This window comes from Paenibacillus sp. PK4536 (genome assembly GCF_028594455.2).
Lineage (GTDB): Bacteria > Bacillota > Bacilli > Paenibacillales > Paenibacillaceae > Saccharibacillus > Saccharibacillus nuruki.
The window spans coordinates 573,811-689,153 of record NZ_CP126313.1 but is presented as its reverse complement, the minus strand read 5'-3'; the positions used below and the strand labels follow the sequence as shown (position 1 = coordinate 689,153).

Genomic DNA, 115,343 nt, shown 5'->3' with positions numbered 1-115,343 from the left:
GACGTGGACGTTTGTCTACATTAACTGCCGGTGTGTTTTTATTATTCTTATTATTAGTCCTTGGTAATATTGTACGTGAAGTACCAATGGGTGCTCTTGTAGGTGTGATGGTGATGGTATCCATCGGTACATTTAGCTGGCGTTCTCTGGTAACGATCCATAAGATTCCTTTATCTGAAGCGATTATTATGGTGACAGTGGTAGCAATTGTGGTAGCTACGGACAACCTTTCAATCGGTGTAGGCGTAGGTGTTGTCATGAGTGCCTTACTATTTGGATGGAAAATGTCTCGTATCCATATCACTTCAACGATGCAATCAGGCAATATCACTTCTAATCCTGATCTATTGAATAAAGTGGATCATGCTCATCGTTCTTCTATAGAACCTATCGAAACGGTACAAGAACAACGTGAACAGGTGAAAGTCTATGAAGTGAGTGGCCCGATGTTTTTTGGGACAATGAGTTATTTTGTAGATCAATTTGCACCGTTAGATGATCCAGAGCAGATTGTGATCGACTTTGCTCGTTCGCATATTTGGGATCATTCGGCTGTAATCGGGATTACCAAAGTCAAAGAAAAGTATAAAGCTATGAATAAAGAAGTGCATATTCGGGGCTTAAATGAAGAAAGTCGTCTCTTACTTGAAAAATTAGGAACGACTGCATTGTCTTCAGGACATTGACGTAACTAGAAATAAGCGGTATATTGACGCTAGAGCAGTTTATCCAAAATGGCATACTACGGACTTTTAAATGACGTTATAGATGTAAGCATCGGTATCTACCGGTGCTTCTTTTTACGAGAGCATTTTTTGAAATGCTGCTGAATATAGATCACAAGAATGGGTGAATAGAGTTGAAAAATTTTAATGAGTTCGGCATCTCGCCGAATGTCGTAGAGCTAATGGCTTCCAATGGAATCACACAGCCTACCGAAGTACAGCAGATGTCGATTCCGGGATTGCTTAAAGGCGGAGACGCTATCGTCCAAGCCAAAACAGGTACAGGTAAAACGTTAGCATTTTTGCTACCGATTTTTGAAAAGTTGAACTTGAATGCAGTCGGTGCACCTCAAGCGCTTATCATAGCACCAACCCGTGAGTTGGCTCTACAGATTGCTACAGAAGCGAACAAATTAGCTGCGGCTTATGAAGGTGTACGTATTCTTGCTGCTTATGGTGGACAAGATGTAGAACGTCAGTTGCGTAAGCTTGAAGGTGGATGTCACCTTGTTGTCGGTACGCCAGGTCGTCTGCTTGACCATATGGGTAGAGGCACACTGGATCTAACGAAGATTCGTACATTGGTACTCGATGAAGCGGATCAAATGCTACACATGGGATTTTTACCTGATGTTGAAAAAATGATCAATGCCACTTCTCCAGCACGTCAAACGATGTTATTTTCGGCAACGATTCCTGATGGTATTCGTCGTCTGTCTGCGCAATATATGCGTACACCGAAAGATATTCGTGTCGGTCCTGCTGAAAGTGTTCCGTTGAAATTGATTCGTCAATTAGTAGTAGAATGTACACCTCGTGGTAAACTTTCTGCATTGCGTGAATATTTGGAACAAGAAAAACCGTATCTGGCTGTAATTTTCTGTCGTACCAAAAAACGAGCAGCAGAACTGAATCAACAGCTTAAAGAACTCGGTTATTCTTCGGATGAACTTCATGGCGATTTGTCTCAAAATAAACGTGAGCAAGTAATGCGTGCTTTCCGTGAAGCGAAATTGCAATTATTGGTTGCTACCGATGTAGCCGCTCGTGGTATCGATGTTGAAGGGATTACCCATGTATTCAACTATGATATTCCTCAAGATGCTGAATATTATATTCACCGTATCGGACGTACAGGTCGTGCAGGCGAAACCGGTAAAGCAATCACATTTGTAACTCCTCATGATCGTGACGAATTGCAAGCGATCGAACAAGGAACTTCACAGAAATTAGAGCGTCAGATTGCTCGTACTTCGATCGAATCCGATGATTCTGGTGAATTGTTGTCGAACGTAGAAGCCAAAGCAGGCAGACGTGCTACTCATAAATCTCGTGATCAAGATCGTAAAAAAGATGGCAAACGTGGAGATGCACGTCGTGGTGCTTACCGTGAAGAATCTTCTGGCGGACGCTCGGGTGGTCGCGGAAAACCTTCTTCGACTTCAGAGCGTGATCGTTTTGCAAGTAGAGGCGGTACAGGTAAGCGTGGAGAACGTAAAGAATCTACACCTTCTGTACGTACAACTGCTCGTCCGGAAGCTAAAGAAGCAAGTGCTCGTAGCGAACGTCCAGAACGCAGTTATGGTCGTAAGGATCAAGCTCGCTCAGGTAGCGGTTCTGCTCCAAGACCAACACGTCGCACAGACGATGCTCCTTCTTTCCGTAGAGATGCTTCCAAAGGTCGTACGATTTCGTCAGGTGATTCAGATCGTACACGTGAATACGGTGGAGCTGGAAGTAACAGCAACGCTGGTGGTCGCCGTAGCGAAGGCACAGGTAGTGCTCGTGGAGAACGTACCTATGGCGGTAAAAACAACAGCAGTTCCGGTGGACGCAACAACCGTTCGTCTTCGGGTAAACCATCTAGTGGTGGTCGTCCTTCTTCTTCCGGTCGTCCGTCAGATAACGCACGTCGTGGTGGAAAACGTTAATAACTATATTTTATCCCCTTTGAATCTAAAGGGGATTTTTTATGAGAAGGCTTAGGACATATGTCCTTTATCTATTATGTAGAGATCGTTTTTAATAGAAAGAACAAGAAATGTCTAAAAGATAAGGAGAACAAGTTGCGATGAAAGGGATTTTGTTTGCTTTATTAGGTGGGGCTTGTATCACGTTACAAGGGGTAGCGAATACAAGGATTAGTCAAGATATCGGCACATGGCAAGCAGCCACTATTACTCAATTAACCGGATTTATTATAGCGGCATTAATCTGGGTATTTGTACGAGATGGTAAGCTTGGAGATTTTAAAAAGGTGAAGCCATTATATCTAGCAGGTGGCGGATTTGCAGCGATTATTATTTTTACCGAAGTAACAGCCATTCAACAGATCGGGGTCACGCTTACGATCTCAGCATTATTGATTGCTCAATTATGTTTAACTTTTATTATTGATATCAATGGTTGGTTTGGCGTAGTGAAGCAGAAGATGAAAATGCCACAATTTATAGGGCTTGCGATGATGATTGCAGGTGTGATTATTTTGAAATTCTAATCCAAAAGGTGAATCCATGACGATACATGATATTCAGGATCAAGCGCAGGTTGAGTATTATTGGAAATTGCATGATTTGGGTGCCCATTTTCCTCAAATCTTATTCCCATACCTAACCGTTTTCCATTTGGAACAAGGCGATATTTTGTGTACGCAAGGTGATGATATTGAACATCTGGATATATTGGTTCACGGAAAGATCAAAATTTATACCACGTCTCAAGAAGGTAAAACATTGATTCTTTGCTTCAAAACACCGCTTGAATTTATAGGTGACGTGGAATATATCAATGGCAATGATAAAGTGATTAATACTGTTGAAGCTGTATCATCGGTACATTTTCTACGTATTCATCGCAAATGGTTAGTTCAGTATGGCAGTGATCATGTCCCTTTACTGCAATTTTTGCTACAGATGATGACTCGTAAATTTTATAGCAGTTCTAATTATTCACGTTTCAATCTGATGTATCCGGTAGAGATTCGCTTAGCCAGTTATATGTTATCTGTAGCGTGTGATGAAGATCCGGCAGATTGTTATGAAGAATTGCGTATATCCAGTCTAGTTGATGTAGCCAACCTGATCGGCACCAGTTATCGGCATTTGAACCGTGTCATTCAGAAATTAGGTAGTGATGGTCTGGTGAAGCGAACATCAGAGTATTTGGTCATTCAGAATCGGGCAGGCTTAGAAGCATTAGCAGGACATAATATTTATGAATAATAGAGAGACGTTAGGAGAGGACATATGATTTTATTCGGTATACTTTTGGCGGCTATAGCAGGCGCTTTGGTCAGTATGCAGACGGTGTTTAACAACAAAGTCAATGAGCAGACCGGTTCTTGGACAACGACCATGTTGGTATTGTTTATGGGATTTGTTGCATCGCTGCTAGCCAGTCTTATTTTTGAAGGGAAAAATACATTTACACTTCAGCATGTACAGTTGTGGTACTGGTTCAGTGGAATGATCGGAGTAGGTGTTGTCTTCTGTCTGGTACAAGGAATGAGACGATTAGGTCCAACATATGCAATCTCAATCGTACTGACAGCACAACTCGGTACAGCCTTATTGTGGGATTCACTAGGCTGGTTAGGCTTAGAAAAGATTCCGTTTACGCCAGCTAAATTGATTGGTGTGCTTGTCATTATTGGTGGTATACTGGTATTCAAATTCGGTGGACGTAAAGAAATTTAAAATAATAATAACTTTAAAAATATGTAATCTAATTAAATACTTAATATATAATTTATTTGTTAATTTTATTTATATATTTATTAAAATAAGAAAAGACAAATCGATTGATTGAAGTCGATTTGTCTTTTCTTGTTTTTAAAATTTTTATTCAATTAATTCTCCTAAATTATCTAAATTACGTGAAATATTGATAATAATAGTAAAGTCCGATTCTTCGTCCGATTTAAAAATTTCTATCAATTGATGTATTTCAGCATAATCGTTCTCATATTGTCTTTGACTACGAACAATTTCTCTAAGGGTATCTGCCATAGAAGTGTTTTCCCAATTAGCAACTGTTAGGTCTATATAAGTTTGGAATTTTTGTATATTCATCTTAAAACCCTAAAGGAAATTGAGTACTCTTCGCAGAGTTATTTTGATTGATAATTACTCGATGGTCTCTAGTTGATGTATCTTTAGTACTTATATTGTCATTGAAACGTTTTGCGTAAGTGGTGGTTGTAACTCCACTTAAATCAGTTTGAGACCATTTGTTATCATAGTCATGCATTGTACTTTCTCTTAATTTCTTAACGTCTACATCTTTTCCATATTGAGTTTTACTCGATGTTGACTTCACAGTTGGGTCATACTTATGACGATCATATGCATGCTGATTAATAAAACTAGCTCTATTTGTTCCACCGTTTAGTTTATAAGGGACTGTATTTGTTTTGACTGGTTTTGTTGGTTTCGTTGGTTTACTAGGTTTTCTTTTTTGCTCTTCAATTCCTTGATTAGGTATATTTAGCCCTATAGAAGGACTTGAAACAATATTTATTATATTTTTATTAATATCTGTAGTGATAGTTAAATTAGTATTAGTTTCTAAACCATATTCATCTCTAGAGGTATATGTAACCTGTGTTACTGTATTTCCTATCAATGTACTTTGTATTTCTTTTAGACCATACAATTCTATTTTTTGTTGGATATTCTCTGTTACTTGTGTTGTAGTAGGTAATGTATTTTCTGTACTTGAAGCTTGCACTATAGTGGGAGTTGCAATAGAAATTGCTGTCAGTGCACTTAAAATAGTAAGATTCCATTTCTTTGTCATTTTTAATACCTCCAAATGCATTTTTGAAATTAACTTTTAATAACTTAACATTCAAATAATATTAATGCAAATAAACGTAAAAAAATACATATATAAGTCTAATTTGATTTTTTAAGTATAGATTATATGATTTTAATTAAAATCATATAATCTAATCAAAAGCTTTTATTCTATCTCTCCACTACACGACACGATTGAATTGACTTTGATACAGATCATGATAGAATCCGCCTGCTTGAAGTAACTCATCATGGGTGCCACGCTCAACGACTTCGCCGCTCTGGATCACTAGAATCTGATCGGCTTCACGTATGGTGCTCAGTCGATGAGCGATAACAAAGCTGGTACGTCCGTGCATTAACTGCTTCATCGCGGTCTGAATATGCATTTCTGTACGTGTATCGACACTACTTGTAGCTTCATCCAGAATAAGAACAGACGGATTAGCAAGAATCGCACGAGCTATTGTTAGCAATTGACGTTGTCCTTGACTTAGATTGCTTCCATCGGCAGAAAGTGGTGAATCATAACCTTCAGGTAATTTGTGAATAAATGAATGAGCATTGGCTAGCTTCGCTGCTTCTTCGATCTCCTGATCGGTGGCTTCCAATCGCCCGTACCGAATATTGTCACGTACTGTACCGGAAAATAAATAAGCATCCTGTAAAACAATTCCGATCCGACTACGTAAGTTTTCTTTATCCAGTAAACGAATATCTTCACCATCGATCGTAATCGTCCCGCTATCAATTTCATAGAAACGGGTGAGCAGATTGATAATCGTTGTTTTACCTGCTCCTGTAGGTCCCACCAAAGCGATTGTCTGCCCGGGCTTGGCTGTTAAGGAGACATCACGCAAAATCGGCGAACCTGCTTTGTAGCTAAATTGAACATGATCAAAAATCACTTCTCCATGAACATTAGCAGGTAGTTGATGTACAGCTGTTTTCTCATCTTCTGTACTTTCAGGTCGCTCATCTAACACTTCAAAAACACGCTCTGCTCCAGCAATAGCGGATTGCAGTAGGTTGAATTGATTAGCCAGTTCATTGATCGGACGACTGAATTGCTTGGAATAACTAAGAAAACTAACAATCACACCCACACTGGTCATGCCTTGCAAAAATAACCATCCACCAGACAAAGCGATCAACGCATAACTGATATTGTTGACCAAGTTCATCACTGGGCCCATATTACCAGACCAGCTCTGTGCACGAATACTGGCATGAAGCAGTCGATGATTAATCTCTTTAAATTCAGTCAGACTGCGAGCTTCTTGGACATAGGCTTTGACGACTTTTTGACCGGATATTGTTTCTTCAATATATCCATTGAGTCCGCCTAATTCTGTTTGCTGAGCTCCAAAATAACGTCGTGTCCGCTTAGTAATTATACGGGTCAGCCAGAACATAATCGGTACTGTGATTAAAGTGACCAGTGTTAACCAAATATTAAGCCATACCATAATAATCAGCGTACCGACAAGTGTAAGAGCACTGGTCATAATCTGTACAACACTTTGATTCAGCGTCGTCGTTACATTTTCAATATCGTTGGTTGAACGACTCATCAGATCCCCACTGCTATGTGTATCGAAAAAGCGTAGCGGCAAATCATGCAGATGTTTGAATAAATCGCGTCTGATCTGAAATACAGTCTGCTGAGAAACAGCTGTCATTACATAAGCTTGTATCCAGCTTGTTAGACTGGCGACGACATAGAGAATTAACAACCATATACAGAGTATAGCCAATCCTGCATAATTACCCGGTAAAATGTATCGGTCAAAAGCTATCGTTCCCAGCAGATAAGGAGTGATCAGATTGAATGCTGTTCCAAGTAAAGTGAGTATAAAAACAAGGATTAGACCTTTGCGCTGTTGACGTAAATAATCCCAAAGACGGCGTACAGTACTTTTAGCATTTTTAGCTTTGACAGGAGTGCTATTCGATCGTCCGGCTCGACCCGGCATCATTGGATTACCCATGAGATTCGACCTCCTGTCCTAATTGCGAACGATAGATTTCCTGATAAGCCTGACTATTTTTGATCAAATAAGCATGATCTCCACGGTCAATAATTTGGCCATCTTCCATAATTAAGATCAGATCAGCATCTAAGACGGAAGTGATACGCTGAGCGATAATAAATCGCGTACTTGCTGATAACCGTTCTTCAAGTGCTTTTTGAATCAATGCTTCTGTTCGCAGATCAACTGCACTGGTGCTATCATCCATAATCAGTAGAGGCGGCTGAATCAACAGTGCGCGTGCAATCGATAGACGTTGTTTTTGACCACCTGATAGATTGACCCCTCGTTGCCCCAATAAAGTGTCATATCCTTCAGGTAGTTTTTCTATAAATTCATGAGCTTGCGCTGCTCTAGCGGCAGACTCTACTTCTTCTTGCGAAGCATTCGGTCGACCGTAACGGATATTATCACGGATACTACCGCTAAATAGTAATGCTTGTTGCAACACGATTCCAATGGAGCTCCGTAGTTGATCCAGGTCCCATTGGTTTACATTAACATCATCTACCAATACCGCTCCATTCGTCACATCATACATACGTGGAATCAAATGAACCAGACTGGACTTGCCTGCACCCGTAGCTCCTAGAATCGCAATCGTCTGTCCTGCTGTTGCCACAAAGCTAATCTGATCTAATACCGCAGGCGAATCACCATCATAAGCAAAAGAAACATCACGGAATTCTAATCGTCCTACTTGCTGAGGATCAGGAGTGACGGTCTGGGAAGGAGCCATAATATCAGGTTCTGTATGTAACACTTCATTAATTCGTTCTGCTGAAGCGGTTGCACGAGAAACAGACATCAGTGTCATACTTACCATCATAAGAGACATCAACACTTGTGTAGCATAGTTGATAAAAGCGATCAGATCCCCTACAGGCAAAGCACCTGTTTTGGTGAGTCCGCCACCGAACCACAGCACAGCGACAATACAGATATCCATAATTAACATCATAATGGGGCCAATCAGAGCAACCATCCGATTCGCTTTAATCGCTATATTCGTATAATCTTGATTGACTGCATCGTACCGTTTATTTTCATGGATAGCTCGTACAAAAGCTTTGATCACTCGAATACCGGCTAGATTTTCTTGTGTAACGGTATTAACACGATCTAATTCGGCTTGAACACGTCCAAAAATAGGAAACGCTTTACGCATAATAAAGATTAAGGTGACTAACAAAATAGGCATAGCAATCAACAAAATAATCGCTAATTTAAAACTAATTGTAAATGCCATAATCAAACTGCCGATAGATAATAGAGGAGAACGTACCAACATACGCAAAGCCATCAATACTAGATTTTGCAATTGAACCACATCATTCGTTAATCTAGTGATCAATGAACCTGAGGAAAAACGATCCAGATTGTGAAAAGAAAAGCGCTGAATATGCTGAAACAAATCAGCACGAATATCTGAACCAAAATGTTGTGAAGCAATACTGGCATAAATCGTACAGCCAATCCCGCCCAGCATACCAATCAGAGCCAGACCGATCATCAGCAAGCCTGTACGCTGAATATGCCCTAGATCGCCTGTCATAATCCCTTGATCGACAATACTTGCTACTAACTTGGGTTGCATTAAGTCCATCAATACTTCAACCAACATTAACAAAGGAGCAAGTAATGCGGCAGTACGATAAGGCTTCAAATATTTTAACAAAGGAATCATCTATACACCTTCTATCCTGAAATATGTAACCGTCAAACACACATATGTTTATGTTAACGTATATTCAGATTATCCGTAAAGCAGCAATAAGAGCGGCAGTATGATTCGGAGCAAGATTAGTATAATATGATGAAGAAAATAAAATTTGAAATGATGAGATGAGCATACGTACTCATTTTATATAGAACATAAAGATGGATTTCAAGGAGGAATATGGATGAGCCAAGAACAAATGGAACGATTAACCACACTATTGCCCGATTGGTTAGAGACCAGCCGTTTGCATACCAGTCAGGGGAAAGTAGCTTCTTATATTCCAGAGCTTGCCAAGTCTTCGCAAGATGCACTGGGTATTTTTATTGCCGATTCGCAAGGGAAAGTAATCTCAGCAGGCGATTGCGGGATTCCTTTTACCATGCAAAGTATATCCAAAGTATTCACTTTAATACTCGCCTTGATGGATCATGGAGAAGAAGCGGTATTCTTTAATGTAGGTAAAGAGCCGACAGGCGATGATTTCGATTCGATGATCAAGTTAGAATTAGTAGAGCCGGGAATCCCGTTCAATCCGCTTATTAATGCAGGAGCGATCACAGTATCGTCACTGATATCTGGTGAGAATCCACAGGAGAAGTCAGAACGGGTACTGCAATTTTTCCGTAAGCTCGCAGCGAATGACAAAATCGATTACAATCTGGCAGTCTACGAATCAGAAACAGAATCCGGTCACTTGAATCGTTCACTGGCTTATTTCCTCAAGCAAAATGGTATTATTAAAGATCCGGTTGATGACGTACTTGAAGTGTATTTCCGTCATTGTTCGATTGAAGTCAATTGTGCTGATCTTGCCCGTATGGCATTAGTACTTGCTTTTGACGGTGTAGATCCTTGTTCTGGAGAAGAATTGATTCCACGTCGTTACGTACAGATTGCCAAAACATTTATGATTACTTGCGGCATGTACAATGCTTCTGGTGAATTTGCTATTGATGTTGGTCTGCCTGCTAAAAGTGGAGTGTCGGGTGGAATCCTGACGATGGTTCCCGGACAGTATGGCATCGGATTAGTAGGGCCTTCGCTAAATAAAAGAGGGAATAGCATTGCAGGTGTGCATCTATTAGAACGGTTATCCAAAGAGTTCGATTGGAGCTTATTTTAAGTTGCTACTAAAATAATCGTTTAACTTAAAACGTCTACATTCCCTAAAAACAGAGGAATTTAGACGTTTTTTTGTGATAAGTGTTGACAAATGATAATGATTATCAGTATCTTTAAACATATGCAATAATTGTATTTATCATAACTACTATAAATGAAACAATAGATTTCGATGTAGAAAGAGGCTTGCTTATGACTCGCAGCAATGTTGTGAAAGGCAGACAGACCTCACCTAAAGAGCAGATATGGTCGCGTCCTTACACAGCAATTTCGATCATCATTGGTGGGCTTGTCCTGTTGATATTAGGTTGTGCATTTTCAATCGCTAAAGGCAGTAAAGATATTCCGCTTGAAGAAGTGTGGCAAGCCTTAGTAGCGTTCAATCCTTTGAATAGTGATCATCAGATTATATGGGAACTTCGCTTACCACGCACGATTGCAGGTGCTCTGGTCGGAGCGGCTTTTGCTGTATCTGGCGCATTGATGCAAGGGATGACACGTAATCCGATCGCAGACCCGGGATTGCTCGGGGTTAATGCAGGAGCCGGATTTGTACTGGCATTATGTTTTGCTTTTTTTCCAGGGTTATCATTTAATCAGTTAATTTTATTTTCTTTTGTTGGAGCAGCTGTTGGTGTAGGTCTGGTCTATGGCATTGGTTCGCTTGCCAAAGGCGGGCTAAGTCCGGTACGACTTGCTTTAGCAGGTTCAGCTGTCGCTGCACTATTAGTCGCTTTGTCAGAAGGAATTGCATTGTATTTTCGAATCTCACAAGATCTAGCTTTCTGGTATGCAGGCGGTGTAGCAGGCGTAACATGGGCGCAAATTGATATATTGTGGCCGTGGATCGTGCTTGCACTGATCGGTTCTTTACTTCTTTCTCGTTCGATAACGATTCTCAGTCTGGGTGATGATGTCGCTTCTGGATTAGGTCAACGTACTGCATTAGTACGCTTAGGCGCTGTACTAGCTGTGATGGTGTTGGCTGGAGCTTCGGTATCCACGGTAGGAGCTGTAGGTTTTCTCGGTCTTATGATTCCTCATGCGGCGCGTGCGATGGTAGGCGTCGATTATAAATGGGTGATTCCGACTTCTGCGATTCTAGGTGCATTGTTAATGGTTGTTGCCGATACTGTAGGACGACTGAGTAATCCCCCTCATGAAACACCAGTTAGTGCGCTGATCGCTTTGATTGGTGTTCCTTATTTCTTCTATATTATTCGGAAGAAAGTGAGGGATAATCTGTGAATCAAGTGATGTTTCACCGTAAACGTACGATACGTACAACGATTACATTAATTGTTTTAGCACTAATCGCTTTTGGCGTATTGTTGCTAAGTATGAATACAGGGTTTAGCAAAATGTCACCAATGGAAGTGTTACGTACTTTATTTGGAGGCGGAACGCCGAAGCAACATTTGATTTTATTTGAATTTCGGTTACCCCGTATTGTGATTGCTTTGTTAGTCGGCATTGGGCTAGCGATAGCAGGAGCGATTCTGCAAGGGGTATCTCGTAATGGATTAGCTGATCCCGGTATTCTAGGTATTAACTCGGGAGCAGGCTTAGCAGTGGTGTTATTTGTCATTACGAATCCACAACGAGAATCGACTTCACCGATGTTATTGCCTTTTCTAGCTTTGATTGGTGCTTTTGGAGCCGCTATTATTATTTATCTTATGGCGTACAAACGTCATAAAGGCATATCCTCTTCACGTCTTGTGCTATCCGGTATAGCACTTGCCGCAGGGGTCAATGCCTTAATGATTGTTATGACGATTCGACTTGATCCGAATGAATTTAACTTTATCGCTACATGGCAAGCAGGAAGTATATGGGGCAGTAGCTGGAAATTCGTGATCGCTTTGTTACCGTGGTTAATCGTACTGATTCCTATTGCTTTGTGGAAAGCCAGACAACTGGATGTCTTCTCATTAGGCGATGAGACAGCCACAGGCTTAGGTTCTCAGCTTAATATGCAGCGACTCGTCCTATTAGTGGTTGCTGTGGCGATTAGTGCAGCCTGTGTGGCTGTAAGTGGCGGGATAGGATTTATCGGTCTACTTGGGCCACATATTGCTCGTCGTCTGGTCGGCCCTCGTTATGAGCATGTTATTCCTGTATCGGCTCTTATCGGTGCAGTCTTATTACTTACCGCCGATATGATTGGCCGATCGATTTTGCAAAATGCTGAAATTCCAGCAGGGGTTATGGTGGCGATTATTGGAGCACCTTACTTCTTATATTTATTAGCTCGTTCCAAAGCATAATGATCTATACGTTATAACTTTAGATAATGATATGAAATATAAAGTTGTGTTGTTACTTGCTGATCCTAATCAATTCAATAAAAGATTGAAAATATAGAGTGGAGTCAGGTGTCTAGCACATCGGGTTCACTGAAAAGGGTGGATAAACCATGGTTCGTTTGATGACGTCTAAGCTTGATATTGCATATGAAGATCGGTTGATTGTCGAAGACTTGAGTGTACAGATTCCTCAAGGACAGATTACAGCATTAGTCGGAGCCAATGGTTCAGGTAAATCAACGATACTCAAAACGATGGCACGCATTATGCAACCCAAATCGGGAGCTGTATTATTGGACGGCAAATCGATCCACAAACAATCTACCCGTGAAATAGCGAAGCAGTTAGCGATTTTGCCTCAGAACCCGACAGCGCCTGAAGGATTAACGGTAACGGAATTGGTATCCTATGGACGTTTCCCTTATCAAAAAGGATTCGGTTCGATGAAAGCAGAAGATAAAGCGATGGTCGAATGGGCGATTGAAGCAACAGGGATGGTTGATTTCTACGATCGTCCGATCGATCAGTTATCCGGTGGTCAGCGTCAACGTGCTTGGATTGCGATGGCACTAGCGCAGGATACCGAGATCTTATTTTTGGATGAACCGACTACATTTCTAGATATGGCGCATCAATTGGAAGTTCTTCAATTGTTGGAAAAATTAAATGCGGATTCTCAACGTACTATTGTGATGGTGGTGCATGATCTTAATCATGCTTCTCGTTATGCACATCATATGATTGCGATTAAGAACGGTAAAGCGGTAGCTGAAGGAACACCCGTTGAAGTCGTTTCTTGTGATGTACTGCGTAACGTATTCGGAATCGAAGCTGATATTGTGACTGATCCTCGTAGCGGGGTGCCTTTGTGTCTTCCTTATGCACTGGAAGGTCATGTGGCTGAAGCGGTACAGCAAGAACAACAAGTGAGTGAAGTTCGCCATCAACATGCTATGCGTATGGCACATAACTAATATCAATAATAGTAGGTATACCCAATCGGTAGTTTTCTTTTTTGACAAGAGAGAACTACCGATTTTTTGATGCAAATTAAAAAAGCAAAATCATCTATATCTGATTTTGCTTTTGGAATAGAAGGTTATACAAAAGGACTTTACAGACAAAATTGATAATCTGTTTAAGGCCACAACTGCTGATGTGTCCATTGACCCTCATGAAGAATATATTGATACCTTGTGTGTTTGCGATCAGGGTCGGCTTGCCAGAACTCGATTTCTTGAGCATGTACAGCGAATAGTCGCCAATTAGGAGTTACAATATCAGGATCATGATGAATCTTTTCTTCCTGCATCCCAATAGATTGTTCTAATTGTTCTTGATTCTCCAGCGGTTGGCTTTGGCGTTCGGTCATAGCCACAGCGCGAGCAATGGTCGATCGTCTTCTCAAATCAATGGCTCCTGCTTCTAGACCTTGATCTTCAGCGATCCCTCTAATCCGAATCTGTCTACCTAACTCAGGCCAATAGAACGTAAGAGCTACCTTTGGATTATGTTGTATATGTTGACCTTTTTGACTTTCCAATCCGGTTGCAAAATAAAAAGAATCGTCTTTGGCTTCTTTGATAATCAGTACTCGTGCATCTGGAAAACCATCAGAATCTACAGTGGAAATAGTCATTGCATGAGGTTCTTTAACTTTCATTTCGATAGCTAATTTCATCCAATCTAAGAAGAGTTCAGTCGGATTCTCCGGTAATGATTGAGTATCCCAGGTAGGGAAAGGGCCAGATAAAGCTTTCAAACCACGCAAGATATTGCTTGATTGTGTACTCATTTTACCAACCACCTTTATATAATTTGTTCTCACTATAACATAACCAATGTATAGTCAATAAACACGTTGATCAAAGATGTTATACAAGAAACATATGTTTATATAACTTTGTGAAAATATGAACAAATTGCGAACTTCTCTCAAACCCCTTGCAATGTGATAAAAATCACAATATAATAGCAATACAAGGTGAATTAATTCACAAATAAAATAAATCAAAAAAGACTATATTAAAAAATAGAAGAGCCAACAAGAAGATGGACACTATAGAGAAACCACACACTTCTCTTGCACCTACATCTTAATTCACCTGAATTTTACTTGTCGGACATTCAGCATAGACCATACAACTTTGGATAAGAACCATTTACATGATAAAAAATAAAGAATTATCAGGAGGAAGAAACCATGAAAGTAGCTGTTATAGGATGTACTCACGCAGGAACTGCCGCTGTTGTTAATACCGCTAAATTGTACCCGGATGCTGAAATCACTGTATATGAACGTAACGATAATATTTCATTCTTATCTTGCGGGATCGCGTTATATGTAGGTGGAGTAGTGAATGATCCAGACGGATTGTTTTACTCTTCTCCAGATCAATTAGCTGATCTAGGTGTAACGACTAAAATGTTGCATGAAGTGACAGCGATCGATACGGATAACAAAACATTACAAGCTCGTGATCTGACTACAGGTATTGAACTTACAGATACGTATGACAAATTGATTATGACAACGGGTTCTTGGCCGATCGTTCCTAAATTTGAAGGTATTGAACTGGATAACATTTTACTTTGCAAAAACTACAATCACTCCAATACGATTATTGAAAAAGCGCAACATGCTAATAATATCGTTGTTGTAGGCGCAGGTTATATCGGTGTTGAACTGGTAGAAGCATTCCAAATGAATGGTAAACAAGTGACATTGATCGATGCTGAAGATCGCATTTTGAACAAATATCTAGATCCTGAATTTACATCTCGTACTGAAGAATCACTGCAAGAACACGGCATCGAATTAGCGTTATCAGAGAAAGTGGTAAAATTCACAGGTGAAGGTGGCAAAGTAACGACCGTAGTTACTGACAAAGCGACCCACAAAGCAGATATGGTCATCTTGTGTATCGGTTTCCGTCCCAATACTGAATTGCTTAAAGGACAAGTCGATATGTTAGTTAACGGTGCTATCCTTGTAGATAAATATATGCAAACCAGTAAAAAAGATGTGTTCGCTGCTGGAGATAGCTGTGCTATTTTCTACAACCCAACAGGTAAACATGCTTATATTCCTTTAGCTACCAATGCAGTTCGTATGGGTACACTGGTCGCTCGTAACCTTGTGCAACCTACGAATGAATATATGGGTACACAAGGAACATCCGGTATCAAAATCTATGAAGATAATATTGCAGGAACAGGTATGACCGAAACAGCTGCTCGTGAAGCAGGATTAAATGTAGAAACAAGCACCATGCATGATCATTACCGTCCAGAATTTATGCCGACACATGAGACGGTAACCTTGAAAGTCGTGTACGAAAAAGAAACACGTCGCATCTTAGGCGCCCAATTGATGTCTAAAGTCGATTTAACTCAATCGATCAATACCATCTCAGTCTGTATCCAAAATCAAATGACAGTGGATCAATTAGCCTTTATCGACTTCTTTTTCCAACCACATTACAACAAACCTTGGAACTACTTGAATACGGTAGGTTTGCAAGCATTAGCACCTATCCAGACCCAACAAGAAGTTCACGCTTAATCAGGTTTGAAATAAGTCATTTTATATCATCGTAAGCTCCCATTGGATATTGATCAAAGTTCTACCCCTAACAAAGCCTGTACAGTTCCCCCACTGTACAGGCTTTTGTGCTTAATTTCACAAATTCTTTTCCAAAGTGATATTTGTTACTTTTTTCACAAAGTAATTGTATTAAAATTGAAATATGAAAAGGTAATTTAATTATACGGAAATAGATGCTTATAAGGGGGATGCAACACAATGGCTTATTACAAACCACAACAGATTGCAATGAATACGATTGAGACGGGAATCATCAAAGCCAAGTCGACATGGATACAGATGCTTGTACTCGGGTTTTTAGGTGGAGCTTTTATTGCGCTAGGATTTTTATTAGATATTCGAGTGATTGCGAATACACCGGAAGCCTGGGGAAGCTTTGCTAACTTTATCGGAGCGGCATTGTTCCCTGTGGGACTGATTCTTGTACTGGTTGCAGGTGGAGAACTGTTAACTGGTAATATGATGGCTGTTCCGTTAGCGCGGATGGCGAAGCGGATCAGTACGCTTGAAGTAGCACGCAATCTACTTGCGATTACGGTAGCGAATCTATTAGGCGCTTTATTCGTCGCTTACTTCTTCGGTCATGTGGTGGGATTAACAGAAACCGGTCCTTATTTGACCAAAACAGTAGAAATGGCAGGGCATAAGTTAGAAGGAAGCTTTGCCCAGATGTTTTTATCCGGGATTGGATGTAACTGGTTGGTAGCTCTAGCGGTCTGGTTATCGTATAGTGCTGACAGTATTAGTGGTAAAATACTCGGAATCTGGTTCCCGACCATGGCATTTGTTGCTATCGGATTTCAGCACGTTGTCGCTAATATGTTTTTGATTCCAGCAGCGATCTTTGCAGGGTATTATTCATGGGATATGTATCTGATGAACTTTATTCCGGTATGGCTCGGTAATCTCACAGGTGGAGCTGTATTTGTAGCAGGGATTTATTTCACAGCCTATATCAAAAAAGATCATCAACTGACACCAGCCAATTCTGGGCATACTCAGCATCATGAACCTACAGTCTCAACGATGCCAGCGGTATCGGCTACAGCAACATTACCGTTGCAACATAGCGATCAAGCTCATTAATCGCAAGCAGGTGTAGAAAAAAAGATCTTCATGTTGATGAAGGTCTTTTTTTGCGTTATAGAGGAAGCTAATGATCTTCTTGTAACATCATACAGTCAAAATAGTATACTTATTAAATAATCATGACGATATCTTAATTATCTCTGAAAGAGTAGGTGATATTTTTGCATATTCAAGAACTATCTGTAGACGATCATATACCACAGATCAAACCATTTATGGATCAATTTAATAGTAATCAAGAGTTGGCTCTTCCGCCGTATGATCGTGCGCATTTTTCGCTAGCCGCTTATGAAGGTGAGCAATATATTGGTGGAGTCGTTGGCTCGATGGTCTGGGGATTGTTATATATTCAATTACTTGCTGTCGATCATGTATACAGAGGCAAAGGGATTGGAGCAGACTTGTTACAAGCGATCGAAGATCAAGCTAGGCAGCAGGGAGCCAAAGTGAGTGAATTAACGACAATGAGCTGGCAAGCGCCTCACTTTTATATGAAGTACGGGTATACTATTTTTGGCGAAATTCATGATATTCCGATCGAAGGACAGACCAAGTATTATATGAAAAAAAATCTACTCTCTTCGACACAAAGTTAAGTTTGTCTTTATTGGATATAGATGAAGCTTAAGAGGTCATCTATAAACGTATAGAAAAACGGATATACGCTAGGTTTGATGCTGGATATCACCTGATGATTTGCAAATATAGTAAGCTATTTTTGGCGGTATGCTTTATGATAAAGTAGAGACCATATGCATCATGAACTACCCATTATAAAGGTACGGAAAATAGAGGTGTTGGACTATGTCTGATAAAGATTTAAACGAATGGACTGAAAACGAAAAAAATTTACAAGCAGAGATCGAACGATTACAGCTTCTGGCAGACGAGCGTCTGGAAGCTAAAGTGAAAGCAGAAAAAGCAGACGAGAATAAGTCTTCCTTTATTGCTATGCTTAGTCATGAGATTCGAACACCTATGAATGGTATTATCACAATGGCGGATTTATTACAGCAGACTTCACTTGATGAAGAGCAGACACGATATAACGAGATTATTCAATCCAGTAGTGAAGCTTTAATGACACTTGTCGATAATTTGCTAGATATCAGTAAAATGGAAGCCGGTAAAATGTCTTTAGAACAATATCCGTTTGATCTGATCAATACGATTGAAGATTTGGCGTATGTGTTATCACCTACAGCTTTTGAGAAAAAAGTACAGGTGATACTCGATGTGGAGACTGATATTCCTTTATTTGTGATCGGCGATGCGTTAAAGGTTCGACAGATTTTTATGAATATTTTGCAGAATGCGATTAAATTCACACACTCTGGCGAAATTTTAATTTCTTTATTCTTATTGTCTACCGTCAAAGAAGAAGATATCCATGTCAAAATCGTCCTTAGAGATACAGGCATCGGGATGTCGGAAAAGCAACTCGGGGTTATTTTTGACAGTTATGCTCAAGGTCATAGCAATCAGAAGCATCATTATGGAGGAACAGGACTCGGACTCGCAATCACCAAAAGTCTTGTAGAACTAATGGGCGGACAAGTCTATGTAAAGAGTGAACTGGGTGTAGGGACTGAATTTAGCGTCGAGATTCGATTTGATAAATATACAGACTTACCGTCCATTCCTTTTGAAAAAGATATCTTAGCTAATATCAATATTATGGTGCTAGACAGCAATCTGACGAGCTTAGAGTTAATGACGAATACACTTCAAGGATGGGGAGCACGGGTCGCTACGTCTTTGAATATGGATGATTCATTTATTGATAATATTTCAAGACATTCGTATGATATCTGCTTAATTGATCATCAGACGATTGATTTTAAAAAGTGGGATTTGGAATTGGATTATTTGAAAAAGCAGCGTATGTTGCTAATGGTTCCTTTGGGGAATAAGATTGATGAAGATTTCAAAGGCAGATTCGAGACGGTGATCACCAAACCAATTCGCAAACTTCATTTGCTTAACAGTATTCTGGCATTACAAAAAATCAAAAAACATTAATGATGACATATCTACATCGCATGAGTAAACATAAGCGATCATTATACATAAAAGGCACTTTGGAGGATAACCCCCAAAGTGCCTTTTACGTTATAACATTGATTAAAGATAAGATCTAGCGTGTAGAAAAACTAGATTACATTGATTTAGTTAGTGTGATTTCACCAGTAGATTTATTCCATTTAACATCCCAACCCAATAATTCAGTGATAGAGCGTAAAGGAACCATTGTTCTACCGTTGCTATCTACCATAGATACAGCTTCGATTTTTTGAGTTTTACCGTTCACATCAACAGTGTTTTTACCAACCCAGAATTTCATTGTATCTTTACCAGCCATAACAGTTACTTGACCCGCAGCTTTGTTCCAAGCTACTTTAGCGCCAATACCTTCTGCAAGGTAACGCAATGGAATATAAGTTGTTCCATTTTTCACCATAGGCATAGTGTCCATCATTGTCATTTTGTCGCCAACTTTAAGTTGTTTGCTGTTTAATTTCATCCATACTTTCATCATAGAAGCATCAGCAGGTTTTGCTGGCATTGGAGCCGCAGCAGCCATTTTGAACTTAGCAGGGTATTGTTTTACAATTGCGCCACCCAAAGCTTCGCCGATACCGAACATTGTTTTGAATCCTTCACGATCTGCTTTGTATGCAGCTTCGTATTTTTTAGCAGCATAGTTGTCGATAACCATTTGTACTTGATCTTCATGAGCAACTAATGCTTTTTTAGCAGCAGCAGCTGGCAAGTTGTTTGCTGTTGCAGCACCTAAGAATGTAGAGAATTCAGTTGTGAAATCAGTAATACGATCTTTTACAGCTTGTAGAGACGTTTTGTCTCCTTTTTTCAATGCTGTTACATAATCGCTTTGTGCTTTGATATGGTTGGTAACCCAGATTTTTTCGAACTGGTTACCACCTTCAGCACCATAGATGGAAGTGATTGCTTTTTTGAATGCTGCTGTGTTTCCAGCTTCTGCTTTGATCAATGCTGCAGAATCTTTGCTATCGCCATCATATTGTTTTTGCATTTGCAATACAGATAATGCAAAGTGTTCTGCTGCTAATTGGTTTAGTGCAGAGCGTAGATCAGCTGCTGGAGTATCTACAGAACCATTGTTGAATTTAGCAGGGTTTTGAGCAACGATTGCTCCTGATAGCGCTTTACTTACAGTGAACATAGTAGCGAAACCTTCACGATATTCAGCATAAGCACCTGTGTAATCGCCAGCTACATATTTTTCAAATACGTCTTGTACTTGATCTTCATGTAGACGAAGAGCTTGAGCTGCTGCTTTTTGTGGCAATTTACCTTCTGTAGCTGTTGCAAGGAATTTAGAGAATTCATCTACGAAGCTTTGTACTTGAGCTTCTGCTTTTTTGATTGCTGCTTTATTATCCATCTTAGTTGCTTTAACCAAGTTGTCTGTGTATTTGTTGTGAGCACGGAAGATTCTTTCAAATTCAGCCGCGCCTGCTTTACCGTAGATCGCTTCGATAGCAGGTTGCATATCTAGTGCATTTTGATCGAGTGCATCATAAGCTTGTTTAGCATCAGGTGCACCTTCGTATGCTTTAGTCATAGCTACAACAGCTAATGCGAAATGCTCGGAAAGTAAGTAATCTAATCCTGAACGAAGGTCAGCCGCTTTGGTGCTTACTGTAGGAGTCGCTGTTGCTGGTGTTGCCGCGAATGCTCCTGCTGCTGGAAGAAGTAAAGAAAGGCTTAATGCAGGTACGATTAGTTTTTGAATTTTCATAAGTAAGCTCCCTTTGTGTTTACATTTTTTGGTGAAGCATTGTTGCTGTCCATACACAGATGAACGAAAGATATTTGTTTTTGGATCACTTTATTTATTTTTTAATTTTAAAAATGAGGCTGCAATGAAGTAATAGAAGGATGAATAATGCGGTATTGTTACTGTTTTCGTAATTGATGTCACTGATCTGTCCTTGCCCGATCACCAGCCCCACTGTATAGAAATAAATGACTTACCTTTTTTCACTTGCATACTCTCGAATAATGTATAAACACATTTCTCAGAAACTAAACTAAGTGGCTTATATAATTTTAAGGAACAACTGATTTGCGTGGAACCAAATAAAAAAAGTGCCCCTATCATAGGGCACTTTGATAATGTAATAGAATATATAAAGCCGAATAAACAAATGAAATCCGCCATAGTGCGGTTCGGGGGAACGAAACCGTAATATGGCGGATTCCGGGAGTGGTCCATGATATAGCAGAAGTGAGAACGAAGGGGACATCATTCTCGCCAATTGCCGTTACTTATTGTTAAACACGGGCACATGTATTGAAACAGGTGATTTACAAAATTTTTTTAATCTTTACAGCCCGGGAACATTCCTGTCGAAATGGCTATCCGATTCCAATTATTGATCGTGTTAATCGCTACAATAATATCCATATATTGTTTCTCACTAAAGTGTTTTAACACTTCATTGTATACCGTTTGAGGGACTCCTTGAGTTGTGATTTCAGTGACCACTTCAGTCAGATGAAGAACTGCTTTTTCAGCATCTGTATAATACGTACATTCTCGCCATACGCTGATTAGAGCGATTCGTTCTTCCGATTCCCCCATTTTGCGTAAATCGCGTGTATGCATATCGAGACAGAACGCACAGCCATTGATCTGAGAAGCACGAATTTTGATCAATTCATAAAGGATAGGGTCAAGATCCTGTTCTTTGATAAATTTCTCCATTTGCCCCATTAGTGAATAGACTTTCGGGTGTACTTTGTAATAATCCATACGTGTTTGCATGTGTATTCCTCCTAAGATATTGAATAATCGTAAGCTTCATATGAAGCTTATATAGACTAGACCAATGAGGAATACGATTTGTGACAAGCTTAACGAATTTTATCGGGATTGGAGATCATAAAGATCTGATCGACTTGTCCATGTATATCATATCTGAAAGAATAAATAGCTACAGTGACATGTTCGCGTTGGAGTTGTAGACCCATTTCTCCGTTGATCCATACAATCGACCATTCGCCGGTAAGGGAGCCTTTATTAGCAATGCCATTGAAAAATGAGACCACACGCCTCCGATCCCAAATAGGACGCAATGCCGATTTAACTTTACCCCCGCCATCTGTGTATAGACGGATATCGGATTTTAATAATTCTAATAGATTCGAGAAATTACCTGTTTGCGTAGCTTGCAAAAAAGCATGTGTAAAAGCTAATTTATGCTCGGAAGAGATAGAGTGAGAAGACTGTGCTTCTTGTAATTTGGGTAGCGCACGACTGAGTATTTTGCGACAAGCACTTTCGGATCGATCCAGCCAGACCGCAATATCTCGATAAGGAAAATCAAAAGATTGTCGTAACACAAAAATAGCTCTTTCTATCGGTGTCAATTGATCAAGCATGACCATCACAGCGTAACTAATGTCATCTTTTAACATCATTGAGGTATCGGCACTTTCTGTTAATAATGCTTCATAGTTCATGTTGGTCGATGAATAGGTATGCTCAATATTAGGTTCAGGCAACCAGACTCCAGGATAATCGATACGCTTAATCCGTGCGGATTCCAGTACATTTAGACTGCGATTGACGGTAGATTGAATCAGATAAGCACGAATATTGATCACCTGCTGCTGATTCCAGTCTGTCGTGCTAAGATGGATAAAAAGATCTTGTACAATATCTTCTGCTTCAGTACGCATACCGGTGATTCGATAAGCAACAGCTATGAGTAATGATCGATATTCTACATATAAAGGTTCAATATGGGTTTGGAATAAAGAAGTCATATAAGAATTTATCTCCTTATTAAATATCAGTAATACGATAGGAATTATCGATGCACAGCGTTACATGGTACACTTGCCCGATTTCGACTCTCTATATCATACTAGAAATATTGTGCTTATTCTGCTCGTGATCACCAAGAAAGGAACATTCATCTTATGAATTGGCTTCGATCGTATCCACGCGAAATACAAGTTTTTTTACTCGCTAGTCTAATCAGTGCAGCGGGTGGTTCATTAATGTGGCCACTGACCACACTATATGTATATCAAGAACTCGGTCGCACGATGACCGATGCAGGTTTTGTCGTTCTTTTGCAATCACTGGGCGGTATCGGTGGTCAATTACTTGGAGGTACATTATATCATCGTCTAGGTGTCAAAAAGTTAATTGTCGGTTCACTGGCATTAAATGCACTTTGTTTATTCGCTTTGCCTTTTGTAAGTCAAAATTGGCATCTGTATATGCTCACTATGGTATTTGTAGGACTATTTAATGCGATGTCTTTACCTGCTATTCAGGCATTTATCGGCTTCCGCTTTGCTGATCGCCGTGGACAATTATTTAATATTGTCTATGTCGCTAACAATATCGGAGTCGCTTTGGGAACAGCACTGTGCGGGGTGTTGGCAGATATTTCATACCATTTAACCTTTGTGCTTAACGGTGTGAGCTGTGCTTTATTTGCCGGTTTCTTTTTTGTCTATTTGACCAAAATCGGTGAAGGCGAACGTCCTCCTACTGAGCAAGAAGATGTACATAACCCGGGACGACCGCAAGTAAATACAGAAAAACGTCCAGTATGGTTGTTGGCACAAGTGAGAGTCTACTTATATATGGGGATCGGTTCTTTATTTCTATGGTTAGGCAATTCGATCTGGAATACAGGTGTATCTCCATTTATCGTAAGTTCAGGCATGTTGATCAGTTATTATAGTCTACTGTGGACGTTAAATGGTGTACTGATCTTTGCAGGACAGCCATTCGTTAATTTTATTCGCCGCGTTGCTGCACGTACCGCAGAAGCTCAAATGACAGCAAGTGCTCTGTTCTATTTGTTCGGGTATATCGTTATTCTTGGATTTCATAATTATCCTGCGATGATTGTAGCGATGATTCTGATTACATTTGGCGAAATGTTACTATCTCCTGCAATCCCTTCTTATGTTTCGGAAAAAACAGGATTGTACGCTCCATTTTATCTAGGCGTTGCTGGTGGAATCGGTGCAGTAGGGCGTGTTATCGGGCCTTATATTATGGGTGTCTTTTATGATGCTGGTGGACTTCATCCTGTAGCATGGGTAGCTGTGATTGCAGGAATACTTTCTTTAGCGTTCTTTATGATTCATCATTATACACAAAGAAAAGCAGTATCGCTAACGGGTCTTTAAGTCTAATACTTGAGTATAAAATGGATGATATACTATACTCAGAATACAAAGACCAATTATATAAGAGAAGGTGCGTATACATGGCGGTTCAGCCTGTTGATCAGCTAGTCACTCGATTATCGATTATGAATGATGCTCAATATTTAATAGAAATTGATCATTTGGTATGGAATGATAATAACACTCCATGTGTATTGAAATACGGATCACGTCAGCAATACTTGCAAGATCATCCTCCAGGCACTCAACTGGTAGCTATGCTCGGTGAGACCATCTGCGGATATGTTGGTTTTCAATATCCTACCTATGTACCGACTAATCAACATGTATACGATATTCATATTGCAATTCACCCTAATTATCAAGGTAAAGGTGTAGGACGTAAGCTAATCGAATCGATGGGGGACTTTGCACGTTCTCAACAAATTCGTAAATTAACGTTACGTGTTCTATCTACAAATAAAGAAGCCTTTCAGTTCTACAATAAGCTAGGCTTTGTAGAAAACGGAAGGCTTCCTGAAGAATTCTATATTAACGGGCAATATGTGGACGATATCTTGATGACTTACTGGCTGTAGGAGGTCTGACCATATACACTCTTTGTAATGAGATCGGTCAATTCTTCTTTTTGTGCCCGGTATGTATCCGGTGACAATAATCCTTGCTGGAATCGTTCATTTAACATCTCTGTCATCTGCGCTACCTGTAAGTCGATCACGGCTTGCGGGTTTTTGTTATGTCGACGTGCCGTTTGGGCAAGTGATCTACCTTCATATAAATCTTCATAGACATCCTCATCCGACGAAGCGCCAAGTGTACTTAGGAACGGGTCCTGTTGCTCACTCGTCAACGAAGAACCAGACGCACTCGATGGCGTTTGAGCATTTGCTTCTTCCCCTAGCAACATACTGCTGATCGCAAGTCCTAGAAGCAACGTACTGATCATCGCTTTACGTGAACGGTGGTTTTTTTTCGTGCTTTTCATCATGGATACCTCATTTCATACTATTGTTTACCATTAGAACTTGAGCCTTTACCATGTATGGCTCTGTAACAATCATAAACAGGTTGCCTTAAAAGAAACTTAAAAGAATGTAAAGGTAAGCTAAAACCTATTTTTAACGTTTCAATCATAGGCTTCATTCTTTACATAATAAATAACAATATTTTCTATCTATAATACTCTCTTGTTCAATTTACAGTGAATGTATCCGATAGTTTCAAGTAAGAGGGTATATAGAAAAGGGGGTTTATTTGTGAATCGCATGTTAAAGTACCAGATCCTTTTTAAACTTCAATTACAGGAGAAACTACAGAACATGCTAGCGCCAGATGCACAGATTTCAGAACAAGAATTATATCGGATGGCTCATTCGATCAAAGGAACAGCAGGAACAATCGATTTGCCTGAATGGTATTCGGAGTCTTTGCGTTTATTAATGACATTTAAAGAAAACGGTCAACGTATATTTGATCATGATCAGTTAGTGCCTATTTTGGGAACATTACAGGAATTAATCGAACAATCTGATCTTCATCCAGTAGTTACAGAGTCACAGCAGACCCATCCAGCAACACATTCAATTCCTCCCAGTATGAATGCGCCTAGAGTAGGCAAAGTATTAGTTATTGATGATGATATCGGGCTGTTAACATTATTAAAAGATGAATTAACTCGTCAAAATTTCATGGTCTTAGCGACAACACAACCGGAAAAAGGATTGAGCTGGTTTTATGATATGCGTCCTGATTGTGTGGTATTGGATTTGATTTTACCGGGCATGAACGGATTTGAATTATTAGCGCAGATTCAAGATTTATGTGAGCGTCATTTTATTCCTGTGATGATCGTCAGCGCTTCCAGTAACAAAGAAACACGTATGCAGAGCTATTCGATGGGAGCCGAAGATTTTATGGCCAAACCATTCGATCTTGATGAGTTTTTACTGCATATTCGCAAATTAACAAGCAAACGCCGCAAACTGACCGAGTTGTTGTTATTAGATAGTGTCACAGGTGCATATAGTATGCCTTTTCTAGAACGTGAATTAGAGCGATATCAAGCACAATCGAGAATGAAAGCAATCGATATCTCTTTCGTCGGTATTGATCTACAAGGATTGCGTCACTATAACGAAATGTACAACTTTGCGAAAGGCGATCAGTTGTTGCATCAAGTATCTGATGTGTTCAAAGCTGCATTGCGATTAGAAGATATTTGGGCACATGAGCGTGCTGGGCGATTTTATCTGCTTCAACCGGGAATGACAGCCGAACAAAGTACTTCTTTGATAGAAGGTATTTTACAGTCAAAAGAACTGAATGCTTTGATTCCATCGGATATGATGCGAATTCGCTTTGGAGTAGTTCCAGTGTCTTTCAATACCGATCGCTCTCAAGTGTTCGATCAAGTGAATCAGCAATTGTTGAACATGGAGTCGGCTGAAGTGGAAGCCCATCCGATTGTATCTGGAATCTCAGAAGATGAGAAAGCTGTAAGAAAACAGTCTTCGCCTACTCCATCTGCTGATGAACCGTTGCGGTTAGCGATTATTGATGATGATCCGTTAATCCGTAATATTTTGGAACGGCAAATGTTGGATCTGGAGCAAGAGTACTTACTGGATATTCGTGTCTATACCGATGGCAAAGAATTTCTAAGTGATCCGTGGCATGATGAATCTGCTCAATACCTGTTGATTTTAGATCGGATGATGCCACGTATTAACGGAATGGAAGTACTATCACGCTTGCGTAATGAAGCGAACTCTAATTATACCGTGTTGATGTTAACCGGAGTCGATGATGAACAAGGCATCACAGAAGCGATTCGTGCAGGAGCCGATGATTATATGACCAAGCCATTTAGTATGATGGAATTGGAAGCACGAGTACGACGTTTACTTAGCAAAGTAGGGACAGCTTTATGAGTATAGAAGAGATATTAATCATTATCTGGTGGGCAACGGTCGGAGTGATTACATTAATTGTGGTGTTGTTATTGTATCTGATGTTTCGCAAATATCAACGGAATCGTCGTCTACAAGCGATCGCTAAAGTAACCGAACAACTTGCCAAAGCAGACTCACCGTTGAACCAATACATTTCAACCGGAGAGCGCTCTCGCAAAATGCTGGCTAAAAGCAAAATAGAACAAAAAGCGATCGAAGAAATGTTGATTCATCGCTTATCTCTGAGTCGTGCCAAAAGTGAGCAAGAACGCATTATGGAATTAAGCGAATATTATTTTGCTGATATGTATGCTGCTGAGTTACGTAGTTCACGCTGGAGTCATCGCATCAATGCCTTACTGTATATCGAACAATTTCAAATGACCCGTCTCAAATCAGATCTATTAGTAGCTTTGAAGCGCAAAAATTGTACAGGAGACGAACGGTTTTTGATTTTACGTATTCTAGCTACTTTTCAAGCGTCTGAGATTATGGATGAATTGGAACCAGCAGCTATACAATATTCCGAAATTCAATTATTGCAGCTAGTGTTGTTAATTCGAGGAGAATTGCTGGATCGATTGCTTTTACAATTTGATAAATACAGCCCTAAGTTGCGTTATACCATTATAGATAGTCTGCGGATCAACAATATCCGCACGCAAGACGTACTGCAATTGTTAGAGCAACTGATCTATGTCAATGATAAAGAAATGCGGATTCGTGCGATGAAAGCATTAGCGAATTTTGGATATATGAGCCCTGAAGCCGCCGATCGGATGGAGCAAGAATTAGCGGAACAGCAATCGGTATCATGGCAAGAACGATTGATGAGAGTCAAAGTGATCAACAGTACGCGTGATGAACGCTTTTTACCTTATTTGGAACAAATGGTGAGCGATGATGCTTATGAAGTGCGTCTACAATCGGCACAAGCATTGCTACGGTATCGTCAAGGCGCAGCCATCCTAGAACAAATTGCAACAGATCATCCTGATCGATTTGCCAGAGAAATGGCACAAGAGATATTGGAAAGGAGAAATTATGAGCGGAATGTGGGCTGAGTTAGGAATGGTTGTGTACCATATTGTGGCTGTGATCACGATACTTTACGTCGCTTTTTCAACCGGAGCTTATTTATTAATGTATTTTGCTGCGGCTAAAGATTTGCGCAAAGATAAAGATGTGAGTGGACTTCAATATAGTAAAGCACTCGAAAATGAATTAGCTCCTTTATCCATTCTTGTTCCTGCTTACAATGAAGGTGGCAATATCGTATCCAGTGCCCGTTCACTGCTTAGTATTAATTATAAGCAATTTGAAGTCATCGTCATTAACGATGGTTCCAAAGACGATACCGCGCAACGGATGATCGATGAATTCGATATGTCGCCGATCTCCAATCGGGTTCCTTTTTCAGCATTAGGCAAGTCTACAGCACCTATCCGTCATATTTATCGTTCGCTACAGCATCCCAATCTAGTACTAGTCGATAAAGAAAATGGCGGGAAAGCTGATGCGCTAAATGCAGGGATTAATGTATCACGTTATCCTTATTTTGCGTCCCTAGATGGCGATACCGTACTGGATACAGATGCTTTTATCAAAGTAATGAAGCCAATTATGGAAGCGAAGCCTGATGAAGAAATTGTAGCGACAGGTGGTAGTGTAGGTATTGCCAACGGTAGTATTGTCGATACAGGTTATCTTAGTAGCGATAATGTAATGTTATCTCGTAATCCATATGTGATCATGCAAGTGATTGAGTACTTACGTGGATTCTTAATGGGACGGATTGGTCTAAGTAGCTTCAATATGTTGATTCTTGTATCTGGTGCATTTGGAGTATTCAAAAAAAGCTGGGTGATTGAAGTAGGCGGATATGAGACAGAAACGATTGGCGAAGATATGGAGCTCATTGTGCGTCTACACCGTCTGCTACGGAAGAAAAAAAGCAAAGGTCGAATCATCTATATTCCTGAACCGGTATGTTGGACAGAAGCCCCAGAAAGTCGCAAAATTTTACGTCGTCAACGGATTCGCTGGCAACGTGGATTATTTGAAAGTCTTTGGCGTAACAAAGATATGCTGTTCAATCCCCGTTATGGACGGATAGGGTTCGCCGCTATGCCTCTATTTATGTTTGTAGAGCTATTAGGGCCGGTTGTGGAATTAATCGGCTTAATTATGATTGTACTGGGTCTTGTGCTCAAAGCAGGCGCAGGCTGGGAGATCAGCGCTTCGCTTACACTCATGATGATTCTGTATGGCTCATTATTATCAACTGGAGCTGTGTTATTCGAAGAGTGGCGATTCCATCATTACAATCGAATGTCTGACGTATTCCGTCTAGTTCTACATGCGTTATCGGAATCATTCTGGTATCGTCCGATGTTAACCGTCTGGAGAGTGATTGGACTAGTACAAGCAATTCGTGGTAAAAAAGCCCAGTGGGGTGAGATGACACGGGTGAATGTGATCGGTGGTAGCTCAGATACGATAAAGATACGACCGGAAAGTCCATTGATACAACCGAAAAAATAAACCATCAAGCTAAACACATAAAAAAGCTACTTCACCAGCAGACAATGATGGTTGAGTAGCTTTTTTTATAATCAAGAAGCTTATCGCTTCAGTTTCCATTCTTGTTGTAACATGCCATATACTGCATGATCTACATAACCGATCGGCAACAATTCAGCCTCACGAATAATGCCTTCCAAAATAAATCCTAGACGCTGAGGAACAGCACGACTGCGATGATTACCTGTCGCACAGCGAATCTCGATTCGGTGCAGATTCAGCTCGATCAATGCATAGTCGATTAATACACGAAGTGCAGAAGTGACTAATCCTTTGCCTTCATAATTCGAACCAAGCCAGTAGCCGATACCTACAGAACGGTGATTCCAATTGATCTCATGAAAACCGATAATGCCAGCCAATTGACCTTTATACCAGATGCCAGCATTGAATGCACCATTTTCCATCGCTTGGGTCATCGAAGACCGTACATATTCTTCGCTAGCAGCCACAGAATTGGTTGCGTCGACCCAAGCTAGCCATTGGCGTAAAGAAGATCGAGATTGATCGATTAGTTGATAAATTGGGCGAGCATGACTGGGTTCAAGCGGTCTTAATTCGATTTCTTCATCCAATTTATATGTAAACATCAATAGGTACCCTCTTTCTTAATCGAATATAAAATAAAATGGATCGGATGAGATATGCAGATTAGCAGGATGGATGATTTAACGACATGGACGAAGAGGTGGGTGCTGTTCCAAAGCATAGATATCTTCTTCAAGCCCAGCCATGCGTTCATTTAAGGTTGTGCGACAATCCGCTAAGGCTTGATTATAGATCAGAGGCCCTGCCGATTGTAAAAAGAAATCGAGCACAGAATCAGCAGCCAAATCGCCTATACTTTCACCACGTTCTACTTCAAAAAAATGCTGGATTTGAGCGATCATCTGCTCACGCTGTTCTTTCGGTAGACTCAATGCTTTCATGCGTCATTGCTCCTTTGTACACGTTTATACTACATGCTACCGTATTCATCCTCTAGCGTCAAAGCCATTTAGCATCAAAAATGCAGTCACTAGAACAGGACAATGGTCTCTGTCTTCATGTGCATATCCTTGTCTAACTTGCCAGAACAGTTATAATGGAAGTATTGGATTATTCCTGTAAAACAAACTGAACGATGAAAGGTTGATTGACGTGGAGCATACAAATACCCCGCCTAATTTTATAAAAACTGTAATTGCGGAAGACCTACAGTCCGGTAAAGTCAAAAAGGTCGTTACCCGTTTTCCACCGGAGCCGAACGGTTATCTCCATATTGGTCATGCCAAAGCAATCTGGATTAACTTTGAACTTGCGAAAGAATTCGGTGGTAGTACGAACTTGCGCTTTGATGATACGAATCCTGCAAAAGAAGATGTAGAATACGTAAAATCGATTGAAGAAGATGTGAAATGGCTAGGCTATGAATGGACAGGTAAATATTTTGCTTCGGATTATTTTGATACGATGTATGAAAAAGCAGAATTGTTAATACAAAAAGGACTTGCTTATGTCGATGATCAATCGGCTGATCAAATTCGTGAAATGCGCGGAACACTAACCGAGCCGGGTAAGAACAGCCCTTATCGTGAACGTACGATTGAAGAAAACCTAGATTTATTCCGCCGTATGCGTGCAGGCGAATTCGGTAATGGTGAACGTGTACTACGTGCGAAGATTGATATGTCTTCACCAAATATCAACTTGCGTGATCCCGTCATCTACCGTATTGCTCATCTAGAGCATCACAATACAGGTGACAAATGGTGCATTTATCCAATGTATACTTTTGCACATCCATTAGAAGATGCGATTGAACATGTGACTCATTCTCTTTGTTCGATTGAATTTGAAGATCAACGTCCATTTTATGATTGGGTGATTCGTGAGTGTGAAGTTGAAGCGGAACCTCATCAATATGAATTTGGTCGCTTGAATCTAGCGCAGACGCTAACCAGTAAACGTAAGCTGAAGCAACTGGTGGACGAGAAGATTGTCGATGGTTGGGATGATCCACGTATGCCGACGATCTCAGGATTACGTCGTCGTGGATATACGCCAGAAGGTATTCGTGCATTTGTCTATGAGACCGGTATTTCCAAAAGTCAGGGCGTTGTCGATCTACAAACACTAGATCACTTTGTACGTGAAGACTTGAAATTGCGTGTTCCTCGTACGATGGGTATTTTGCGTCCACTTAAAGTGGTCATTACCAACTACCCTGAAGGACAGATTGAAATGCTAGATGCTGAAAATAACACTGAAAATGAAGAAATGGGTATTCGCCAAATTCCATTTTCACGTGAAATTTATATCGAGCAAGATGACTTTATGGAGAATCCGCCGAATAAATATTTCCGCTTATTCCCGGGCAATGAAGTTCGCTTGAAGCATGCTTACTTTATCAAATGTAACGATGTGATCAAAGATGAAGAAGGTAATGTAACAGAGATTCATTGTACGTATGATGTGGAAACGAAAAGCGGTAGTGGATTTACCGGACGTAAAGTCAAAGGTACTATTCATTGGGTCGAAGCGAGCCAAGCCGTTCCTGCTGAATTCCGTCTATATGAGCCGTTGATTACAGCGGAAGAAGCAGACGAAGAATTAACTGATGAAAATGAAGAGACTGCTGAAAAAACGTTTTTGGATTACTTAAATCCAAAATCACTTGAAGTGGTTCACGGATTTGTAGAACCTGGTTTGAAAGATTCCAAAGGGTATGATCGTTACCAATTTTTCCGTCATGGTTATTTCAGTGCTGATCCGAAATACACGATGCCAGGCGATCCGGTCTTTAACCTTGTTGTCTCGATGAAGAGTTCGTTCAAATTGCCAAAAGCATAAGATCATAGAATTCTTTCACAGTTAAAGTAGGAACAAATCACATCACAAAAACCGCCCTTTCTCAACAAGTGAAAGGGCGGTTTTTGATGTTATCTATGATGAAATTACAGATGAGTAGATAGGGTGAGATACATTAATACTGTTCATCCTCTTCTTCCATTCGGTACTGCGTTCGCTTCACATTCAGCCACATCGATGCAAAACCGATCGCTCCAACAAACGAAAGAGCAACACCGGCTAGATACATCTGCTCCGAACCGAAGTTCTGGAATAACCATCCACCGAGAAAGCCAGCAATCACACCGGATACACCGCTCCATGTCATCGTATAAATCGCTTGACCGGAACTGCGGAATGCTTTGGGAACAAACATCATGGTGAGCTGTGTACCGACATAGAAATAGCCACCGAATGTTACTGCATGTAGCAATTGAATCGCAATAATTTCCCACGGGCTAGTCGCTTCTGCCATCAAAAACCAGCGTAATGTAAACAACAGACTGACAATCGCTAACCAACCGATCATAAATGAAATATTACGCTTGAGATAACGATCAAATAGCAAAAATAAAGCCGCTTCAAAAATAGAAGAAGCAAATACAGCCCAACCGACCATCGACTTGGTTCCCCCAAGTTCAACGATATAGAGCGAGACAAAGGTACTGTTCATCGCATTCGGAATCGCTACCAAAATACCAAATACAATAAAACCTACAAAATACAGATTGCCTAGCAACTTCTTCATCGCATACCGATTCATTGTCGGTGATCCACCCGGTAACTTGGTTTGTGGAGGCAATAACAAAATGATACCGATTGCAATAAGAAGCAACACCGTAAACACCGTACCGATTTGAGAAACCCCTAATCGATCGATGACAGGACCTGCCACAACAGCTGTTAATGCCCAACCCAGTGAACCATACAAACGAAACCCGCCGAACTTTTTGGGTGTACCATCAATATAACTCAAAATCAACGTATTGCTTTGCGATAACATAGGGGTCTGGAAAAAGAAAAAGACTGCCATAACAATATAAATAATCGTATAATTCTGCACATGAAAAACAAGCTGAACCATGAGCAACGTGCCTAGCATCATAATCAGCAGAACAAATCGTACATTTTGTAGACGATCACTATAAAATCCCCAAAATGGATTAGCAATTAATGAAATCAACGGACCGATTGCCATCAAAGCACCGATCTCACTCTGGCTCATTCCGATATCTTGCAGGTATAATTGAAAAAAGCTCGTAAAAATAACCAGTGTGCCATATATGAAAAACGTAAACCATCGTAGTGGTCTAAAAGTAGTGTTGTTTATATTCGGATGCAAAGCCAGCCAATCCTTTCATCAGACATTTCATTCACTGTAGCATGTGTTGAAAAGGGATACAAACCAATTTTGTTTATTTCTGGAGTAGAAAGGATAATCTATTATGCCATACTCTTTAAAATATACAGGTATTATTTTAGCAGGTGGTCAATCAAGCCGTATGCGTCAAAATAAAGCATTATTGCCTATAGATGATCATACCATTATCGAACGTGTAGCCAAAGCATTAAAACCAACTGTATCTTCGCTATGGATTGCAGGCAATTACAATGCTGATTATTCATTTCTAAAGCTCTCCGAAGTGCCCGATATTTTTCCCGGACAAGGGCCTTTATCAGGTCTGCATACAGCTTTATCACAGATTTCTAGTGAATGGTATGCAGTCAGTGCCTGTGATCTACCTTTTGCCAGTACAGTACTGATGCAATATCTAATAGAGCAGACTAGGATAGAAGGGATACAAGCTGTGATTCCTATGCAACATGGACGTATTCATCCACTGTATGCGGTCTATCATTATAGTGTACTGCCATCGCTTCAGACCGCTTTAGTACACAACCAATTGCGTGTAAGAGATTGGTTAGATCAGCAACAGGTAAAGTATGTAGAAATCGAGTCATTGTACGATCCAAATATAAAGGAACTATCTTCTTTTCAAAGTATATCGGAGTATAGCTTATATAATATGAATGATCCCCAGTCCTATGAGCATGTTTTGCATCTTTTGGAGCAATATCCTTCTTTGGTATAGCCAGTCTGTGGCATAAGTCCTTTTGAAAGCGTGACAAACATGACTATTTTATGAACGTATGCTTAATTCGCCCCTAATCGCTACAAAATAGAGTACAATAAAAGTATAAAAACAAGTCTCTTCTTCAGTACTTACTACCGCTGTTGACTAACGATTTAACCTATATATTGCTTCAAACCTTCAATGTCGGAATTCAATCATTTAAATATGTGAATATTATCACAAGGAGTGATTTAAGATGACTATGTATACAGAACCGGAAACCCATCAAGCTCGCCAAGAATGGTTATACAGTCGTGTAATGACTTACCGTTTACTCAGCGAAATGTTAGAACGCAAACCTACATTGTCCAAGTTGATCGAATGGAAAAAAGAAGCGTCCAAAATCAATCGTCTATTTACCAATGACTATGCACTGCTTCATACGTTAGAAAATACGATGTTGAATGATATTATGCAATATGCTCGTCAGGAATGTGCAGAATACAGTCAATTGTTCGAGCAAGATCAACATGTTAGCTATCCACCACAAGCTTCTTATTATTTAACGAATGAGCAAGGACGTACGGCGTATGAAGCTGTTGTGAATGCTGTCTATGCACGGGCAGGTATTGCTTTCAAAAAAATGGATCATGAAACAGATGATCATATCGGAATTGAATTGGAATTTATGGCGTTATTGGCAGAACGTTCGGCAGAGACTGATATGCATTCCTCTAGCCGCAAAATGATCGCTCAAATGCAGATCGAATTTTTAGAACATTATTTGATTCCATGGGTACCTTCATTCTGCGCTGAACTTGGCAAAACCACTTGCAGTCCGTTGTACCGTGAATGGGCACAGATGTTACCGACTTATCTTCAACATGATGTACAAGAATTACAACAGATCGTGAATCGCTTAACCTAACTCAAATTCCCTATTTTATAGATCACATGATCTGAAATAGGGAATTTTTGCTTTGATTTTGAAAATATAAGTAATTTATTTCCAATTCGCTGTGTCAAATTAGAAAATACAGTCTAATGAGTGATAAGGGAGGTTTACTGCCTTGAATAAATATTATTGCCTCAAACAATGTATTGTCGTAAAGGCTGTAGACAGAAGAGCGGAATTTCCATCGTTAGATTGGGCACGCCAATATGCTTTAAAAGAATTAGTGCCACAAGAAATCAATTTTGTAGTGAGCGATGGAGATACAGGTCAAATCTATATGGATGTTCGATTCGGTTCGCATACCAAAAACCCCTGAGTACTTCTTTACTCAGGGGTTACTTTTATCTGCTGATATAGTTGTTGTACATCTTGAAGGTCTACTTTGCCAGCGATCGGTTGCAGAGCACAAGCACTACCGCAAGCCGCTCCATAACGAAGCATTTCTGCAAGATGACCACCACGATAAGCTGCGGTTACCATACCTGCTGCCATCGCATCTCCGCTTCCAAGCGCACTGATAATATCAAGCTCTGGCACATGTACTCTGTACCGCATAGAGCCTTGAGCCGCTATCGCTCCACGTTTACCCAAAGAGATCGTAGCTGTGTTTACACCATGATCTAACATTGCTGTCAGTACACCATCTAGCGTTTCCTCTGAATAGTGATCACTTGGAGCTATGCCTGCCCATGCACAAGCTTCATCTTCATTAGGCTTCACTAGATCAGGTGAAGCTTGTAATCCATAACGTAACGCTTCTCCACTAGCATCTAGAGCGGTCTGAGCACCTTTAGCTTTAGCAATCTGGATTAAGGTCGCATACAGATCAGCAGGGCATCCTTCAGGAATGCTACCGGAAAATAATACCCATGCAGATACACTTGCTAACTGTTCTACCTGCTTTTCCAAAAGGATTAACGATTCAGGTGTTACATATGAAGATCCTTGTTCGATAAATTCAGTCTGGGTGCGTTGCTGTTGATCCAGTACAGTAATCGCCAGTCTTGTTTCTCCTTGCACTTCGGTAAATTCACAAGCTACACCTTCTTGTTGTAAAAGGGACTGCATTTTCTGTCCATTATATCCTGCGATCAAGCCGGTAGCTGTTACCGATTCGCCTAGCATATGAACAACACGTGCAGCATTAATCCCTTTGCCCCCCGGAACAGTGATTCCCGGTAAGCGGTGTACCTGATCAATATGAAGCGTAGGAACAGAATAAATAATATCGAGCGCTGTATTTAACGTAACCGTTGTAATCAATAGTTGTTCACCTCTTAAGCGATTAATTTAAGTCCGATTGCCGAGGCGATAATCATAGCAATAAACAAAATACGTAGTCCACTTTTGGCTTCACCGTACATAAACATACCGACCAATGTACCACCGACGGTACCGATCCCTGTCCAGATCGCATAAGCCGTTCCCATTGGAATACCGTTCATCGCCACAGTAAGACAAGAGAAACTACCTGCAAATGTAATAATCATCAAAAGATAATTGAGTAACGATTTGTGACGGACGATACGATTCATCATAATCACACCGACTACTTCAAATCCACCAGCAACAACAAGAGCTAACCAAGACATTATGCTTCACCTGCTTTCACTTTAGCCGCAGATTGAGCTTCTGCTTTGACGCCACTGTCTGTTACTAATTTTAATCCTGCTACACCGATCATCAATACTAATATCAAGATCACTTTGAGCCAGTGGAACGGTTCGCCAAAAATAATCATCTCCGCAGCGACGGTTCCAGCTGTACCGATGCCTGTAAATACTGCATATACTGTACCCACTGGTAAGCGAGTAGATGCTTTGATAATAAGATAAAAGCTAATAGCAATACCTATAGCTGTGAATAACCATTCGATTGGAGTTGCAGCGTGTTTGAGTCCAGATACCCAGACCACTTCAATACATCCTCCGATTAATACGTACAACCAATTGCGATTCATAACACATCTAATCTCCTTTATCGTTCGTTAAACGTTTCTATCAAATTGTAGTTCCTGAAGGGGTGATGCCTCGCCAATAAATCGGGAAGATCACATTTAACCGTTGTACAGAGCGAGAAGGTTCGCTGTATAACATATCGATCATCACGCCATCGACTACAGTCATATATCCTTTGGCCGCTTCTGTAGTAGTGACTACTAATAGCAGATCATGCTGATCGACATGCACATCGAATAATCGTAAAAGTCTGGCTTCCAAATCATCAATCAAACCATATACTAGAGGTACAATTTCTTTTTCTGAAGCCGAATGTGGAAAAAAACACATCCGCATCACGAATTTGATGATAGGGTCATCAGAATATTGCTGTTGTAAAAAAGCAATTAACTGATAAAGACGTTGTTCTAACGGTATATGAATATGACGAATCATATAGCGAATAATTCGTCGCTTGAATTCAGCTAAAGTCTGACGAAGTACATGCAGAAACAAATCTTCTTTGCTTTTAAAATGAGCATAGATCGAAGGTTTTTTGATACCTGCTTCATTCGCGATATCTGCTAATGAAGTGCCTTCATATCCATTTTGCGCAAAATGAGAAAGAGCTATCGTTAATAGCTGAGGCTTTGTAGTCATATAAGCACCTTCCTAACGGTCGTTAGGTAATATTATTGTCTTTTTGATCTTGTTTGTCAAGAAAGGTGAATAAAGTGTCATTCCTTGTAAAGAAGGATATATGTATAACAAAGTTATGCGACATCTTCTCGTTCAGTTACGTACATACTCTGAAGAGGAAGACAGGAGTTGATGATATTGCGTAAAGGTGTTCTAGGGGTATTTATTATTGTTTTACTATTTGGTCTCTATTATGTAGGATTCGATCTACTTGGTCCCACAACTGGAACGATTATCAGTATTTTTTCAACACTGAGTGTGATTTCGATTGGATTTATTATTTTTATAGATAATCGCCAGCCTGCGGTAACGATGGCATGGATTCTGTTATTAGCTTTATTGCCAGTTGTCGGTGTATTTTTTTACTTCTGGTTCGGACAAAATGTATTCAAGCGTCATAAGTATGAAAAGAAAGCGAAGCGAGATCGGCAAGTGTACCAGATGATCGAAAATGCAGGGATGCTGACTGCACTGGATTTATCTTCTTTTCGCGAAGATCATCAATTGTTACTTCGTCTGTCGCAGAACTTAGCGGTAACTCCTGTGTCACAAGCGACAGAGACAACGATCTTAACCAATGGTGGACAGACTTTTACCGCTTTGTTAGAAGCGTTAGAAACAGCCGAACATCATATTCATATGGAATATTATATTTACCGTGCAGATGATATTGGTACACGGATTCAGCAGATTTTAATTGAAAAAGCGCAACAAGGTATTGAAGTTCGCTTCATGGTCGATGCAGTAGGAAGTATGCAATTACCTCGTTTGTTTCTGCAAGAAATGAGAGAAGCGGGTGTGCAAGTGGGTGTATTTGGCGAAGCACGCATCTTGTTATTATCCAGTCAGGTGAACTATCGGAATCACCGTAAGATTGTGGTGATCGATGGCAATATCGGATTTATAGGTGGGCTAAATGTAGGAGATGAATACTTGAGTCGCAGTCAAACCTATGGTTTCTGGCGTGATACCCATATGCAGATCAAAGGCGAAGGGGTACGTACATTACAGATTATCTTTCTGCAAGATTGGCTCCATGTGACAGGGGAGACCTGTCTGGATCAAGTCTATTTTTCTCCACAATTAATCGCTTCTCAAAGTGGAGCCGTGCAGATTATAGCAAGTGGACCGGATAATGATCTACGTGTGCTTAAGCATGTATTCTTTTCGATGATTACGTCAGCCAAGCGATCAGTCTGGTTAGCGACTCCGTATTTTATACCAGATGAAAGTATTCTGACCGCACTCCGGATGGCAGCATTATCGGGGTTGGATGTACGTATTCTTTTTCCAGGTAAGCCGGATAAGCGACTTCCTTTTTATGCTTCTCATTCTTATTTTGTGACATTGCTTGAAGCAGGAGTACGTATCTATGAATATGAAAAAGGATTTTTACATTCCAAGTTGTTGATTGTAGATGGGGAGATTGCGACAATCGGTACAGCGAATATGGATATGCGTAGTTTTCATTTGAATTTCGAAGTGAATGCTTTGTTGGTAGAGACAGAAAGTGTGCATCAGATGGTACGAGATTTTGAACGTGATCTGAATTCAGCCAGTTTGATTATTCAAGATCGATTTGCTCGCCGTAAAGTGATGCAACGTCTTGTCGAATCAGCCGCCCGTCTTATTTCACCGATGTTGTAAAAAGGTAGCCTATAGAGAGATTTTCTGTTGTATCAGCATGATGATCAACTATCACAATGCTATTTTAAAATGAATAAAGATACACTATTTATCTATAGATCATAAAATGATAGAGCACAAAAAAAGCTGACCTTAGCTATCAAGGTCAGCTTTTTGGTACATAGGATTATTCTTCAAGTGCTGTTGTGATTAAAGCACTTACAGAAGGGCTGTATAGTAGTCCGATATGTGCCATACCGAAGACACGGATATTGTTGGCTCCATCTAACATCGACAATTGGTTAGCGACAATTTGGTCATTGATCGTGTAGATCGAAGTCACTTTGATACCTTCTGGTGCTCTGCTAGTCGTTAAGCGGTTAGCGCCACCGATCGTTACTAATTTATCGACTTTAGAAAGACCACCGTTGTTCAAAATATAATACAGACTGTTGGCTCCACCCATACTGTGAGCAACAATATTTACTTTTTGACTGCCTGTTTGCGCTAATACTTCATCAACTTTACGGCTGATTGTAGCGGCATTCAGCAATTGGTTACCGCTTTTGCTAGGAAGTTCAATGGCGTATCGTTCGTTGGAAGCCCAACCTTGACGACTTAGGTAGCTTTCTATGTAGGTAAAGTTGCTTGCTGTTCCTCCAAGTCCATGGACAAAAATAACTGGTGTACGTGTTGTAGCCGCAGTGGCTTGATTTGGTGTGAAAACACCCAAACTAAAAACAGATAATAGCAATACAGATAGCACCAAACGCAAAGATACACTTACTTTCTTCATAATCAATCTCCCTTTTGTTGTGTTCTATAATACATAAATTTACCAAAATATGAATTATTATATAACGAATACACTCACTTGTAAACCCTTTTTGGAATTATTAACTTTAGGTATCGCAAAAAAGAACGATCTATTCCTTCTGCATAGTTCGCAAAAGAAAAGATCGTTCTTTGAGGTTATACCGATATATTTAGCAATGTAAGAATGAATAAAGTATCTATTAGAATGTCGTAAATCCAAGAATTAGCTGTAGACGATACGCGATATCTTTTAGCCATGTCGTATCTTCTTGATAAGCACTTAAAGGTAACGTATATTCTTCGCCTTTATTGTTCCACAACATCGTAAAGTATTTATTTACACCGGTCATCAGATCGTTATCCCCTGGAGCAGAGATCCAAAGATCATTTTCCAGATTATAATCTTTCAGGTTACGTGGCGTAAAGTTAGAAGAACCTCCAATAATCAGATCATTACCAGATGCTTTGTCGATATACATCATTTTGGTGTGATACTGCTCATCGGTAGTGTTGTACCAGCGAACATCAATTTTGCCACTGGAAGCATTTTTGAGTTCAGCAGCTACAGGACGATTCGGAATACCGATCTTATCTTGTCCAAAAGCATTCTGATTCGGATCGAGAATCAATTGAATTTTAACTCCACGTTTGGACGCTTCCATTAGCCCACTCGTAACATCTTTATCAGCTAAGTAGAACATACCCATCCATAAAGTATCTCCTTGCTTGGTGTCTGCAATCGCTTCAAGCAACCGATCAAATACTTTACCTTCGGTAATATAATGCAGTTGAACTTCGCCTTTCGGTTTGGTTGCTGTGCCCGCAGGGGCTTTATAGGTAGGCAATTGCACCGAACTACCCGAGAGATCGATCACCGCTTGTTCTGATTTTAGAATATCACCGATAATAGGTCCTTGCACTTCAAAAGCGATATTGGAATGATAAGCACTCGCATCATGCACATTACCTGTAGAAACCAGTGCACTATTTTCGGTCGCTACGACTTTGCGATGATTGGCTTTCACATTAATCAGTTTCAGATACGAACGGAATGTGACATCAGGCCCATCAGTCGCCATCATATTCGGCACCCATCCTTTGCCTTCTTGCCCGAACCATTGGAAAAAGGTACGCCAGATCGCAGAGTACACCGGTGTAGAATCACGAAGTGAGTCGACATCTGTCAGTACCACATCAATGCCATTCTTTTTAAGCTTTTCCAGTAATCCATTAGGACCTGAATTGTAATTCGTATTCACCTCATCTGTAATAAATACCACTTTGAGGTTAGGCACCTGTTTTTTGCGTTCGATTAACTTATCTGCTAATCCTTCACTCAATTTAGGATATTTTTGCCCTTTATGTACATAATCGTTAAATAAAAATATATCAATAATCACATATTGTTGAGCCGAATCGATCATTTTAAGTATTCTGTCATAAATTTGTCGTTTTTGTGTAAATCGGTCCCCTGTACCTGGTGCGGGATACGTGAGATCATAGTAAAAATTAACATGATCCACTGTGTAAAGTGGGCTTTCATAAGATACGCCAGGCGGTAAAGGTTTGTTCGTCTGATAGATCATAACGGCGATAAGCCAGACGATCAGTAGGCCGAGGACATAACGAACCCAATGGGAACGTTGAAATCTACGGGGTGATTTACGCTGCGAAGCATGAATCGGTGATTGATTATTTGAAAAAGAATTCATCTCTTTTTGTCCCCTTCCGAAAGCGTAATTCATACACTTCCACCTATTCATTAACAACAAAACATTAATTTTGACGCAGACTGAGTTGCAAACAGGGGTTCGGAAGTTTATATATTAATTATAGTAAAAGAATTTATACAACTTAATGTATTTATGAAATCCATTTTAACAAAGGGGACTGTAATGAAAGCCAATCATTCAACTCGAAAAGCAATCGTCATTGGAGCAGGCCCAGGAGGACTCGCAGCAGGAATGTTACTTGCTAGTCAGGGATATGAAGTGAACATGTACGAGAAACAGTCTGTTGTCGGTGGACGTTCTTCACAATTGAAGCTTGGGGAGTATCGTTTTGATCGCGGAGCTACTTTTTTAATGATGCCTCATTTGATCGAAGAATTATTCCGGGTATCCAAGCGTTCACTATATGATTATGTAGACATGCAAGAATTAACACCGATGTACAGCTTACATTTCGGTGATAAAGTATTCCAACCTTCACGAGATCGAGAAGATACGGCTGCGCAGATCGCAACGCTTTTCCCCGGTGATGAAGCGGGGTATTATCGTTATCTGGAAGAAGAAGATGTGAAGCTGGAAAAAGTCATGCCTTTGTTGCGTAGACCTTTTTCCAATTTGACCGATTATATGCGTAGTGATGTATTCCGCGCATTACCTAAGCTTCATCTAAACGATACGGTATATGGACGATTGTCTAAATATTTCAAAGATGAGCGATTGAAGATGTCATTTGCTTTTCAAGCTAAATATTTAGGAATGTCTGCTTGGGATTGTCCGGGAACCTTTACGATTTTGTCGTATCTGGAACACCGTTATGGACTTTTTCATCCTAAAGGCGGAATCAACGCTATATTCGAAAGTATGGCTAAAGTAATCTCTGAACATGGAGGTCACGTACATACAGGTGTAGGCGTGAAACAAGTCATTACCGAAGGACGTACAGCCAAGGGGGTTGTACTGGACAACGGGGAGACTGTATATGCAGATCATATTGTAATTAATGCTGATTTCTCTACAGCGATGAATCAATTATTTGCACCCGGTGTATTGCGCAAATATTCACCAGACAAGCTAGCTGCCAAAAAATATTCTTGTTCTGCGGCGATGTTATATCTAGGTGTCGATGGAGCTATTGATCTACCCCATCATTCGGTGCATTTCTCTGAAGATTATCATCGCAATGTAGATGAGATTATGAAGAAAAAAACATTATCAGAAGATCCATCGATCTATGTGCATAATCCATCCGTTTTAGACCCAACACTGGCTCCTGCTGGCAAAACAGCACTATACATTTTGATGCCAACACCGAACTTAACAGGTGAAACGGACTGGGAAGCGAAGCGTGAACAAGTGAAAGAACAGATGTTATCTCGAGCAGAGATGATTCCTCAATTAGCTGACTTGCGTGAACGGATTGAAGAAATGAGCTTTTTCACACCACTGGATTGGGAACAACAATTAGATGTATACCAAGGAGCAACGTTTAATCTAACGCATCACTTGGATCAGATGATGACATTCCGTCCGCATAATCGTTTTGAAGAATTAGATGGTGTATGGCTAGTAGGTGGAGGAACGCATCCGGGTAGTGGATTGCCGACTATTTTTGAATCTGCACGTATCAGTACCAGTATGATCTTTAAGCAGGATGGAATCGTGATTACCGATGAGACTCATGCCGATCAAGTGATGACCGAGGTTACTCATTCATGAAACGGCATGTAGCAATCGTAGGTAGCGGTATAGGTGGCTTAACAACGGCTTTACTACTGAGCAAGCAAGGTGTACAAGTAACTATATTTGAGAAAAGCAATCGTGTTGGTGGACGCATCGCGTTTGAGTACGAAGGGGAAGAACGGATCGATCAAGGACCCACAATTGTACTGCTACCTGAAATGCTTCATGGTATTATGGAAGAAGCTGGTGTGGCACGTAACAAAATTCCATTGATTGAATGTGATCCACTGTATCGTGTTCATTATCCAGATGGCAAAGTACTCACCAAACATCGCAAGCCTGAAGTGCAGGCAGAAGAAGTAGAACGTGTTTTCCCGGGGCAAGGTGCTAACTTTAGCCGCTTTATGCGTGAAATGCGTCCATTATTTGCTAGAGGACAAGCTTCATTTTTAGAGCGTGATTTTCCCAAGTGGAAACATTTTTTCACTCCAGATAATCTAGCATTAATGCTTAATCTTCGAGCGTATCGTAATCTGAGTAGTGCTGCGGGACTGTATTTCACAAATGATCAGTTGCGTGAAGCTTATTCGTTACAAAGTCTGTATATCGGCGGGATTCCAGAAAAAGCACCGGGACTTTATACAATGCTCCCTTATGCTGAACATGCTTTTGGTATATGGATGATCAAAGGTGGATATGGAAGATTGCCCGAGATTTTAGCACAAGAATTAGCAGAACGCGGGATCAAGATTCAGCTTAATCGCACTGTTGAAAAGCTAGAAATTCAGCATGGTGTTTGTCTAGGGGTTCAGGTGGATGGAGAAAAACACCATTTCGATGCCGTATTGTATAATGGAGACTTCCCTAACATTTCAGCTTTAATGGACAAAGGAATCACCAAGCCACGTCGTAAACCGTATCAACCTTCATCAGGTTGTGTGCTGATCTATGCGGGAACCAATCGTCGATGGGATGATATGTTAACCCATCAATTCTTTTTACCACCTAGTCTAAATGATAGTCTTAGACAAGCATTCAGTAATCGTCAGTTGCCAGAAGACCCTGCTTTTTATGTATTTAATCCCGTAGCAGTTGATCCCGATGCAGCGGCTGAAGGGCATAGTGTATTATACTTTTTGATTCCAGTGACCGATGAAGTAGGTATAGATTGGGAGAAAGATACACCGCGTCTTGTCGAACATGTACTGAATGCGGCAGAACGTCGTGGATTTACAGATCTTCGTTCTTCGATCAAATGGACTAAAGTACGTACACCTGTAGATGCTTTGCGTAGCGGATTATATGGAGGTGGAAGCTTCGGTATTGCTCCAGTGATTGGGCAGTCCGGTGTATATCGTCCACAGCCTAAGCCTTTTCCCCATATTCGAGGATTGTATGCAGCAGGCGCTTCGGTTCATCCGGGCGGCGGCGTACCTATTGTTATGCAAGGAGCAAGGATGGCTGCACATCAAATGTTAAAGGAGTTGGGAATTTGAAATCAATCCGAAAGGCTGATTTGCAAAATTGTGAAGAAATGATTCGTCATGGCTCGTCATCGTTTTATTATGCCTTTAGCTGGCTCCCAAGTCCGCAAAAAGAAGCGGTTCATGTGATTTACGCTTTTTGTAGAATGATTGATGATAGTGTAGATGAACCTGAACAATCGTTATACAGTATTCATGAACTCCAAGCTTTATTTAATAAGCTAGAGACTGCAGAAGGACACTTTATTTGGCCTTCTTTGCGTTGGTTATTCAGTGAGTTTCCGGGATTATCCAAAGCCCCATTCCGTCGTCAAATGGACGGTCAAACGTATGACCTTGCGTTTACTCGTTATTCAACGATGCGTGAATTAGAGCATTATTGTTATCTTGTAGCCGGAACCGTAGGCGAAATGTTATTGCCTGTGCTTAAAGGTGAGCATAGTGATGAGATTCGTCATTCAGGTATCGCACTGGGTAAAGGAATGCAAATTGTAAATATTATGCGTGATATCGGAGAAGATGGTAGACGAGGCAGACGTTATATTCCGCTTGAATTGTTGCAACGTCATCACTATACAGAAGAAGAGTTAGAAGCAGGCGTGATCGATGATCGTTTTCGTGCATTGATGGATGAATTGCGCTTTTTGGCAGAGCAATGGTTTGCCACAGGGCTTGGCGATTTAGCAGCTTATCCTCAGACCAGTGCATTTACGGTTGAATTAGCAGCGACTTTCTACGCTGGAATTATGGATGTTATTGTAGAAAATGAATACGATGTATTCACCAAGCGCGCGTATGTTACAGATGAACAAAAACGTGATATGTTGATCGGAATTGCGATGAGACACGGGTTTACTACAGATATGCTTAAGCGATCGGTGGTTTCTTAATATGGGTTGGTTATTTTGGATCTGGTATAGTATCGGAACTATCTTGTTATTAACAATAGGTGTACCGAAAGTATTGGATTTTTCAAATGGACTTTTTCTCGTGTTTTATGCATTATATGCGCTCTATCTAATCCATAGGGCAGATCTTTTCAAAGAAATGTCCGACCAGTCAGTCAGTGGCTCTCTGAAGCCTCTATGGTCACGCCTTATCGTATCTGGCGTGATCATCTGGCTAGGTGGTATGGGTTTAGAATGGGTTGGTGTACATAGTGGTTGGCCGTTTGGAGAATACGAGTATACCTCTGTTCTAGGCGCTTTGATTTATGGTGTACCCTGGACATTAGGATTTGCATGGATTGGTGTAGTCGCAGGAGGCGTGTTGTTAAGCAGTTCTTCTCATCGTTCTTCGGTAGATCGTCCATCCACATCGAATCAAGGTATGTATCTGCTAATCCGTGCATGCAAAGTAGGCATATGGGTGATCATTTTGGATCTTGTGCTTGACCCAGTTGCTCATGCACGCGGATTCTGGCATTGGGCAGAAACGGGCGGATTTTACGGAGTGCCGTGGAGTAATTTTGTAGCATGGTTTATTGTAGGTGGATTATTGTCTATGGTGTTGCCGCGTTTGATTTTGACGTTAGGGATTTTGCGTCAGGCGACTTTTTTATATCAAGCGATGTTATTATTCTTCGGATTGTTAGCATGGCAAGCCGATATCGGTGGATCGATGATGGTTGCCTTGATCGGTATTATTTTAGCAGAGGGGAATTATCGTTATGATACCCGCAGGTAAATCAGCATCGTTTCAAATGGTATTTCGAAAGTATAATGAATGGTATCTTATTCGCCGTAATTTTCATTCTTTAACGATAACCGGTTCGCTAGATGCTTTACCAGCTCAGCAACCGGTTATTTATATTATGAACCATAGTTCATGGTGGGATGGGTTGCTGGCGTATCATGCATACAATCGCACTTCAGTAGGCGATCATTATATGATGATGGAAGAACGGCAATTGAAGCGGTATGATTTTTTTCGCAAAGCAGGAGCCTTTTCGATTGAAAAAGGCAGTCCTAGCGATGTACGGCAAAGTATGCGTTATGCCGCAGGATTACTTGAGCAAAGTAAACGGATATGGCTGTTTCCACAAGGAGAAATTCGCCATCTGGAGACACGTCCGTTAACGTTCCGTCCGGGCATCGGATTATTATTACGACAAGCCCCACCGGAAACAGCTGTGATTCCTGTTACGTTGCATTATGGACTGTATCAGCAACCTCGATTGCAAGCTTCTTTACATATTGGAGAGCCTATTTTCCAAAATTGGAAACAGATCGGTTCCAGCGATTGTGCAGAGATGCTAGAAGATAGGTTAACTGTACAGTTGGATCAACATAGCCAGCAATTGCTATTATCCAAAGAAGGATATTTACCTGATGAAGTTCATCTTATTGGTAGGAAGCGCACCGTAGATGAGAAATATGATCAATATCGCAAAATAAGAAAAAGGTGAAATGATGCTATTGATCATGCAAGTACTTACAGGATGGCTAGCGATTCAGCTTTTATTTACGATCTGGAATTTATCTCGTATGCCCAAATTAGGCAAATCGTTATCTAGCCAAAGCACTTATTATCAACCTTCGGCAGACTCGCATGATCAGGCTGTAGCAGACCATATTAGTGGGAAGGATCAGCGTTCTAAGCCTATATTATCGATTATGATTCCAGCCCGTAACGAAGAGATTAATATTCGTCAGTGCTTGGAGTCTGTATTGAATTGTCGTACCGATTCGATTGATATTGAAGTGCTAGTGATGAACGATCATTCAGAAGATCGTACAGTAGCTGAAATTCAGCAAGTGATCCAGCAAGATGATCGGGTACGCCTTTTTCATAGTGATCCTTTACCAGAAGGCTGGATGGGCAAATCATATGCGTGTCATCAACTGGCGCAACATGCTCAAGGGAACTGGTGGTTATTTATTGATGCAGATGTCAGGCTAGAAGTAGAAGGGCTAGAAGCCGCAATGGTTACCGCATGTTCACAAGGTAAAGGTCTGATTAGTGGATTTCCACGCATGGAGACAGGCACATGGTTAGAAAAGATTCTTGTACCCATGATGTCATTTGTGATTGCGTATCATTTGCCGATTATGATGGTTCGTCGTAGTCGTAGCCCTTTCTTTGTGGCTGTGACAGGGGCATGGTTAATGATTCACCCGGACAGTTATGCTCGTTCAGGAGGACATGAAGGAATTTCCACTCAGATTGTGGAAGACATGGAATTAGCTCGTGCAGTCAAGCGAATCGGTGATCCGGTGACACTGGCTAATGTACAGCATTATACATCTGCTCGTATGTACCGCAATGCGGGGCAAGTCTGGGAAGGTTATAAAAAGAATATTTTTGTAGGTGCAGGACGTAGTCCTCTGCTAGCGATCGGGATTTCTATTTATTATGCACTGTTATTTATTCTGCCTGTGATTACATTGATCTATAGTCTATGTACCTTAGATACCATGCTGATTGGCTGGTCATTGCTCAGTATTTTGATTGGAATGATCACCAAAAGCATCATTGATGTCTATCATGGTAAGCCGATCTGGATGGGAATATACATGCCTGTTAGTGCGGCTTGTCTGATCGGGATTATGATGGATTCTTGGCGTGCAGGAGCCAATGGTACAGGTTACAATTGGAAAGGAAGGAATTATGGATGAGTGATCGCAAAGCGCTGATTATTGGCGCTGGCTTCGGTGGATTATCTTGCGCCATCGGTCTAGCTTCACGCGGATATGATGTGACTATTTTAGAGAAGCAACTGACGGTCGGTGGCAAATTACAGCATATAGAAAAATCAGGTTATCAGTTCGACCGTGGACCAAGCACGATCACAATGCCTCATGTATTCCGCAGTGTATTTGAACAAGCTGGACGACAGATAGAAGACTATGTAGATTTGTATGATCTAGAACCACGTACACGTAATATTTTTGCAGATGGATCAGTGGTAGACTTAAGTCGTCATGCTGAAGTGACAGCGGAACAGATTGCAATCTATAGCCCTGAAGATGCACTTCAATATCCTCGATTTTTAGCAGAAGCGAAGCAGATGTATCTGGAAGCGAATAATCAATTTCTAAATACCTTATTACTGTCATGGCGTGATAAAATAAAGCCTTCTATGGGCAAAGGCTTACTTCGAGTACATCCATTAACAACATTACAATCGTTATTGCGCAAATATTTTCGCCATCCCAATACATTGATGTTATTCGGACGGTATGCCACTTATGTTGGCGCTTCGCCTTATCAAGCACCCGCTATATTTGCCATGCTTAGTCATGTGGAAGCAGAGCTTGGAGTGTATGGAGTACGTGGAGGTACATATCAGTTAATACGGGGATTGGAAAAGCTGGCGATTGAACTAGGGGTATCGATACGAACAGGCACAGAAGTCTCCCGAATTTTGGTACAATCAGGTAAAGCCATTGGTGTAGAAAGTAGTCTAGGTGATTATTTTGCCCCTGTTGTGATTATTAATGGTGATGTGCTCAGTATGAGTCAGATGTTATTAGATGAACATGAACGCCCTTCACTTAGGGATAAGCAGATCGATCGGTATGAGCCTTCATTATCTGGCTTTGTGACACTTGCAGGTGTACCCCGTCAATATGATCAACTGCTTCATCATACGGTCTTTTTTCCGGAGCAATATGAACCTGAATTTCTATCAATCTTCGGGCAAAAGCGTCCGCCAACCTTACCAACATTATATATTTGCTATTCAGGTTATTCTGAAGCCCAGATGGCTCCGCCAATGAGTAGTAATTTGTTTATTTTAGCCAATGCTCCTTATTTGTCAAAGGAGTGGGATTGGGAACTACAGCGTCAAGCCTATGGACATAAGATTGCGGCCTTGTTAGAACAATACGGATTGGAAGATATTTCACAAGGACCGGTCTGGGAGCATTATACGCCTGCTGATATTCAGCGCGATACGTATGCTCATCAAGGAGCGATCTATGGTATTTCATCCAATTCGGTAAAGCAGACTTTTTTCCGTCCGGGTAATCGAAGCCGTGATGTACAAGGATTATGGTATGTCGGTGGAACAACACATCCAGGTGGAGGCACACCGATTGTGACATTATCAGGCCAACTTGTTGCTAAACATATTGCAAGTCAACATTAGAATCGAAACGAGGGCACATTATGAAATCTGAAGAAATAATACCTGAAGGACAGATTGCTGATCGTAAAAGTGCTCATGTTCGTCTTTGTCTGGAAGAAAATGTAGCAGGAGAAGGCGTAACTTCCGGTTTTGAAAAGTATCATTTTCGCCATCAAGCCTTACCAGAACTGGATTTTGCCACTATTTCACTACAAACTTCTTTTCTAAATCAACCGGTTGCTACACCTTTACTAATCAGTTCGATGACAGGTGGTAGTCAAGCTACCGGAGATATTAACAAACGTTTAGCGACTGTAGCCGAGCAACGGGGCTGGGCCATGGGACTAGGCTCTGTACGAGCTGCCATAGAACATGATGAGTTAGCAGCTACTTTCAATGTGCGTCAACAAGCGCCAAATATTCCGATTATAGCGAATCTAGGTGCTGTGCAGTTGAATTATGGATTTGGGATTGATCAATGTCGACGTGCTGTTGATCTGGCTGAAGCCAGTGCATTGGTGCTTCATTTGAACAGTTTACAGGAAGTTTTTCAGCCTGAAGGTAATGTTAATTTTGCCGGTTTATTGTTACAGATTGAACAGATCGCCAAGCAGTTAGAAGTACCGATCGGTATCAAAGAAGTGGGTTGGGGAATCGATGGAGAGACCGCTCGCTTGTTAGTGGAAGCAGGAGCATCGTTTATAGATGTGGCTGGTGCAGGTGGGACATCTTGGAGTCAGGTCGAAAAGTTCCGCAGTATTGATCCTGTACGCCGCGCCGCTGCTGAAGCTTTTGCAGGCTGGGGCACACCGACAGCAGAGTGTATCGTAGATGTCCGTCAAGAACTGCCTGAAATGACTATTATCGGTAGCGGTGGACTCAAAAATGGAGTCGATGCCGCCAAAGCGATTGCGTTAGGAGCCGACTTTGCTGGATTTGGAAGATCGCTATTAGGAGCGGCTGTAGAATCGACAGAAGCGTTGGAACAAGTATTAGCTCAAGTTGAATTTGAATTATCCGCCGCAATGTTGGGTATTGGAGCAGGAGATATCACTGCATTACAATCGACCACACGCTTGCGTTCGAACGTATAAGTATAGTCATATATATCTAAAAATATTTATCCTTTGGGCAGAAAGGAGTCAACATATGGCTGTATCCGAAGCCGAACAAGCACGCCAGCATACGATTCAACAGATTGCAGAACGGTATCAACCTCTTTTTAAATATTTGAAAAGCAAAAAATGTCTCCGTCAAAAAAGTGGTGACTTTACATTTGATATTTCATTTACAAGCTCCAAGTACGGTGAATTGCGTGTATTTGTAAGTGTAGAGACAGCAATAGCACCTCCTGATGCCAATTGTGTTTTTATCAGTCCGATTGTAAATTTGACGCGTAAATACAAAAATATAGATAGTTATCATGTCATAACTATCAGCGAGCGGGAGCGGGTCATTGAAGAAATTTGTCGGTATATCGATGATTATGTTTTGCCGTTCTTTGCCCGCTTTGAACAGATTGAAGTTCTTTCACAAGAAGTCTCCAAACAAGGATTTTTACCTCATCGCAAAAACTGGGATCGGTTCAGTCTGACCACCAAGCGCTTTCTAGAATTATATCCTCCTTCTTCTTAAATTAAAGATCCGTTGTATCTCGAAATCCAATCTATTTTGGATTTCTATCTTTATTTCTGAAAATATTCTGAAAATTTCTGAATGATAGTACAAATTAACTATACTTTTTTGCATTTCCTCTTCAAAACTCACACCTTTTGTACGATATATATGTAGTTAGGCATCTTGAGGACTACAGAATAGATAGAGGTATGAAGGAGGCAACATCAGTGAAAAGGGGCAAAAAAATTAAGTTAGGGTTACGCTTGAAATTATATCTTATGATTATCGTGCCATTGATTATAGTGGCTGTATTAACCATGTTTATTACACAAATATTAATTAAAGATGCTGCTTTATCTACAATGCAGTATAACAACCAAAACTTAGCTAAAAATACGATTGCTAATCTTAATTTAGCTGCTATTGAAAAGCTAGGTACGAGTAAAAATCCAGAACAACTTCAAGAATATCGCGATCTTCGTGACCAGTTGACTATGTTACGTCAAGAAACGGGATCATTATATATTTATTTGTTTAACTATGTGGATGGAAAATGGTTCTATACAGTGGACGGAGCCGCATGGGATGATGAGGACTACAGCAAATACGGAGACGAATTTGAATTTAGTTCAGGGATTGCTCCAGAGGTATTATCAGAACAAATGGTGACTACTGATGTAGCTACAGATCCGACATGGGGAGAATTATTTTCTACCTTTTCACCGATCAAAGACCCAAGTGGAAAAACGGTCGGATACTTGGGAATCGATATTTCGGCAAGTGCTGTGAATACAGTCTATTCCAGTACATTAAAACAGGCATATCAAATGGTTATTCCTGTATTTACAGTGGTTCTATTGATTGCTGTTTTATGTGCAATGGCATTTATTCGCCGGATGTTACGTCAAGTGGGCGAGATCAAGACGAGTATGGAAAATGTCACTAAAGGTGATCTAACCGTACAATCGAAACGGATTACAGGAGATCAATTAGGCGATATCAGTGACTTGAATAATGCAATGGTCGCTCATATCACCGATATGATTACTAATATTCAGAACAGTTCGCATACCCTACAAGAATCGTCTCAATATATTTCAAAAGTTTCTGAAGGCACATTACGTCAGACAGAAGAGTTATCACGTGCCATTCATGAGATTGCTACGGGTTCAACCCAACAAGCACAACAGACCGATGAAGCAGTACAACATTCAGAACGTCTGGGACAGATTATTGATGAAGTGGGCAGTTATGTAGATCGCTTCGGAGATACCGCTCGCCAACTGACTGAAGTGCGCGAACAAGTCACACAAGAACACCAACGATTGTTAGCACAAGGTAAGCAAAATGTTCAACAAATGCAGCATATGCAGTTGATGTCACGCACGTTAGCAGAGCAATCACAACAAGCGGCGAATGTGAGTGGTCAAGTTCAAAGTATTGTAAAACAGACTCAGATCTTAGCATTAAATGCATCCATCGAAGCTTCTCGAGCAGGTGAAGCAGGTAAAGGATTTGCTGTTGTTGCGAGTGAAATGCGAAGTCTAGCACAACAGTCTGAAGATTCGATTCGTGAAATTGATATGATTTTAGGTAGCTTTGTCGAGCAAATCAATAGCATGAGTGGTCAATTTGATACAACCATGCAGTCTGCGGATCGACAAGAATCTCAGATTACTGAATGTATGGAGACATTTGAACAAGTGAGCCAAGTGTCTGAAGAAGTACACGGATTAGCTGTAAACCTAGCAGATCGTACAGCACATATGCAAAATATTCGTCATGAAGTAGAAGAGCAACTCAGTTATATCGCTTCAGCGACTGAAGAAACCTCTGCTATGACCGAAGAAGTATCGGCTAGTGCGCAAGAACAAGAACAGTCGGTTACTGAATTATCGACCATCTCTCAAAATCTAACGACACTGTCGAGTCAACTTCAAACTTTGACGAATAAATTTATCGTATAGTTGTTTGCCACACCGAGGGTTCTCATATATAATGAGTGTGGAAATTCATGTTCGTTTATTTATAAATTCAGATCAATAGGAGTTGTCATATAAATGGCTTTGAAAGCAGGTATTGTCGGATTGCCGAACGTTGGTAAATCTACTCTTTTTAATGCAATTACACAAGCAGGTGCAGAATCTGCGAACTATCCGTTTTGTACAATTGATCCTAACGTAGGGATCGTAGAAGTTCCAGACGAGCGTTTAGACAAATTAACAGAATTGGTTGTACCTAAGAAAACGGTACCTACTGCTTTTGAATTTGTAGATATTGCAGGTTTGGTACGTGGAGCAAGTAAAGGCGAAGGTTTGGGTAACAAATTCTTAGCGCATATCCGTGAAGTGGATGCGATTGTACACGTAGTTCGTTGTTTTGAAGATGAGAATATTACGCACGTTGATGGCAAAATCGATCCAATCAGTGATATCCAGACGATTAATCTGGAATTAATTTTGGCTGATTTGGATAGTGTAGAGAAACGCATCGAGCGTTCACGCAAAAATGTTAAAGGCGGTAACAAACAAACTGCTCAAGAAGTCGAAGTATTAGAGCGTATCAAAGAATCGTTGTACAACGATATGCCTGCTCGTAGTATTGAGCTAAGCGAAGATGAGCGTCTACTTGTTCGTGATCTTCATTTGCTAACGATGAAGCCTGTATTGTACGCAGCTAATGTGAGCGAAGATGGCGTAACTGAAGCAGATACTAATCCTTTTGTATTAAAAGTAAAAGAATTTGCTGAAGCTGAAAATGCGGTTGTTGTGCCGATCAGTGCTAAAGTTGAAGCAGATATCTCTGAACTTGAAGATGAAGACAAAGCGATGTTCTTAGAAGAACTGGGTCTAGCAGAATCTGGTCTAAACCGTCTAATCAAAGCAGCTTACCAGTTGCTAGGTCTGTACACTTACTTTACAGCAGGTGTACAAGAAGTACGTGCTTGGACAATTCGCAAAGGAACCAAAGCTCCTGGAGCAGCTGGCGTGATTCATACTGACTTTGAACGCGGATTTATCCGTGCAGAAGTCGTAGGATATGAAGATCTTGTGAATGCAGGTTCGATGAACGGTGCTAAAGAACGCGGACAATTGCGTTTGGAAGGTAAAGAATATTTGGTTAAAGATGGCGATGTTATGCATTTCCGCTTTAACGTGTAAGATTGATCTTTGAAATGATGATTAGCATATAACGTTGATCATTGAGCATAAGTAAAGAGTCCCGTTTTCCCTAAAGGAGAGCGAGACTCTTTTTTTATTCAAATTATTTTATTTTTAAAAATTAAGTTGTAAAATTCGTTCAGAAATTACCTTTGATTCATAAGTAAAGAAAAAGACAAAGTTTAGGGAAAGAAGCTCTTTTGCCTCACTATATATCATCTATATAAATTAAGAGGAAGCTAATTATGAAGCAATACCAAAATGAATTTCCCAACTCTTCGAGTCTAATGAATGAAAACTTAAGTACTATTGATCCCTTATTCACAAATAATAATAGTATTTCGCTTACTGCAGCTCCATCTGGTCCAGAAGTAAGAGCTGTAGTAGTAAATTATATTAGTAAAGAGCAAGCGCTACAGATGATTTGAGATTATACAGGGACGAGTGCTTCCATACTACGAGTAGCGTTTTACTCTGTAGGTGCTGGAGTGGCTGCGAGGGCTATTAAGTAAGGCAAGATTACCTCAAGTTATTGCAGTAGGTCAATAGATTCAACAAATTGCTAATGTTACTCCTTCTAATCAAATGCAACAAATCGTATTAGAATTAGCTGAGAATTATAAACAGTTTCTTGTATTACATTTATGCTTACTACATGGTAAGAGTTTCGTTTGTTGCCAATTATGTCGTATTGGACTTATACACAACAACTTCTTACCAAACATGATAATATAAAAATCCCCCTGTTATTAAATAGGAGGATTTCTTTTATGTTGTTTCTTATTTAATACTTCTTTATATAATTTGAAAAAAACATATATACAAGCTACAGAGAATAAAGCAACAAATAATTTGATTAGTAAGCCTTGAAATTCCAAGTAGAAGGCATTGAAAGCGTTAATAAAAGAAACAATGAAACCTATTATACTAGCAATCATCTGACTATTATATCCTTTAGAATTCTCAATGTTGACAGAATCATAAATTAATATACATAATCCATGAATTATTAAGCAAAAACCAGCTAACGAAAAATGAGATATTAACCCAAACAAAATAATTAAAATTACCCAAATAATCAGGGCAACAACGGGAAAGAAAATTTTTGATTTATTTATATTCATGTCTATAAATAGCCTCCAATTTGTTAACTACTTATTTATTATATCAAATTTTCTATTTGGTATAGATATTTGTAATAGCAAAATAAATAAATCAAATTATGGAGTTGTATATTTTAACATTAGTGGATATAAATTTTACTTAATTTTGAAAGGCATCGATTTTATAATATATAACAGGTATTTATCCATAAAAAAGAAATGCTCATCAGATCAACGAGCACTTCTCAAAAATACATATCCATGCTTTGCATAACATCGATTAACCTATATATTTAACTAATTCATCTTAACGATTTAACATTTTCATACTTTCAGGTGCATAACGTTCACCGACAGCAGAACCTTTAGGAGCGGCTTCATCAATCGTTTTTAATTCAGCATCGGTTAACTTCACTTGCGTTGCACCGATATTCTCAAGCAAATATTTGACACGTTTGGTTCCAGGAATCGGAGCGATATCTTCGCCTTGGGCCAGTAACCATGCTAATGCTAGTTGAGAAGGTGAACAATCTTTCGTTTTGGAAATTTCTTGAATACGTTGCACCAAATCCAGATTCTTCTGGAAATTTTCTCCCTGAAAACGTGGAGAATAACGACGGTAATCATCTTCTGCCAAATCTTCAAATGACGTAATCTGACCTGTCAAAAATCCACGTCCTAGAGGGCTATAAGGAACGAATCCGATTCCAAGCTCACGACAAGTGGGCAAAATCTCATCTTCTACATCACGACTCCATAGTGAATATTCGGTCTGCAAAGCAGAGATTGGATGAGTTTGATGTGCACGACGAATCGTTTCAGAGGATGCTTCAGATAGTCCAAGATAACGAACTTTACCAGCCTGTACAAGATCACTCATCGCCCCAACTGTTTCTTCGATCGGAACATCTGGATCGACACGATGCTGATAATAGAGATCGATCGTATCAAGACCAAGACGTTTGAGACTGTTATCGCAAGCTTCTTTCACATATTCAGGACGACCGCTAATCCCTACATAAGAACCATCTTCATTGCGGACATTACCGAACTTGGTGGCTAGAATTACTTGATCACGATTTTGCTGCATAAAAGGCCCGATTAATTTCTCATTCGCCCCTATGCCATACATATCTGCTGTATCAAAAAAGGTAACTCCATTATCCAATGCGACTTGTAAGGTGTGTAGTGCTTCTTTTTCATCGATCTCACCGTAAAATTCGGACATACCCATACAACCTAGACCTAGTGTCGAGACTTGTAACCCTTGTGAACCTAATTTCCGTTGATCCATGAATACAACTCCTCATCATCCAATAGAGTAGCTCCACCTATCGCTAGATACAGATAAAAGTGTGCTCTTTAATACATAACCCTTTGTACCCTGTGTTTGCTTCAATACAGATCAGAATAACCAGCTAAGCAAAGGTAAACTGTGTATGTTCTGACATATTACTTTCTTTATTATAGTCTTATTGATCTTACGTATTCAAATAAGCATCGTTACTCTAAAAAAAAGTACGCTACCACCGTAATTAAGGATATGAAATGGTTACTTCTTGTGCTATAATTAAGAGTCGTAACCACTAATATTTCCCAATATTATGTGTAGATCGATATGGAATGATGATGTTTGTTTTGATGATAGACTATGTAAAGTTAAACTGCGCATGCAGCAGATTGAATAAAAGAAGAGGTGGATTTCCGTGTTAGATCGTTTACAAGCATTAGCGGACCGCTATGATAAATTGAGCGAGTTATTGTGTGACCCTGACGTAGCAAGTGATTCCAAACGTTTAAGAGATTTATCCAAAGAGCAATCTGATCTACAACCTATGTATGAAGCGTATATCGAATACCGCAAAGTCACTGAAGAATTAGATGCTGCTAAAGTGATGCAAGGCGAGAAGTTAGATGATGAAATGCGTGAAATGGTCAAAATGGAGATCGATGAACTTTCCACTCGTAAAGACGAATTAGAAGCTCAGATCCATATTTTATTGTTACCTAAAGATCCTAACGATGATAAAAATGTAATCGTTGAGATTCGCGGAGCAGCAGGTGGAGATGAAGCGGCTTTATTTGCAGCTGACCTTTACCGTATGTACACTCGTTATGCAGATACACAAGGCTGGCGTGTTGAAATGATGGATGCAAGTACCAGTGATCTAGGTGGATTTAAAGAAGTAACATTCTTGATCAATGGACGTGGAGCATATAGTAAGCTGAAATTCGAAAGTGGAGCACACCGTGTGCAACGTATTCCTACGACTGAATCAGGCGGACGTATTCATACTTCTACCTCTACAGTAGCTGTTATGCCCGAAGCAGAAGAGTTAGAAATCGAGATTCACGATCGTGATATCCGTGTGGATACATTCTGTTCAAGTGGAGCAGGCGGACAGTCTGTTAATACGACCAAATCTGCCGTACGTGTAACTCATATGCCTACAGGCATTATGGCGACTTGTCAGGATGGTAAGTCTCAGAACTCGAATAAAGATAAAGCATTACAAGTACTTCGTGCACGTATCTCCGACATGATGCGTCAAGAAGAAGAAGCCAAATATGCAGGCGAACGTAAAAGTAAAGTAGGTACAGGTGACCGTAGTGAACGTATCCGTACGTACAACTTTCCACAAAGCCGTGTAACTGATCACCGTATTGGTCTAACCATGCACCGTTTGGATCAAATCATGAATGGTGAGATCGAAGATATCGTATCTGCATTGACGTTAGCAGAACAAGCAGATTTGATGGAAAAAGAGGCATAATCTATTGGTACAACAGACAGAACAATTTACGATGAAGCCAGAACAAAGTATACGGGAAGCCTATGTTGAGGCTTCTTCTTTTTTAAGTGCTCATCAAGTGATGGAGCCTGAATCGAATAGTCGTCTTTTGCTCGAATGGGTGCTTGGAGTAGAAGGTTCTGCTTTTTATATGGCGATGTTTGAACCGTTTCCTTATGATAAACAGCAATTATGGCAAGAAGTTATTATGCGCAAAGTAGCAGGGGAACCTGCGCAATACATTATAGGTGAGCAAGAATTCTATGGTGAGCGATTTATCGTCACACCTGCGGTGCTGATTCCTCGCCCCGAGACAGAATTGTTGGTCGAAGCGGTAGTGAAGATCGGTCAACAACGGATGGTTAAACAAGCCGATCAATCGCCTTTTGTCTGTGCAGATATCGGAACAGGTAGCGGAGCGATAGCGTTAACGATTGCACGCATGTGTCCAACATGGCAAGTGTGGGCAAGTGATATTTCACCGGATGCGCTATCCGTCGCCAAGCAAAATAGTATCCAGCAGAACACACCAATTCACTGGCATGAAGGTAATTTGTTAGAACCTTTTGCCGGGCAGAATATTGATATTTTAGTATCCAATCCTCCTTATATTCCAGATGAAGATATTCTGGCATTACAGCCTGAAGTTAAAGATTATGAGCCGATGACTGCACTTGCAGGAGGACCGGATGGGTTAGGTCCTTACCGCATTATGATGGCACAATTAACTTTACTACCTGCATTGCCCAAAGTGATCGGTTTTGAGCTTGGGATTGGACAAGCACAGGATGTAGCGGATATGGTTAGAAGTGTAGGTTATGAACGTATTGAGATTATCGCTGACCTTGCAGGTATCCAGCGGCACGTCATAGGTATAAAAGAAAGTTAAGGTTGAACCGGAAAAGGGGGCAGACATGATCGCCAAGCTTAAAAGAATAGATTGGAATTTATTTACCATTCTGCTAGTTATGATGGGAGTCAGTATAGCTGTTATTTACAGCGCTACTCATAGTACGCCCAAGTTTGCCAATTCGACAGAACGAATGATCATTTACTATATTGCAGGATTTGTTGTCTTTTTCGTGATGTCGATGGTCAACTACCGGATCTGGCTCAAATATTCTCTTTATATTTATGGCGCAGGGTTAGTGTTGTTATTACTCGTTATGGTTATTGGACAAACGCTGAATAATGCACAAGGTTGGCTTAGTATTGGTGGACTCAGTCTACAGCCTGCCGAGTTATTCAAAATGGTATTAATTTTATTTCTAGCGACATTACTTTCACGTAAAGAACAATTAAAATTATTATTCTGGCGTGATGTGACTCCGCTGATTGCGATTACGTTTATTCCATTTGCTTTAGTTATGGCTCAAAATGATTTGGGTAACGCTTTGAGTTATCTGATTATTATGATGGCATTACTATGGATCGGTAATATCAAATATACGCAAGCGATTTTATTTACATCCTTAGCTATTGTGATGGTTATTGTCGGTATTCGCAGTTATGTTGCTTATCACGATAATATCAAAACTTATCTCGCAGATATCAAGCGTGATCACTGGATGGAACGGTTAGATCCATGGTTAATGCCTGATCAAGCTACAGAGAAAGCGATCTATCATACACGTAATGCGAAGCTTGCTATAGCATCCGGTGGACTGAGTGGTGAAGGGTATATGAAAGGAACATCGGTTCAATCGGATCGTGTTCCATTAACCTATTCAGATTCTATTTTTGTTGTAGTGGCTGAAGAGTTTGGATTTATAGGCGCAGCTATTTTATTACTGCTCTATTTCACCTTAATTCATCGCTTAATTCTAGTATCGTTAGAATGCCGGGAGCGAGCAGGACCTTACATTATTATAGGAATAGTTGCGATGTTGTTATATCAGATTTTTGAAAATATCGGTATGTTTATCGGCATTATGCCATTAACAGGGATTACGTTACCATTTATCAGTTTTGGCGGTACATCACTGGTAATGAATATGGCATGTATGGGACTCGTAATGAGTATACGAATTCATAATCAAGAAGATAACGATGAAGTTTCTGTAAATGTCACTCAACGTTATGCATTGAATAAATAAAGCCAAGGTCATCAGCAAGGAGGCATGACATGATGAACAACCAGACAGAGAATCACAGCGAACAGCCTCAAGCAGATTCAGCGGATTCTCTGTTCACTTGTTGGGATGTGCGTCATTCAGAGCATATAGAACAACAATTAAGCGAAGCCGGTCAGATTTTGGCAAATGGCGGTATCGTCGCTTTTCCCACAGAAACAGTATATGGACTTGGAGCAGATGCCCGCAATACACATGCGGTAGCATCTGTTTTTACTGCCAAAGGAAGACCTTCAGATAATCCATTAATTGTGCATATTTCAGATCGTGATCAGTTGAGCAGTTTGGTTTCTGAGGTTAGCGATTTAGAACAGACGTTAATCAATCATTTCTGGCCAGGACCGCTTACACTAGTGATGCCTGTACGTCCTGATACTGTATCCCCTCTGGTAACAGCTGGACTACAGACAGTAGCGATACGTATGCCTGATCATCCGGTAGCGTTAGCTTTGATTAGTGCTTCTGGATGTCCGCTAGCGGCTCCTAGCGCCAACCGTTCAGGTCGACCGAGTCCAACAACAGCCGCACATGTGATTGAAGATTTGTCTGCTGTGATCAATGGAGTGGTCGATGGAGGAAGTGCAGGGATTGGTGTTGAATCGACAGTCATTCAGGTACAAGACGATAATACGATTATGATTCTTCGCCCGGGTGGTATTACGGAAGAACAATTATCTTCTTTTGCTCCTGTCACTCGTGATCCTGCTCTGAATGATGCGGCTACAGCATTGGTTCCACGTTCACCTGGTATGAAATACACGCATTATGCACCCCAAGGATCAATGACGATTGTGATGGGATCGCAAGATAATGTCGTTAATCAATATATAGAACAACAGATCAGACAAGCTCAAGCACGTGGTGAGAAAACAGGTGTATTGGTTTTTGATGAAAATCCATTGCATCTAGCAGATACACTGGGCTTATCGCTAGGCAGTCGTGATCATCTTGAAGAAGCAGCGAACCGATTGTATGCGGCTTTGCGTACATTTGATCGTGAAGGTATTACTTTTATTATGTCGCAAGGCTGTGAGCAACAAGGTGTAGGTGTAGCTGTAATGAACCGTTTATCCAAAGCTGCGGGTGGTCAGATTATTCATTTGTAAAAATAGTGATTACATGCGCTAAATTTGGTATAATGATTGATACGGAAAGATTATATTTCCGGTCACCCAAGTCTCACATTATAATGATACGGGAGGTACAGAGAATGCATCACATATTGTTCGTATGTACCGGTAACACCTGTCGAAGTCCTATGGCGGAAGGTTTTATGCGTAAGCTTGCGAGCGAGCGCGGTGTCGATGTGGAGGTTCGTTCAGCCGGTGTAGCTGCTGTAGATGGAATGTCTGTATCCCGTCATGCCGAAGCGGTTCTCAAAGATCATAATATACATGAACAATTATTATCTTCCTCTTTGACTGGAGCAACTATTCATTGGGCAGATCTCATACTCACATTAACAGGGAGTCACAAGCAACATGTGATTCGTAATTTTCCAGAGTCGGCAGGCAAAGTGTACACGTTGAAGGAATATGCAGAAAATGATCACAAAGTGCTACGCGATCTCAAAGAGTTGGATAGCTTATACGCAACGATCGAAATGAATCGTTCTTTAGGCGAAGAAGTACATCCGACCGATCGTCAGCGGTTGATCGAAATTCAACAGCGTATTCCAAGCTTCGATATTGTAGATCCTTTTGGCGGTAGTCGGGATGATTATGAAGTCGCCGCAGCTGATATTCGTCTTGCATTAGAAAAGTTAATCGACAAGATTCAAGCCTATCGTACGCAATAAGATAGAGGTTAATTTTAGAATAGATATTGATTTTACGAAAAACATGTCTTATGATGTAACTCATAAGAGAGATCCGATGTAACTGGCGACGAGAGTGGAGATGAACCACGATGGAGCATCGGAACATACGGCCGGTCGCCTGGGCAAAAGAGCAGACGTGCGATATTTTTCGCGCACGTTGTGCTCTTTTTTTGTTCTTTACATGTTGTAACTCCTTCTCTCATCTTGTTGTCGCCGTTAGCCCTATGCTTGCGCTATAATAAAAAACGAGTGCATTGCACACGTACCTTTTGCAGATAGTGAATGAGCTAAGAAAGCACAAGGAGGATTGAACGATGAGTGATCAGGAAAAAATACAACAAATTCGTTTAGATACCGCAGCTATTGTACGCGAGTTAGCAGAAGAAGCTAAGCTAGATCGCCATAAGCTACTGGTGATCGGTGGAAGCACCAGTGAAATCGCAGGCAAACATATCGGAACAGCCGGAACGTTAGATGTTGCTGAAGCATTGGTGGAAGGGATTCGAGAAGTACAAGCTGAATACGGATTCCGGTTAGCTTTTCAATGTTGCGAGCATTTAAATCGAGCATTGGTGATGGAACGAGATACACTGGATCACTACAATTATAATGAAGTCGCCGCAGTACCGATTCCCAAAGCAGGCGGATCGATGGCAACCTATGCGTATCAGACATTTGTTCATCCTTGTTTGGCAGAACAGATTGAAGCACATGCAGGTATCGATTTTGGAGAGACCTTGATCGGTATGCATTTGAAAAGAATAGCTGTCCCTTATCGACCTGCAATTCGTTTTGTAGGCGAAGCTAGAGTCAACGCAGCGCGTACACGTCCACCTTTGATTGGTGGCGAAAGAGCCGTCTACACACCGATGGTTCATGCAGATCGATAAGCTTAAATAGGTGATCTCTAAATTTAAAATAAGCAATCCAAAACAGGTATTCAACCGATCTCTAGGAGGAATTAAACAATGATGGAGCAATTACGAAAGAACGATCCGGCAGTATTAGAAGCAATGGGACTTGAACTTAAGCGTCAACGTGACAACATCGAATTAATCGCTTCTGAAAATATCGTAAGTGAAGCGGTTATCGAAGCTTTGGGTTCGGTATTAACGAACAAATATGCAGAAGGCTATCCAGGCAAACGTTACTATGGCGGTTGTGAACATGTAGATGTGGTTGAAGATATCGCTCGTGATCGTGCGAAGCAATTGTTTGGTGCAGAACATGTCAATGTACAGCCTCACTCAGGTGCACAAGCGAATATGGCGGTTTATCTTGCAGCGCTCAAACCAGGTGATACTGTTCTAGGGATGAACCTTGCTCATGGTGGACATTTAACACATGGTAGTCCTGTAAATGCTTCTGGATTGTTGTATAACTTTGTGGCTTACGGTGTACAAGAAGATACATTCCTTATCGATTATGATGAAGTTCGCAAAGCAGCGTTCAAACATCGTCCTCGTATGATCGTAGCTGGTGCTAGTGCATATCCGCGTACGATTGATTTTGAAAAATTAGCTTCGATTGCAAATGATGTAGGTGCTTTATTTATGGTGGATATGGCGCATATCGCAGGATTAGTAGCAGCTGGAGAACATCCAAGTCCTGTACCTCATGCACATTTTGTTACAACAACAACACACAAAACACTGCGTGGACCTCGCGGCGGTATGATTATTTGTACTAAAGCATGGGCACAAGCGATTGATAAAGCAGTATTCCCGGGTTCACAAGGTGGTCCATTGATGCATGTTATTGCTTCCAAAGCAGTTTCTTTCGGTGAAGCATTACAACCTTCTTTCAAAACTTATGCTCAAAATGTAGTCAAAAATGCAAAAGTGCTTGCTCAAACATTAGTAGACGAAGGATTGACCATCGTTTCAGGGGGTACAGACAATCACTTGATGCTTGTGGATACACGTAGCGTCAATATCACAGGTAAAGAAGCAGAGCATGTTCTGGATTCTGTAGGCATCACAACCAACAAAAATGCGATTCCTTTTGATCCAACAAGCCCGTTTATTACAAGTGGTATCCGTCTAGGAACACCAGCAGCGACTTCTCGTGGTATGGATGAAGCGGCAATGGTGAAGATCGGTCAAATTATTGCGATGACGCTTAAAGCACCTAAAGATGAAGCTGTTCTTGCCCAAGCAAGTGCGCAAGTTGCTGAATTAACAAGCCAATACCCTTTATATCAACAAATGAATTATTAATTTCAAAATTAAATAAAGAGTTCCTTAACACCGTTAACTTCTAGATAACCGGCAGAAATTCTTATTTCTGTCGGTTTTTAATTATTTTTTTCAAAAAATTTGAAAGATTTACTGCCATTTAAGCCATTTACCATTATAATAGAAAAGACTGGGTGGAAATGCTGTAGAATTTGTTTTTATCTGGTAATTGTAAGCGTTATATTGATAGACTCAATATAGAAAATGGATTTTGCTATGCTAAAAATCATGTTTGATAAGAGCTATATTTACGCTCATCAAAGTATGAAGTATTAAAAAGAAATAATTCGACAGGATATCGGATGAAATTGCCCACAGGGAATGATATAATAGACGAGGTTTATGGGGTAAGAACGTATTCCCCTAATCCTTTTGCTTTGTGGAATGGCCACAAAACCTGATGTGATAGCAAATAGGATGTAGCTAATGTTTATTATTGAAAAGTACCGGAGGGAAAAACCATGGCAAAATTAGTAATATGCGATCATCCTTTAATTCAACACAAATTAACATTTATTCGTGATGTACAGACTAACACGAAAGATTTCCGCGAGCTTGTTGACGAAGTCGCAACATTAATGGCTTACGAAATCACACGTGATATTCCACTTGAATCAATTCCGGTAGAAACACCTGTAATCAAAACAGAAGGTAAAGTCATTTCTGGACGTATGTTAGGTCTAATTCCTATTTTGCGCGCAGGATTGGGTATGTTAGATGGCGTTCTTAAATTGTTGCCAGCAGCTAAAGTAGGACATGTGGGATTGTTCCGTGATCCAGAAACATTCCAACCGGTTGAATATTATGTGAAGCTTCCGACAGATGTACAAGAACGCGAATTGATCGTTATTGATCCGATGTTAGCAACAGGCGGTTCTGCTATTGCTGCGATCGATGTTCTTAAAAAGCGTGGATGTACTCAGATCAAAATGATGAATCTTATCGCTGCTCCTGAAGGGGTCAAAGCTGTTCAAGACGCTCACCCGGATGTAGATATTTATGTTGCTGCATTGGATGAGAAGTTGGATGAGCATGGATATATCGTACCTGGACTCGGCGATGCCGGAGACCGCTTGTACGGAACCAAGTAAAGCGAGGTAATCCCAGACTTATGAAAAAAATTAAAGTAATGACTATTTTCGGTGTACGTCCTGAAGCAATCAAAATGGCTCCATTGATTCTGGAATTGCAAAAGCATCCTGAACATATTGAGTCAATCGTTTGCGTCACTGCGCAACATCGTCAAATGTTGGATCAGGTTCTTGAAGTTTTTAATATCACTCCAGACTATGATCTTGATGTAATGAAAGATCGTCAGACGCTAAACGAAATTTCGATGCGTGTACTTAGTGGCTTAGAGCCAGTACTGCAAGAAGTGAAGCCTGATATTGTTCTGGTTCATGGAGATACGTTGACTACGTTTCTTGCGAGCTATGCTTCATTTATGCAGCAGATTAATGTGGGTCATGTGGAAGCAGGACTACGTACGTGGAACAAGCTTTCACCGTATCCTGAAGAAATGAATCGCCAATTGACAGGTGTACTTGCAGATTTACACTTTGCACCAACAAGTTGGTCGGCAGGCAATTTGCTAAAAGAAAATAAATTGCCGTCAAGCGTGTATATCACAGGCAACACGGTTACAGATGTGTTTCAATATACTGTACAGCCTGATTATCACCATCCTGTTTTGGAATGGGCAGAAGGTAAACGTCTGATCTTGATGACTGCACATCGCCGTGAATCTCAAGGCGAACCACATCGTAATATTTTCCGCGCGGTCAAGCGTATTGCTGACGAATTTGAAGATATTGCTATTGTGTATCCAGTGCATCCAAGTCCAGCTGTCAAAGAACCTGCTCATGAAATATTAGGCAACCATCCGCGCATTCAGTTGATCGATCCTCTGGATGTTGTCGATTTGCATAATTTTTATCCGCATACGCATCTGATCTTAACCGATTCAGGTGGTCTTCAAGAAGAAGCACCTTCATTTGGTGTTCCTGTGCTGGTGCTACGTGATACCACAGAGCGTCCAGAGGGAATAGAAGCAGGTACACTTGAAATGGTAGGTACAGATGAAGAGAAGATCTATGAGCGTGCACATGCACTGCTGAGCGATCCTGAACTGTATGCTTCGATGAGTGAAGCTTCTAATCCTTATGGTGATGGTCAGGCATCGCCACGGATTGTCAATGCTATTTTGCACCATTATGGTATTTTAGAGGATCGTCCTGAAGAGTTTCACACAACGTTCAAAAAAGGTCCCACAGTCGTATTGTGAAAAATGATTCCACAGTATACAGTGGTACTGTAGGGTTAGTGTGATGAAACGCTTCATATCAACGATGTTCTGTGAAAGTCTTGCGTTAATGCGCTAAAGGAAGATGGTTTGACAAAGGCTTAGCCGATTCAGTACAATGAACTGGGATTCCGAGGGTGGAGTGTAGAATGGCAGATGAACCCAAATCAAGCAATTCAAGTTCAAGCCCGTGGAAAGCGGTTGGACTTGTGAGTGTGATTGGAATAGATTTAGCTGTATGTACACTCGCCGGATTCTGGTTCGGTTCCTGGCTGGATAAAGTATGGAATAGTTCAGGAATAGGAACCGGACTCGGAGTACTTGCAGGTATGATTCTAGGTATTTTCGGTATTGTTCTTATCATTAAGAAAATAGTGGGGGAAACGAATGAATGAAATACCAAGTTACATTTATTGGCTGACCCGGACTACCTTTGTTTTTCTAGCTCTTTGCTTTGTAGCGGTTGCATTCCTGCCTCAATCTCGTCCGATCGCTTTTGGGATGATCATTGGTTCGGCAGTCAGTTATATCAACACCAAATATTTAGCTAAAAAAGTAAGTATGATGACTGAAGCAGCAGCAACAGGTAGAAGAGGACCGAAGGGTCTAGGGTTTGCACAACGTGCAGCAATTTCGATCGGAGCGGTAGTACTTGCTATTGAGTTCCCGCATTTGTTTGAAATTCATGCCCTAGCTGGCAGTTTGGTGTTCGCACCATTCGCGCTAATTGTTATCGGTTATTTCCTTTCTCGCCATGAGCGTGATAACTCCGATAATGAAAGGGGTGAGAAAAATGCATGAATCACCGATGATAAACGTCGGGGGCATCGATTTTGATTTATCTATCATTATTGCGTTGATTGTTAGTTGTGCTGTAGTGTTTATTCTAGTGAAGCTAGCAACGCGTAATCTATCGGTAGAAAATCCAGGCAAGCTGCAAAACTTTATGGAATGGGTCGTAGAATTCGTTCAAGGACTGATTTCCAGTACAATGGACTACAAAAAAGGAAAGCCTTTTCTTTCTCTCGGTTTGACTTTGATTATGTTCATCTTTGTTAGCAATATGCTTGGGCTTCCATTTGGTTTAGTGTTCGATTATACAAGCGTAGAAAAAGCTACAGCTTTTGGTCAACCATTAACATCTGTAGTGGACGGACTGGCAAAAGGAAGTCATGGTGTGGAAGTCGCTTGGTGGAAATCACCTACAGCTGATGCTGGAGCAGCGATGGGTCTGGCACTAATCGTATTCATTCTTGTCCATTACCTAGGTATGGTCAGAAATACGAAGTCATACTTCAAACACTATTTCAAACCGTTCTTTTTCTTTTTCCCTATCAACTTGATCGAACAATTCTCCAAACTGTTGACACACGGTATGCGGCTATTCGGTAATATTTTTGCCGGCGAAGTTCTTATTGCTGTATTACTTAAAATGTCAGGCGTATGGTACGGAGCAATCGCTTCGGTTGTAGGTCTTATTGTATGGCAAGGATTCAGTATATTTGTTGGCTCTATCCAAGCCTTTGTCTTCACGATCCTGGCTATGGTATACATATCACAGTCACTAGAGACGGAAGAAGATCACTAAAATACTATCGGCACGTTTCGGCAACTTTTGAATAGTTGGTATCATCAGTCACTGTGTAAGGGTTCAAAGTTCGGAAGTAGGATAACCTTCATACCGGGCTCAATATAAATTTACTATCTCACATATCTTTAAGGAGGATTTTTAAATGGGAGCATTAGCATTTCTAGCAGCTGCTATCGCAGTAGGTTTGGGCGCATTGGGCGCAGGTATTGGTAACGGTCTAATCGTAAGTAAAACGGTTGAAGGTATCGCTCGTCAACCAGAAGCAAAAGCAACATTGCAAACAGTTATGTTTATTGGTGTAGGTTTGGTAGAAGCATTGCCAATCATCGGTGTAGTATTGGCGTTCATTTTCTACGCAGCAGCGTAAATCAAGCACACACATTGGCGGGGAAGGCCACAGCCATCCGCGCCTTCTTTTTAGCGTGCAGGGTACCTGAGAATTATTTAGATGTTTTGAGGAAGGAGTGAGCTGATTTGCATTTTGTATGGAGCAGTCTTGTAGTTACAATTATTGCTTTCTTGATTTTATATTGGTTATTAAGTCGTTATGCATTCGGTCCATTGTTCTCTGTCATGGAGAAAAGACGTGAGCTGGTTAAACAGCAAATGGATGAAGCTGCATTAACACGCAGTCAAGCAGCTCAATATGTCGAAGACCAAAAAGCTGCACTTCAACAAGCACGTAAGGACGCTCAAGATATTATTGAGCAATCCCGTCAGACAAGTAATCGTCAAGCTGAACAATTAATTACTCAAGCTAAAGAGGAAACGACGCGTCTTAAAGAAGAAGCGGCTCGTGAAATCGAAAGCGAGAAAAATAAAGCTGTTGCTGCACTTCGCAGTGAAATCGGCGCCGTCTCTGTACAGATCGCTTCTAAAGTACTGGAAAGAGAAGTGGATGCCAAAGCCCAAGATCAGTTGGTTGACAACTATCTGAAAGAAGTAGGGATTAGACAATGAGCCGGGATACAGTAGTATCTACGCGTTATGCCAAAGCCCTTTTCGAAGCTGCATCTGAAAATGGCGCTGTAGAAGAGACGGAACAAGAACTAAAAGCAATTGTTGAAGCTTTTGCACAAGATGCAGATCTTCGCAATTTTATAGCAACACCAAATGTATCTTTTGAAGATAAACGTCGTGTGATCGAAACTGCTTTTGCAGGCAAAGTATCACAACCGTTAATTCATACCATTACATTGTTGATCGAACGTGGAAGATATGGAATATTTGGCGAGTTGTTAAATAGTTACACTGAGATCGTAAGTAGAACTCTTAAAGTAGTCGATGCTTTTGTATATACACCTTATCCTTTAGATGAGCGTGAGCAAGCAGAAGTCATTGCTAGATTCGGACAACTATCAGGCAAACGAATTCGTGTGCAAAATATTGTAGACAAAACTCTTCTTGGCGGACTTAAAGTCGTCATCGGAGACATGCTGTACGATGGAAGTCTTTCAGGCAAGCTTAACCGTCTGGAAAAGTCTTTTCAAAGACAAGCACAGTAGATAGGGGGGACTGACTTGAGTATCAGACCTGAAGAAATCAGTACATTGATTAAAAGTCAAATCGAGCAATACAAAAACGATATTGAAGTCGTAGAAGTCGGAACGGTTATCCAAGTAAGTGATGGTATTGCCCGTGTATACGGTTTGCAAAATGCAATGTCAGGCGAACTTCTTGAGTTCTCTAACGGCGTAATGGGTATGGCTTTGAACTTGGAATCTAATAATGTCGGTGTTGTTATTCTTGGTGAATATTCACAAATTCGTGAAGGTGACCAAGTAAAACGCACAGGACGTATTATGCAAGTTCCTGTAGGGGAAGCTCTTCTAGGTCGCGTAGTCGATCCTTTGGGTCAACCTGTTGATGGTAAAGGACCTATTGCAGCAACAGAATTCCGTCCTGTTGAAGGCGGAGCACCTGGTGTTATTGATCGTAAATCGGTTCATGAACCTATGCAAACAGGGATCAAAGCTATCGATGCAATGGTTCCAATCGGTCGTGGACAACGTGAGTTGATTATCGGTGACCGTCAAACAGGTAAAACAGCGATTGCTATCGATGCAATCATTAACCAAAAAGGTCAAAACGTAAAATGTATTTATGTAGCGATTGGTCAAAAACAATCCACAGTTGCTCAAGTTGTAGAAACACTTCGTCGTCATGGCGCTTTGGAATACACAATCATCGTAACTGCTGCGGCTTCTGATCCTTCACCACTACTATACATCGCTCCATATGCAGGTTGTGCAATGGGTGAATACTTTATGTATAAAGGCGAACATGCATTGATTATTTATGATGATTTGTCCAAACAAGCGGCAGCTTATCGTGAATTATCCCTATTGCTTCGTCGTCCACCAGGTCGTGAAGCATTCCCAGGTGACGTGTTCTATCTTCACTCCCGTTTGCTAGAGCGTGCGGCTAAGCTTAGTGATGCAAAAGGTGGCGGTTCTTTAACAGCATTGCCATTTATTGAAACACAAGCATCTGACGTATCTGCTTATATTCCTACAAACGTAATCTCGATTACAGATGGACAGATTTTCTTGGAAGCTGACTTGTTCTATTCTGGTCAACGTCCAGCGATTAACGTTGGTATCTCAGTATCCCGTGTTGGTGGTTCCGCTCAGATTAAAGCGATGAAAAAGGTTGCAGGTACACTGCGTCTAGATCTAGCTCAATATCGTGAGCTTCAAGCGTTCTCTCAGTTCGGATCAGATCTTGATAAATCAACAATGTCCCGTCTAAACCGTGGTGCACGTATGATGGAAATTCTAAAACAAGGTGTTAACCAACCGTTGTTAGTAGAACAACAAGTGGTAAGCTTATACACTGCCGTTAAAGGTCATTTGGATGATATTCCGGTTGCTGATGTACGTCGCTTTGAGTCCGAGTTCCTTGCTTACATGGCAAGTAGCCAAGATGCGATTTTGCAATCGATTCGTGATACTAAAGATTTAACAGCTGATAATGAAAAAGCGTTGGTTGATGCAATCAATACCTTCAAAAAAGGTTTTGCTACCTCCAACTAAGTTCATTTGATCCAAAATAGATGTTCTGTAATGAAGTTGCTACAGCTCCGATAGCCAATCTGTCGGACTGTGGTCAACCATGATTCAGGAAACAACTTTGAACTTGTTTTCAGAGGGTTAAGGTGGTGAAATCATATGGCTAAAGGTATGCGCGAGATCAAACGTCAGATTAAAAGCGTAGAAAATACAAGACAAATCACTAAAGCAATGGAAATGGTTGCGGCTTCCAAACTTCGTAAAGCTCAAGAGAAGGCACAAGCAGCACGTCCATATTCCGATAAATTGCGTGAAGTGGTTGCGAGTATTGCTTCTGGAACAAGAGGTGTATATCATCCGATGTTGGAGAAGCGTCCAGTCAAACGGATCGCTTATCTCGTAGTGACTTCCGACCGTGGACTTGCGGGTGGTTATAATGCCAACATGCTCAAACATGTTAGTAATAAGATCAAGGAAAATCATACATCGACAGATCAGTACGAATTGTTCATCATTGGACGTAAAGGACGCGATTACTTCCGTCGTCGTAATCTTCCGATTACAGATGCTGTGACAGAATTGACAGACTTTCCGACCTATGCCGATATCAAATCCATAGCATACGATGCTGTTAAAGGATACGAAGAAGGCAGATACGATGAGCTTTACTTATGTTATAACCAGTTTATCAATGCACTAACACAAGTTCCGAACTCCACTCGTTTGTTACCAATGGAATCGGTAGAAGTGGCGCAAGAAGATAAACTTAAAGCAAGCTACGAATACGAACCTTCTGCAGAAGGCGTATTGGAAGTTCTTTTGCCAAAATATGCACAGACACTGATCTATAACGCTTTGCTCGAAGGTAAAGCAAGTGAGCAGGGCGCTAGAATGACAGCCATGGGTAGCGCAACGAAGAATGCATCTCAAATGATCAAAGATCTAAGACTTGTCTATAACCGTGCCCGTCAGGCATCGATTACACAAGAGATCACAGAGATTGTCGCTGGAGCGAATGCACAAGGCTAATAGAGCTTAACAATATCAATTATGTACAAGCAATTGCATAGCAGTGCTTGATGACATCGCTGCATACAGCAAGTCAGTAGGAGGGAAAACGATAATGAACAAAGGTCGCGTTGTAAGTGTAATGGGACCGGTTGTAGACGTGGAATTCGAACGTGGTCAACTTCCGGAAATCCTACACGCGCTCAAGGTCGAAACTACGCTAGATAATGGTAACAAAATCGACTTGACGCTTGAAGTATCGAATCATTTGGGCGATAATCTTGTCCGTTGTATCGCAATGTCTTCCACAGATGGTTTAGTACGTGGACTAGACGCTCTTGATCTAGGTGCTCCTATTTCGGTACCTGTAGGTAACGTAACGTTAGGTCGTGTATTTAACGTATTGGGTCAACCTATCGATGAAGCTGGCGAAGTTGTATCTGAAATTAAAAACCCTATTCACCGTCAAGCTCCTAAATTTGACGAATTGTCTACACAAGCTGAAATCCTTGAAACAGGAATCAAAGTTATCGATTTGCTAGCTCCTTATGCTAAAGGTGGTAAAATCGGTCTGTTTGGTGGTGCTGGTGTAGGTAAAACAGTAACAATTCAGGAATTGATCAACAATATTGCTCAAGAGCATGGCGGTATTTCTGTATTTGCTGGTGTTGGTGAACGTACTCGTGAAGGTAATGACCTTTATCACGAGATGAGAGAATCAGGCGTTATTAACAAAACCGCAATGGTATTCGGACAAATGAACGAACCTCCAGGTGCACGTCTTCGTGTAGCTTTGACAGGTTTGACAATGGCTGAATATTTCCGTGATGAAGAAGGCAAAGATGTATTGTTGTTCGTAGATAACATTTTCCGCTTTACACAAGCAGGTTCTGAAGTATCTGCATTGCTAGGACGTATGCCATCTGCGGTAGGTTACCAGCCAACATTGGCAACAGAGATGGGTCAATTGCAAGAGCGTATCACTTCTACTAAAAAAGGTTCAGTTACTTCGATTCAAGCGATCTATGTACCAGCGGATGATTATACAGATCCGGCTCCTGCAACGACATTTGCTCACTTGGATGCAACAACGAACTTGGAACGTAAAATCTCTGAAATGGGTATTTTCCCAGCAGTAGATCCACTTGCTTCCAGTTCACGTATCTTGAATCCTGAAATTGTAGGAGAAGAACATTACAATATCGCTCAAGGTGTTAAGCAAATCTTAGCACGTTACCGTGAGCTACAAGATATTATTGCAATTCTGGGTATGGATGAGTTGAGTGAAGAAGATAAGTTGACTGTATCGCGTGCGCGTAAAATTCAACGTTTCTTGTCTCAACCGTTCCATGTTGCTGAACAGTTTACTGGAATCAAAGGACGTTATGTACCTGTTAAAGAAACAGTACGTAGCTTCAAAGAAATTCTAGACGGCAAACATGACGATCTTCCAGAAGCAGCATTCCTCTTCGTAGGCACGATTGAAGAAGCAGTGGAAAAAGCAAAAACACTGTAAATTATATGCCTGCAAAACGTGAGGAGGGATGAAAGTGAGCACGTTTCTATTGGAAATTGTAACACCTGAACGTCTGGTGTTTTCCGAACAGGTGGATCAATTAAGAGCCACAGGTGTAGAAGGTCAACTTGGGATTCTAGCAGGTCACATTCCGATGGTTACTCCACTACAAGTCGCTCCATTGGTGTACAAAGTCAATGGCAAAGAAACAGTGGTAGCTATTCAAAGTGGGTTTCTAGAAGTCCGTGCTGATAAAGTTGTTGTATTGGCAGACAGTGCAGAATTGCCAAACAATATTGATATTGAGCGTGCGAGAGCAGCAAAAGAACGTGCTGAGCGCCGTCTCAACAACAAATCGACTCAAGATCACATTGACTTCCGCCGGGCTGAACTTGCTTTACAACGAGCTATGAATCGTCTTAAAGTATCTTCATCAGGTGAGAACCGTTAAATGGATATAACCGGGCCGCTACTCTTGGGTCCGGTTTTTATTTTTAGTTTGTCTATAAAAATGGCTTGTGCTATTATAGTTGAGTTCATTTTAATCATATAAGTTTGGACATTTATGTTAGAAATCATTGAATTTGAGAATTAGGTTAGGTCTTTAGGCATACCCCACGCATTTCCTTTTCAGTAACTATTTATTTATTTGCTGAGAAAAATGCTTTAAGTATGCACTTATTTTCTGAAATAACACTAATATGACAAGAAAATGCTGATTTTTGTAAATTTGGGACTAGATTCTTTAACGCTTGGCAAGTATTATAGAATAGTCCGCATAAAAGGATGATTCATCAGTAAGCAATAAAGGAGGGAGCTATTTCAACAATGAGTACGGTAGATACAGTGTCCGCTGTCGGTGTGAACGGTTTACTATCCATATTCATATCGCTCCTTTGTATTGGTTTGTCCTGGTGGGCATTGCAAAATTTAAAACTCGATCTATTGATTCGTTATCCCAAAAGCGCAGCTGGTAAATTGCTTCATTTGTTATTTGCCATCGTGCTAGGACATTTCGTATCTAATTTCCTGCTGGATTATATCCGCTGGACACAGTCTATCCGATTTATGTTTTGAATGTGAACAGTGTGGTTATAAGTGTGTTAGACTATTTATTTGAAAACCAACGGTTGTATGATTCTCACCTACTACATTAAAAACTAAAATTTATGCAATAGGGTATTGTACAATCACACGAATCTAAGAAGATGAATGAGATGAGATAACAGACATCACTAGCGTCTGTATGCAACTATGTTCAGCTGGATTGGATTCGTCATTGTGTAATGCCGGATAAGCAAAATGACGCGCGGAGGGAACCCTAATGAGCAAATTTATCGTCCGCGGTGGCAAGCGATTAACAGGAAGTGTTAAAGTTAGCGGAGCTAAGAATTCTGTTCTTCCAATTATTGCTGCCTCACTACTTGGAGAAAATGGTGTAAGTACTATTCATGACGCACCTTCTCTTGACGATGTAATGACGATTAGTAAGGTATTAGAATCGCTAGGAGCGGTTGTTACATACCAAGACGAGACGATTCAGGTCAACGCAGAAGAATTAACTTCTTGTGAAGCACCGTACGAATGGGTAAGCAAAATGCGTGCCTCTTTCTTGGTTATGGGTCCATTGTTGACTCGCTTAGGTAAAACACGTATTTCTTTACCTGGTGGTTGTGCAATAGGCACACGACCAATTGATCAGCATCTTAAAGGCTTTGAAGCTATGGGTGCAGAGATTAATTTGGGGCAAGGCTACATCGAAGCAAAATGTGATGGTAGACTTCGCGGAGCGAAGATTTATCTTGACGTAGCTAGCGTAGGCGCTACAGAGAACATTATGATGGCTGCTACTCTTGCAGAAGGTACTACAACGATTGAGAATGCAGCTAAAGAACCTGAAATTGTAGATTTAGCTAACTACCTTAACAGTATGGGTGCTAAAGTTCGCGGAGCAGGTACAGGCGTGATTCGCATTGAAGGTGTAGAATCTCTTAACGGTACAGAACACACAGTTATACCTGATCGTATCGAAGCTGGTACATATATGGTTGCCGCTGCTATCACAGGTGGTAACGTGTACGTGGAAGGTGCTATTGCTGATCATTTGGGTCCTGTTATTTCTAAAATGGAAGAGATGGGTATTACAATCATTCCAGATGAGAACGGAGTACAGGTTATCGCTGATAAACCACTTCGTGCTGTCGATCTAAAAACATTACCTTATCCTGGTTTCCCTACAGATATGCAAGCGCAAATGATGGCTTTAATGCTTGCTTCTGAAGGAACAAGTATTATCAGTGAAACGGTATTTGAAAATCGCTTTATGCATGTCGATGAATTCAACCTGATGAACGCGGGGATTCGTATTGAAGGTAGAACATCGATCGTAACAGGTGGAGCAAGTCTTGTTGGTGCGAAAGTATGCTCAACTGATTTGCGCGCAGGAGCTGCATTGATTTGTGCAGGTTTGATCTCTGAAGGAACAACTGAAGTAAGCGGAACACATCATATCGATCGTGGATATGTGCATTTGGCTGAAAAGTTGTCTGGATTGGGAGCAGATATTTGGCGCTTGGAAGAAGCAGAACCTTCTCAAGAACCAACACCTGCGGTAGAAGAACAAATGGCTGCTTTTTCTGACAAAACAGAAAAAGTAAACACAGCTGCTTTGAATGTTCAACCTACACTCGCATAAAACAGTATATGAATTTAATGTATCTATAGGCGAACATTAGATCGCTTTTGATATCGTAATTCACGTATATTGAAGAGTCAGACTGATTATAGTCTGGCTCTTTTGTTATATATGACATTTTCTTTTCCAAAAATGACGAACAATGGCGTTGAATACCCTTGGTAATTATGCTAATTTTAATAAGTCAGCCTTTTGCATTCATTTCATAGTGGGCACATATACATATTTTTCGCTGAACTGATCGTTGCCGGAGAACGTTTATTCGTTAACATTTCAAACATAACCAGTGAATAGGCTCTCAGATGATGTAAAAGCATAAAATAACGGACGGTGCTTTGTTACCGGAAATACGAACTTTTGGAGGCTCTTGATATGTTCAGCAAGGATATTGGAATTGATTTAGGTACAGCAAATGTTTTGATTCATGTAAAAGGAAAAGGTGTCGTTTTGGACGAGCCTTCGGTAGTCGCTATAGAAACAACAACTAAGCGTGTACTTGCTGTAGGTGAAGAAGCAAGACGCATGATCGGCCGTGCACCTGAAAATATTGTCGTTATCCGTCCACTTCGTGATGGAGTAATCGCTGATTTTGAAGTGACAGAAACGATGCTCAAACATTTTATTAATAAAGTAGGCGCTCGTAGCTGGTATAGTCATCCTCGTATTCTGATCTGTGCACCTACCAATATTACTTCAGTGGAGCAAAAATCGATTCGTGAAGCAGCAGAGCGTAGTGGTGCCAAAGAAGTATTTTTGGAAGCAGAGCCTAAAGCCGCCGCTATTGGAGCAGGTATGAATATTTTCGAACCAAGTGGTAATATGGTTATTGATATCGGTGGAGGTACAACAGATATCGCTGTATTGTCGATGGGGGATATCGTAACTTCATCATCACTGAAAGTCGCTGGAGACAAATTCGATGAATCTGTCATGAGACATATCAAAAATAAATATAAATTGCTGATCGGTGAACGTACAGCAGAAGATATCAAAATTAATATTGCAACAGTACGTCCGGGTGGCTTACAAAGAGAAATGGATATTCGTGGTCGCGATATCGTTAGTGGATTACCTAAAACAATTACGATCTCGTCGGGTGAAGTACAAGAAGCATTATCCGATACGATTTTGTCGATTGTAGCAGCAGCTAAAACGGTGCTCGAACAGACTCCTCCAGAATTATCAGCAGATATTATTGACCGTGGTGTTATTTTGACAGGCGGCGGAGCAATGCTGGACGGATTAGAAGAATTATTATCTCAAGAATTGCATGTTCCCGTACTGGTTGCAGAAGATCCAATGCACTGTGTTGTTAAAGGAACAGGAATTATGTTAAATAATTTGGACAAAGTCTCTAAAAAAAAGTTCTAGTCTAACCGATATAAGTAGTAGAATGTAATGACGAGACGGAAACTTGGATATAAACAATCAGAATCACCCCTATATTGAACACGAAAGGAGTGTCCGGTAATGCTAAGAGGTCTATATACGGCTGCTTCAGGTATGATTACTCAGCAACGTCGCCATGATACCGTGACGCAAAATATAGCAAACGTAAATACCCCTGGATACAAGCAAGTAGAGAGTATTGAACGTTCTTTTCCAGAAATGTTGATCTCGTTAAATAATGGAGATCAAGGATCAAGCAACCGAAATATCGGTCGTTTGAATACAGGTGTACTGGCAGAAGAAAGTATCTCTATGAATGTACAAGGTGATATGCGTCAGACGAATTCAGCGGATGACTTTGCTTTGGTGTCAGAGATTAATCTGGCAGACCCGGCTACTCAGCAGAACATTCCTTTCGATGCTTCAGGTAAATATGTAGCAGAAGATGGTACAGTAACGTATCGTCCACAAGCTTTTTTTACAGCAACCAGTAAGACCGGAGAAACAGGCTATACTCGTGACGGTAATTTTCAATTGAATGCAGCAGGACAATTATTAACATCAACCGGTAACCAAGTATTAGGGGCAACCGGTAATCCTATTACACTTCGTGGTTCGATTGATGATTATAATTTTGATTCAAGAGGAAATATTACAACTAAGATCAATGGTGCGACAGTTGGACGCTTAGGCATTTCTGTTGTGAATCTACCGGGTCAGATGACTCGTGCAGGTGATGGATTGTTCCGTGTAACAGATCCAGCTACAGCAGGTGTAAGACAATTACAAGCAGGCGACAATGTAGAAGTTCGCCAAGGGTACTTGGAAGGTTCTACAGTAGATGCAGCCGCTTCAATGGTTGATTTGACAGCAGCCCTTCGTGCATATGAAGCAAATCAGAAGATCGTACAATTTTACGATAAAAGCTTAGACAAAACAGTCAATGACGTAGGTCGTGTATAATATAGCAGTATAGATGGTTAGCAAAGGAGGAGAATAATGAATAATTCGATGATCAGTGCAATGGTAGCGATGAGCGGTATCCAGCAAAAACTGGGTATGGTTTCTGATAACATTGCGAATGCCGATACAGTAGGGTACAAAGGAAAACAAGCTACATTTGAAGATGTATTTACTGCGGTTAAACAACAACCAGGTGCAGCATCTGCTCTACCAGGTCGCGTAACAGGATCAGGATACAATCTAGGATTCGGTGCTCGTATGGGTGATGTAACGATGAATACCGCTCAAGGTGAAATGCAGACGACTAATAATCCTACTGATTTGGCTATTCAAGGTGATGGTATGTTTGCAGTGAGTGCAGATGGGAAGCAAGGTTGGACACGTGAAGGATCTTTCCACTTTGTACCTTCAGCAACAGACCCGACCAAAGCATTTATGGCAACCGATCAAGGCTATTTGTTAATGGGGAAAAATGCTAGAGGGGTATCTGCTCCTTTGGAAGTTCCAGCCAAAACCAGTATCCAGATCGATGACAAAGGTGTTGTTCGTTCTACGGATGGTGCAGGCAAAATTACAGTACTGCCACAATCGGTTCAAGTTGATCGTATAATTCATCCAGAAGGGCTTACGCAAATGGATGGAAATTTATTCATGTTACCTACCGGAGCGAACTTAAATGATGTTGTAGGCACGATGTCTGCAACAACTCAGATTCGTCAAGGCTTTTTGGAAGGATCTAATGTCGATTTGAGTGCAGAAATGTCTGAATTGATTACAGTACAACGTGCATATCAGCTGGCAGCACGTACATTGTCTTCTAGTGATAACATGATGAGCATTACCAATAGTATTCGTGGCTAGTAGACGTGCAGCCGTACAAGAAGCGGCTAAAGCTCAAGGTAAAGCAACTCCTAATAAAAAAATTGTGAGAAAGCCTGCACCTGAGAGAAAACAGCCGGAGAAGAAGCCAGCTACTCCATCTGCTTCGGCTGGTGTCAAAACATTACGTGTCATATTAGTGATTGTTGGATTTGTTGTTGCTTTAATGGCAGGCTTAATGGTAGGTTATGCTATTTTGGGTAAACAAAATATATCGGATGTATTATATCCAGAAACATGGGCGCATATTTTTCAACTTGTTTTTGCACCATGACTTTTAAAGGCTCCTGCATATGCAGGAGTTTTATTTTTGTTGTCGAAACCGTTATAATGATGGGGACTGCTTAAAATAACTAAAAATTGCTTACATATTATATGGGACAATGCAGGTGAACGATTCGGATTCACATTGTTATGCATGCAATCTGAAGATGCGATAATGGGTGAAAGAAAAAGTGAACCTATACTGTTGAAAATGAGAGGGGTTTTGGTTGTGTTAGATGTACAACAAATTCAGGAGATTATACCGCATCGTCCTCCCTTTTTACTGGTAGATCGCATACTGGAATTGGAAGTTGGTAAACGTGCTGTAGGTATTAAAAATGTAACGATCAATGAACCTTTTTTTGGAGGTCATTTTCCAGGTTATCCTGTGATGCCTGGTGTATTGATTGTTGAAGCGTTAGCACAGGTAGGCGCAGTAGCTATTTTGCAAATGGAAGCAAATCGTAACAAACTAGCGATGTTTGCAGGAATCGATGGTGTTCGTTTTCGTGGACAAGTGGTACCTGGTGATACGCTTCAACTCGAAGTGGATATTACGCGTATGAAAGCATCGATCGGTAAAGGCAATGCTAGAGCAACAGTTAATGGTAAAGTCGTTGCTGAAGGTGAAATTATGTTCGCGCTAACAGAGCCGAATAAAGAGTAATCGACTGAATATGAAATGATTTGATGATTGATAACTTATAGATGGAGAAGGGATGGATATGATGACAACACTTAGTGAACAAGCTCAACGTAATTTAGATCAATGGTTAAATGACGAATCGATTGATGCAGCAACCAAAGAGGAATTGCAAGGACTCCAAGGACAAGATAAAGAACTGGAAGATCGCTTTTACCGTGATCTAGAATTCGGTACAGGTGGACTGCGTGGAGTGATTGGTGCAGGTAGTAACCGTATGAACTCTTACACTGTAGGTAGAGCCACTCAAGGTTTAGCAGAGTATATTGTATCTGCTCATACTGGAGAAGGTAAGCCATCTGTTGTAATCGCTCATGATTCCCGTCACTTTTCACCTGAATTTTCATTAGAAGCAGCTTTGGTACTTGCTGGAAATGGAATTGTAGCGAAATTGTTCCCTTCGCTTCGTTCTACACCGGAATTGTCTTTTGCTGTTCGTAATCTTAAAGCTACGGGTGGTATTGTGATTACAGCAAGTCATAATCCGCCTGAATATAATGGATATAAAGTGTATAACAACAGCGGTGGTCAATTGGTTCCTCATGAAGCCGAGCAAGTGATTAGCAATATCCGTGAAGTCTCTTCTTTTGCAGCGATTAAGCGTATTAGTCGTGAAGAAGCTGAGCAACAAGGATTGTTGGTATGGTTAGGCAAAGAAGAAGATGAAGACTTTATCCAAGCGGTCACAGCTATTAGCGTGAATCGTGAGTTGTTACAAGGTGAAGCAGGCAAAGCATTGAACATTGTCTATACGCCTTTACATGGAGCAGGTAATCTTCCTGTACGTGCAGGACTAGAGCGTCTTGGGTTTACTAACGTCTCAATCGTATCTGAGCAAGAAGCACCTGATGGTAACTTTACAACAGTGAAGTCACCTAACCCTGAAGAACGTGAAGCTTTTACACTAGCCATTAAGTTAGGTGAAGAAGTAGACGCAGATATTCTGATCGGTACAGATCCAGATAGTGACCGTATGGGTGCTGTCGTTAAAGATCCAGCTGGTAAATATTTTGTTCTAACTGGTAATCAGTCGGGTGCGATTATGATTCATTATTATTTGAGTCAGCTTCAAGAGCAAGGCAAACTTCCTTCTAACGGCGCAGTAATCAAAACGATTGTAACGAGTGAAATGGGAGCAGCTATCGCTGAACATTATGGAGCAACCGTATTTAACACATTGACAGGGTTTAAATATATCGGTGAAAAAATGAATCAATTTGAACAAAGTGGCGAGCATACGTATTTGTTCGGTTACGAAGAAAGTTATGGTTATTTAGCAGGTAACTATGCACGTGATAAAGATGCAGTAGTTGCAGCACTATTAATCAGTGAAGCTGCTGCTTATTACAAACAACAAGGCAAAACGTTATATGATGTATTGCAAGAGTTGTATGAGCAATTTGGCCACTTCCAAGAAAGTTTGGAATCTCGTACGCTTAAAGGAAAAGATGGCGTTGCACAGATTCAAGGCATTATGGAATCATGGCGTACGGATAGCCCTGCTGAAATCGCTGGTGTTAAAGTGAGTGAAGCATTGGATTATTCCAAAGGGTTAGATGGCCTTCCTAAAGAAAACGTATTGAAATTCTTATTGGAAGATGGATCATGGTTCTGCTTACGTCCTTCTGGAACAGAGCCCAAAATTAAAGTATACTTTGCGGTTCGCGGTGATTCAGGTGCAGATGCAACAGCTCGCATTCAACAATTAACAGCTGCTGTCATGCAACGTGTAGACGGATAAACAAAAAATATTTCGATAAAATGGCGTTTTGTCATCAATTTTTAGTAGGATAGACACACTAGGCAGTATATAATAGATCAGATGAATGAAGGGTTCCGCTGTGAGGCTTAGTCTTAACAGCGGAACCATTCGTTATGTTCTTCTTTGGGCGACTCCCCAAAAGCGACATAACGAACTTACTAAGGAGGTACTTGAGTGGTTCAAAAATGGCAGCATTGGAATAATTCTTCTGTGAAATGGTTATGGATATTAGTGATTATTGGTTTGGTGGCATCATTGCCGATTGCTTTTGATCGTACCAAAACCGAATCAACGTCCAAAAATGTAGAGTTTGTTTTTAATTATCGTAATCTGATCGATATTGCATCGTATCAGCCTCATCCCCAGGATTATATCAAGCAACAGCTTCAATTGCTGAAGGATGCAGGCATAGGTTCTGTCGCTGTATACCAAAGTAATTTAAGTGAATTGCAAAAATCGCAACGTCTAAATGTGTATAATTCTGTGGATGTGGCTAATCTTCAAAATCAGGTTATTCCGCAAAATGAAAATTTTACATATGTCCAGTTTACAAGTGAAGAAAATGCACAATTACTAGAGCCTGTTCTTCAGCGTGTATACAATTCATTGGGCATCCCTGTTGTACCTTGGAGCTTCAAAGGATTACCGGGTGTGGTTATTCAGACTTCTGCGGATGAAGCTGGACTAAAGCCACTTGATCCAGATCCAATCACTATGCGGATGCTTCACAACATGGGCTTCCAAATCGTCCCCCGTTTAAACGATTCATTACCTTATGATCAAAATCGTATGAATGGATTGTTAAGTCAATTTGCTGAATATGGTGTTAAAACAATTCTTTTCGATGGTGAATCAGTTACAGGTTTCACTGACGATATCGAGAAGAAAAGTATTGCTAACTTTGCTACATTGTTGAATCAACATGGAATTGGTATAGCAGCTATCGAAAACTTGAAAAAACCACAAACTGGGTTTAGCAAATTAGCCTACCTGATGGATTATAATGTGGTTCGATTGTATTCATTGAGCGAATCCGATTCTAAGCTAGATCCTTATACAGTAGCTGATCGTTTTGCTTTGGCAGCCAAAGATCGCAATATTCGGATGATGTATATCAACTTGGCGGTATCTCGTGACACGACCAAAGCTCAAATGACTAACTCGATTGATAATGTCATTAAGAGTCTACAAACCGAAGGGCATGCGATTCAAAATATCGAAAGTCACGGTTTTAAAATTGGACCTGCTTCCGCTATGGATGTAAGTCATTCTGTTTTCAATAAATATTTCAAATTAATTGTACTGATTGGTGCGATTGCGTATATTGCTTTGCTGGTTTCTTATTTTGTACGACGCTTCACTTTGATCGTATTTGTACTTGGACTTGTTGGAAGTGCAGGAATGATCTTAATTCATCAAGCGCTTATTTTAGAACAAGGTATTGCTTTATTAGCGGCTATTAGTGCACCAACGATCGCGATGATCTATGCTGTACGCAAAGTAGATCGTTTATACGAAACAAGACATCAATTATCTGTAAGTCAGCGTGTGATTCAAGCCGTTATCTTGTTTATTCGTACATCGCTGTGGTCATTAACAGGAGCATTATTTATTATCGGACTTCTAAACGATATTACGTATCAACTAGTCATCAACCAATTCCGTGGTGTAAGTTTATTACACTTCGCGCCTATCGCTTTAATTGCGGTTTATATCGCTTTTTATCGTGGCAAACAAAGTTTTGGTATAGGTGGTATTCGCAAAGTACTAACGACTCCAATTACACTAACTTGGATTATTGTACTGGGTATCGTAGGAATTGTAGGCATGTATTATCTTTCGCGTACCGGTAATGCAGGAACAGTAACACCGCTTGAAATGCATTTCCGTAATGCACTAGAAAGCTTATTAGGTGTTCGTCCACGTAATAAAGAATTCTTAATGGCTCATCCATTATTTATTTTAGGTGTATTTATTGCAGCGAAGTATCGTCATGCGATTTACATTATGATTATTGCTTGTATTGGTCAATTATCGATGGTTGATACATTTGCGCATATTCATTCACCTGTTCATATTTCTCTGATTCGTGGTCTGCTAGGAATGGGACTTGGTTTGATTCTTGGACTGGTTGCTGTGATTGCATGGCAAATCCTTGAAAGGTGTTGGAAAAAATGGCTACCGCTTCTGCGAAAATCGTAATCTCTGGATACTATGGGTTCCGCAATAGTGGAGACGAAGCCGTATTGAAATCCATTTTGAATTCACTGGAAGATCAGGGTAAACAACAAGGTATTCAAATCGAGCCGATCGTATTGTCAGGTGATCCTGAATGGACTTCCAAAATGTATGGAGTACGCTCTGTAGGTCGGTTGAAGATTCGCGAAATTCGTCAATTGCTTAAAGAAAGTGATGGTCTGATCAGTGGTGGCGGTAGTTTACTTCAAGATTCTACAGGCATCATGACTATTCCTTACTATCTAGGCATTGTTCGTATCGCTCAATGGTTACGTAAGCCTGTGTTTATTTATGCTCAAGGTGTAGGACCTATACAGAAGAAATTCTTCTTCTCATGGATTAAAAATAGTTTTAAACGAAGTGCTTATGTTTCTGTACGGGATCAGGAATCTGCTTTATTATTAGAAAAAATGGGGCTTTCTCGTTCTAAGATTGAAGTGGTTGCTGATCCTGTTATGGGATTACCGTTACCTACGACACGCGATCCTATCCAAGTTAAGTCTTTAACTCATATAGGAGAAGCGAATATGGATTCGCTTCCTGTTGTGGGTATATCGGTTCGCTTTTGGGATAAACAGCGTCGTGAGTTAGATGGAATAGCGGATGGTTTACGTTTGTTAAGTCAAGAATCACCGGTTCATCTTCGCTTTTTACCTTTCCATTTGCCAGAAGATGAGCAAGCTTCTCAGTATGTTATTGATCGTATTGGGGATATCCGTGAGCATGGAAGTATGATAAGTAGCGCAGAACAAGTAACAGATCCACAACAAATGTTAGTGGAAGTTAGCCATTGTCATGCTATTATAGGTATGAGGCTTCACAGTCTTATCTATGCAGCATCTCAATCCGTACCTTTAATTGGCATATCGTATGATCCCAAAATCGATCAATTCTTGAATCGTTTACAGATTCAAGCCACAGGCACTAGTACAAAGGTGGATCCGCTTCAATTGGCAAAAGAAACGAAAGTATTGCTAGATGATCAAGAAGGATGGCGTGCCAGCAAAGCTTCTTTTATTGAATTACTCAAACAAGATGCTGCTAGCCCTGCTCGTTTTATTGCTCATTATTATTTAGCACAAAGGTGATATATAATGAAAGAATGGAATACCATACCGACGGTTCCGATTTACGGATTACAAGTATCCAAAATGAATATGGACGATACCGTTGAATATCTGGAACAAAGTATCAAAAAGGGTAAACCGCAGCAGATTATTACAGCGAATCCAATCATGATTATGACGGCTTTGGAACAACCTGCTTATATGCAAGTGATGAAAAATGCAGAATTACTTGTTCCTGATGGAGCAGGGTTAGTCTGGGCAGCTTCTACTTGTGGTCAACCTGTTGCTGAACGTGTAGCTGGATACGATCTATTACATCGTTTGATGGATAGAGGACAGGCGCTTCATTGGAAAGTATATTTACTAGGTTCAACACCTGAAGTGATTCAGGCGACAGCTACCCGGTTAAAAAGTTTATATCCCCATACTTTAGTTGTGGGTTATCGGGATGGATTTTTTGGCCCAGATCAAGATGCACAAATTATTGCTGAGATTCGTAGCCTTGCACCTGATCTTCTTTTTGTTGCAAGAGGAGCAGATACGCAAGAACCTTGGATTGGTACATACAAGCAAGAATTGGGTGTTCCGATCATTATGGGTGTAGGTGGAAGCTTTGATGTGATCTCTGGCAAAACCAAACGTGCACCAAAATTATTCCAAAAACTGCGTTTAGAGTGGTTTTATCGCTTGCTTAAAGAGCCTACACGATACAAAAGAATGCTTGCGCTTCCGAAATTCGTATTAAAAGTGCTAAAGGACAAGGAAAACGTAGTAAAAGTTCATTAAATAGATGAAATTTAGATGAATATCGCCTAAAACGTGCTTAAAAGAAGTTTGGTGTTTAATTTCGAACGGAGTATAATTGGCTCCGTGAGATAAATTGGGGGTCGAAAAGCAAAATGTTAATCATTTTTATTCTCGGATTTGTTCTGGCGCTGGCATTGGCACTGGTTCTAACGCCGCTCGTCAAAAAGTTTGCAATTCGAATCGGAGCCGTAGATGTTCCTAATGCCCGTAAAGTGCATACGAGAATCATGCCAAGGCTTGGCGGACTGGGGATTTATTTAGCATTTACGATTGCTTTTGTTGCTGTCCTTCCGTTTTTGCCATTTGATCTACCTGCACGCGACGCTAATTTTATGAAAGCATTTTTTACAGCGGGTTCAATTATTGTATTGATCGGTGTACTGGATGACCGTTTTGAATTATCAGCTCGTGTTAAATTGTTGGGTCAAATTATTGCTGCATGTACAGTAGTATTCGGATACGGAATCAAAGTGGATTTTGTAAATATTCCTTTTCAAGATTCGTATTCTTCACTTGAAAACTGGATTGCTATCCCGCTAACGATCTTCTGGATCGTAGGTGTAACGAACGCGATCAACTTGATTGATGGGTTGGATGGTTTGGCAGCAGGTGTATCTGCTATTGCGATCGGTAGTATTTTCACAATGTCATTGATTATGGGTAACTACCCTGTAGCGCTTTTATGTTTACTTCTTTTGGGAGCTATTGTTGGATTCCTTTACTTTAACTTTCATCCAGCTAAAATTTTTATGGGTGATACGGGATCATTGTTCCTCGGATTCAGTCTTGCGATGTTATCCTTACTTGGATTTAAACAAATCGCGGTTGTTTCTTTTATTACTCCGCTAATCATTATCGGTGTACCATTGTCTGATACCTTCTTCGCGATTATCCGTCGTTGGGTACATAAGAAGCCGATTTTTGCACCAGACAAAGGTCATTTGCATCATTGTCTACGCGAACTCGGATTAAGTCATCGTCAGACAGTATTATTGATTTATGGAATTGCAGCATTTTTCGGTGTTCTAGCTATTATTCAATCATCGGCTGCTATTAATGAAGCCAATTGGGTAACATTCCTAGTGATTTGTGTCATGATGTTTGTCCTTCAAATTGGAGCAGAGCTTATTGGTTTAGTTGGCAAAACAAGACGTCCACTTCTTGGATTGATTGCTCGCCTGCGAATCAAACCTGATCCAACTCGTGGAAGCAAACCTTAAATAACGTATTTTCTTCAAAATTAATAAAATAAATCATTTGTCGTAGATCGTTTGCTAGCAAAGGATCTCGGCGATATTGAAGCCTCTCTTTCTATAGAAAGAGAGGTTTTTTTGTATTGTTTTCTCTGAACTTATTAAAATATACCTGTAGGATGCCGATAAAAAGGGTAGACAGGTTATGCCCGCCATTAGTGAGTTGGAGCAGCGACCGAAATCAAAGGAGGAACATCATTTTGAAGAAAATACTATCGATGCTTATGGCGGTAGTTCTTATTGTAAGTAGTCTACCCCCAGGTTTAGGTGCAAAGTCAGCTAATGCTGCAACCGGAAGCTTTTTTATTTTCCCTAATGAGCAGTATGATATTGGAACACCAAAAATTGCTAATAGTGACAAACTTACGGTAACGGGTAGCTATAGTAATATCAATGCGAACTCGATTAGTTATGATGTAGAACAAATTTCTAAAAATGGTACAGCTGTTACAGTGATTAAATCCAATAAAGGACTAACTGGAAATATTAATGCTAGTACTTCTGGTGGTTCAAGCTTAACAATCTCCGATATTCCTTTATATGCAGGCTTAAACCGTATTACTTTTAAAGCGACACAAGGTGTTGCTTCACAAGTAGCCGAATCTATTTATGTAGAATACCGTGACGGTCCAACCATCTATAATTTGAATGCTACATTGGACAACGATACAGTAGCATTAAAAGAAAATTCTTCTGTTGTGTTAACAGCTGCCAAAGGCGGAATCAATGATGCACAGCAAACAGCAAATATGTCTCTTAGTGGTTCTGCACCGAATGCAGCCAAAGTTACTGTTTTAGTAAATGGTGGTAACAGTAGAACTTCTCTTGTATCAAGTTCTAACAATTATCAATTTACAGTGGCTCCTATAGCGTTGAAACTTGGTAAAAATATTTTGACCATTCAAGCGATCAATGGAACACAAGTACTTGAAACAACACGTGAAGTTACATTCTATAATGGACTAACTACGTTCTATGATACGTATGCTCAAAGTGGAAGTTTAACTTCTGCAGATCTTTCGACATTCCCGGATTTCACAGTTTCGGATAACAAATTTGCAGTGACAGGTAAAATCGTTGTTCCTTTGACTAACAACACACGTCCTGCCAATTTTACAGATTATATTTCATACACGTTTAGTGGTACAGCGATACCAAGTACAGTAACTTCAGGTCAATATACAGGTACAGTAACACCAACTGTTATTGAAGATGAAAGTACTTCTGCATATGTAACACTAGCCTATACGATTCCACAAGATAATAGTCGTACGTTTGATTATGATAAAGGAATTAACTTATCTGTTCTTGCTAAAGGCGACTCAAGCAAAGGACTTGGTTTAACTTTACGCAATAGTACAGCAGCATATATTTCTAAAGTAAACTATTTATCTGGATATACAGCTAATACAAGTGATGCTTCTGCTAAAGCGATGATCGGAACAGCATTAGATGGAGCAAATATCTTCTCTTTACCAACAGCTTTAGAAGTATTGGTAGTGAATGGAGATGCTAATACAACGCTTAACATTAGTAAAATTGTAGACAGTAACGGTAAAGCAGCGACTGCAAGTGATGCGTCTTATACACTAATTGACTCTTCTCCCGTAAGTGGAAGTACTGTACCTACGCAAAGATTGCTCTACAAACTTACCAAACTTCCAATCAGTGGAACACAAACATTAACTTTTAAAGCAACTAAAGGTGGAGCAGATACACCAGAAGTATCAGCGAAAGTAAATGTACTGTTTGGACCGTATGCTAACTTTAATAAAGCATATGATGGTATGGTTATTCAAAATAGCCAGAACGTTGCTGGGTCTGACGTGCGAATCATTACGAATACGTTAGATGATTTTTCTGGTAAATTACAGAATGTAACGAATCAATCAGATATTCGTTATACAGATGATGGCGCAAATAAACAAACTATATTCTTCTATGTGAATAATACAATTATTCCGCTTATTCCTGTAGATAGTAGCAAGCCAAATGACACTAACTTTAAAATTCCTACCAGTGCTGTATCTAAAGCATACAATGCACTATTCTCAGGAGAGAATACGGTTAAAATTGTATTCAAAACAAATCAAACCTCTTATGAGAATGCAATTAAAATTAATTTAGTACCTACAGATGTACCTGTTATTCCTGTAGATACTACACTAGGTGTTTTCCCATTCAAATATTCAGGCGGTAGTGATGCTATTCCAACGGCTAAAGATGCTGACTTCACGATGAATGGAACAGCGTACACAACTAAACAAAAACAATTTAATGTGTACGGAACATTTGATTTTGTAGATTTAGGGACTAATAAGTCTAGCGTAGAAAGTGTACTTGCTGGTGATAAGTCGCTTACAAAATCAAACTATATTTTAAAAGTTCAAAAATCTGATGGTACTACTGTCGGAACATGGACATTGGAAGATAAATTTACTTCGACTACCAATGATGCATTTAACGCATCAGGTAAAGACAGTGGAATAAGTGTTTTCTATGATTACAGTAAGCAATCTTTTGCTTTTATCATTAGAAACCAGACAGTTGCAGAAGATGGAAGCCCAATTGTTTATAACTTTACTGTATACAATACAGGAACAGGCGGACCTAGCTCCTCTGCACGTATGGAAATCAGCAAACAAACGGATTCTTACCAAATTGTAAGACCACTAGAAGCAGAAAAATTGACAAACAGTAACTTTGTCGATGTAGTGGTTAACTCTAAAAATGCAACTTCTGTTGTGATCAATAAAGAAACTGCTGTTAAAGCTCCTTTCTTTACAGATCCTAATAGCACAACTAATCCGGAGTATCCGGATGCTTATCTTGTTACTGTTCGAGATTTGAAACCTAACAAAGATACTAAGATTCCGATTATTGTTACAATCAACGGCGAGCAAGTGAAAGCAGATATTACTGTTAAATATGTACCTACGAATATTCCGGGTGCAGAATTTATGCAAGATATGAAAACTTCTGCTAAAGTATTCGAAGGTGATTTGAATTTGAAATTTGCATCTGGAACGAACCTTATCCGTCGTGATATTGGTACAAGTGCTGATGACAAATTGAAAAATGAAGTCTTCTCTGGACATAGCCTTCTATTTGGAATTGGTAATAGCCAGGATGGAGTTATCGATCGTTATAACTTTGAGTCTATTCCAACCAATATGGATGCTAAATTTAAAGTAGGACAACAAATTTTCGTAAGTCAGTTTAATAATCATTTCGTGAAAAGTAGTCCAGTGTATTGGATTGACCCAGGTCTAGCTGATGATATTACGACAAAAGATTATGATCCTACTAAATTAGGACAGAATCCTTACCAAGCTTCTAACTCTAAAATTCCAAGTTTCTATGAGCGTAATCCGCAAAATGAATTGGTTCCATCGAAACGTGGGACACTAACATTGTCTTATTCTGATAATGTCGCTGAAGACGCTGGTAAAGCTATCACTGTATTCTTCTTTGATCGTTCATTGGGTAACAGTACTGGACAATGGGAGAATCTTGGTGGTGTTGTAAATGCGAAGAGTCATACTGTAACTGTACCGTTTGACCGTTTTGGTTACTATGTGGTTGCCAAACTAAGTTATTCATATACAGATATTGTTCAACATGATTATGCAAGAGATTATATGGAAGCTTTATTTGCCAAAGGTATTATGAAAGCTATTGATCCAGATACTTCTTTCGGAGCAGATCAATATATTACACGTGGTGAATTTACTCGTGCTATCGTCAAAGCAAAACAAATGCCATTTGATTATCAAGGTACCAAACACTTTATTGATGTAAGTAGTAGCGATAGTAATATTGCAGAAAATGCACTATACGATTATCGTTATATAGAAACAGCTGCGCGTGCAGGCTTTGTACGTGGTACTCAGCCGCAAGTATTTAGTCCTGGAGATAGTATAAGTCGTCAGGATGCAGCAGTAATTATTGCCAAAGCACTCAATCTTAAAATGGATACAGATCAAACGAAAATTGATGCAGGTCTACAAAAAATCTTCAAAGATGCTACATCTGTCGATCGCTATGCTAGAGCAGCGGTATTAGCTGTAGCCAAAAAAGGCTTTATCAATGGTTCTGCTATTGATGGAGATTCTAAAAAAGGCTTCAACTATTCTCCAACTGCAAAAATGTTACGTTCAGATACAGCAGTTATTTTAGCGAAAGTCATGATCAACGATAAAAAACTTCCTAAAATGTAATTTGTTACTAGAGAGGGCTCTCCGAGGGCTCTCTCTTTTTTTATGCAAAAATAATTATGCGAAGAGTGGTTTAAAGAGGTTAAAACGTGTTTAGTACTAATATAGTTATAAAAAAGTATTGTAGACAAAAGTGGCACATCTTCCTAAAGTGTAGTATGATAATTAAGGCTCTGTTTTGCGATATAATATATGTCGCAAAAAAAACAGAAAACTTTTTTTGAAAAACCGCAACTTTTTGAAGAAACCTGCGTCTACATATATGAACCCGATAAAACAAGGCAACATAATTGCTGACAGGTTATTAAATTGAGATTAACTTTTGGAATGTTTAGTCGATCTCAATGTGAAAAAATGTCTTTACGGCATCATTGACGCAATGTATAATAACTTCTGTGCACTGCGGTTTTTCGATTGACAAATATTCCGGTTACGATTTTCTGTGATTTTGTCACAGATATCATCATACAAAAAGGGATTTGCTTTAAACTCGGAGAGGGGGTGTAACGACTGATGAGTGACAAAATCCACAACAAACAAAAAAACAAAAAAAATGTTTATGATATTCAAGGAGGAGAACAAAAGTTTATGAAAAAGTCTACTAAAAAAGTATTAAACGTAGCAGCAAGCGCTGCTATGCTAGCAGGTATCGCTCCAGTAGCAGGTATCGTTGCTCCAACAGCAGCACATGCATCTGGTAGTTTTGATGTTTATTCCGTACCAACTCTAGGAACAGGTTCTTCAGAATCACTTGCTTTGGGACGTGTTAAAGTAAACGTTGACAAACGTACTTTAGCTGGCGGAAATAATACATTAACTTTTACTTTACCACAGGGTTTTGAGTTTCCGACTACTACAACAGGTCAAAATACAACTTTAGATCCTATTACTTTCCAAGACGGAACTACAACAGCTACTGGCAATACTTATGAGTATGTTGCTCTTGGAGGAACTGCTCCAGGTTCAGTGGCAGTAAACGTTGTAAGCAAAAAATCAGCACAAATTATTTTTAATGGTTCTGTTAATAATGCAGATGATTTTGAATTGCTATTGAATCTTAGAGATATCGTTTCTACAGGTCCTAGTACAGGTGATGTAAATTTAACTTTCTCTGCTTCTAGTGAAAGTGGCTTGCCAACTGGGAATGTTAAAGTAGCTACAGTTGTATCTTCAGGTCAAGTAGCTCTTGAAGCTAATGATACTGAATCTAGTAGTGACAGCTTTGGATTCACTTTTAAACTAACTGAATCTGTAGCAGGTTCTTTAAAATCAGGTAATGCAGTTAAACTTAAATTACCATCAGGTTTTGAGTGGGAGTCACGTGGTGAATTCACTAAATTGTTTGGTGATAATAACTTTGACATTAATGATTTGTCAGTTACAGGTTTTGGTACAGATACTTTGACTGTAGCAGCTGTAAATGATAGTGCAATTTCTTCTACTGCTGCTTCTTTTAACATGGTCTTGAATTTCCGTGTTGAAGATGAAGATAAAGCTAAAGAAGGAGATGTTACAGCTACAGTTAGTGGTAACTCTTCCTCAAATATTTCTTCGTTAGTAGTTGGTTCTTATGGTGAATATGGTGGCGGAGTAACAGTAACTTCTCCTACAACTGTAATTTCTGGTCAAGACGAGCAACAGTTAGGTGATATTGTTGTTAAAGAATCTGTAGCAGGTTCATTTATTAATGATCGTACAGTAACTTTACAACTACCAGAGGGAGCACGTTGGCAGTCTGTTTATGAAGACGGTGAAACTGCAACTGGTACTACAGGTTCTGTTGATACTGCTAATGGTTTAACAGCTCCACGTATTACTTATACTGGTACTGACGGACGTACTATGCGTTTGACTTTCCCAAATCAAAATACGTCTAATAAAGCTGGTTCTATCACATTGAAAGATGTTGAAGTAGCAGTACAACCTGGATTCAGTGGTGACTTGAATGTTGCTGTAGCTGGTAGTCAAGGTTTGACGGGTACAGTTAAAGTAGCAACAGCTACTCCATCTCTAACATTGTCTGCTTCTGATGCAACTTACAGTGCTGCAATCGGTTCTGATAGTGCAAACATCGGTAACTTGACACTTAAAGAAGGCGCAGCAGGCGCATTGACTGATGATGACAATGGTTTGGTAGAAGTTCTTCTTCCAGCTGGGGTAACTTTCGGTTCAGTACCTACTGTATCTGTAACTTCTGGTGATTTGACTATCCGTAACGTGTCTATCGACACTTACAACAACAGTGCTACTCAAGGCGTATTGCGTTTCTACGTAGACAGCGAAAGTACTACTGCTAGTACAATTGCTATCAACGGCGTAAACTTGCGTATTGACCGTACTGTACCACAAGGTAACATTGTTGCTAAAGTACAAGGTGATGGCGCTGCTAACACTGCTTACCACGGTTTCGGTGATGTAACTCAAACTTGGAAAGATAGCTACCGTTATGCTGCACAAGGAACTATCGCAACTATCGGAACACAAGCTCCAGGTATGGAATCTAATGCTGTAACAGCTATCTACACAATCGGAAGCACTTCTTACAAAGTTAACGGGGAAACTCGTACTGCTGAAGTTGCTCCTTATGTAGAAAATGGTCGCACTTACTTGCCAGTTCGTTACGTAGCTGAAGCATTGGGTGTAACTCCTGCAAACATCTTGTTTGACAAAGCAACTTCTATGGTTACTTTGATCAAAGGAGACCGCGTAGTTCAATTGAAACTTAAAACTAACCAATTGACTATCAACGGTTCTACAATCAACATGGATGTTAAAGCAGTAACTAAAGCTAACCGTACTGTATTGCCTATCGCTTGGGTTGGTAAAGCTCTTGACGCTACAGTAATGTACGATGCAGCTGCTAAAACTGTAACTGTAAACAGCAAGTAATATCTTCTGATATGAACACTGTCATATAGAAAGTATAACTACTTTCGCTTAGATACCTCGGAGCGGGCAACTGCTCCGGGGTATTTTTGTTTTATATATTTATTTAAGGAGGACATAGTATGAAAAAGTATGCAACATGGCTAATGGCTACAGCGACGATTGGTATCGGGATTTGGGTAGGTAGCTCTTTTATCACGACTAGTAATGCTAGTAGTCAACTCGGTTCTGCGGATGATCCGGTAGTCACCAAAAGTTATGTAGATCAACAAATTCAAAAAGCATTGGGTGGAGGTACTAGTGGTTCTGTAGGTAGTACTACTACCAATAGTGGTACTAAAAACAATACACCTACTACACCTGTTTCTCCTCCTGCTACAACTCCAACGAGTGTAACGCCTTCTCCTGTAGCAACGCCTACATTGACTGCAAAAGTTGTAGAAATACGTCCAGGCAAAAAGTTAATAGCAGCAGCTGGCACAGAAGTCATTGTGCGTACTGGTAAGGCTGTAGTGTACAGTTCTGATAAAAATGGAATTTTAGATTTGACGGCTGGAAGTGAAATGGGCGGGTCCCAAGCAATTCCTAATAATCATCTACTTTTATTTCCAAGAGATGGACGCGGAGTAGAAGTGGCTATGACTCAAGGATATAATGCAACTGTTTTAGTGATCGGTGACTACAAAATTCAGTAAGATCATATTTCTATAAGAAAAATCTCAAACTCAATTAGATAGATATTCTCTATCTGAAATAAAATAAAAGAAAATAGTTAAATCTATGTTATTGTTCTGAGTCATCCAGCTTATTTACAATTTACTATTAAATCTTTTACGTATAGAAAATATAGATTGTGGTATAATGATTAGCGTTTGACACCTGGTATTAAATACGTTAATATGACTGTTGAGGCTTGTATAGCAACCTTTTCCTTATGGAAAGGGTTCATTTTTTGTGTAGCAACTTTATATTAATCAAGCTGTCTACACCGTGCTGACACCTTAATATCCATATGGGAGGTTGAAAACTCTTGTCTACTCTTAAGAGACATTTATTTACATCAGAGTCTGTAACAGAAGGACATCCAGATAAAATCTGTGACCAAATTTCTGATGCTGTACTGGATGCTTTTTTAGCTAATGATCCCAATGCTCGTGTAGCTTGTGAAGTAGCAGTGGCTACAGGTTTGGTGTTAGTTATCGGGGAAGTAAGTACCAATTCGGAGTATGTTGATATTCCATCTATCGTAAGAAATACAATCAAGGAAATTGGTTATACACGTGCCAAGTATGGCTTTGATTATAATACATGTGCTGTACTTACTTCATTAAACGAACAATCTGCTGATATCGCTCAAGGTGTTAACTCTGCACTAGAAACACGTGATACAGCTTTAATGGAGAAAGAAACAGAAAATATTGGTGCTGGTGACCAAGGTTTGATGTTCGGTTTTGCTACAAACGAAACACCAGAATTAATGCCTTTACCAATCGCATTGTCTCACCGTATCGCGCGCCGTTTGGCTGAAGTACGTAAAGATGGTACGCTAAATTATTTGCGTCCTGATGGTAAAACTCAAGTAACTGTAGAGTATGAAGATGGTAAGCCTGTTCGTATTGATGCTATCGTGGTATCTACTCAACATGCTGAAGAAACTACATTAGAGCAAATCCAAGCAGATATTCGTGAACACGTTATTCTTCCAGTAGTTCCAGCTGAATTGCTTGATGCAGATACTAAATACTTTATTAACCCAACAGGACGCTTTGTTATTGGTGGACCTCAAGGGGATGCTGGATTAACAGGCCGTAAAATCATCGTAGATACATATGGCGGCTATGCACGTCATGGTGGCGGTGCATTCTCAGGAAAAGATCCAACTAAAGTAGACCGTTCTGCGGCGTATGCAGCTCGTTATGTTGCTAAAAATTTAGTTGCTGCTGGTTTGGCAGATAAATGTGAAATCCAATTGGCTTATGCTATTGGTGTAGCTAATCCTGTATCAATCAGTGTCGATACGTATGGAACTGGTAAAGTAAGCGAAGAAAAAATGGTAGAATTGGTTCGTAACAATTTTGACTTGCGTCCTACTGGTATTATTCGCATGCTTGATCTTCGTCGTCCTTTGTATCGTCAAACGGCTGCTTATGGTCACTTTGGTCGTACAGATGTTGAACTTCCTTGGGAACAAGTCGATAAAGCAGAATTATTGAAATCTCAAGCTGGACTATAATACATTGGTTCAACCACTATAGTTAGATAAAGAAGGTGACTCGATTTTTTTCGAGAAGCCTTCTTTTTTATGCTCAAAACCAATACCATTATTCGGAACTGGAACTATCATTCTATGTACCTTATATAATGTAGATCAGCTAGCAAACAGTTAACATTTTTCATGAGATTACAGAAAAATGATTGGTTTACCGTAACTTTTTGCTTCTATTGTAGTCTATATTCTTATGAGGTGTACTGTGTCGAAGTGGCATCTGTACTTAAACAACGTTATGATAAACAAGGCGAACATTATAAGAACTCTAAACACCAATCAAATGATCGACTGAATTTTCAACGAATAGGAGCGTTTTAACATATGACAGGCAAAACAAAAACAGCACGCAAATGGATGATTTTAACTATTGCAGGCTCGTTATGGATTCAACCCGCATTACAAATTGGTTTTACTCAAGTACCTTGGTTACCCACACACATTGCTAGTGCAGCTGAAACGACTCAATTGAATGAAAGCTACATAACTTCTGGAGCAAAGCTTTTGGAGTATCGTTATAAAACAGCTCGTTCTGGAAAAACGGTCTCTGTTTTGGCGGATGTTGTTAAAGTCGATTTGAAAAACCCGTATGTCAATTTAGATGTAATGACCGGTAAAGGCAATCAATTTACAACGAAACAATCGGTTGAAGGTATGGCACAGGAAACAAAGGCAGTTGCTGGTGTTAATGGTGACTACTTTAATACAGCTAGTGAAGGCGTACCGATGGGAGCACAAGCTTCTGAAGGGGTATTGATGTCCAGTCCTTCTGAATTAAAAGGAATGTATGCTTTTGGTGTGACTAAAGACGGAACGCCTATGATTGATCAATTTTCGTTTCAAGGTAAAGTTACAGCAGAAGATGGTTCTACGTTTGACCTAGCAGGAATTAACCAAGCTTCTTATATGACAGAACCGAATGGTACATTTAGCCATTCGAATACGATGTATATCTATACAGATGCTTGGAAAGCCATCGAACGTCCTGCTAACAGTTCAACAACACCTACAGAAGTGCTTGTTCAAGGTGGAGTCATTACACAAATTTCTGTTAATGCTACGATTCAAAAAGTGGTTCCAAAAGGTGCTTATATTTTGCGTACCCATGGTAAAGCAGCTCAATTTGTACAACAACACATGAAAGTTGGACAAAAAGTAACAACAGACTATAGCCTACAAGCTAAATCTACAGGTAAAACGATTGATCCAACTACTTTGCAAATGATGATCGGTGGTCATACGATTCTGGTGGATCAAGGGAAACCAAGTTCCTTCTCTCGTAGTACAACAGCTATTGGTGGAAATCGTGCACGTACAGCTGTCGGTTATTCACAAGATGGGCGATACGCTTATATTGTAACTGTACAAGATAATGATAATAGTGCAGGTATGTCTTTATATGAATTGCAGTCATTTATGTCTTCTATCGGTGTATGGAAAGGTATTAACTTAGATGGTGGTGGGTCAACGACTTTAGTTACACGTCCTTTAGGCGAGACACAAGCGGATCTGACGTTCCCAACAGAATATGGCGGTAACACTCAACGCAGTGTCGTAAACGGTCTAGGAGTCTATACAACAGCTCCACAAGGTAAAGTACAAGGCTTTAGTATTAATGGTCCTAAGCAATTATTGATAGGACAAACAGCTAAATATGAAGCTAATGGTTATGATACGTATTATAATCCGATCAGTACCGCTGGAATTAACCCATCCTGGAAAGCAGGAAGTAGCAATATTAAATGGACAGGTAGCGAGTTCAAAGCAACCAAAAATGGAACAGCTAAAATTATTGCTTCAAGCGGTGGCGTAAGTACAAGTATGAATGTCAATGTCGTAGGAGCTGAAGCTATTCAAAGTTTAGCTACAGCAAGTTCTACAGCTACATTGCAAGCAGGCACTACCATTGCCGTACCGGTAACAGCTACATTAAAAGATGGATCTAACTTAACGATTTCTCCAGAAACATTAAAATGGGAATTTGTTGGATTCAAAGGTAGGGTGAAAGACGGACAATTAAGTATTTCTTCAGTAGATAGTGGTACTACAGTGGGATACGCTATTGCTCGCTATGATGGTTTCAGTACAATGATGGTATTGACTGCTGGCGGCGGAGCAACGAGTACATGGGAAGACTTTGAAAATCCGAATTATAGTGTTAGTTTCTTAGGAAATCCAAGTACAGTTAAAGGAACAGCTCAAGTCACACAAGGAACAGGCGATCATGCGAATTCTAAAGTGTTACAATTAACCTATGATATGACAGCAGGAACAAGTAAAAAATATGCATATGCTCAATTTGGTGGCACAGCAGGTAGAGCACTTACAGCAGGGACAACAGGTGTAACTGTCGATGTATACGGAGATAAGAGTTACAACTGGTTACGTGGTGAAGTAACTGATGCAAGTGGCAAAACCGTCTATATTGATTTTGCGAAAAGTATCAATTGGAGTGGTTGGAAAACACTAAATATTGATCTTTCTGGTTCAGGCATCGCTTATCCGGCTAAATTAAAACGTGTATATGTGGTAAATGTAGCTGAAGGACAAGATGAACGTGCAGCTACAGGAATGATCGCTATGGACAATATTCGTTTAACTGGTGCAGCTCAGGCAGCAACATATACGATGCCAAAAGGTACATTATCAATGACAGTGGGTAAAAAGACTTCAACACTAGATGGCAAAGCACAATCGATTGATGTTTCTCCAATGCTTAAAAATAATGCGACTTATGTGCCAGTTAAATATATAATGGATGCATTTGGTGGACAAGCGACATGGAATCAAAGTAGTCAAAGAGTGACGATTTTACGTGCAGGACAATTACTGGATTTAACTGTAAATAATAAAGCTTATGTAGCTAATGGTAAGTTGAAAAGTTCTACAGTTGCTCCTTTAGTCGTATCAGGAAGGACTTTAGTCCCGCTAAGATTGGTGTCAGAACAGCTTGGATTGACTGTAAAATGGGATCAGAAAACCAAGACGGTAAGCATCCAATCGTGATAAGTTATGATATGATAATACATGCATCATACAATTGACTTACAGAAATGGAGAAGATCGAGTGGAGTTCCACGCTGATGCAATAGATCACGTCATTAAGAATGCAACAAGTGTTATGGAAAATAGCAAATATCAAATCTTCGAGATTTTGGATACTTCGCGGAGTGAATTGCTCTCGTTAAATACAGAACTTGAATTGGTACTTCGTGAAACCACTGAAACGATTGAAAAAGTAGATCAGCTTGAAGTCAGTTATCGTAGTTCTCGGATTCGACTGACTGAAGTCAGCAGAGACTTTGTGCGGTATAATGAAGAAGACATCAAGCAAGCGTATGAACGTGCAACACAACTGCAATTGGATTTGATGATTTATCGTGAGAAAGAAATGTATTTAAAAGCAAGACGGGATGATTTACAAAAACGGGTGAAAAATGTAGAAAGTTCGATTGAGCGAGCTGAAACGATCGGCTCGCAGATGGGGGTTGTACTAGAATACCTGTCTGGCGAACTTAATCAAGTCACTCGTATTTTGGAATCTGCTAAAAACCGTCAACTCATTGGACTAAAAATTATTCTCGCACAAGAAGAGGAACGTAAGCGAATTTCCCGGGAAATTCACGATGGTCCTGCTCAATTGCTCGCAAATCTAGTTCTTCGGACCGAAATTGTAGAAAGAATGATTACAAAGCAGGAATATAAGATGGTCCAGGACGAAATAGTAGATTTGAAGGGACAAGTGCGCTCTAGTTTAGAAGAAATGAGAAAAGTAATTTTTAATTTAAGACCGATGGCCCTCGACGATTTGGGTCTCATTCCAACTTTAAGGAAATATGTGCAAGATTTTGAGAATAAAACTCGAATCCGCACGATTTTCGAAACAAGAGGCAAGGAATATCGACTCACTTCTGCTATGGAAGCTGCGATTTACCGACTAGTTCAAGAAGCACTCACTAACGCGTCTAAACATGCTTATCCTACTTATGTAACGGTTATCATTACTTTCCAGTCACAAATGGTGAAGTTGATTGTAGAAGATAACGGACGCGGTTTTAAGTTGGATATGATAGAGCAAAAGACCAAAGATCATACTCATTTTGGATTGATTGGTATGCGGGAACGAGTAGAATTGCTTGAAGGAAGAATGGAAATCGAATCTGCCGAAAATCAGGGTACGAAAATCGTAATCCATATTCCGACGAACGTGGAAAAGTGAAAGGAGTAACAGAATGGAAAACCATGATTACGGCACTAAAAAGATTAAGATATTGCTAGCCGACGATCATCAGCTTTTTCGTGAAGGTCTAAAGCGTATTCTGAATATGGAGGATGACCTTGAAGTTATAGGTGAATGTGGAGACGGAATTCAAGTTTTAGAATTCTGTAATCATAATCCTCCAGAAGTTGTATTAATGGATATTAATATGCCGATCGAAAATGGAGTAGTCGCTACTGAGAAATTGCGTGAACTATTCCCTGATATTAAGGTTATTATTCTGTCTATTCATGATGATGAAAGTTATGTATTTGAAACATTGCGTAAAGGGGCTTCAGGATATCTGTTAAAAGATATGGAAGCTGAGTCTTTGGTCAATGCTATTCGTTCTGTTATGGAAGGACATGCTTATATCCATCCAAAAGTAACAGGCAAGTTGATTCAACAACTACGCCGCATGACATATACAAATGAATCTGGTGTTTTAACAGATAATAATAGCTCTGGCGATACAGGTGTTAAATTTGTAGCCGGTGATGATAATCCTCTTACACGCCGTGAAGCCGAAGTATTGCGTTTGATGGCAGAAGGTAAGAGTAACAAGATGATTGGTGAATATCTATTCATCAGTGAAAAAACAGTAAAAAATCATGTGAGTAGTATCTTGCAAAAGATGGAAGTTGATGATCGCACACAAGCAGTAATCAATGCTATCAAACATGGTTGGGTTACTCTTTAATTTGTAAGATAAACACACGTAAAAGTGAAGCACACTTTTCCTAGGAATAGGGAAGGTGTGCTTTTTTTGTTTTTATTTCTATATAGAAGGGAGAACAGGCATGCATATTGTTTTATACGCTATTAGAAAGTCTAAAGGATGGCTTTTTGAAATATCACTGGATGTTCGTATCGATCTCATCTGGTGGACTTCAGAGAAACGAAGAGATGAACGTGCTCAGAAAATAATCTGTATTTCTTCTGTGATACCTTTAGGTTGGGCCATACAATGCCAACAATATTTAGAACTTGATCATCGTGCGGATCGCTGGAGTCCTACAGAATGGAAGCAATACATAGAAAAATGGCTCTATAACCGTATACGAAATTATAATCATTCCCATATTCAATATAGTGAGATCCAGTCGGTTATTCCGATAGAGCAAATTAAGCTTTTGTGGGATGACAAGCAGAGTAAAATAGAGGATATGCCTTTTTTACTATCTACTATAGAAGAAAAGCAAAATGAAGGGACCCAATATCCTTTATCCTCGACTTGGAAAAAACAAGTCATGCTGGGAGCGATAACACTAGCAAAAATGATGGCAGGCCGTTCTTTACTGGCTACTGAATACATCATGATGATGACCGATCAGCAAGTAGATAATATACAGGAGTGGAAAACATATACACAGCTCGCTTATCTCACTCAATCACTGCGATTACTAACAGGTGTTCATATAGATCCTATTTTAGGTTATCAGTGTCAACGCTGTGGTAGCCACACTATGAATCATACACCCTGCGCTAGCTGTGGTAGTTCTGCATGTGCTTATTGTGAAACATGTCTAAATCTAGGTAGAAGCCGTGAATGTACATTATTAATTCAATCGGTATATGTAGAATCATCACGTACGACCTCTTTTTCTACTATAGATATTCCTATCCATACAGAACATATACAAACAAAGTGGGGACTAAGTGATGCACAGACAGAAGCCACGACGAGTGCACTGCATTTTTTGATCGGTTCAGCAAATAGATTAAACCCAAAAGCTATGTTAAGTAAGTATCTATTCGCTACATCGTTCCTATCTCGTATTAATAACAAAAAGCAGATTCCTAGGACTTCCTATTTTACACATAAACGTTTCCTACTTTGGGCAGTGACTGGTGCAGGCAAAACAGAAATGACGTTTCCTTTAATTGATAGCGTGTTGAAAAATGCAGGAAAAGTATTAGTAGCTACACCAAGACGAGATGTAGTTCTAGAATTAGCTCCCCGAATGGCGAAAGCTTTTTCTACCACAACGATGGCTGTACTCTATGGTGGAAGCGAAGATCGCTGGCAAGAAGCAGATCTAACGATAGCTACAACGCATCAATTACTCCGTTTTTCGCAAGCTTTTGATCTGGTTATTTTGGATGAGCTGGATGCTTTCCCTTTTCACAATGATCCTATGCTTGCTTATGCGGCTAACCGTTGTTGCAAATCGGATGGTGCTTTTGTATATCTATCAGCCACTCCACCTACAGCTTTGCAAAAAGAGATTAAAAGAGGCACTCTTGCTCATGCTAAGGTGCCTGCTCGCTTTCATGGTCATCCTTTACCTGTGCCCAAGTATATTTCGATGCCGACAGTAAACAATGCTTTAAAAAAGAAGCAGTTAGCACATACTTTATTAAAACAATTGCGTTACTCGGTAACACGTCAAGCACAGATCTTTGTATTTGTATCACGAATCGCTTTGATAGAATCTATGGTTGAACTTTTACAATCCTATTTTCCACAGCTTTCTATAGCAGGTACTTCTTCTCAAGATGTTGAACGAGCGAATAAGGTTTTACTTTTTCGTGAGCAACAGATACGAATACTGGTAACGACAACTATTTTGGAACGAGGTGTGACTATTCCGTATAGCGATGTTTATATTTTAGATGCTGACAGTGGTTTATTTGATGCAGCTTCTTTAGTACAAATGGCAGGACGAGCGGGAAGATCCAAAGAAGATCCGAAAGGCCTTGTTATTTTTGCATCCAAGCAATGGACGATTGAGCAGAAAAAAGCTGTAGCTCAAATCAAACTTATGAATCGTATAGCTAAGCGTAAAGGCTATCTACATCTATCGAAATCAACAGATATTCGTTAACAAAGGAGTTATTGGCAATGTTAAAGCAAAATCGTTGGCAGACATGGTTATCTTATCTGCACCCACAATATACTGCGTGTATGACTTGTCATAAAAAAGCACCTCTTATGAAAAGGTATCCTCAAATATGTGAAAAATGTGCTTTAGCTATTCCGTGGATTACACAACAACAATGTAAAGTGTGTGGACGAGGAGAATACTGCCCTGATTGTCAGCGTAAATCTGCTTCTCAGCGCTATTTTATGTTTAACCGTAGTGCTGTCTATTACAATGATACGATGAGACAGTGGATAGCCGATTATAAATACCGTGGTCAGGAGCGCTATGCCCCACTACTAGGTAAGATGATGATTGAAGCTTACCAGCTAATGAAACGAGAAATGATAGAGTTTTATCAAAAAAGGTGGAATATCGATATAGTCACCGGGGTTCCTGTAAGTTCTACACGATTAATACAGAGAGGTTTCGATCAGGCAGCTGTGCTGGCAGAATATTTAGCAACTTATGAGCATTTATCCTATATCCCTCTTCTAGTAAGGCAGCGAGATACGTTAAAGCAAAGTTCACAAGGTCGTCAGGCACGTCTGTTGAATATGCAAGAAGCATTCAGTTATGCGCCCCATACACCACAATGGTTGGCGACCTATCAGTCTCCAACATTAAACATACTATTAGTTGATGATATTTATACCACCGGTAGTACCATTAATAATTGTGCCAAAGCATTAATTGAAGCAGGAAAATGTCATCATATAGATATACAAGTGTTTAGCTTAACATGGGCTCGCTCTTAAAAATGATTCTATTATGATTTTAGAATCACTCTAGTCTATTTTGAGAACAGTTTAAAAGAATCTATTAAATAAATCGTTAATTTGAGGTTTATTATTAATAAATGGAGCTCTATTGTACGATATAATATAAATAAGAGCTTAAATGATAAAGATACAGTGTAATGATTAGGAGGCGGTACGGGATGAACTTAGCTAATTGCCCACGTTGTGGTAAATTGCATGTTATGAACCTCAGAGGAATCTGTGGTAATTGTATAAAAGAAATTGAATTCCAATATGAAGATTGCATCAAGTACTTACGTGAACATAAAGGAACAACCATCACTGAATTATCTGAAGCAGTGGAAGTGCCTGTGAAGCAAATCACACAGTTTATTAGAGAAGGACGTATTTCTATCGCACATGCGCCTAATATGTCTTATGCGTGCGAAGTATGTGGTAGTCCTATTCGTGATAGTAATATGTGCGATTCTTGCCGTTCACGTCTTAACAAAGATATCCAACATGCTTATGAAGATGATACAGTAGCTAAAAAAGAAGAAGCACAAAAAACCCAAGGTACCTATCGGGCAGTCGACAAATTCCGAAATATGTAAAGGAATTTCCATATACAAGTCAAATAACGACAATATTTAGTGCTATATGAGTGATTCAAGTTGCATACCTGTGCAGGATTAGGACTTAAGCAATGAGAAATGTCGCTTTATAATTAACCACTTTATAACTATAAAAATTACTTCGAAAATGTCCGATAATCTTAGTAAATACTAAATCGGTTGTCTATATGATATCAGGAAAACAACCTTTTGCTTATCACCCAAGATTCCTGATATCAAAAAAAGAACGTCCTATATCAAATAGGAAGTTCTTCTCAACTAAAATTACTAAGGAGCGTGTCAACCATGAAAATTAACGAAACTAACCGCGTAAGTGCAATTAACCCATACCAAAGAGCAGCAGAAGCAAAATCGGTAACTAATGATAAAAAAGCAAATCGTAAAGATGAAGTGTCAATCTCGCCGGAGGCAATGGAAATGTTACAAGCAAACAGCACACAAGCTTCTGCTAATGCAGAACGTGCTCAAAAAATTCAAAGTCTGAAAGAACAAGTATCTTCGGGTACGTATAATGTGGATGCAGGCGCGCTTGCAGATAAGCTGTTGCCTTTCCTAAAAGGAACGGGGAATTAATCAATGAGTAGTGAGACTTTGCAGCAACTGGTGGCAAAGCTCGATCAAATGAATGATTGTCATATGCAAATGATCGAGCTCGGTGAGCGCAAAAAGCAAGCTGTTATCAAAAATGAAGTAGAATCTATGATTGCTATTATGAATCAGGAATCTAAATTAGCGAAATTTATTGACCATGAAGAACAAGAGCGTGAAGAGATTGTACATGCATTTTTGCTAGAACGTGGTATTAAGTCTAAGCTACGTTTAAACCTTACGGAGCTAGCTCGTCTAGTGTTTGATCCGGAAGAAAAACAACTCCTTCTTGAAGCTCGTTCTCGATTGTCCGCCACCCTGCAAACTCTTCAACAACTCAATGAACTCAACAAGCAACTGATTCAACAAGCTTTGGATTATGTGGACTTCTCATTGGAAATGTTGGCACTTGTACCGGAACAAGATTTAACTTATCAACATCCGGCCGATAAAGCTTATGGAGCTACGCGTTCTGGACTATTCGATACGCGTGGATAAGATTAGGAGGAAAACATGACATCTACATTTCATTCAATAGAAACGTCCAAACGGAGTTTGGTAACAACGACAGCCTCGCTGAGTACAGTTTCTCATAATATTGCTAACGCTGATAGTGCGGGTTATTCACGCCAAGTCGTGCATACTAGTGCTACAAATCCTTTAGAAGCAGTTGCTTTCAAAAACGCTACTTCTGCTGGACAAATTGGTACAGGGGTAGAAGCAACTTCTGTGCAACGTGTACGTTCATTATTTTTAGATACTCAATTTCAAGGTGAAAATTCTTCATTAGGTAGTTGGGATATTCGTTCAGATACTTTGAACAAATTAGAAACAATTGTAAATGAACCATCGGATACAGGTTTACAAACTGTTATTAATAACTTCTGGAGTTCTTGGTCTGACCTTAGTAACAATCCACAAAGCACAACCAACCAAAAGATTTTGAAAGAGAACACATTGGCACTAACAGATGCTATGAATCAAATGAGTAAACAGTTAGATGCACTCAGCAACAACTTAACTTCAAGTGTAAGTTTAGACTCGACTACAATCAATTCTCTACTATCTACAGTAGGGAGTCTGAATAAAAGCATTATGTCAGTGGAATCCCAGGGCAATGATGCCAATGATTTACGGGATAGCCGTGACTATGCTATAGATCAATTATCCAAATACGGCAATGTACAAGTAACTCAATTATCAGATGGATACCAAGTTAACTTTGGTGGACAAAATGCTGTAACAGGTACTACTGTAACTCCAGTTACAGCGGCTTCTTTGCAAACAGCTTATGAAGGTGGAACTCTTTCAAGTGGTGAAGTACATGGATATCTTCTCTCTAGAGATACGTATGTAGCTGATTATAAGAGTCAACTGAACCAACTTGCTAATACACTGGCAAATGGCGATCTTACTGTAAAATTACCTTCAGGATCTGTCATTCCAGAAGGAACTGTTCTAAATGGAGTAACTTATTCTACAGCAGCAGGTAATCGTACTCTAACATCTGACCTCACAGTTACCGTTAAAGGTATTAATGGTCTTCATCAATTAGGATATAACAGTTCAGGTAAAGCCGGCGGAGACTTCTTTGGAACAACTGATGGAAGTGGCACCGTTAACGCAGGTAACATTACGATGAATAAAACACTACAAGATGACGCAAGTCAGATTGCATTCTCCTTACGTACAACAGGAACAGGCGCGAATGAAAAAGTGGTTACAGGTAATGGTGGTCTTGCACTATTAATGACTGAACTTCAAAACACTAAAATGGATTTCGGTGGAACTACACCTACAACAGTACAAGATTATTTCAATGGTATTGTAGGTCAAATGGGTGTGGATTCTCAAGAAGCTACTCGACAAGCAGCTAATGCCAAAACATTAACCGATCAAGTAGATGCAAGCCGGAAATCTGTTAGTGGTGTATCACTGGATGAAGAGATGACAGATTTAATTAAATTCCAACATGCCTATAGTGCTGCTTCCCGTTTTATGACTACTTTTGATCAATTATTAGACAAATTGATTAACAGTACAGGTAGAGTCGGACTTTAATAATTAAGGAGTAGAGAAGCTATGGGAATGCGTATAACATCAAACATGATGTCTTCACAAACCGTGAGGAATCTGAATAACAATCTTTTAAATATGGATAAGCTGAGTAATCAGTCTTCTACAGGACGTAAAATTAATAAAGCTTCAGATGATCCTGTAGGAACAACGTATGCTCTTCGTTATCGCGCTGAGTTAGCGGCTAACCAACAATATACAAGCAATACAGATGAGGCTAAGAGCTGGTTAGATTATTCGGATACAGTTATGGGTCAAGCAGGCGATGTGATGACTCGTATCAAAGAATTGACCGTTCAAGCAGGAACAGGAACAACAGATAGTAGTGGACTGACAGCTATCAAGGACGAGCTAGAGCAATTGAAAGGTCAGCTTGCCAATATTGGTAATAGTCAATTGACAGGTAAATATATTTTTAACGGGCAACAACTGGGTGAAGAACCGTATACATTATCGGATACAGTTACAAGTCTAACTGATGTAGTAACAGATACAGGACAAGTCACTTATGGTATCAGTGAAAATGTATCGCTAGGAGTAAGTACTTCAGGTAATGACTTTTTCGGTTCTAAAGCAGACACAGATAATGTTTTTGCTATGATCGATCGCTTAACAACTGCGATGAATGCTAACGATCATGCAGCGATTAGTGCAGAGTTACCCAACATTGAATCTAGAGCAACCAAAATGTCCGCTCTTCGTTCAGAAGTAGGTGCCAAAACTAACCGTATAGAACTGATCCAAAGTAGACTTGAAGATCGTGATCTTAATGTATCCACATTGCAATCTAAAGTTGAAGATGCGGATGTAGCTGAGACACTTATCAAAGCAACAGCGGCTCAAACAGTATATCAAGCAGCACTTAAAACGTCTGCTTCAGCGTTACAACTATCTTTAGTTAATTTTATGGGATAAACTTATATATAATTCAAAAGGCTATGGACCACCTTGTCCGTAGCCTTTTTCTCAAAAAAAGGAGGAATAGACTTACATGTCCGATTCACAAACGGCTACTAACCAATCTACGACTGAAAAAGAAGGAGTATATACTTTTTCTAAAGGAATTCCTGGTTTTCACGAAATTACAGAATATATGGTTGTTCAACAAATTACACCGTTTAGCTTATTACAATCAGCTTCACATCCCGAAACGAGTTTTATTATGATTGATCCATTTGTTTACTACCCTGATTATGAATTTGAATTACCACAAGAAGTGGTAGATGAATTAGGTATTACAAAAGAAGAACATGTGGTTATTCGTAATATTGTGTCATGGAATAAAAAAGCGGAACATCGTACCGTTAATTTAGTAGCACCCATTATTTTTAATATCGACAATCATCAAGCTAAGCAAATTATTTTACAGAATACGCAATACACGATAAGACATCCATTACAACCTAATGTAGCAAAAGGAGGCGAATCCTAATGCTGGTATTATCACGTAAAAAGGGCGAATCGATTGTGATCGACGATCAAATCGAGGTCACTATTCTAGCTATTGATGGAGATACGATCAAGTTAGGAATTGCAGCTCCTAAAAATATTGATATTCATCGTAAAGAAATTTATGAAGCTATTCAATTAAGTAATCAAAGCGCCGCTGTAGGTTCTGAATTTTTGAAAGATTGGTTAAGTGAAAAGAGTATAGAGAAAAAGTAAACTTGAAATATTTTGATTAAAAAGCCTGATGCTATAATCAATTGTAAAAGAAGTACCGATATAAAGAGTAGAGCGAAAGAAGCACTTGAGGAGCGTACGGCCTTAAACTTAATCGCCAAACTAAACCACATGGATGTGGGATAACCGAATTCAAGGAGGAAATAACAATGATTATTAATCACAATATTCCAGCTTTAAACACACAACGTAACATGGGTCTAAACAGTGCAGCAGCAAGTAAGAACATGGAGAAACTATCATCTGGACTACGCATCAACCGTGCAGCCGATGATGCAGCAGGACTATCCATCTCTGAAAAAATGCGTGGACAGATTCGTGGACTAGAACAATCTCAACGTAACGTACAAGATGGTATCTCTTTCGCACAAACAGCAGAGGGTGCAATGAACGAAGTCAGTTCGATGCTTGGACGTATGAAAGAATTGAATGTTCAGAAAGAAAACGGAACATACAGCTCTGGCGACAAAGCAAACATCAATGCTGAGTTGAAACAGTTGGGTACACAAGTAGATAGCATCATGGAAAATACAACATTCAATGGTATCAAAATTACGAGTAATGTTAGTATTCAAGCAGATGATAAAAACTTTAAAATTACAGTTTCTGGAGTAAGCAGAACTGGATTCTCTGGTTTGAATGCAAGTAGTACATTATCTGCAATTAGTTCTGCAATTGAAAAAGTAGCAACACAACGTGCGAACTTGGGTGCTGTGCAAAACCGTTTGGAATACACTTCGAACAACTTGGGAACAACGGTAGAAAACTTAACAGCATCAGAATCACGTATTCGTGATACGGATATGGCTAAGGAAATGGTAGCATTGTCCAAAAACAACATTTTGGTGCAGGCTTCCCAATCAATGTTGTCTCAAGCAAACTCTTCACCACAGGGCGTATTGTCCTTGCTTCGTTAAGATTAGATATTGGTGTAAAGACCTTGCCTATGCAGGGTCTTTTTTTCTATATCCTATTATTGTAAACGAGAAAGATAAATATAATTAATGAAGTATCAATATGCTATACATAAGCAAGATCAAGAAGTCGATATAAAGAGTAGAGCGAAAGAAGCACTTGAGGAGCGTACGGCCTTAAACTTAATCGCCAAATTAAACCACATGGATGTGGGATAACCGAATTCAAGGAGGAAATAACAATGATTATCAATCACAATATTCCAGCTTTAAACACGCAACGTAACATGGGTCTAAACAGTGCAGCAGCAAGTAAAAACATGGAGAAACTATCATCTGGACTACGCATCAACCGTGCAGCCGATGATGCAGCAGGACTATCCATCTCTGAAAAAATGCGTGGACAGATTCGTGGATTAGAGCAAGCACAACGTAACGTACAAGATGGTATCTCTTTTGCACAAACAGCAGAGGGTGCAATGAACGAAGTCAGTTCGATGCTTGGACGTATGAAAGAATTGAATGTTCAGAAAGAAAACGGAACATACAGCTCTGGCGACAAAGCAAATATCAATGCCGAATTGGATCAACTTGGTACTCAAATCGATAGTATCATGAGCAACACAACATTTAACGGTATTCACATTACAAGTAGCGTTAAAGTTCAAGCAGATGATAAAGCATTCCAAATCACAGTTTCTGGTGTAAACACAGGTGGTTTCAAAGGTTTGAGTTCTGGCACTAATCTTTCTTCAGTTAGCCAAGCAATTGAAAAAGTAGCAACACAACGTGCGAACTTGGGTGCTGTGCAAAACCGTTTGGAATACACTTCGAACAACTTGGGAACAACGGTAGAAAACTTAACAGCATCAGAATCACGTATTCGTGATACGGATATGGCTAAGGAAATGGTAGCATTGTCCAAAAACAACATTTTGGTGCAGGCTTCCCAATCGATGTTGTCCCAAGCAAACTCTTCACCACAGGGCGTATTGTCCTTGCTTCGTTAAGATTAAAAGTTTATTTTTTCAAAAGATTCTACCATTGGTAGGATCTTTTTTTCATTATAAAAAGATAATTCTGATAAAATATAAAATAACTATACATAAAAGATATTAGAATGACGATATAAAGAGTAGAGCGAAAGAAGAACTTGAGGAGTATATAACCTTAAACTTAATCGCCAAAAAAACCACATGGATGTGGGATAACCGAATTCAAGGAGGAAATAACAATGATTATCAATCACAATATTCCAGCTTTAAACACGCAACGTAACATGGGTCTAAACAGTTCTGCAGCAAGTAAGAACATGGAGAAACTATCATCTGGACTACGCATCAACCGTGCAGCCGATGATGCAGCAGGACTATCCATCTCTGAAAAAATGCGTGGACAAATCCGCGGATTAGAGCAAGCACAACGTAATGTACAAGATGGTATCTCTTATGCACAAACAGCAGAGGGTGCAATGAACGAAGTCAGTTCGATGCTTGGACGTATGAAAGAACTGAATGTTCAGAAAGAAAACGGAACATACAGTGCTGGCGATAAATCCAATATCAACGCTGAGTTGAACCAATTGGGTAAACAAGTAGATAGTATTCTAAGCAATACTACCTTTAACGGTATCAGTATCATAGGTAGTGGCGTTAAGATTCAAGCCGATGATAAATCTTTCACTATTACTGTTTCTGGTATTAAAACTAGTGGATTTAAAGGTTTAACAGCAAGCAGTAAACTATCTCAAATTAGCTCTGCAATTGAAAAAGTAGCAACACAACGTGCGAACTTGGGTGCTGTGCAAAACCGTTTGGAATATACTTCAAACAACTTGGGAACAACGGTAGAAAACTTAACAGCATCAGAATCACGTATTCGTGATACGGATATGGCTAAGGAAATGGTAGCATTGTCCAAAAACAACATTTTGGTACAGGCTTCACAATCGATGTTGTCCCAAGCGAACTCTTCACCACAGGGTGTATTGTCCTTGCTTCGTTAAGATTAGGTATGACTTTAAAGACCTTGCCATTGGCAGGGTCTTTTTTTCGATATGCTTTTAAAGTGTAAACGAGAACTATTAAAATAAAATTGATAAAGTATCAATATGCTATACATAAGTAAGATCAAGAAGTCGATATAAAGAGTAGAGCGACAGAAGTACTTGGGGAGCGTACGGCCTCAAGCTTAATCGCCAAAAAAAACCACATGGATGTGGGATAACCGAATTCAAGGAGGAAATAACAATGATTATCAATCACAATATTCCAGCTTTAAACACACAACGCAACATGGGTCTAAACAGTTCTGCAGCAAGCAAAAACATGGAGAAACTATCATCCGGACTACGCATCAACCGTGCAGCCGATGATGCAGCAGGACTATCCATCTCTGAAAAAATGCGTGGACAAATCCGCGGATTAGAGCAAGCACAACGTAATGTACAAGATGGTATCTCTTATGCGCAAACAGCAGAGGGTGCAATGAACGAAGTCAGTTCGATGCTTGGACGTATGAAAGAACTGAATGTTCAGAAAGAAAACGGAACATACAGTGCTGGCGATAAATCGAATATCAATGCTGAGTTGAACCAATTGGGTAAACAAGTAGATAGTATTCTAAGCAATACTACCTTTAACGGTATCAGTATCGTAGGTAGTGGCGTTAAGATTCAAGCCGATGATAAATCTTTCACTATTACTGTTTCTGGTATCAATACTAGTGGATTTAAAGGTTTAGCAGCAAGCAGTAAACTATCTCAAATTAGCTCTGCAATTGAAAAAGTAGCAACACAACGTGCGAACTTGGGTGCTGTGCAAAACCGTTTGGAATATACTTCAAACAACTTGGGAACAACG

106 protein-coding genes and 1 riboswitch (2 of these 107 only partly in view) are annotated in these 115,343 nt (G+C 40.1%); of the genes, 86 read left to right on the top strand and 20 right to left on the bottom strand.

All coding sequences use genetic code 11. From position 1 onward, the window contains the following. The 5 genes from PO903_RS03265 to PO903_RS03245 all read left to right on the top strand — a co-directional run. Positions 1-686, top strand: the end of a protein-coding gene (locus PO903_RS03265; protein WP_137223028.1) for a SulP family inorganic anion transporter. It extends 856 nt beyond the left edge of the window; the window shows 686 of its 1,542 coding nt (coding positions 857-1,542); the start codon falls outside the window, past its left edge; it ends in the stop codon at positions 684-686. Positions 687-859: 173 nt separating this feature from the next. Beyond that, positions 860-2,656, top strand: a complete 1,797-nt coding sequence (locus PO903_RS03260; protein WP_273592578.1) for a DEAD/DEAH box helicase — start codon at positions 860-862, stop codon at positions 2,654-2,656. Between the two features lie 140 nt (positions 2,657-2,796). Then, a complete protein-coding gene (locus PO903_RS03255; protein WP_069327748.1) occupies positions 2,797-3,222 on the top strand; it encodes a DMT family transporter in 426 nt (141 codons plus the stop codon). A gap of 22 nt (positions 3,223-3,244) precedes the next feature. After that, positions 3,245-3,946 carry a Crp/Fnr family transcriptional regulator gene (locus tag PO903_RS03250; protein WP_069327785.1) on the top strand — a complete coding sequence of 234 codons (702 nt, stop codon included), beginning with the start codon at positions 3,245-3,247 and terminating at the stop codon, positions 3,944-3,946. Between the two features lie 27 nt (positions 3,947-3,973). Further along, entirely contained in the window at positions 3,974-4,420 is a 447-nt protein-coding gene (locus PO903_RS03245) for a DMT family transporter (protein ID WP_273594616.1), read from the top strand. A 144-nt stretch (positions 4,421-4,564) separates the two neighbouring features. Here PO903_RS03245 and PO903_RS03240 read toward each other — a convergent pair whose 3' ends face one another. The 4 genes from PO903_RS03240 to PO903_RS03225 all read right to left on the bottom strand — a co-directional run bounded on the left by PO903_RS03240 (position 4,565) and on the right by PO903_RS03225 (position 9,241). Continuing rightward, the gene (locus tag PO903_RS03240; protein WP_273592577.1) at positions 4,565-4,795 is read right to left on the bottom strand and encodes a hypothetical protein; all 231 of its coding nucleotides are present in this window, start codon (positions 4,793-4,795) and stop codon (positions 4,565-4,567) included. 1 nt (position 4,796) lies between these two features. Further along, entirely contained in the window at positions 4,797-5,522 is a 726-nt protein-coding gene (locus tag PO903_RS03235) for a hypothetical protein (RefSeq protein WP_273592576.1), read from the bottom strand. A gap of 181 nt (positions 5,523-5,703) precedes the next feature. Beyond that, a complete protein-coding gene (locus tag PO903_RS03230; RefSeq protein ID WP_273592575.1) occupies positions 5,704-7,512 on the bottom strand; it encodes an ABC transporter ATP-binding protein in 1,809 nt (602 codons plus the stop codon). Next, positions 7,505-9,241, bottom strand: a complete 1,737-nt coding sequence (locus PO903_RS03225; protein ID WP_273592574.1) for an ABC transporter ATP-binding protein — start codon at positions 9,239-9,241, stop codon at positions 7,505-7,507. Before PO903_RS03225 ends, PO903_RS03230 begins: the two co-directional genes overlap by 8 nt. A 217-nt stretch (positions 9,242-9,458) precedes the next feature. Between PO903_RS03225 and glsA the strand changes: the two genes are divergently transcribed. The 4 genes from glsA (at position 9,459) to PO903_RS03205 (ending at position 13,682) form a co-directional block, all read left to right on the top strand. After that, the gene (glsA, locus tag PO903_RS03220; RefSeq protein ID WP_069327750.1) at positions 9,459-10,400 is read left to right on the top strand and encodes a glutaminase A; all 942 of its coding nucleotides are present in this window, start codon (positions 9,459-9,461) and stop codon (positions 10,398-10,400) included. A 191-nt stretch (positions 10,401-10,591) separates the two neighbouring features. After that, entirely contained in the window at positions 10,592-11,647 is a 1,056-nt protein-coding gene (locus PO903_RS03215) for a FecCD family ABC transporter permease (RefSeq protein ID WP_273592573.1), read from the top strand. Positions 11,648-11,655: 8 nt separating this feature from the next. Beyond that, on the top strand, positions 11,656-12,669 hold the full coding sequence (locus PO903_RS03210; protein ID WP_069327788.1) for a FecCD family ABC transporter permease: 1,014 nt from the start codon (positions 11,656-11,658) through the stop codon (positions 12,667-12,669). A gap of 149 nt (positions 12,670-12,818) precedes the next feature. Next, positions 12,819-13,682 (top strand): ABC transporter ATP-binding protein, encoded by an 864-nt coding sequence (locus PO903_RS03205; RefSeq protein ID WP_069327752.1) that lies wholly within the window; start codon positions 12,819-12,821, stop codon positions 13,680-13,682. Between the two features lie 164 nt (positions 13,683-13,846). On the opposite strand, the gene PO903_RS03200 is transcribed toward PO903_RS03205, so the two are convergent. Continuing rightward, the gene (locus PO903_RS03200; protein WP_273592572.1) at positions 13,847-14,503 is read right to left on the bottom strand and encodes a pyridoxine/pyridoxamine 5'-phosphate oxidase; all 657 of its coding nucleotides are present in this window, start codon (positions 14,501-14,503) and stop codon (positions 13,847-13,849) included. A gap of 408 nt (positions 14,504-14,911) precedes the next feature. On the opposite strand from PO903_RS03200, the gene PO903_RS03195 reads away from it, so the two are divergent. The 4 genes from PO903_RS03195 (at position 14,912) to PO903_RS03180 (ending at position 19,426) form a co-directional block, all read left to right on the top strand. Then, entirely contained in the window at positions 14,912-16,273 is a 1,362-nt protein-coding gene (locus tag PO903_RS03195) for an FAD-dependent oxidoreductase (protein WP_273592571.1), read from the top strand. 240 nt (positions 16,274-16,513) lie between these two features. After that, on the top strand, positions 16,514-17,401 hold the full coding sequence (locus tag PO903_RS03190; protein ID WP_137223018.1) for a formate/nitrite transporter family protein: 888 nt from the start codon (positions 16,514-16,516) through the stop codon (positions 17,399-17,401). A gap of 164 nt (positions 17,402-17,565) precedes the next feature. Then, positions 17,566-18,000 (top strand): GNAT family N-acetyltransferase, encoded by a 435-nt coding sequence (locus PO903_RS03185; protein ID WP_273592570.1) that lies wholly within the window; start codon positions 17,566-17,568, stop codon positions 17,998-18,000. 208 nt (positions 18,001-18,208) lie between these two features. Next, a complete protein-coding gene (locus PO903_RS03180; protein ID WP_273592569.1) occupies positions 18,209-19,426 on the top strand; it encodes a sensor histidine kinase in 1,218 nt (405 codons plus the stop codon). Positions 19,427-19,562: 136 nt separating this feature from the next. Here PO903_RS03180 and PO903_RS03175 read toward each other — a convergent pair whose 3' ends face one another. The 3 genes from PO903_RS03175 to PO903_RS03165 all read right to left on the bottom strand — a co-directional run bounded on the left by PO903_RS03175 (position 19,563) and on the right by PO903_RS03165 (position 23,221). After that, positions 19,563-21,188 (bottom strand): copper amine oxidase N-terminal domain-containing protein, encoded by a 1,626-nt coding sequence (locus PO903_RS03175; protein WP_069327757.1) that lies wholly within the window; start codon positions 21,186-21,188, stop codon positions 19,563-19,565. A 582-nt stretch (positions 21,189-21,770) separates the two neighbouring features. Beyond that, positions 21,771-22,217: a carboxymuconolactone decarboxylase family protein gene (locus PO903_RS03170; protein WP_273592568.1), complete on the bottom strand. Its 447-nt coding sequence runs from the start codon at positions 22,215-22,217 to the stop codon at positions 21,771-21,773. An 89-nt stretch (positions 22,218-22,306) separates the two neighbouring features. Beyond that, positions 22,307-23,221, bottom strand: coding sequence for a sigma-70 family RNA polymerase sigma factor (locus tag PO903_RS03165; RefSeq protein WP_069327758.1), 915 nt, complete (start codon positions 23,219-23,221; stop codon positions 22,307-22,309). A 156-nt stretch (positions 23,222-23,377) separates the two neighbouring features. Here PO903_RS03165 and PO903_RS03160 point away from each other — a divergent pair, with 156 nt between their 5' ends. Next, complete coding sequence (locus tag PO903_RS03160) at positions 23,378-24,610, top strand: MFS transporter (protein ID WP_273592567.1); 1,233 nt, start codon at positions 23,378-23,380, stop codon at positions 24,608-24,610. 80 nt (positions 24,611-24,690) lie between these two features. Next, positions 24,691-25,188 carry a GNAT family N-acetyltransferase gene (locus PO903_RS03155; protein ID WP_069327760.1) on the top strand — a complete coding sequence of 166 codons (498 nt, stop codon included), beginning with the start codon at positions 24,691-24,693 and terminating at the stop codon, positions 25,186-25,188. On the opposite strand, the gene PO903_RS03150 is transcribed toward PO903_RS03155, so the two are convergent. Beyond that, positions 25,176-25,595 (bottom strand): hypothetical protein, encoded by a 420-nt coding sequence (locus PO903_RS03150; RefSeq protein WP_069327761.1) that lies wholly within the window; start codon positions 25,593-25,595, stop codon positions 25,176-25,178. The genes PO903_RS03155 and PO903_RS03150 overlap by 13 nt on opposite strands. A 280-nt stretch (positions 25,596-25,875) precedes the next feature. On the opposite strand from PO903_RS03150, the gene PO903_RS03145 reads away from it, so the two are divergent. Genes PO903_RS03145 through PO903_RS03135 form a run of 3 tightly spaced genes read left to right on the top strand, consistent with a single transcriptional unit; the run spans position 25,876 to position 30,105 of the window. Further along, entirely contained in the window at positions 25,876-27,540 is a 1,665-nt protein-coding gene (locus PO903_RS03145) for a response regulator (protein ID WP_273594615.1), read from the top strand. Then, positions 27,537-28,625: a HEAT repeat domain-containing protein gene (locus PO903_RS03140; protein WP_273592566.1), complete on the top strand. Its 1,089-nt coding sequence runs from the start codon at positions 27,537-27,539 to the stop codon at positions 28,623-28,625. The genes PO903_RS03145 and PO903_RS03140 overlap by 4 nt, the downstream gene beginning before the upstream one ends. Further along, positions 28,606-30,105 (top strand): glycosyltransferase family 2 protein, encoded by a 1,500-nt coding sequence (locus PO903_RS03135; RefSeq protein WP_273592565.1) that lies wholly within the window; start codon positions 28,606-28,608, stop codon positions 30,103-30,105. Before PO903_RS03140 ends, PO903_RS03135 begins: the two co-directional genes overlap by 20 nt. An 80-nt stretch (positions 30,106-30,185) precedes the next feature. Here the strand turns inward: PO903_RS03135 and PO903_RS03130 are convergent, their stop codons facing one another. Beyond that, a complete protein-coding gene (locus PO903_RS03130) occupies positions 30,186-30,734 on the bottom strand; it encodes a GNAT family N-acetyltransferase (protein WP_069327765.1) in 549 nt (182 codons plus the stop codon). 78 nt (positions 30,735-30,812) lie between these two features. Next, positions 30,813-31,073 (bottom strand): DUF2164 domain-containing protein, encoded by a 261-nt coding sequence (locus PO903_RS03125; RefSeq protein ID WP_273592564.1) that lies wholly within the window; start codon positions 31,071-31,073, stop codon positions 30,813-30,815. A 211-nt stretch (positions 31,074-31,284) separates the two neighbouring features. On the opposite strand from PO903_RS03125, the gene PO903_RS03120 reads away from it, so the two are divergent. Continuing rightward, the gene (locus PO903_RS03120; protein WP_069327767.1) at positions 31,285-32,976 is read left to right on the top strand and encodes a glutamine--tRNA ligase/YqeY domain fusion protein; all 1,692 of its coding nucleotides are present in this window, start codon (positions 31,285-31,287) and stop codon (positions 32,974-32,976) included. Positions 32,977-33,109: 133 nt separating this feature from the next. On the opposite strand, the gene PO903_RS03115 is transcribed toward PO903_RS03120, so the two are convergent. Further along, positions 33,110-34,315, bottom strand: coding sequence for an MFS transporter (locus tag PO903_RS03115; protein WP_069327768.1), 1,206 nt, complete (start codon positions 34,313-34,315; stop codon positions 33,110-33,112). A gap of 103 nt (positions 34,316-34,418) precedes the next feature. Here PO903_RS03115 and mobA point away from each other — a divergent pair, with 103 nt between their 5' ends. The 3 genes from mobA to PO903_RS03100 all read left to right on the top strand — a co-directional run bounded on the left by mobA (position 34,419) and on the right by PO903_RS03100 (position 36,319). Further along, the gene (gene mobA / locus PO903_RS03110; protein WP_273592563.1) at positions 34,419-35,066 is read left to right on the top strand and encodes a molybdenum cofactor guanylyltransferase; all 648 of its coding nucleotides are present in this window, start codon (positions 34,419-34,421) and stop codon (positions 35,064-35,066) included. Positions 35,067-35,304: 238 nt separating this feature from the next. Then, positions 35,305-35,976: a TorD/DmsD family molecular chaperone gene (locus PO903_RS03105; RefSeq protein ID WP_273592562.1), complete on the top strand. Its 672-nt coding sequence runs from the start codon at positions 35,305-35,307 to the stop codon at positions 35,974-35,976. Positions 35,977-36,118: 142 nt separating this feature from the next. Further along, on the top strand, positions 36,119-36,319 hold the full coding sequence (locus tag PO903_RS03100; RefSeq protein ID WP_069327771.1) for a hypothetical protein: 201 nt from the start codon (positions 36,119-36,121) through the stop codon (positions 36,317-36,319). An 8-nt stretch (positions 36,320-36,327) separates the two neighbouring features. Here the strand turns inward: PO903_RS03100 and PO903_RS03095 are convergent, their stop codons facing one another. Genes PO903_RS03095 through PO903_RS03080 form a run of 4 tightly spaced genes read right to left on the bottom strand, consistent with a single transcriptional unit; the run spans position 36,328 to position 38,600 of the window. Further along, a complete protein-coding gene (locus PO903_RS03095) occupies positions 36,328-37,266 on the bottom strand; it encodes a 1-phosphofructokinase family hexose kinase (RefSeq protein WP_273592561.1) in 939 nt (312 codons plus the stop codon). A gap of 14 nt (positions 37,267-37,280) precedes the next feature. Beyond that, a complete protein-coding gene (locus PO903_RS03090) occupies positions 37,281-37,595 on the bottom strand; it encodes a DMT family transporter (protein WP_069327773.1) in 315 nt (104 codons plus the stop codon). Further along, positions 37,595-37,963 (bottom strand): DMT family transporter, encoded by a 369-nt coding sequence (locus PO903_RS03085; protein ID WP_069327774.1) that lies wholly within the window; start codon positions 37,961-37,963, stop codon positions 37,595-37,597. The genes PO903_RS03090 and PO903_RS03085 overlap by 1 nt, the downstream gene beginning before the upstream one ends. Before the next feature lie 40 nt (positions 37,964-38,003). Then, positions 38,004-38,600 carry a TetR/AcrR family transcriptional regulator gene (locus PO903_RS03080; RefSeq protein WP_273592560.1) on the bottom strand — a complete coding sequence of 199 codons (597 nt, stop codon included), beginning with the start codon at positions 38,598-38,600 and terminating at the stop codon, positions 38,004-38,006. Positions 38,601-38,777: 177 nt separating this feature from the next. Between PO903_RS03080 and cls the strand changes: the two genes are divergently transcribed. After that, positions 38,778-40,286 (top strand): cardiolipin synthase, encoded by a 1,509-nt coding sequence (gene cls, locus PO903_RS03075; protein ID WP_069327776.1) that lies wholly within the window; start codon positions 38,778-38,780, stop codon positions 40,284-40,286. A 166-nt stretch (positions 40,287-40,452) separates the two neighbouring features. On the opposite strand, the gene PO903_RS03070 is transcribed toward cls, so the two are convergent. Beyond that, positions 40,453-41,061: an esterase/lipase family protein gene (locus PO903_RS03070; protein WP_137222994.1), complete on the bottom strand. Its 609-nt coding sequence runs from the start codon at positions 41,059-41,061 to the stop codon at positions 40,453-40,455. A gap of 220 nt (positions 41,062-41,281) precedes the next feature. After that, on the bottom strand, positions 41,282-42,793 hold the full coding sequence (locus PO903_RS03065; RefSeq protein ID WP_273592559.1) for a phospholipase D family protein: 1,512 nt from the start codon (positions 42,791-42,793) through the stop codon (positions 41,282-41,284). A gap of 183 nt (positions 42,794-42,976) precedes the next feature. Here PO903_RS03065 and PO903_RS03060 point away from each other — a divergent pair, with 183 nt between their 5' ends. The 12 genes from PO903_RS03060 to PO903_RS03005 all read left to right on the top strand — a co-directional run bounded on the left by PO903_RS03060 (position 42,977) and on the right by PO903_RS03005 (position 56,252). Continuing rightward, positions 42,977-44,527 (top strand): phytoene desaturase family protein, encoded by a 1,551-nt coding sequence (locus PO903_RS03060; protein WP_069328695.1) that lies wholly within the window; start codon positions 42,977-42,979, stop codon positions 44,525-44,527. Continuing rightward, a complete protein-coding gene (locus PO903_RS03055; protein ID WP_273592558.1) occupies positions 44,524-45,987 on the top strand; it encodes a phytoene desaturase family protein in 1,464 nt (487 codons plus the stop codon). The genes PO903_RS03060 and PO903_RS03055 overlap by 4 nt, the downstream gene beginning before the upstream one ends. After that, entirely contained in the window at positions 45,984-46,865 is an 882-nt protein-coding gene (locus tag PO903_RS03050) for a phytoene/squalene synthase family protein (RefSeq protein ID WP_083243577.1), read from the top strand. The genes PO903_RS03055 and PO903_RS03050 overlap by 4 nt, the downstream gene beginning before the upstream one ends. Position 46,866: 1 nt before the next feature. Next, positions 46,867-47,661: a carotenoid biosynthesis protein gene (locus PO903_RS03045; RefSeq protein ID WP_273592557.1), complete on the top strand. Its 795-nt coding sequence runs from the start codon at positions 46,867-46,869 to the stop codon at positions 47,659-47,661. Next, positions 47,645-48,382 carry a lysophospholipid acyltransferase family protein gene (locus PO903_RS03040; protein ID WP_069328698.1) on the top strand — a complete coding sequence of 246 codons (738 nt, stop codon included), beginning with the start codon at positions 47,645-47,647 and terminating at the stop codon, positions 48,380-48,382. The genes PO903_RS03045 and PO903_RS03040 overlap by 17 nt, the downstream gene beginning before the upstream one ends. Before the next feature lie 16 nt (positions 48,383-48,398). Continuing rightward, positions 48,399-49,592, top strand: coding sequence for a glycosyltransferase family 2 protein (locus PO903_RS03035; RefSeq protein WP_273594614.1), 1,194 nt, complete (start codon positions 48,399-48,401; stop codon positions 49,590-49,592). Then, a complete protein-coding gene (locus tag PO903_RS03030; protein WP_273592556.1) occupies positions 49,589-51,067 on the top strand; it encodes a phytoene desaturase family protein in 1,479 nt (492 codons plus the stop codon). Before PO903_RS03035 ends, PO903_RS03030 begins: the two co-directional genes overlap by 4 nt. Positions 51,068-51,087: 20 nt before the next feature. Continuing rightward, on the top strand, positions 51,088-52,140 hold the full coding sequence (gene fni / locus PO903_RS03025) for a type 2 isopentenyl-diphosphate Delta-isomerase (protein ID WP_273592555.1): 1,053 nt from the start codon (positions 51,088-51,090) through the stop codon (positions 52,138-52,140). A gap of 55 nt (positions 52,141-52,195) precedes the next feature. Beyond that, the gene (locus PO903_RS03020; RefSeq protein WP_273592554.1) at positions 52,196-52,681 is read left to right on the top strand and encodes a hypothetical protein; all 486 of its coding nucleotides are present in this window, start codon (positions 52,196-52,198) and stop codon (positions 52,679-52,681) included. Between the two features lie 209 nt (positions 52,682-52,890). Further along, complete coding sequence (locus tag PO903_RS03015; RefSeq protein ID WP_069328702.1) at positions 52,891-54,630, top strand: methyl-accepting chemotaxis protein; 1,740 nt, start codon at positions 52,891-52,893, stop codon at positions 54,628-54,630. Positions 54,631-54,723: 93 nt separating this feature from the next. Beyond that, positions 54,724-55,824: a redox-regulated ATPase YchF gene (gene ychF, locus PO903_RS03010; RefSeq protein ID WP_069328703.1), complete on the top strand. Its 1,101-nt coding sequence runs from the start codon at positions 54,724-54,726 to the stop codon at positions 55,822-55,824. 245 nt (positions 55,825-56,069) lie between these two features. Then, entirely contained in the window at positions 56,070-56,252 is a 183-nt protein-coding gene (locus PO903_RS03005; protein ID WP_273592553.1) for a hypothetical protein, read from the top strand. A 321-nt stretch (positions 56,253-56,573) separates the two neighbouring features. Here PO903_RS03005 and PO903_RS03000 read toward each other — a convergent pair whose 3' ends face one another. Together PO903_RS03000 and PO903_RS02995 are read right to left on the bottom strand one after the other, a co-directional pair. Next, positions 56,574-56,948, bottom strand: coding sequence for a hypothetical protein (locus tag PO903_RS03000; RefSeq protein WP_069328705.1), 375 nt, complete (start codon positions 56,946-56,948; stop codon positions 56,574-56,576). Positions 56,949-57,234: 286 nt separating this feature from the next. After that, a complete protein-coding gene (locus tag PO903_RS02995) occupies positions 57,235-58,221 on the bottom strand; it encodes an aldo/keto reductase (RefSeq protein ID WP_273592552.1) in 987 nt (328 codons plus the stop codon). Between the two features lie 412 nt (positions 58,222-58,633). On the opposite strand from PO903_RS02995, the gene prfA reads away from it, so the two are divergent. From prfA to PO903_RS02740, 51 genes are all read left to right on the top strand, one after another. Continuing rightward, a complete protein-coding gene (prfA, locus tag PO903_RS02990) occupies positions 58,634-59,701 on the top strand; it encodes a peptide chain release factor 1 (RefSeq protein ID WP_069328687.1) in 1,068 nt (355 codons plus the stop codon). Positions 59,702-59,732: 31 nt separating this feature from the next. Next, positions 59,733-60,608, top strand: coding sequence for a peptide chain release factor N(5)-glutamine methyltransferase (gene prmC / locus PO903_RS02985; protein WP_273594613.1), 876 nt, complete (start codon positions 59,733-59,735; stop codon positions 60,606-60,608). Positions 60,609-60,633: 25 nt separating this feature from the next. Then, positions 60,634-61,815, top strand: coding sequence for an FtsW/RodA/SpoVE family cell cycle protein (locus PO903_RS02980; RefSeq protein WP_069328686.1), 1,182 nt, complete (start codon positions 60,634-60,636; stop codon positions 61,813-61,815). A 29-nt stretch (positions 61,816-61,844) separates the two neighbouring features. After that, complete coding sequence (locus PO903_RS02975; protein ID WP_273592551.1) at positions 61,845-62,957, top strand: L-threonylcarbamoyladenylate synthase; 1,113 nt, start codon at positions 61,845-61,847, stop codon at positions 62,955-62,957. A 104-nt stretch (positions 62,958-63,061) separates the two neighbouring features. Further along, entirely contained in the window at positions 63,062-63,649 is a 588-nt protein-coding gene (locus PO903_RS02970) for a low molecular weight protein arginine phosphatase (protein ID WP_069328684.1), read from the top strand. A gap of 68 nt (positions 63,650-63,717) precedes the next feature. Then, positions 63,718-63,801: riboswitch (ZMP/ZTP riboswitch) on the top strand. Between the two features lie 183 nt (positions 63,802-63,984). Then, entirely contained in the window at positions 63,985-64,560 is a 576-nt protein-coding gene (locus tag PO903_RS02965) for a TIGR01440 family protein (protein WP_069328683.1), read from the top strand. Between the two features lie 78 nt (positions 64,561-64,638). Beyond that, positions 64,639-65,889 carry a serine hydroxymethyltransferase gene (gene glyA, locus PO903_RS02960; RefSeq protein WP_273592550.1) on the top strand — a complete coding sequence of 417 codons (1,251 nt, stop codon included), beginning with the start codon at positions 64,639-64,641 and terminating at the stop codon, positions 65,887-65,889. A gap of 479 nt (positions 65,890-66,368) precedes the next feature. Then, on the top strand, positions 66,369-66,998 hold the full coding sequence (gene upp, locus PO903_RS02955; protein ID WP_069328681.1) for a uracil phosphoribosyltransferase: 630 nt from the start codon (positions 66,369-66,371) through the stop codon (positions 66,996-66,998). A gap of 20 nt (positions 66,999-67,018) precedes the next feature. Beyond that, positions 67,019-68,191, top strand: coding sequence for a non-hydrolyzing UDP-N-acetylglucosamine 2-epimerase (wecB, locus tag PO903_RS02950; RefSeq protein ID WP_069328680.1), 1,173 nt, complete (start codon positions 67,019-67,021; stop codon positions 68,189-68,191). Positions 68,192-68,358: 167 nt separating this feature from the next. Further along, positions 68,359-68,604: an AtpZ/AtpI family protein gene (locus tag PO903_RS02945; RefSeq protein WP_137222970.1), complete on the top strand. Its 246-nt coding sequence runs from the start codon at positions 68,359-68,361 to the stop codon at positions 68,602-68,604. Next, positions 68,597-69,010, top strand: a complete 414-nt coding sequence (locus PO903_RS02940) for an ATP synthase subunit I (protein ID WP_069328678.1) — start codon at positions 68,597-68,599, stop codon at positions 69,008-69,010. The genes PO903_RS02945 and PO903_RS02940 overlap by 8 nt, the downstream gene beginning before the upstream one ends. Further along, the gene (gene atpB, locus PO903_RS02935) at positions 69,003-69,797 is read left to right on the top strand and encodes a F0F1 ATP synthase subunit A (protein ID WP_069328677.1); all 795 of its coding nucleotides are present in this window, start codon (positions 69,003-69,005) and stop codon (positions 69,795-69,797) included. The genes PO903_RS02940 and atpB overlap by 8 nt, the downstream gene beginning before the upstream one ends. Positions 69,798-69,942: 145 nt before the next feature. Continuing rightward, positions 69,943-70,167, top strand: a complete 225-nt coding sequence (gene atpE, locus PO903_RS02930) for a F0F1 ATP synthase subunit C (protein WP_069328676.1) — start codon at positions 69,943-69,945, stop codon at positions 70,165-70,167. A gap of 107 nt (positions 70,168-70,274) precedes the next feature. Beyond that, positions 70,275-70,760 (top strand): F0F1 ATP synthase subunit B, encoded by a 486-nt coding sequence (gene atpF, locus PO903_RS02925; protein WP_069328675.1) that lies wholly within the window; start codon positions 70,275-70,277, stop codon positions 70,758-70,760. Beyond that, the gene (locus PO903_RS02920; protein WP_069328674.1) at positions 70,757-71,305 is read left to right on the top strand and encodes a F0F1 ATP synthase subunit delta; all 549 of its coding nucleotides are present in this window, start codon (positions 70,757-70,759) and stop codon (positions 71,303-71,305) included. The genes atpF and PO903_RS02920 overlap by 4 nt, the downstream gene beginning before the upstream one ends. Before the next feature lie 15 nt (positions 71,306-71,320). Next, positions 71,321-72,835: a F0F1 ATP synthase subunit alpha gene (atpA, locus tag PO903_RS02915; RefSeq protein WP_069328673.1), complete on the top strand. Its 1,515-nt coding sequence runs from the start codon at positions 71,321-71,323 to the stop codon at positions 72,833-72,835. 135 nt (positions 72,836-72,970) lie between these two features. Continuing rightward, a complete protein-coding gene (atpG, locus tag PO903_RS02910) occupies positions 72,971-73,840 on the top strand; it encodes an ATP synthase F1 subunit gamma (protein ID WP_069328672.1) in 870 nt (289 codons plus the stop codon). 94 nt (positions 73,841-73,934) lie between these two features. Next, positions 73,935-75,335 carry a F0F1 ATP synthase subunit beta gene (gene atpD, locus PO903_RS02905; protein WP_069328671.1) on the top strand — a complete coding sequence of 467 codons (1,401 nt, stop codon included), beginning with the start codon at positions 73,935-73,937 and terminating at the stop codon, positions 75,333-75,335. A gap of 34 nt (positions 75,336-75,369) precedes the next feature. Continuing rightward, positions 75,370-75,786 (top strand): F0F1 ATP synthase subunit epsilon, encoded by a 417-nt coding sequence (locus tag PO903_RS02900; protein ID WP_069328670.1) that lies wholly within the window; start codon positions 75,370-75,372, stop codon positions 75,784-75,786. Between the two features lie 377 nt (positions 75,787-76,163). Further along, on the top strand, positions 76,164-76,412 hold the full coding sequence (locus PO903_RS02895) for a DUF1146 family protein (protein ID WP_069328669.1): 249 nt from the start codon (positions 76,164-76,166) through the stop codon (positions 76,410-76,412). A gap of 247 nt (positions 76,413-76,659) precedes the next feature. Beyond that, positions 76,660-78,030, top strand: a complete 1,371-nt coding sequence (murA, locus tag PO903_RS02890; protein WP_137222968.1) for a UDP-N-acetylglucosamine 1-carboxyvinyltransferase — start codon at positions 76,660-76,662, stop codon at positions 78,028-78,030. A 372-nt stretch (positions 78,031-78,402) separates the two neighbouring features. Beyond that, a complete protein-coding gene (gene mreB / locus PO903_RS02885; RefSeq protein ID WP_069328667.1) occupies positions 78,403-79,401 on the top strand; it encodes a rod shape-determining protein MreB in 999 nt (332 codons plus the stop codon). Positions 79,402-79,500: 99 nt separating this feature from the next. Then, positions 79,501-80,382, top strand: coding sequence for a flagellar hook-basal body protein (locus PO903_RS02880; RefSeq protein WP_069328666.1), 882 nt, complete (start codon positions 79,501-79,503; stop codon positions 80,380-80,382). Positions 80,383-80,418: 36 nt separating this feature from the next. Next, positions 80,419-81,243, top strand: coding sequence for a flagellar hook-basal body protein (locus PO903_RS02875; RefSeq protein ID WP_137222966.1), 825 nt, complete (start codon positions 80,419-80,421; stop codon positions 81,241-81,243). Further along, a complete protein-coding gene (locus PO903_RS02870; RefSeq protein WP_083243576.1) occupies positions 81,236-81,535 on the top strand; it encodes a DNA-directed RNA polymerase subunit beta in 300 nt (99 codons plus the stop codon). Before PO903_RS02875 ends, PO903_RS02870 begins: the two co-directional genes overlap by 8 nt. A gap of 219 nt (positions 81,536-81,754) precedes the next feature. After that, positions 81,755-82,192, top strand: coding sequence for a 3-hydroxyacyl-ACP dehydratase FabZ (fabZ, locus tag PO903_RS02865; protein ID WP_273592549.1), 438 nt, complete (start codon positions 81,755-81,757; stop codon positions 82,190-82,192). 61 nt (positions 82,193-82,253) lie between these two features. Next, positions 82,254-83,969 (top strand): phospho-sugar mutase, encoded by a 1,716-nt coding sequence (locus tag PO903_RS02860; protein ID WP_137223245.1) that lies wholly within the window; start codon positions 82,254-82,256, stop codon positions 83,967-83,969. A 195-nt stretch (positions 83,970-84,164) separates the two neighbouring features. Beyond that, on the top strand, positions 84,165-86,192 hold the full coding sequence (locus PO903_RS02855) for a DUF5693 family protein (protein WP_273592548.1): 2,028 nt from the start codon (positions 84,165-84,167) through the stop codon (positions 86,190-86,192). Further along, positions 86,165-87,316, top strand: a complete 1,152-nt coding sequence (gene csaB, locus PO903_RS02850; RefSeq protein WP_273592547.1) for a polysaccharide pyruvyl transferase CsaB — start codon at positions 86,165-86,167, stop codon at positions 87,314-87,316. Before PO903_RS02855 ends, csaB begins: the two co-directional genes overlap by 28 nt. A 6-nt stretch (positions 87,317-87,322) precedes the next feature. Next, positions 87,323-88,081: a WecB/TagA/CpsF family glycosyltransferase gene (locus PO903_RS02845; protein WP_273592546.1), complete on the top strand. Its 759-nt coding sequence runs from the start codon at positions 87,323-87,325 to the stop codon at positions 88,079-88,081. 113 nt (positions 88,082-88,194) lie between these two features. Next, positions 88,195-89,322 carry an MraY family glycosyltransferase gene (locus tag PO903_RS02840; protein ID WP_069328661.1) on the top strand — a complete coding sequence of 376 codons (1,128 nt, stop codon included), beginning with the start codon at positions 88,195-88,197 and terminating at the stop codon, positions 89,320-89,322. A 233-nt stretch (positions 89,323-89,555) separates the two neighbouring features. Next, positions 89,556-93,575, top strand: coding sequence for an S-layer homology domain-containing protein (locus tag PO903_RS02835; RefSeq protein ID WP_273592545.1), 4,020 nt, complete (start codon positions 89,556-89,558; stop codon positions 93,573-93,575). A gap of 510 nt (positions 93,576-94,085) precedes the next feature. Continuing rightward, positions 94,086-96,461: a copper amine oxidase N-terminal domain-containing protein gene (locus PO903_RS02830; RefSeq protein WP_273592544.1), complete on the top strand. Its 2,376-nt coding sequence runs from the start codon at positions 94,086-94,088 to the stop codon at positions 96,459-96,461. A gap of 119 nt (positions 96,462-96,580) precedes the next feature. Further along, entirely contained in the window at positions 96,581-97,153 is a 573-nt protein-coding gene (locus PO903_RS02825; protein WP_273592543.1) for a hypothetical protein, read from the top strand. A gap of 335 nt (positions 97,154-97,488) precedes the next feature. Continuing rightward, positions 97,489-98,691, top strand: a complete 1,203-nt coding sequence (metK, locus tag PO903_RS02820) for a methionine adenosyltransferase (protein WP_069328657.1) — start codon at positions 97,489-97,491, stop codon at positions 98,689-98,691. A 357-nt stretch (positions 98,692-99,048) separates the two neighbouring features. Next, on the top strand, positions 99,049-101,730 hold the full coding sequence (locus tag PO903_RS02815) for a stalk domain-containing protein (RefSeq protein ID WP_273592542.1): 2,682 nt from the start codon (positions 99,049-99,051) through the stop codon (positions 101,728-101,730). A gap of 61 nt (positions 101,731-101,791) precedes the next feature. Then, positions 101,792-102,943 carry a sensor histidine kinase gene (locus tag PO903_RS02810; protein ID WP_069328655.1) on the top strand — a complete coding sequence of 384 codons (1,152 nt, stop codon included), beginning with the start codon at positions 101,792-101,794 and terminating at the stop codon, positions 102,941-102,943. A gap of 13 nt (positions 102,944-102,956) precedes the next feature. Next, complete coding sequence (locus tag PO903_RS02805) at positions 102,957-103,682, top strand: response regulator (protein ID WP_069328654.1); 726 nt, start codon at positions 102,957-102,959, stop codon at positions 103,680-103,682. A 100-nt stretch (positions 103,683-103,782) separates the two neighbouring features. Next, positions 103,783-105,810: an ATP-dependent helicase ComFA gene (locus PO903_RS02800; RefSeq protein WP_273592541.1), complete on the top strand. Its 2,028-nt coding sequence runs from the start codon at positions 103,783-103,785 to the stop codon at positions 105,808-105,810. Positions 105,811-105,827: 17 nt separating this feature from the next. Beyond that, the gene (locus PO903_RS02795; RefSeq protein ID WP_273592540.1) at positions 105,828-106,604 is read left to right on the top strand and encodes a ComFC family protein; all 777 of its coding nucleotides are present in this window, start codon (positions 105,828-105,830) and stop codon (positions 106,602-106,604) included. A gap of 182 nt (positions 106,605-106,786) precedes the next feature. Next, positions 106,787-107,200, top strand: coding sequence for a TIGR03826 family flagellar region protein (locus PO903_RS02790; protein WP_069328652.1), 414 nt, complete (start codon positions 106,787-106,789; stop codon positions 107,198-107,200). Between the two features lie 306 nt (positions 107,201-107,506). Continuing rightward, positions 107,507-107,794 carry a flagellar biosynthesis anti-sigma factor FlgM gene (flgM, locus tag PO903_RS02785; RefSeq protein WP_069328651.1) on the top strand — a complete coding sequence of 96 codons (288 nt, stop codon included), beginning with the start codon at positions 107,507-107,509 and terminating at the stop codon, positions 107,792-107,794. Positions 107,795-107,797: 3 nt separating this feature from the next. Next, positions 107,798-108,307, top strand: coding sequence for a flagellar protein FlgN (locus tag PO903_RS02780; protein WP_069328650.1), 510 nt, complete (start codon positions 107,798-107,800; stop codon positions 108,305-108,307). Between the two features lie 15 nt (positions 108,308-108,322). Continuing rightward, positions 108,323-109,870: a flagellar hook-associated protein FlgK gene (flgK, locus tag PO903_RS02775; protein ID WP_273592539.1), complete on the top strand. Its 1,548-nt coding sequence runs from the start codon at positions 108,323-108,325 to the stop codon at positions 109,868-109,870. A gap of 21 nt (positions 109,871-109,891) precedes the next feature. After that, entirely contained in the window at positions 109,892-110,800 is a 909-nt protein-coding gene (gene flgL / locus PO903_RS02770; RefSeq protein ID WP_273592538.1) for a flagellar hook-associated protein FlgL, read from the top strand. 76 nt (positions 110,801-110,876) lie between these two features. Continuing rightward, positions 110,877-111,317 (top strand): flagellar assembly protein FliW, encoded by a 441-nt coding sequence (locus PO903_RS02765; RefSeq protein ID WP_273592537.1) that lies wholly within the window; start codon positions 110,877-110,879, stop codon positions 111,315-111,317. Beyond that, on the top strand, positions 111,317-111,550 hold the full coding sequence (gene csrA / locus PO903_RS02760) for a carbon storage regulator CsrA (RefSeq protein WP_273592536.1): 234 nt from the start codon (positions 111,317-111,319) through the stop codon (positions 111,548-111,550). The genes PO903_RS02765 and csrA overlap by 1 nt, the downstream gene beginning before the upstream one ends. Positions 111,551-111,717: 167 nt before the next feature. Beyond that, positions 111,718-112,485 carry a flagellin N-terminal helical domain-containing protein gene (locus PO903_RS02755; RefSeq protein ID WP_273592535.1) on the top strand — a complete coding sequence of 256 codons (768 nt, stop codon included), beginning with the start codon at positions 111,718-111,720 and terminating at the stop codon, positions 112,483-112,485. A 239-nt stretch (positions 112,486-112,724) separates the two neighbouring features. Further along, on the top strand, positions 112,725-113,492 hold the full coding sequence (locus tag PO903_RS02750; RefSeq protein WP_273592532.1) for a flagellin N-terminal helical domain-containing protein: 768 nt from the start codon (positions 112,725-112,727) through the stop codon (positions 113,490-113,492). A gap of 224 nt (positions 113,493-113,716) precedes the next feature. Next, complete coding sequence (locus PO903_RS02745; RefSeq protein ID WP_273592534.1) at positions 113,717-114,487, top strand: flagellin N-terminal helical domain-containing protein; 771 nt, start codon at positions 113,717-113,719, stop codon at positions 114,485-114,487. A gap of 244 nt (positions 114,488-114,731) precedes the next feature. Further along, a protein-coding gene (locus PO903_RS02740) for a flagellin N-terminal helical domain-containing protein (RefSeq protein WP_273592533.1) crosses the window boundary here: on the top strand, positions 114,732-115,343 show its 5' portion. It continues 159 nt past the right edge of the window; 612 of the gene's 771 nt are visible here — the first part of the coding sequence; the start codon lies at positions 114,732-114,734; the stop codon falls past the right edge of the window.

What these genes read in the sequence shown, in the direction of transcription:
- PO903_RS03255 (WP_069327748.1), top strand. Translation starts at nt 2,797, where the DNA reads ATGAAAGGGATTTTGTTTGCTTTATTAGGTGGGGCTTGTATCACGTTA.
- PO903_RS03240 (WP_273592577.1), bottom strand. Translation starts at nt 4,795, where the DNA reads ATGAATATACAAAAATTCCAAACTTATATAGACCTAACAGTTGCTAAT.
- PO903_RS03235 (WP_273592576.1), bottom strand. Translation starts at nt 5,522, where the DNA reads ATGACAAAGAAATGGAATCTTACTATTTTAAGTGCACTGACAGCAATT.
- PO903_RS03230 (WP_273592575.1), bottom strand. Translation starts at nt 7,512, where the DNA reads ATGGGTAATCCAATGATGCCGGGTCGAGCCGGACGATCGAATAGCACT.
- PO903_RS03225 (WP_273592574.1), bottom strand. Translation starts at nt 9,241, where the DNA reads ATGATTCCTTTGTTAAAATATTTGAAGCCTTATCGTACTGCCGCATTA.
- glsA (WP_069327750.1), top strand. Translation starts at nt 9,459, where the DNA reads ATGAGCCAAGAACAAATGGAACGATTAACCACACTATTGCCCGATTGG.
- PO903_RS03215 (WP_273592573.1), top strand. Translation starts at nt 10,592, where the DNA reads ATGACTCGCAGCAATGTTGTGAAAGGCAGACAGACCTCACCTAAAGAG.
- PO903_RS03210 (WP_069327788.1), top strand. Translation starts at nt 11,656, where the DNA reads ATGTTTCACCGTAAACGTACGATACGTACAACGATTACATTAATTGTT.
- PO903_RS03205 (WP_069327752.1), top strand. Translation starts at nt 12,819, where the DNA reads ATGGTTCGTTTGATGACGTCTAAGCTTGATATTGCATATGAAGATCGG.
- PO903_RS03200 (WP_273592572.1), bottom strand. Translation starts at nt 14,503, where the DNA reads ATGAGTACACAATCAAGCAATATCTTGCGTGGTTTGAAAGCTTTATCT.
- PO903_RS03195 (WP_273592571.1), top strand. Translation starts at nt 14,912, where the DNA reads ATGAAAGTAGCTGTTATAGGATGTACTCACGCAGGAACTGCCGCTGTT.
- PO903_RS03190 (WP_137223018.1), top strand. Translation starts at nt 16,514, where the DNA reads ATGGCTTATTACAAACCACAACAGATTGCAATGAATACGATTGAGACG.
- PO903_RS03180 (WP_273592569.1), top strand. Translation starts at nt 18,209, where the DNA reads ATGTCTGATAAAGATTTAAACGAATGGACTGAAAACGAAAAAAATTTA.
- PO903_RS03175 (WP_069327757.1), bottom strand. Translation starts at nt 21,188, where the DNA reads ATGAAAATTCAAAAACTAATCGTACCTGCATTAAGCCTTTCTTTACTT.
- PO903_RS03170 (WP_273592568.1), bottom strand. Translation starts at nt 22,217, where the DNA reads ATGCAAACACGTATGGATTATTACAAAGTACACCCGAAAGTCTATTCA.
- PO903_RS03165 (WP_069327758.1), bottom strand. Translation starts at nt 23,221, where the DNA reads ATGACTTCTTTATTCCAAACCCATATTGAACCTTTATATGTAGAATAT.
- PO903_RS03160 (WP_273592567.1), top strand. Translation starts at nt 23,378, where the DNA reads ATGAATTGGCTTCGATCGTATCCACGCGAAATACAAGTTTTTTTACTC.
- PO903_RS03155 (WP_069327760.1), top strand. Translation starts at nt 24,691, where the DNA reads ATGGCGGTTCAGCCTGTTGATCAGCTAGTCACTCGATTATCGATTATG.
- PO903_RS03150 (WP_069327761.1), bottom strand. Translation starts at nt 25,595, where the DNA reads ATGAAAAGCACGAAAAAAAACCACCGTTCACGTAAAGCGATGATCAGT.
- PO903_RS03145 (WP_273594615.1), top strand. Translation starts at nt 25,876, where the DNA reads ATGTTAAAGTACCAGATCCTTTTTAAACTTCAATTACAGGAGAAACTA.
- PO903_RS03140 (WP_273592566.1), top strand. Translation starts at nt 27,537, where the DNA reads ATGAGTATAGAAGAGATATTAATCATTATCTGGTGGGCAACGGTCGGA.
- PO903_RS03135 (WP_273592565.1), top strand. Translation starts at nt 28,606, where the DNA reads ATGAGCGGAATGTGGGCTGAGTTAGGAATGGTTGTGTACCATATTGTG.
- PO903_RS03130 (WP_069327765.1), bottom strand. Translation starts at nt 30,734, where the DNA reads ATGTTTACATATAAATTGGATGAAGAAATCGAATTAAGACCGCTTGAA.
- PO903_RS03125 (WP_273592564.1), bottom strand. Translation starts at nt 31,073, where the DNA reads ATGAAAGCATTGAGTCTACCGAAAGAACAGCGTGAGCAGATGATCGCT.
- mobA (WP_273592563.1), top strand. Translation starts at nt 34,419, where the DNA reads ATGCCATACTCTTTAAAATATACAGGTATTATTTTAGCAGGTGGTCAA.
- PO903_RS03105 (WP_273592562.1), top strand. Translation starts at nt 35,305, where the DNA reads ATGACTATGTATACAGAACCGGAAACCCATCAAGCTCGCCAAGAATGG.
- PO903_RS03090 (WP_069327773.1), bottom strand. Translation starts at nt 37,595, where the DNA reads ATGTCTTGGTTAGCTCTTGTTGTTGCTGGTGGATTTGAAGTAGTCGGT.
- PO903_RS03085 (WP_069327774.1), bottom strand. Translation starts at nt 37,963, where the DNA reads ATGAATCGCAATTGGTTGTACGTATTAATCGGAGGATGTATTGAAGTG.
- PO903_RS03080 (WP_273592560.1), bottom strand. Translation starts at nt 38,600, where the DNA reads ATGACTACAAAGCCTCAGCTATTAACGATAGCTCTTTCTCATTTTGCG.
- PO903_RS03070 (WP_137222994.1), bottom strand. Translation starts at nt 41,061, where the DNA reads ATGAAGAAAGTAAGTGTATCTTTGCGTTTGGTGCTATCTGTATTGCTA.
- PO903_RS03065 (WP_273592559.1), bottom strand. Translation starts at nt 42,793, where the DNA reads ATGAATTCTTTTTCAAATAATCAATCACCGATTCATGCTTCGCAGCGT.
- PO903_RS03060 (WP_069328695.1), top strand. Translation starts at nt 42,977, where the DNA reads ATGAAAGCCAATCATTCAACTCGAAAAGCAATCGTCATTGGAGCAGGC.
- PO903_RS03055 (WP_273592558.1), top strand. Translation starts at nt 44,524, where the DNA reads ATGAAACGGCATGTAGCAATCGTAGGTAGCGGTATAGGTGGCTTAACA.
- PO903_RS03045 (WP_273592557.1), top strand. Translation starts at nt 46,867, where the DNA reads ATGGGTTGGTTATTTTGGATCTGGTATAGTATCGGAACTATCTTGTTA.
- PO903_RS03040 (WP_069328698.1), top strand. Translation starts at nt 47,645, where the DNA reads ATGATACCCGCAGGTAAATCAGCATCGTTTCAAATGGTATTTCGAAAG.
- PO903_RS03035 (WP_273594614.1), top strand. Translation starts at nt 48,399, where the DNA reads ATGCAAGTACTTACAGGATGGCTAGCGATTCAGCTTTTATTTACGATC.
- PO903_RS03030 (WP_273592556.1), top strand. Translation starts at nt 49,589, where the DNA reads ATGAGTGATCGCAAAGCGCTGATTATTGGCGCTGGCTTCGGTGGATTA.
- fni (WP_273592555.1), top strand. Translation starts at nt 51,088, where the DNA reads ATGAAATCTGAAGAAATAATACCTGAAGGACAGATTGCTGATCGTAAA.
- PO903_RS03020 (WP_273592554.1), top strand. Translation starts at nt 52,196, where the DNA reads ATGGCTGTATCCGAAGCCGAACAAGCACGCCAGCATACGATTCAACAG.
- ychF (WP_069328703.1), top strand. Translation starts at nt 54,724, where the DNA reads ATGGCTTTGAAAGCAGGTATTGTCGGATTGCCGAACGTTGGTAAATCT.
- PO903_RS03005 (WP_273592553.1), top strand. Translation starts at nt 56,070, where the DNA reads ATGAAGCAATACCAAAATGAATTTCCCAACTCTTCGAGTCTAATGAAT.
- PO903_RS03000 (WP_069328705.1), bottom strand. Translation starts at nt 56,948, where the DNA reads ATGAATATAAATAAATCAAAAATTTTCTTTCCCGTTGTTGCCCTGATT.
- PO903_RS02995 (WP_273592552.1), bottom strand. Translation starts at nt 58,221, where the DNA reads ATGGATCAACGGAAATTAGGTTCACAAGGGTTACAAGTCTCGACACTA.
- prmC (WP_273594613.1), top strand. Translation starts at nt 59,733, where the DNA reads ATGAAGCCAGAACAAAGTATACGGGAAGCCTATGTTGAGGCTTCTTCT.
- PO903_RS02980 (WP_069328686.1), top strand. Translation starts at nt 60,634, where the DNA reads ATGATCGCCAAGCTTAAAAGAATAGATTGGAATTTATTTACCATTCTG.
- PO903_RS02975 (WP_273592551.1), top strand. Translation starts at nt 61,845, where the DNA reads ATGATGAACAACCAGACAGAGAATCACAGCGAACAGCCTCAAGCAGAT.
- PO903_RS02970 (WP_069328684.1), top strand. Translation starts at nt 63,062, where the DNA reads ATGCATCACATATTGTTCGTATGTACCGGTAACACCTGTCGAAGTCCT.
- PO903_RS02965 (WP_069328683.1), top strand. Translation starts at nt 63,985, where the DNA reads ATGAGTGATCAGGAAAAAATACAACAAATTCGTTTAGATACCGCAGCT.
- glyA (WP_273592550.1), top strand. Translation starts at nt 64,639, where the DNA reads ATGATGGAGCAATTACGAAAGAACGATCCGGCAGTATTAGAAGCAATG.
- upp (WP_069328681.1), top strand. Translation starts at nt 66,369, where the DNA reads ATGGCAAAATTAGTAATATGCGATCATCCTTTAATTCAACACAAATTA.
- wecB (WP_069328680.1), top strand. Translation starts at nt 67,019, where the DNA reads ATGAAAAAAATTAAAGTAATGACTATTTTCGGTGTACGTCCTGAAGCA.
- PO903_RS02945 (WP_137222970.1), top strand. Translation starts at nt 68,359, where the DNA reads ATGGCAGATGAACCCAAATCAAGCAATTCAAGTTCAAGCCCGTGGAAA.
- PO903_RS02940 (WP_069328678.1), top strand. Translation starts at nt 68,597, where the DNA reads ATGAATGAAATACCAAGTTACATTTATTGGCTGACCCGGACTACCTTT.
- atpB (WP_069328677.1), top strand. Translation starts at nt 69,003, where the DNA reads ATGCATGAATCACCGATGATAAACGTCGGGGGCATCGATTTTGATTTA.
- atpE (WP_069328676.1), top strand. Translation starts at nt 69,943, where the DNA reads ATGGGAGCATTAGCATTTCTAGCAGCTGCTATCGCAGTAGGTTTGGGC.
- PO903_RS02920 (WP_069328674.1), top strand. Translation starts at nt 70,757, where the DNA reads ATGAGCCGGGATACAGTAGTATCTACGCGTTATGCCAAAGCCCTTTTC.
- atpG (WP_069328672.1), top strand. Translation starts at nt 72,971, where the DNA reads ATGGCTAAAGGTATGCGCGAGATCAAACGTCAGATTAAAAGCGTAGAA.
- atpD (WP_069328671.1), top strand. Translation starts at nt 73,935, where the DNA reads ATGAACAAAGGTCGCGTTGTAAGTGTAATGGGACCGGTTGTAGACGTG.
- PO903_RS02895 (WP_069328669.1), top strand. Translation starts at nt 76,164, where the DNA reads ATGAGTACGGTAGATACAGTGTCCGCTGTCGGTGTGAACGGTTTACTA.
- murA (WP_137222968.1), top strand. Translation starts at nt 76,660, where the DNA reads ATGAGCAAATTTATCGTCCGCGGTGGCAAGCGATTAACAGGAAGTGTT.
- mreB (WP_069328667.1), top strand. Translation starts at nt 78,403, where the DNA reads ATGTTCAGCAAGGATATTGGAATTGATTTAGGTACAGCAAATGTTTTG.
- PO903_RS02880 (WP_069328666.1), top strand. Translation starts at nt 79,501, where the DNA reads ATGCTAAGAGGTCTATATACGGCTGCTTCAGGTATGATTACTCAGCAA.
- PO903_RS02875 (WP_137222966.1), top strand. Translation starts at nt 80,419, where the DNA reads ATGAATAATTCGATGATCAGTGCAATGGTAGCGATGAGCGGTATCCAG.
- PO903_RS02860 (WP_137223245.1), top strand. Translation starts at nt 82,254, where the DNA reads ATGACAACACTTAGTGAACAAGCTCAACGTAATTTAGATCAATGGTTA.
- csaB (WP_273592547.1), top strand. Translation starts at nt 86,165, where the DNA reads ATGGCTACCGCTTCTGCGAAAATCGTAATCTCTGGATACTATGGGTTC.
- PO903_RS02845 (WP_273592546.1), top strand. Translation starts at nt 87,323, where the DNA reads ATGAAAGAATGGAATACCATACCGACGGTTCCGATTTACGGATTACAA.
- PO903_RS02840 (WP_069328661.1), top strand. Translation starts at nt 88,195, where the DNA reads ATGTTAATCATTTTTATTCTCGGATTTGTTCTGGCGCTGGCATTGGCA.
- PO903_RS02830 (WP_273592544.1), top strand. Translation starts at nt 94,086, where the DNA reads ATGAGTGACAAAATCCACAACAAACAAAAAAACAAAAAAAATGTTTAT.
- PO903_RS02825 (WP_273592543.1), top strand. Translation starts at nt 96,581, where the DNA reads ATGAAAAAGTATGCAACATGGCTAATGGCTACAGCGACGATTGGTATC.
- PO903_RS02815 (WP_273592542.1), top strand. Translation starts at nt 99,049, where the DNA reads ATGACAGGCAAAACAAAAACAGCACGCAAATGGATGATTTTAACTATT.
- PO903_RS02805 (WP_069328654.1), top strand. Translation starts at nt 102,957, where the DNA reads ATGGAAAACCATGATTACGGCACTAAAAAGATTAAGATATTGCTAGCC.
- PO903_RS02800 (WP_273592541.1), top strand. Translation starts at nt 103,783, where the DNA reads ATGCATATTGTTTTATACGCTATTAGAAAGTCTAAAGGATGGCTTTTT.
- PO903_RS02795 (WP_273592540.1), top strand. Translation starts at nt 105,828, where the DNA reads ATGTTAAAGCAAAATCGTTGGCAGACATGGTTATCTTATCTGCACCCA.
- PO903_RS02790 (WP_069328652.1), top strand. Translation starts at nt 106,787, where the DNA reads ATGAACTTAGCTAATTGCCCACGTTGTGGTAAATTGCATGTTATGAAC.
- flgM (WP_069328651.1), top strand. Translation starts at nt 107,507, where the DNA reads ATGAAAATTAACGAAACTAACCGCGTAAGTGCAATTAACCCATACCAA.
- PO903_RS02780 (WP_069328650.1), top strand. Translation starts at nt 107,798, where the DNA reads ATGAGTAGTGAGACTTTGCAGCAACTGGTGGCAAAGCTCGATCAAATG.
- flgK (WP_273592539.1), top strand. Translation starts at nt 108,323, where the DNA reads ATGACATCTACATTTCATTCAATAGAAACGTCCAAACGGAGTTTGGTA.
- flgL (WP_273592538.1), top strand. Translation starts at nt 109,892, where the DNA reads ATGGGAATGCGTATAACATCAAACATGATGTCTTCACAAACCGTGAGG.
- PO903_RS02765 (WP_273592537.1), top strand. Translation starts at nt 110,877, where the DNA reads ATGTCCGATTCACAAACGGCTACTAACCAATCTACGACTGAAAAAGAA.
- csrA (WP_273592536.1), top strand. Translation starts at nt 111,317, where the DNA reads ATGCTGGTATTATCACGTAAAAAGGGCGAATCGATTGTGATCGACGAT.
- PO903_RS02755 (WP_273592535.1), top strand. Translation starts at nt 111,718, where the DNA reads ATGATTATTAATCACAATATTCCAGCTTTAAACACACAACGTAACATG.
- PO903_RS02750 (WP_273592532.1), top strand. Translation starts at nt 112,725, where the DNA reads ATGATTATCAATCACAATATTCCAGCTTTAAACACGCAACGTAACATG.
- PO903_RS02745 (WP_273592534.1), top strand. Translation starts at nt 113,717, where the DNA reads ATGATTATCAATCACAATATTCCAGCTTTAAACACGCAACGTAACATG.